Origin of the sequence: Arthrobacter sp. UYP6, from assembly GCF_040547315.1 — a bacterium.
Classification (GTDB): domain Bacteria; phylum Actinomycetota; class Actinomycetes; order Actinomycetales; family Micrococcaceae; genus Arthrobacter_B.
The window spans coordinates 1-106,259 of record NZ_JBEPPM010000017.1 but is presented as its reverse complement, the minus strand read 5'-3'; the positions used below and the strand labels follow the sequence as shown (position 1 = coordinate 106,259).

The 106,259-nt window shown below is 64.6% G+C and carries 87 protein-coding genes, 1 tRNA gene, 1 rRNA gene and 1 pseudogene; 20 read left to right on the top strand and 70 right to left on the bottom strand.

Annotation, left to right across the window (positions count from 1 at the left end):
- Positions 1 to 171: 171 nt before the first annotated feature.
- The 25 genes from nrdR to dinB all read right to left on the bottom strand — a co-directional run bounded on the left by nrdR (position 172) and on the right by dinB (position 29,861).
- Positions 172 to 669 (bottom strand): transcriptional regulator NrdR, encoded by a 498-nt coding sequence (gene nrdR / locus ABIB35_RS14600; protein ID WP_354182447.1) that lies wholly within the window; start codon positions 667 to 669, stop codon positions 172 to 174.
- A 194-nt stretch (positions 670 to 863) separates the two neighbouring features.
- Entirely contained in the window at positions 864 to 2,186 is a 1,323-nt protein-coding gene (hisD, locus tag ABIB35_RS14595) for a histidinol dehydrogenase (protein ID WP_354182454.1), read from the bottom strand.
- Positions 2,187 to 2,256: 70 nt separating this feature from the next.
- On the bottom strand, positions 2,257 to 5,793 hold the full coding sequence (dnaE, locus tag ABIB35_RS14590) for a DNA polymerase III subunit alpha (protein WP_354182446.1): 3,537 nt from the start codon (positions 5,791 to 5,793) through the stop codon (positions 2,257 to 2,259).
- Between the two features lie 86 nt (positions 5,794 to 5,879).
- Positions 5,880 to 6,815 carry an RluA family pseudouridine synthase gene (locus ABIB35_RS14585; RefSeq protein ID WP_502915797.1) on the bottom strand — a complete coding sequence of 312 codons (936 nt, stop codon included), beginning with the start codon at positions 6,813 to 6,815 and terminating at the stop codon, positions 5,880 to 5,882.
- The gene (lspA, locus tag ABIB35_RS14580) at positions 6,812 to 7,543 is read right to left on the bottom strand and encodes a signal peptidase II (RefSeq protein ID WP_502915796.1); all 732 of its coding nucleotides are present in this window, start codon (positions 7,541 to 7,543) and stop codon (positions 6,812 to 6,814) included. Before lspA ends, ABIB35_RS14585 begins: the two co-directional genes overlap by 4 nt.
- A 140-nt stretch (positions 7,544 to 7,683) precedes the next feature.
- The gene (locus ABIB35_RS14575; RefSeq protein ID WP_354182445.1) at positions 7,684 to 8,391 is read right to left on the bottom strand and encodes a DivIVA domain-containing protein; all 708 of its coding nucleotides are present in this window, start codon (positions 8,389 to 8,391) and stop codon (positions 7,684 to 7,686) included.
- Positions 8,392 to 8,548: 157 nt separating this feature from the next.
- Complete coding sequence (locus ABIB35_RS14570; protein ID WP_354182444.1) at positions 8,549 to 8,839, bottom strand: YggT family protein; 291 nt, start codon at positions 8,837 to 8,839, stop codon at positions 8,549 to 8,551.
- Positions 8,840 to 8,905: 66 nt separating this feature from the next.
- Complete coding sequence (locus ABIB35_RS14565; protein ID WP_354182443.1) at positions 8,906 to 9,484, bottom strand: cell division protein SepF; 579 nt, start codon at positions 9,482 to 9,484, stop codon at positions 8,906 to 8,908.
- Between the two features lie 73 nt (positions 9,485 to 9,557).
- The gene (locus ABIB35_RS14560) at positions 9,558 to 10,334 is read right to left on the bottom strand and encodes a YggS family pyridoxal phosphate enzyme (protein WP_354182442.1); all 777 of its coding nucleotides are present in this window, start codon (positions 10,332 to 10,334) and stop codon (positions 9,558 to 9,560) included.
- A gap of 53 nt (positions 10,335 to 10,387) precedes the next feature.
- Positions 10,388 to 11,107 (bottom strand): purine nucleoside phosphorylase YfiH/LACC1 family protein, encoded by a 720-nt coding sequence (locus ABIB35_RS14555; RefSeq protein ID WP_354182441.1) that lies wholly within the window; start codon positions 11,105 to 11,107, stop codon positions 10,388 to 10,390.
- Positions 11,108 to 11,179: 72 nt separating this feature from the next.
- Entirely contained in the window at positions 11,180 to 12,376 is a 1,197-nt protein-coding gene (gene ftsZ / locus ABIB35_RS14550; RefSeq protein WP_354182440.1) for a cell division protein FtsZ, read from the bottom strand.
- A gap of 229 nt (positions 12,377 to 12,605) precedes the next feature.
- Positions 12,606 to 13,535 carry a cell division protein FtsQ/DivIB gene (locus ABIB35_RS14545; RefSeq protein WP_354182439.1) on the bottom strand — a complete coding sequence of 310 codons (930 nt, stop codon included), beginning with the start codon at positions 13,533 to 13,535 and terminating at the stop codon, positions 12,606 to 12,608.
- On the bottom strand, positions 13,528 to 15,015 hold the full coding sequence (gene murC, locus ABIB35_RS14540; protein WP_354182438.1) for a UDP-N-acetylmuramate--L-alanine ligase: 1,488 nt from the start codon (positions 15,013 to 15,015) through the stop codon (positions 13,528 to 13,530). Before murC ends, ABIB35_RS14545 begins: the two co-directional genes overlap by 8 nt.
- Positions 15,012 to 16,121 carry an undecaprenyldiphospho-muramoylpentapeptide beta-N-acetylglucosaminyltransferase gene (gene murG / locus ABIB35_RS14535; RefSeq protein ID WP_354182437.1) on the bottom strand — a complete coding sequence of 370 codons (1,110 nt, stop codon included), beginning with the start codon at positions 16,119 to 16,121 and terminating at the stop codon, positions 15,012 to 15,014. The genes murC and murG overlap by 4 nt, the downstream gene beginning before the upstream one ends.
- Positions 16,118 to 17,503, bottom strand: a complete 1,386-nt coding sequence (ftsW, locus tag ABIB35_RS14530) for a putative lipid II flippase FtsW (protein ID WP_354182436.1) — start codon at positions 17,501 to 17,503, stop codon at positions 16,118 to 16,120. The genes murG and ftsW overlap by 4 nt, the downstream gene beginning before the upstream one ends.
- On the bottom strand, positions 17,504 to 19,081 hold the full coding sequence (murD, locus tag ABIB35_RS14525) for a UDP-N-acetylmuramoyl-L-alanine--D-glutamate ligase (protein WP_354182435.1): 1,578 nt from the start codon (positions 19,079 to 19,081) through the stop codon (positions 17,504 to 17,506).
- Complete coding sequence (mraY, locus tag ABIB35_RS14520; protein ID WP_354182434.1) at positions 19,063 to 20,166, bottom strand: phospho-N-acetylmuramoyl-pentapeptide-transferase; 1,104 nt, start codon at positions 20,164 to 20,166, stop codon at positions 19,063 to 19,065. The genes murD and mraY overlap by 19 nt, the downstream gene beginning before the upstream one ends.
- Positions 20,166 to 21,686: a UDP-N-acetylmuramoyl-tripeptide--D-alanyl-D-alanine ligase gene (locus ABIB35_RS14515; RefSeq protein WP_354182433.1), complete on the bottom strand. Its 1,521-nt coding sequence runs from the start codon at positions 21,684 to 21,686 to the stop codon at positions 20,166 to 20,168. The genes mraY and ABIB35_RS14515 overlap by 1 nt, the downstream gene beginning before the upstream one ends.
- Before the next feature lie 6 nt (positions 21,687 to 21,692).
- Positions 21,693 to 23,333: a UDP-N-acetylmuramoyl-L-alanyl-D-glutamate--2,6-diaminopimelate ligase gene (locus ABIB35_RS14510; protein WP_354182432.1), complete on the bottom strand. Its 1,641-nt coding sequence runs from the start codon at positions 23,331 to 23,333 to the stop codon at positions 21,693 to 21,695.
- Between the two features lie 142 nt (positions 23,334 to 23,475).
- A complete protein-coding gene (locus tag ABIB35_RS14505; RefSeq protein WP_354182431.1) occupies positions 23,476 to 25,266 on the bottom strand; it encodes a peptidoglycan D,D-transpeptidase FtsI family protein in 1,791 nt (596 codons plus the stop codon).
- 41 nt (positions 25,267 to 25,307) lie between these two features.
- Positions 25,308 to 26,009, bottom strand: coding sequence for a cell division protein FtsL (ftsL, locus tag ABIB35_RS14500; RefSeq protein WP_354182430.1), 702 nt, complete (start codon positions 26,007 to 26,009; stop codon positions 25,308 to 25,310).
- Positions 26,006 to 27,004, bottom strand: a complete 999-nt coding sequence (gene rsmH, locus ABIB35_RS14495) for a 16S rRNA (cytosine(1402)-N(4))-methyltransferase RsmH (RefSeq protein ID WP_354182429.1) — start codon at positions 27,002 to 27,004, stop codon at positions 26,006 to 26,008. Before rsmH ends, ftsL begins: the two co-directional genes overlap by 4 nt.
- A gap of 250 nt (positions 27,005 to 27,254) precedes the next feature.
- Positions 27,255 to 27,686 carry a division/cell wall cluster transcriptional repressor MraZ gene (gene mraZ, locus ABIB35_RS14490; RefSeq protein WP_354182428.1) on the bottom strand — a complete coding sequence of 144 codons (432 nt, stop codon included), beginning with the start codon at positions 27,684 to 27,686 and terminating at the stop codon, positions 27,255 to 27,257.
- A gap of 310 nt (positions 27,687 to 27,996) precedes the next feature.
- Entirely contained in the window at positions 27,997 to 28,380 is a 384-nt protein-coding gene (locus tag ABIB35_RS14485; protein ID WP_354182427.1) for an SCO2097 family morphological protein, read from the bottom strand.
- A gap of 233 nt (positions 28,381 to 28,613) precedes the next feature.
- A complete protein-coding gene (dinB, locus tag ABIB35_RS14480; RefSeq protein ID WP_354182426.1) occupies positions 28,614 to 29,861 on the bottom strand; it encodes a DNA polymerase IV in 1,248 nt (415 codons plus the stop codon).
- 86 nt (positions 29,862 to 29,947) lie between these two features.
- On the opposite strand from dinB, the gene ABIB35_RS14475 reads away from it, so the two are divergent.
- Positions 29,948 to 30,517: a hypothetical protein gene (locus tag ABIB35_RS14475; protein WP_354182425.1), complete on the top strand. Its 570-nt coding sequence runs from the start codon at positions 29,948 to 29,950 to the stop codon at positions 30,515 to 30,517.
- 8 nt (positions 30,518 to 30,525) lie between these two features.
- Positions 30,526 to 31,635, top strand: a complete 1,110-nt coding sequence (locus tag ABIB35_RS14470) for a polyprenyl synthetase family protein (RefSeq protein WP_354182424.1) — start codon at positions 30,526 to 30,528, stop codon at positions 31,633 to 31,635.
- Positions 31,636 to 31,744: 109 nt separating this feature from the next.
- On the opposite strand, the gene ABIB35_RS14465 is transcribed toward ABIB35_RS14470, so the two are convergent.
- Positions 31,745 to 32,098: an Rv2175c family DNA-binding protein gene (locus ABIB35_RS14465; RefSeq protein ID WP_354182423.1), complete on the bottom strand. Its 354-nt coding sequence runs from the start codon at positions 32,096 to 32,098 to the stop codon at positions 31,745 to 31,747.
- Positions 32,099 to 32,381: 283 nt separating this feature from the next.
- Here ABIB35_RS14465 and ABIB35_RS14460 point away from each other — a divergent pair, with 283 nt between their 5' ends.
- Both ABIB35_RS14460 and ABIB35_RS14455 read left to right on the top strand, forming a co-directional pair.
- Positions 32,382 to 33,674 (top strand): lytic transglycosylase, encoded by a 1,293-nt coding sequence (locus ABIB35_RS14460; protein WP_354182422.1) that lies wholly within the window; start codon positions 32,382 to 32,384, stop codon positions 33,672 to 33,674.
- A gap of 82 nt (positions 33,675 to 33,756) precedes the next feature.
- Complete coding sequence (locus ABIB35_RS14455) at positions 33,757 to 35,937, top strand: Stk1 family PASTA domain-containing Ser/Thr kinase (RefSeq protein ID WP_354182421.1); 2,181 nt, start codon at positions 33,757 to 33,759, stop codon at positions 35,935 to 35,937.
- Positions 35,938 to 36,037: 100 nt separating this feature from the next.
- Here ABIB35_RS14455 and ABIB35_RS14450 read toward each other — a convergent pair whose 3' ends face one another.
- Together ABIB35_RS14450 and ABIB35_RS14445 are read right to left on the bottom strand one after the other, a co-directional pair.
- Complete coding sequence (locus ABIB35_RS14450) at positions 36,038 to 37,435, bottom strand: class II 3-deoxy-7-phosphoheptulonate synthase (protein ID WP_354182420.1); 1,398 nt, start codon at positions 37,433 to 37,435, stop codon at positions 36,038 to 36,040.
- Between the two features lie 453 nt (positions 37,436 to 37,888).
- A pseudogene (locus ABIB35_RS14445) lies at positions 37,889 to 38,563 on the bottom strand (lysophospholipid acyltransferase family protein); the annotation flags it as partial.
- Between the two features lie 167 nt (positions 38,564 to 38,730).
- Between ABIB35_RS14445 and ABIB35_RS14440 the strand changes: the two are divergent.
- Together ABIB35_RS14440 and ABIB35_RS14435 are read left to right on the top strand one after the other, a co-directional pair.
- The gene (locus tag ABIB35_RS14440; protein WP_354182419.1) at positions 38,731 to 39,492 is read left to right on the top strand and encodes an alpha/beta hydrolase; all 762 of its coding nucleotides are present in this window, start codon (positions 38,731 to 38,733) and stop codon (positions 39,490 to 39,492) included.
- Positions 39,489 to 40,169, top strand: coding sequence for a hypothetical protein (locus tag ABIB35_RS14435; protein WP_354182418.1), 681 nt, complete (start codon positions 39,489 to 39,491; stop codon positions 40,167 to 40,169). Before ABIB35_RS14440 ends, ABIB35_RS14435 begins: the two co-directional genes overlap by 4 nt.
- Here the strand turns inward: ABIB35_RS14435 and ABIB35_RS14430 are convergent.
- The 7 genes from ABIB35_RS14430 to ABIB35_RS14400 all read right to left on the bottom strand — a co-directional run bounded on the left by ABIB35_RS14430 (position 40,166) and on the right by ABIB35_RS14400 (position 48,348).
- Positions 40,166 to 41,167 (bottom strand): ROK family protein, encoded by a 1,002-nt coding sequence (locus tag ABIB35_RS14430; protein WP_354182417.1) that lies wholly within the window; start codon positions 41,165 to 41,167, stop codon positions 40,166 to 40,168. The genes ABIB35_RS14435 and ABIB35_RS14430 overlap by 4 nt on opposite strands.
- Complete coding sequence (locus ABIB35_RS14425) at positions 41,164 to 42,672, bottom strand: glycoside hydrolase family 3 protein (RefSeq protein WP_354182416.1); 1,509 nt, start codon at positions 42,670 to 42,672, stop codon at positions 41,164 to 41,166. The genes ABIB35_RS14430 and ABIB35_RS14425 overlap by 4 nt, the downstream gene beginning before the upstream one ends.
- Positions 42,669 to 43,535, bottom strand: a complete 867-nt coding sequence (locus tag ABIB35_RS14420; protein WP_354182415.1) for a carbohydrate ABC transporter permease — start codon at positions 43,533 to 43,535, stop codon at positions 42,669 to 42,671. Before ABIB35_RS14420 ends, ABIB35_RS14425 begins: the two co-directional genes overlap by 4 nt.
- A complete protein-coding gene (locus tag ABIB35_RS14415) occupies positions 43,532 to 44,509 on the bottom strand; it encodes a carbohydrate ABC transporter permease (RefSeq protein WP_502915795.1) in 978 nt (325 codons plus the stop codon). The genes ABIB35_RS14420 and ABIB35_RS14415 overlap by 4 nt, the downstream gene beginning before the upstream one ends.
- Positions 44,510 to 44,589: 80 nt before the next feature.
- The gene (locus ABIB35_RS14410) at positions 44,590 to 45,948 is read right to left on the bottom strand and encodes an extracellular solute-binding protein (RefSeq protein ID WP_354182413.1); all 1,359 of its coding nucleotides are present in this window, start codon (positions 45,946 to 45,948) and stop codon (positions 44,590 to 44,592) included.
- A 57-nt stretch (positions 45,949 to 46,005) separates the two neighbouring features.
- Positions 46,006 to 47,193, bottom strand: a complete 1,188-nt coding sequence (locus tag ABIB35_RS14405; protein WP_354182412.1) for an ROK family transcriptional regulator — start codon at positions 47,191 to 47,193, stop codon at positions 46,006 to 46,008.
- A 174-nt stretch (positions 47,194 to 47,367) separates the two neighbouring features.
- A complete protein-coding gene (locus ABIB35_RS14400; protein ID WP_354182451.1) occupies positions 47,368 to 48,348 on the bottom strand; it encodes an ROK family glucokinase in 981 nt (326 codons plus the stop codon).
- A gap of 242 nt (positions 48,349 to 48,590) precedes the next feature.
- Here ABIB35_RS14400 and ABIB35_RS14395 point away from each other — a divergent pair, with 242 nt between their 5' ends.
- Positions 48,591 to 50,399, top strand: a complete 1,809-nt coding sequence (locus ABIB35_RS14395) for an AMP-dependent synthetase/ligase (protein WP_354182411.1) — start codon at positions 48,591 to 48,593, stop codon at positions 50,397 to 50,399.
- A 104-nt stretch (positions 50,400 to 50,503) separates the two neighbouring features.
- On the opposite strand, the gene ABIB35_RS14390 is transcribed toward ABIB35_RS14395, so the two are convergent.
- Positions 50,504 to 51,916: a mycothione reductase gene (locus ABIB35_RS14390; RefSeq protein ID WP_354182410.1), complete on the bottom strand. Its 1,413-nt coding sequence runs from the start codon at positions 51,914 to 51,916 to the stop codon at positions 50,504 to 50,506.
- Between the two features lie 89 nt (positions 51,917 to 52,005).
- A complete protein-coding gene (locus ABIB35_RS14385; protein WP_354182409.1) occupies positions 52,006 to 55,410 on the bottom strand; it encodes a pyruvate carboxylase in 3,405 nt (1,134 codons plus the stop codon).
- A gap of 244 nt (positions 55,411 to 55,654) precedes the next feature.
- On the opposite strand from ABIB35_RS14385, the gene ABIB35_RS14380 reads away from it, so the two are divergent.
- The gene (locus tag ABIB35_RS14380; RefSeq protein WP_354182408.1) at positions 55,655 to 56,494 is read left to right on the top strand and encodes a ParA family protein; all 840 of its coding nucleotides are present in this window, start codon (positions 55,655 to 55,657) and stop codon (positions 56,492 to 56,494) included.
- Positions 56,495 to 56,563: 69 nt separating this feature from the next.
- Here ABIB35_RS14380 and ABIB35_RS14375 read toward each other — a convergent pair whose 3' ends face one another.
- From ABIB35_RS14375 to rox, 5 genes are all read right to left on the bottom strand, one after another.
- The gene (locus tag ABIB35_RS14375; RefSeq protein WP_354182407.1) at positions 56,564 to 57,151 is read right to left on the bottom strand and encodes a MerR family transcriptional regulator; all 588 of its coding nucleotides are present in this window, start codon (positions 57,149 to 57,151) and stop codon (positions 56,564 to 56,566) included.
- A 219-nt stretch (positions 57,152 to 57,370) separates the two neighbouring features.
- Positions 57,371 to 57,871: a bifunctional nuclease family protein gene (locus ABIB35_RS14370; RefSeq protein WP_354182406.1), complete on the bottom strand. Its 501-nt coding sequence runs from the start codon at positions 57,869 to 57,871 to the stop codon at positions 57,371 to 57,373.
- Between the two features lie 5 nt (positions 57,872 to 57,876).
- Positions 57,877 to 58,647, bottom strand: coding sequence for a transcriptional regulator FtsR (ftsR, locus tag ABIB35_RS14365; RefSeq protein WP_354182405.1), 771 nt, complete (start codon positions 58,645 to 58,647; stop codon positions 57,877 to 57,879).
- A gap of 64 nt (positions 58,648 to 58,711) precedes the next feature.
- Entirely contained in the window at positions 58,712 to 59,182 is a 471-nt protein-coding gene (locus tag ABIB35_RS14360; protein WP_354182404.1) for an FHA domain-containing protein, read from the bottom strand.
- Between the two features lie 280 nt (positions 59,183 to 59,462).
- Positions 59,463 to 60,947, bottom strand: coding sequence for a rifampin monooxygenase (gene rox, locus ABIB35_RS14355; RefSeq protein WP_354182403.1), 1,485 nt, complete (start codon positions 60,945 to 60,947; stop codon positions 59,463 to 59,465).
- Between the two features lie 54 nt (positions 60,948 to 61,001).
- On the opposite strand from rox, the gene ABIB35_RS14350 reads away from it, so the two are divergent.
- Positions 61,002 to 61,376 (top strand): hypothetical protein, encoded by a 375-nt coding sequence (locus ABIB35_RS14350; RefSeq protein ID WP_354182402.1) that lies wholly within the window; start codon positions 61,002 to 61,004, stop codon positions 61,374 to 61,376.
- An 89-nt stretch (positions 61,377 to 61,465) separates the two neighbouring features.
- Here ABIB35_RS14350 and ABIB35_RS14345 read toward each other — a convergent pair whose 3' ends face one another.
- From ABIB35_RS14345 to ABIB35_RS14285, 13 genes are all read right to left on the bottom strand, one after another.
- A complete protein-coding gene (locus ABIB35_RS14345; protein WP_354182401.1) occupies positions 61,466 to 62,602 on the bottom strand; it encodes a PQQ-dependent sugar dehydrogenase in 1,137 nt (378 codons plus the stop codon).
- Between the two features lie 98 nt (positions 62,603 to 62,700).
- Positions 62,701 to 62,774: transfer RNA gene (locus ABIB35_RS14340), tRNA-Pro, on the bottom strand.
- A 115-nt stretch (positions 62,775 to 62,889) separates the two neighbouring features.
- Positions 62,890 to 64,443, bottom strand: coding sequence for a ribosome biogenesis GTPase Der (der, locus tag ABIB35_RS14335; RefSeq protein WP_354182400.1), 1,554 nt, complete (start codon positions 64,441 to 64,443; stop codon positions 62,890 to 62,892).
- A 200-nt stretch (positions 64,444 to 64,643) separates the two neighbouring features.
- Positions 64,644 to 65,345 carry a (d)CMP kinase gene (cmk, locus tag ABIB35_RS14330; RefSeq protein WP_354182399.1) on the bottom strand — a complete coding sequence of 234 codons (702 nt, stop codon included), beginning with the start codon at positions 65,343 to 65,345 and terminating at the stop codon, positions 64,644 to 64,646.
- The gene (locus ABIB35_RS14325) at positions 65,342 to 66,451 is read right to left on the bottom strand and encodes a prephenate dehydrogenase (RefSeq protein WP_354182398.1); all 1,110 of its coding nucleotides are present in this window, start codon (positions 66,449 to 66,451) and stop codon (positions 65,342 to 65,344) included. The genes cmk and ABIB35_RS14325 overlap by 4 nt, the downstream gene beginning before the upstream one ends.
- Before the next feature lie 3 nt (positions 66,452 to 66,454).
- Complete coding sequence (locus ABIB35_RS14320; RefSeq protein ID WP_354182397.1) at positions 66,455 to 67,711, bottom strand: pseudouridine synthase; 1,257 nt, start codon at positions 67,709 to 67,711, stop codon at positions 66,455 to 66,457.
- Between the two features lie 23 nt (positions 67,712 to 67,734).
- Positions 67,735 to 68,385 (bottom strand): SMC-Scp complex subunit ScpB, encoded by a 651-nt coding sequence (scpB, locus tag ABIB35_RS14315; RefSeq protein WP_354182396.1) that lies wholly within the window; start codon positions 68,383 to 68,385, stop codon positions 67,735 to 67,737.
- On the bottom strand, positions 68,363 to 69,286 hold the full coding sequence (locus ABIB35_RS14310; protein ID WP_502915798.1) for a segregation and condensation protein A: 924 nt from the start codon (positions 69,284 to 69,286) through the stop codon (positions 68,363 to 68,365). The genes scpB and ABIB35_RS14310 overlap by 23 nt, the downstream gene beginning before the upstream one ends.
- 21 nt (positions 69,287 to 69,307) lie before the next feature.
- The gene (locus ABIB35_RS14305) at positions 69,308 to 70,207 is read right to left on the bottom strand and encodes a ParA family protein (protein WP_354182394.1); all 900 of its coding nucleotides are present in this window, start codon (positions 70,205 to 70,207) and stop codon (positions 69,308 to 69,310) included.
- Positions 70,208 to 70,770: 563 nt separating this feature from the next.
- Positions 70,771 to 71,352: a hypothetical protein gene (locus ABIB35_RS14300; protein WP_354182393.1), complete on the bottom strand. Its 582-nt coding sequence runs from the start codon at positions 71,350 to 71,352 to the stop codon at positions 70,771 to 70,773.
- 441 nt (positions 71,353 to 71,793) lie between these two features.
- Positions 71,794 to 72,072 (bottom strand): PLDc N-terminal domain-containing protein, encoded by a 279-nt coding sequence (locus tag ABIB35_RS14295; protein WP_354182392.1) that lies wholly within the window; start codon positions 72,070 to 72,072, stop codon positions 71,794 to 71,796.
- A 476-nt stretch (positions 72,073 to 72,548) separates the two neighbouring features.
- Positions 72,549 to 74,981, bottom strand: a complete 2,433-nt coding sequence (locus tag ABIB35_RS14290) for a hypothetical protein (RefSeq protein WP_354182391.1) — start codon at positions 74,979 to 74,981, stop codon at positions 72,549 to 72,551.
- 686 nt (positions 74,982 to 75,667) lie between these two features.
- Entirely contained in the window at positions 75,668 to 77,041 is a 1,374-nt protein-coding gene (locus tag ABIB35_RS14285) for a cation:dicarboxylate symporter family transporter (protein WP_354182390.1), read from the bottom strand.
- 193 nt (positions 77,042 to 77,234) lie between these two features.
- Between ABIB35_RS14285 and ABIB35_RS14280 the strand changes: the two genes are divergently transcribed.
- The gene (locus tag ABIB35_RS14280; RefSeq protein WP_354182389.1) at positions 77,235 to 79,013 is read left to right on the top strand and encodes a sensor histidine kinase; all 1,779 of its coding nucleotides are present in this window, start codon (positions 77,235 to 77,237) and stop codon (positions 79,011 to 79,013) included.
- Positions 79,010 to 79,768, top strand: a complete 759-nt coding sequence (locus tag ABIB35_RS14275; RefSeq protein ID WP_354182388.1) for a response regulator — start codon at positions 79,010 to 79,012, stop codon at positions 79,766 to 79,768. Before ABIB35_RS14280 ends, ABIB35_RS14275 begins: the two co-directional genes overlap by 4 nt.
- 4 nt (positions 79,769 to 79,772) lie before the next feature.
- On the opposite strand, the gene ABIB35_RS14270 is transcribed toward ABIB35_RS14275, so the two are convergent.
- Together ABIB35_RS14270 and ABIB35_RS14265 are read right to left on the bottom strand one after the other, a co-directional pair.
- Positions 79,773 to 80,414 carry a cysteine hydrolase family protein gene (locus ABIB35_RS14270; protein WP_354182387.1) on the bottom strand — a complete coding sequence of 214 codons (642 nt, stop codon included), beginning with the start codon at positions 80,412 to 80,414 and terminating at the stop codon, positions 79,773 to 79,775.
- A gap of 927 nt (positions 80,415 to 81,341) precedes the next feature.
- Positions 81,342 to 81,932, bottom strand: coding sequence for a CGNR zinc finger domain-containing protein (locus ABIB35_RS14265; protein WP_354182386.1), 591 nt, complete (start codon positions 81,930 to 81,932; stop codon positions 81,342 to 81,344).
- A 95-nt stretch (positions 81,933 to 82,027) separates the two neighbouring features.
- Here ABIB35_RS14265 and ABIB35_RS14260 point away from each other — a divergent pair, with 95 nt between their 5' ends.
- The 4 genes from ABIB35_RS14260 (at position 82,028) to ABIB35_RS14245 (ending at position 86,511) form a co-directional block, all read left to right on the top strand.
- Positions 82,028 to 83,095: an LLM class flavin-dependent oxidoreductase gene (locus tag ABIB35_RS14260; protein ID WP_354182385.1), complete on the top strand. Its 1,068-nt coding sequence runs from the start codon at positions 82,028 to 82,030 to the stop codon at positions 83,093 to 83,095.
- A gap of 94 nt (positions 83,096 to 83,189) precedes the next feature.
- On the top strand, positions 83,190 to 85,310 hold the full coding sequence (nrdE, locus tag ABIB35_RS14255; protein WP_354182450.1) for a class 1b ribonucleoside-diphosphate reductase subunit alpha: 2,121 nt from the start codon (positions 83,190 to 83,192) through the stop codon (positions 85,308 to 85,310).
- A 35-nt stretch (positions 85,311 to 85,345) separates the two neighbouring features.
- Complete coding sequence (locus ABIB35_RS14250; RefSeq protein ID WP_354182384.1) at positions 85,346 to 85,864, top strand: flavin reductase family protein; 519 nt, start codon at positions 85,346 to 85,348, stop codon at positions 85,862 to 85,864.
- A 128-nt stretch (positions 85,865 to 85,992) separates the two neighbouring features.
- Entirely contained in the window at positions 85,993 to 86,511 is a 519-nt protein-coding gene (locus ABIB35_RS14245; protein WP_354182383.1) for a GNAT family N-acetyltransferase, read from the top strand.
- A gap of 27 nt (positions 86,512 to 86,538) precedes the next feature.
- Here ABIB35_RS14245 and ABIB35_RS14240 read toward each other — a convergent pair whose 3' ends face one another.
- Entirely contained in the window at positions 86,539 to 88,542 is a 2,004-nt protein-coding gene (locus ABIB35_RS14240; RefSeq protein WP_354182382.1) for an acetate--CoA ligase, read from the bottom strand.
- 207 nt (positions 88,543 to 88,749) lie between these two features.
- Between ABIB35_RS14240 and ABIB35_RS14235 the strand changes: the two genes are divergently transcribed.
- From ABIB35_RS14235 to ABIB35_RS14220, 4 genes are read left to right on the top strand one after another with little or no spacing between them, the layout of a single operon-like run.
- Entirely contained in the window at positions 88,750 to 89,460 is a 711-nt protein-coding gene (locus ABIB35_RS14235; RefSeq protein ID WP_354182381.1) for a GntR family transcriptional regulator, read from the top strand.
- Entirely contained in the window at positions 89,457 to 90,974 is a 1,518-nt protein-coding gene (locus ABIB35_RS14230) for an MmgE/PrpD family protein (protein WP_354182380.1), read from the top strand. Before ABIB35_RS14235 ends, ABIB35_RS14230 begins: the two co-directional genes overlap by 4 nt.
- The gene (gene prpB / locus ABIB35_RS14225; RefSeq protein WP_354182379.1) at positions 90,975 to 91,880 is read left to right on the top strand and encodes a methylisocitrate lyase; all 906 of its coding nucleotides are present in this window, start codon (positions 90,975 to 90,977) and stop codon (positions 91,878 to 91,880) included. It abuts the gene before it with no gap.
- Positions 91,881 to 91,934: 54 nt separating this feature from the next.
- Positions 91,935 to 93,068: a bifunctional 2-methylcitrate synthase/citrate synthase gene (locus ABIB35_RS14220; protein WP_354182378.1), complete on the top strand. Its 1,134-nt coding sequence runs from the start codon at positions 91,935 to 91,937 to the stop codon at positions 93,066 to 93,068.
- 87 nt (positions 93,069 to 93,155) lie between these two features.
- Here ABIB35_RS14220 and ABIB35_RS14215 read toward each other — a convergent pair whose 3' ends face one another.
- Entirely contained in the window at positions 93,156 to 93,803 is a 648-nt protein-coding gene (locus ABIB35_RS14215) for a MerR family transcriptional regulator (RefSeq protein ID WP_354182377.1), read from the bottom strand.
- 76 nt (positions 93,804 to 93,879) lie between these two features.
- Here ABIB35_RS14215 and ABIB35_RS14210 point away from each other — a divergent pair, with 76 nt between their 5' ends.
- The gene (locus tag ABIB35_RS14210; RefSeq protein WP_354182376.1) at positions 93,880 to 94,356 is read left to right on the top strand and encodes a DUF4188 domain-containing protein; all 477 of its coding nucleotides are present in this window, start codon (positions 93,880 to 93,882) and stop codon (positions 94,354 to 94,356) included.
- Between the two features lie 93 nt (positions 94,357 to 94,449).
- On the opposite strand, the gene ABIB35_RS14205 is transcribed toward ABIB35_RS14210, so the two are convergent.
- From ABIB35_RS14205 to rrf, 11 genes are all read right to left on the bottom strand, one after another.
- The gene (locus tag ABIB35_RS14205; protein ID WP_354182375.1) at positions 94,450 to 94,971 is read right to left on the bottom strand and encodes an 8-oxo-dGTP diphosphatase; all 522 of its coding nucleotides are present in this window, start codon (positions 94,969 to 94,971) and stop codon (positions 94,450 to 94,452) included.
- The gene (gene xerD, locus ABIB35_RS14200) at positions 94,968 to 95,909 is read right to left on the bottom strand and encodes a site-specific tyrosine recombinase XerD (protein ID WP_354182449.1); all 942 of its coding nucleotides are present in this window, start codon (positions 95,907 to 95,909) and stop codon (positions 94,968 to 94,970) included. Before xerD ends, ABIB35_RS14205 begins: the two co-directional genes overlap by 4 nt.
- A 365-nt stretch (positions 95,910 to 96,274) precedes the next feature.
- Positions 96,275 to 96,943, bottom strand: a complete 669-nt coding sequence (locus tag ABIB35_RS14195) for an NUDIX domain-containing protein (RefSeq protein WP_354182374.1) — start codon at positions 96,941 to 96,943, stop codon at positions 96,275 to 96,277.
- A gap of 7 nt (positions 96,944 to 96,950) precedes the next feature.
- Positions 96,951 to 98,645, bottom strand: coding sequence for a CTP synthase (gene pyrG, locus ABIB35_RS14190; RefSeq protein WP_354182448.1), 1,695 nt, complete (start codon positions 98,643 to 98,645; stop codon positions 96,951 to 96,953).
- 50 nt (positions 98,646 to 98,695) lie between these two features.
- Positions 98,696 to 100,423: a DNA repair protein RecN gene (recN, locus tag ABIB35_RS14185; protein ID WP_354182373.1), complete on the bottom strand. Its 1,728-nt coding sequence runs from the start codon at positions 100,421 to 100,423 to the stop codon at positions 98,696 to 98,698.
- Positions 100,420 to 101,394 (bottom strand): NAD kinase, encoded by a 975-nt coding sequence (locus tag ABIB35_RS14180; RefSeq protein ID WP_354182372.1) that lies wholly within the window; start codon positions 101,392 to 101,394, stop codon positions 100,420 to 100,422. Before ABIB35_RS14180 ends, recN begins: the two co-directional genes overlap by 4 nt.
- 47 nt (positions 101,395 to 101,441) lie before the next feature.
- Positions 101,442 to 102,335, bottom strand: a complete 894-nt coding sequence (locus ABIB35_RS14175; RefSeq protein WP_354182371.1) for a TlyA family RNA methyltransferase — start codon at positions 102,333 to 102,335, stop codon at positions 101,442 to 101,444.
- A 4-nt stretch (positions 102,336 to 102,339) separates the two neighbouring features.
- Entirely contained in the window at positions 102,340 to 102,561 is a 222-nt protein-coding gene (locus ABIB35_RS14170) for a hypothetical protein (protein ID WP_354182370.1), read from the bottom strand.
- 40 nt (positions 102,562 to 102,601) lie between these two features.
- Complete coding sequence (locus ABIB35_RS14165) at positions 102,602 to 103,600, bottom strand: HAD-IIA family hydrolase (protein WP_354182369.1); 999 nt, start codon at positions 103,598 to 103,600, stop codon at positions 102,602 to 102,604.
- A gap of 4 nt (positions 103,601 to 103,604) precedes the next feature.
- Positions 103,605 to 105,746: a hypothetical protein gene (locus ABIB35_RS14160; RefSeq protein WP_354182368.1), complete on the bottom strand. Its 2,142-nt coding sequence runs from the start codon at positions 105,744 to 105,746 to the stop codon at positions 103,605 to 103,607.
- Between the two features lie 425 nt (positions 105,747 to 106,171).
- A 5S ribosomal RNA gene (rrf, locus tag ABIB35_RS14155) occupies positions 106,172 to 106,259 on the bottom strand; the annotation flags it as partial.

The following is a 106,259-nucleotide window of genomic DNA, read 5'->3' as shown; positions in this document are numbered from 1 at the left end:
GGGTGGGGGCGCCGCCCCACCCCCCGACCAAACAAAAAAAAAAAAAAAAACCCCACCCCAACAACATAAAAACCACATTTTTATCCACCCACCCCCCCCCCCCCCCCCCCCCCCCGCCGCCCCCCCCCCCCCCCCCCCCGCTTCTGTGTGTCCGGGGTACTGCCCAATAACCTAGCGCGCGGTCAGCGGACGCTGAACTGCATCGGCGGAGGCCGCCGGGGGCAGCGATTCCTCGCGCAGGACGGCAATGGCCGCCTCAAAATCATCCAGGGATTCGAAGGCCTGATAGACACTGGCGAAGCGCAGGTATGCCACCTGGTCCAGCTTCTGCAGGGGCTTCAGGATGGCCAGGCCCACCTCATGGGCATCAATTTCAGCGACTCCGCTGGCACGGATGGCTTCCTCGACCTCCTGGGCCAGCATCGCCAGGTCGTCCTCACTGACGGGACGGCCCTGGCAGGCCTTGCGCACACCGTTGATCACTTTGCCGCGGCTGAACGGCTCCCCAACACCCGAACGCTTGATGACGCTCAGGCTGGTGGTCTCGACGGTGCTGAACCGGCGCCCGCAGTCCGGACACTGGCGGCGCCGGCGGATGGCCGAACCGTCATCGGTAAGGCGGCTGTCTACGACGCGGGAATCAGCGTTACGGCAGAACGGACAGTACATCCGGTGTCCTTTCGCTGTGGTGCAAGGGCCGGGAAGGCCGCTGCAATGACTGCTGCATCCGAAGAAGAAGCTTGGTCAACCGGCACTGCACCGGCTGCGCACTCATTCTAGGGCCGCAGAGCGGTCATCACCAACTACCCGTCACCATATGTAGTACCTGCCGGTACTACATATGGTGGTTGGGCGTCAGGAGGTCAGGATGAAAAGCGGACCGACACAGCGTCGCCGTGGGCCGGCAGGTCCTCCGCGTGGGACAGGGCAACCACGTGGCCGCTCACTTCCTGCAGCGCAGCACGGTCATAGTTGATGACCTGAATGGCATGCATGAAGGTGGTCACATTCAAACCTGAGGAAAAAGCGGCGGTCCCTGCAGTGGGCAGCACGTGATTGGACCCCGAGCAGTAGTCCCCCAGGCTGACCGGGCTGTAGCTGCCAACGAAGATGGCACCGGCGCTGGTGATGCGGGCGGCAACCTCTTCAGCGTTCACTGTCTGGACTTCCAGGTGCTCGGCTCCATAGGCATTGCAGACGGCAATGCCCTGCTCCAGGTTCTCCACCAGGACGGTCCCGGACTGGGGACCTGAGAGGGCGGTGGCCACCCGCTCGCGGTGCCGGGTGGCCGGAACCTGGCGGCTCAGCTCCCCCCGGACCCGCTCCGCCAGATCGGTGGAGTCGGTCACCAGCACGGAGGCGGCATTGGGATCATGTTCGGCCTGACTGATCAGGTCCGCTGCCACCAGCCGTGCATCCGCACTTTCATCAGCCAGGATGGCGATTTCCGTGGGCCCGGCTTCGGCATCAATCCCCACCACGCCCTTGACCAGCCGTTTGGCGGTGGCCACATACACGTTGCCGGGACCGGTGACCACATCCACCGGTTCCAGTTCCGGGTTCGCCCCGGCGGCGGGAACACCGTAGGCAAAGGCGGCAATCGCCTGGGCCCCACCCATGGCGTAGACCTCTTCGATGCCCAGCAGTTCCGCGGCGGCCAGGATGGTCGGGTGCGGCAGGCCCCCGAATAACCGCTGCGGCGGTGAGGCCAGGGCAAGTGATGTAACGCCGGCAGCCTGGGCCGGGACTACGTTCATGATCACGGAGGACGGGTACACGGCAAGCCCGCCGGGCACATAGAGGCCCACCCGGTTCACGGCGACCCATTTCTGGGTCACGGTGGCGCCGGGACCGATCTGCAGTTCAGTGTCCTGCGGGTGCTGGGCCTCGGCAAAGAGGCGGGCACGGCGGATGGATTCCTCCAAGGCTACCCGGATTTTCGGATCCAGCTGGTCCAGGGCCTCCGTCAGCGCTGCCCGCGGAACCAGCGGTCGGTGCTGCTGAACATGGTCAAACCGCTCGGCCAATTCAGTGAGCGCGTCATATCCGCGGGTACGGACATCGGCAATGATGGCCGCCACGGCGTCGGAGGCCACCTCGGTGGTGGTCACGGCGCGGGGCATCGCCTGCTTGAGGCCGGCGGCTGAAAGGTGCCGGCCGCGCAGGTCAATGGTTCGGAAGGACATGTTGGCAACTGCGGGGCTGGAAGAAGTCACGGCTACATTCTACGGCTTTCCCGCCCCGCCGCCGCTTTTACTACACGTCCAGGCAGGCCGGGCCCAGCAGCACCTTCAGGTCGCCGAACAACGACGGCGTGGGGTTCACGCGCATGTCAACGCCCAGTTTCATGACCTCCACCGTGCGTGAGCCGTTAAGCCGGATCTGCACCTCGGAGGTTCCGGGATGGGTGCGGAGCACGTCGCCGAGCTGGGTCACCACGGTTTCCGTGGCCTTGTAGGTGGCCATCGAGATGACCACAGGCCCGGAGTGCCCCTCGCTGAGGTCCGGAACGGTGAGTTCCTGGGCATTCAGCGTGACCGCGCCGTCGTCGCGGCGCTGCAGCCTGCCGCGCACCACCACAATGAGGTCTTCGGCCAGGACAGCCGCAATCGGTCCGTAGACCTGGCCGAAGAACATGACCTCCATGGACCCGGCCAGATCCTCGATCTCACACCGGGCGTAGGCGTTGCCGCTGTTCTTCGCAATCCTGCGCTGCAGCGAGGTGATCATGCCCGCGATGGTGACGATCGCGCCGTCGGGCGGTCCCTCCTCCCCCACAATATTGGTGATGGAGGAATCCGCATGCTGGCTGAGGATGCCCTCGAGCCCCTGCAGCGGATGATCTGAGACGTACAGGCCGAGCATGTCGCGCTCAAAGGACAGCTTGTCCTTCTTTTCCCACTCGGGCAGGTCGGGGATCTCGATACTAATCGAGTCCTCCGGTTCCTGGTCGGCAATCGCTGCAAAGAGGTCAAACTGCCCCACGGCCTCGTTGCGCTTGAGCACGACGACGGAATCGATCGCCTCTTCGTGGATCATGGCCAGCGGACGCCGGGCGTGGCCCATTGAGTCGAAGGCCCCGGCCTTGATGAGTGATTCGATGGTGCGCTTGTTGCACACCACGGCGGGGACCTTCATCAGGAAGTCCTTGAAATTGGTGAACGCACCCTTTTCCTCGCGGGCGCCAACCATGGACTGCACCACGTTGGCACCAACGTTCCGGATGGCACCCATGCCGAAGCGGATGTCAGTTCCTACCGGGGTGAAGTTCACGGAGGACTCGTTGACGTCCGGCGGCAGCACCGTGATGCCCATCTTGCGGCACTCGTTCAGGTACATGGCCAGCTTGTCCTTGTCATCACCCACCGAGGTGAGCAGGGCAGCCATGTACTCGGCCGGATACTGCGCCTTCAGGTAGGCGGTCCAGTAGGAGACCACGCCGTATGCGGCCGAGTGCGCCTTGTTGAAGGCGTAGTCGGAGAAGGGCAGCAGAATGTCCCAGAGCGCCTTGATGGCGGCCTCGGAGTAGCCGCGGTCCACCATGCCCTGGTGGAAGCCGGCGTACTGCTTGTCCAGCTCGGACTTCTTTTTCTTACCCATGGCACGGCGCAGGATGTCGGCCTGGCCCAGGCTGAAGCCGGCCACCTTCTGGGCAATGGCCATCACCTGCTCCTGATAAACGATCAGGCCGTAGGTGGTGCCCAGGATCTCCGCCAGCGGTTCCTCAAGCTCCGGATGGATGGGCGTGATTTCCTGCTGCCCGGTTTTGCGCAGCGCATAGTTGGTATGTGAGTTGGCGCCCATGGGGCCCGGCCGGTACAGGGCGATGACGGCGGAAATGTCTTCAAAGTTATCCGGGCGCATGCTCTTGAGCAGCGACCGCATGGGACCGCCGTCGAGCTGGAACACGCCCAGGGTGTCGCCGCTGGCCAGCAGATCATAGGCGGGCTTCAGATCCAGTGGAAGGTCTTCCAGGACCAGGTCCTCACCGCGGTTATTCTTGATGTTCTCCACGGCGTCGGAGACGATCGTCAGGTTCCGCAGGCCCAAGAAGTCCATCTTGATCAGCCCCAGGCCTTCGCAGGTGGGGTAGTCGAACTGCGTAATGACCTGCCCGTCCTGGTCGCGGCGCATGATCGGAATGATGTCGATCAGCGGATCCGAGGACATAATCACGCCGGCGGCGTGCACGCCCCACTGGCGCTTCAGGCCTTCCAGACCCAGCGCGGTGTCGAACACGCGCTGGGAGTCGGGGTCGGTGCGCAGCAGTTCGCGCAGTTCCTCGGCCTCGCCGTACCGTTTGGCGTCCTTGTTGTGCACATCCTGCAGGGACAGGCCCTTGCCCATGACGTCCGGCGGCATGGCCTTGGTCAGGCGCTCTCCGACGGAGAACGGGTAGCCCATGACGCGGGAGGAGTCCTTCAGCGCCTGCTTGGCCTTGATGGTGCCGTAGGTGACGATCATGGCCACACGCTCGTCGCCGTACTTCTCCGTGACGTAGTGAATCACCTCGGAACGGCGCCGATCATCGAAGTCCACGTCAAAGTCAGGCATGGAGACGCGGTCCGGGTTGAGGAACCGCTCAAAGATCAGGCCGTGCTGCAGCGGATCCAGGTCGGTGATGCCCATGGCGTAGGCCGCCATGGAACCGGCGCCGGAGCCGCGGCCCGGGCCCACCCGGATGCCGTTGGCCTTGGCCCAGTTGATGAAGTCGGCCACCACCAGGAAGTAGCCCGGGAAACCCATCTGGGCAATGATGCCCACTTCATAGTCGGCGCGCTTGCGGACGGCGTCGGTGATGCCGTTGGGGTAGCGGCGGTGCAGGCCCGTTTCTACTTCCTTGACGAACCAGGATTCCTCGTTTTCCCCTTCCGGGCAGGGGAAGCGCGGCATGTAGTTGGCGTTGGTGTTGAATTCGACGTCGCAGCGCTCGGCGATGAGCAGCGTGTTGTCGCAGGCCTCGGGGTAGTCGCGGAAGATGGCCCGCATTTCCGCCGGGGACTTCAGGTAGAACTCGTCGGCGTCGAACTTGAAGCGCTTGGGATCCGCCAGGGACGAACCGGACTGGACGCACAGCAGCGCGGCGTGCGCAGAGGCGTCTTCAGCATGGGTGTAGTGCAGGTCATTGGTGGCCACCAGCGGCAGCTGCAGCTCCCTGGCGAGCTTGAACAGGTCAGCCTGGACGTTGCGCTCAATGTCCAGGCCGTGGTCCATGATTTCGCAGAAGAAGTTCTCCGCACCAAAGATGTCCCGGAAGTCCGAGGCAGCCTGGACGGCCTCTTTGTAGAGGCCCAGGCGTAGCTTTGTCTGGACTTCCCCGGACGGGCAGCCGGTGGTGGCGATCAGGCCCTTGCCGTAGGTCTGGAGCAGGTCCCGGTCCATGCGCGGCTTGTAGAGGAAGCCCTCCAGGGAAGCCAGCGAGGACATCCGGAAGAGGTTGTGCATACCCTCGGTGGTCTCGGACCACATGGTCATATGCGTGTAGGCGCCGGCACCGGAAACGTCGTTGCGGCCGCCGTCGCCCCACTTCACGCGGGTCTTGTCCGCCCGTGCCGTACCGGGCGTCAGGTAGGCCTCCACGCCAACAATCGGCTTGATGCCGGCGTTGCGTGCCTTGTTCCAGAAGTCGAAGGCCCCGAACACGAAGCCGTGGTCAGTGGTCGCCACGGCGTTCATGCCCAGCTCTTCAGCGTGGCTGAAGAGATCCGTCAGGCGGGCCGCACCGTCCAGCATGGAGTACTCGGTGTGGTTGTGAAGATGGACAAACGATTTGGAAGAAGTTGCTGAAGCCACCGAACCATTCTAGGCCGGGTTAAAGCCGCAGCCGGACGGCACGCCGCCGCCCGGCTGCGGGCCTCATCACTTCTAAGCCGCGTGCCTTAGACATCCCCGCGCTGCAGGGCGTCGAGCGCGTACTGGAGGTCCTGCGGGTATTCGCTGGTCACTTCCACGCGTTCGCCGGTGCCGGGGTGGGTAAACGCCAGTTTCCGGGCATGCAGCCACTGCCGGGTCAGTCCCAGCTCGGCAGCAAGCTTGGCCTCTGCCCCATAGGTGAGATCTCCGGCACAGGGGTGCCGCAGCGCCGAGAAGTGCACACGGATCTGGTGCGTGCGCCCGGTTTCCAGGTGGACTTCCACCAGGGATGCCTTGCCAAAGGCTTCCAGCACCTCATAGTGGGTGACGGACGGACGTCCGCCTTCCAGGACGGCAAAACGCCAGTCATAGGACGGATGGCGACCAATGGGCGCGTCAATGGTGCCGCGCAGCGGATCCGGCAGTCCCTGGACTACGGCGTGGTACATCTTGTCCACGGTGCGGTCCTTGAAGGCCTGCTTCAACAACGTGTAGGCATGCTCGGTCTTGGCCACCACCATGGCTCCGGACGTTCCCACGTCCAGGCGGTGGACGATGCCCTGCCGTTCAGGAGCGCCGGAGGTTGAAATCCGGTAGCCGGCGGCCGCCAGGCCGCCCACGACGGTGGGCCCAACCCAGCCGGGCGACGGATGAGCGGCAACGCCCACGGGCTTATCGATGACAACAAAATGCTCGTCATCAGCCAGGATCTTCAAACCCTCCACCGGTTCGACGACGACGGCAAGCGGGTCCCGCTGTTCCGGAATGTCCACAGTGACCTGATCCCCGGCGGAAAGCCGGTCCGATTTGTCCAGCTGCCGTCCTGACATGCTGAAGTAGCCGTCAGTGAACCAGGTTGCCGCGGTTGAGCGGGACACGTCCAGGAGCTTGGACAGGACCGCGTCCGCCCGGCCGCCGTCGGCCTCGTCAGGAATCTGCAGAACTGTGTGGATTTCGTTCATTTGGTGTCTTCGCCATTCGTTGTCTCTTTAGTGCCGGTATCCCGGGGTTTGTTTCCCATACCGTGTCCCGGCTCCGGCCCCGGCTCCGGGGCCGGATCCGGGGCCGCGGACCCGGCAGCAGTTCCAGGCGCATCCGCCGCATCATCTGCGGCGGCTATTTCGCTTGGCGTTTCGGCAGGGGTTCGCTGGCCGTCCATACCCACACCGCGCAGGGTCAGCAGACAGACCAGGATCACTCCGGAGACCACGCAGGAATCCGCGATGTTGAAAATCGCAAAGTTGGGCAGGGCAATGAAGTCCACCACATGGCCCTGCCCGAAGGACGGCGCCCGGAACAGCCGGTCCGTCAGGTTCCCCATCGCGCCGCCGAGGACCAGCCCCAGGGCAACCGCCCAGGACAACGAACGGACCTTAAGCATGAGGTAGATCAGGAAGGCACAGACGGCCACCATGATGATGGTGAACACCCAGGTGTGGTCAGTGCCGATCGAGAAGGCAGCGCCCGGGTTGAGGATATAGTGCCAGCGCAGCACCGGCGGCAGAACGTCAGTGACCTGTCCAAGGCTCATGGTGGACTCGACCCACCACTTGGTGAGCTGGTCGATTCCCAGGCCAAGGACGGCGCAGGCCGCCATGATCAGGGCATAGCCGGACCAGGCCGGACGGACATGCGCGCCCGGGCGGCCGGCAGCCTTAGCCGCCACGGGTTCCTCAGAAGATTTCGTCATGGTGCTTTCGTTCGTTGTGTCGCATCGACGGCACGCCGGGGGGCGCTAAGACAACGGGCCGGCTGGCCGGGGCGTCCCGGCCAGCCGGCCCGTGCTTTATCTCAGTTTAGTGCACACATGTCTCCACGGTGCCGTTCGGGTTACGCGTCAGCGGTCTCCGAAGCAACAGATCCGCGTGCGTCCAGATCGCGAAGCTGGCCCTCAATGTAGGCCTTGAGGCGTGAACGGTAGTCACGCTCGAAGCCGCGCAGCTGCTCAACCTTGCGCTCCAGCACAGCCTTCTGCTGTTCCAGGTTGCTGAGGATCTTGCGGCTCTTGTCCTGGGCTTCGCTGACGAGGCCACTGGCTTCGATCTGCGCTTCGGCAATGATCTTGTCCCGCTGTTCAACACCGGCGCCCACGTAGTCGTCGTGCATCTTCTGTGCCATGGCCAGAATGCCTGCGGCAGTCTCGGTGTTGCTGGCTGCGCTGGCAGGGGCTGCTGCGGCAGCGGCCGGTGCCGCAGCGGCGGGAGCCGGTGCCTCAACCTTGGGCTCTTCGACCTTTGCGGCCGGCGCCTTCGGCTCCTCAGCCTTGACGGGCTCGGGCTTCTTTTCTTCCTTCACGGGTGCCGTGACCTGCTCGGTCTTGGCTGCAGCGGAAACCGGAGCAGGTACCGAGCCTTCGCTCTTGTTGCCTGCAAGGCATTCCGCGAGCTGGCCGCGAAGATCTTCATTCTCGGCGTTCAGGCGGCGCAGCTCGACGACGATCTCGTCGAGGAAATCGTCAACCTCGTCCTGATCGTAGCCCTCACGGAACTTGGTCGGCTGGAACCGCTTATTGACAACATCTTCTGGCGTCAGAGCCATCTGGTCACCTCACACTGGTTATAAGATTCGCCTGCGAGTCAAGCAGACGGTTCTACGTACAGAATAACGAACATAAAAAATCTAAGGGGTCTTATTCTTTTTCACAGTATATCTTCCGGGGGAGGAAAACTAACCGACCCCCGATCCCCCGCGGAACCTAGACGAGGACGTTGGTCACGATCGTCTTGGCGATCGCAACGAGGATGAACAGCACAATGAAGGCCAGGTCCAGCGAAATACCGCCCAGCCGCAGCGGCGGAATGAACCTGCGCAGCAGCCGGATAGGAGGATCGGTGGCGCCATAGATCACGGAGGCGAGCACCAGGGCCGGCCCCTTAGGGCGCCATTGGCGTGCGAAGATCTGGACTGCGTCGTAAACAATCCTCAGGAACAGAGCAAACTGAAAGAGCACCAGCAGCACATACAGCAGGGAAAAAATAATACTCACGCGTGTTGTTTCGTTTCAGGGGAGGCCGCAGCGATCCGCAGTGACCCCGCTGTTGCGGGCACGCGGTCAGCTCTGGTTGAAGAATGCAGACTGGGATTCGCTGACCTTTTTGTCATCCCCCAGCACCTCCACGTAGGAGGGCGACAGGAGGAAGACCTTGTTGGTCACGCGTTCAATGCTACCGCGCAGGCCAAAGACAAGGCCAGCGGAGAAATCGACAAGCCGTTTGGCATCTGCTTCACCCATGTCGGTGACATTCATGATCACGGGAATACCATCACGGAAACTCTCGCCAATGATCTTGGCATCGTTGTAGGAACGGGGGTGGACGGTGGTGATCTGGCGCAAGCCAGCCACTTCCTCTCGGGATGACGGTGCTCGTTTGATCGGCGTGACCGGTGCGCGGTATTCTTCGACGGCGGTGCGGAGCACAGCTGCCGGGGCCGGCTCGGCGTCGTTATCCGGCCGTTCTGTCCGTTCGGTGCGCTCTGTACGCTCAGGGCGATCGGTCCGCTCGAACTCAGGGGCGTACTCCTCGGTGTTGCGCGCCGGGGTGTCCCGCTGGCTCTTCTGCTCAGACTCGTAGTTCTCGTCACCGTCGGCGAGCCCAAGGTAAATCATTGTCCTGCGCATTGCGCCAGCCATGGTTGCTCCTTCTAGAACTTCAGCGCCGTAGCACCCGTCCCTCGCCAAATGAGAGACTTTCCTGCAATAGACGCTACCGTACCGGCGGCCGCGGCCCGAGAATATCGGAGCCGATCCTCAGGTGTGTCGCTCCGCATTCCAGGGCTGCTTCCAGATCCCCGCTCATGCCGGCGGAGACCGCTGTGGCTCCGGGGAAGTCCCGGCACAGCAGTTCGGACAAACCGCGCAGTCTTGCGAAAGCCTCCCGCGGATCTGCGCCCAGAGGCGCCACAGCCATCACACCGGCCAGCCGGAGACCGGCCTCTGCCTCGATGGCTTCGGCCAGGCCCGGAAGCTCTGAGGGCAGGGCTCCCCCGCGTCCGGCACCGGAGGCTGCTCCGGACCCGCTTCCGGCCCCCGGGTCCAGCGTTTCCCGCAGGTCCACCTGCAGGAAACACTCCAGCGCCTCCCTGGGCAGCCCGCCTGCCTCTGCCCGGCGCTGCTGTTCGGCAGCCATGGCCTTTCCCAGAGCATGGACCAAGGAGATGCGGTCTACTGAGTGCACGGCGGATGCATAGCGAACCACCGATTTGGCTTTGTTGCTTTGCAGCTGGCCGATGAAATGCCAGTTCAGGTTCAGGTCCGACGTCTCAGCGGCCTTCGCTGCTGCCTCCTGGGCTTTGTTTTCCCCCATGTCGGTGACCCCCAGGGCAGCGAGCAGTTCAACGTCGCTGGCCGGAAAATACTTGGTGACCACAATGAGCGTGGGTTCGGCCGAGCCGGCAGCCGCTGACCGGATGCGGGTGCGGACCCGTTGCAGTCGATCGGAGAGTTCGGCGGATCGTTCCGCCGCGGTAGTGCTGAAAGTCATAGGGCATTCCTTGGTTCTAGGACACCGCAGCTGCAGTGCGGGCGCCCGCTGGGTTAGCTGCGCCAGATCAGGCCGGCGAGCCGCCCTGCGTCGGCACTGCGGCGGTGCGAGTAAAGATCATCTGATTCCAGTGTGCATCCGCCCAGGCGGAGCACCTCCACGCCCAAGCCGGCCAGCTGCGCTTCCGCGCCGGCAGGCAGGTCCAGCGCCGGGGTTCCCCAGCGGGTGCGTGACTGCAGGGCCGGCATCGCTTCAGCGGCTTCGTCAAGCATCATCCGGGGCACCTCGTAGCACTGCCCGCACACCGCGGGCCCGATCCAGGCCCGGATGCTGACCGCGCCGGCTTCACGCATCCCGCGCACCGTGTTGACCAGGACGCCCTCCAATAGACCCCGGCGTCCGGCGTGGGCCGCTGCGGTCACCACGCCGCGGCTGCCCAGCCCGGCCAGCGCTACGGGCACGCAGTCTGCCACCATCACAGCCAACGGCACGGAACCGTCAGTGCTCACAAGCGCGTCCGCCGTGGGCGGATCCCCGGCACCCGAGGATCCTGTGGGTCCTGTGGGTCCTGGCACTGCCACAACAACGGCGGAGTGCACCTGATTCATGAACCTCAGCGAACCGCCGGGAACCTTCATACGCCGCTCCAGCGCTGCCCGCCGCATCATCACCTGGGCCGGATCGTCCCCCACATGCAAAGCGAGGTTGCCCGCCTCCGTATTGGTGAACGCGACCGTCAGGCCGTCACCGACCTGCGCCTGCCACCAAAACATTGTCGAACAACCTCGCTGCTGCCGGGCGTTCCGGACTGCTGCCCGGACCGGGTGTTATTTCAGGAAATGCTGTTACTTCAGGAAGTCAGGGACATCCAGGTCATCATTGCGTCCAGTGGACAGGTCCGACTCCACGACGGCGGGCAGGTCAACGTCAAAACCTGCATCGGCCGGAACATCGCTGTGCTGAGTGGAGCGCTGCGACCAGGCGGACAGTCCGGCAGACGCCGGCGCAGCGCCGGCGTAGCTGCCGCCGGCCGGAGCACTGACCGGCGGTGCGGCAGGCTCGGCAGGCTTGTGGGAGACCGGCTGGGAGGTGACGTCCACCTGGTCAAACCCGGCAGCGATCACGGTCACGCGGGCCTCATCACCCAGGGCATCGTCAATGACGGCACCAAAGATGATGTTGGCTTCGGGGTGGGCCACTTCCTGCACCAGGCGCGCAGCTTCGTTGATTTCGAACAGGCCGAGGTCGGAGCCACCCTGAATCGAGAGCAGGACACCGTGGGCGCCGTCGATGGACGCTTCCAGCAGAGGAGAAGCTATTGCCAGCTCGGCAGCCTTGACGGCCCGATCCTCCCCTCGTGCGGAACCGATGCCCATGAGGGCCGAACCGGCACCCTGCATGACGGACTTAACGTCGGCGAAGTCAAGGTTGATCAGTCCGGGAGTGGTGATCAGGTCAGTGATGCCCTGGACGCCGGAGAGCAGCACCTGGTCAGCGGAGCGGAAGGCGTCCAGCATGGACACGTTCCGGTCGCTGATGGAGAGCAGGCGGTCATTGGGGATGACGATGAGCGTATCGACTTCGTCGCGCAGGGTGTCAATGCCCGACTCCGCCTGATTGGAACGTCGCCGGCCTTCGAAGGTGAAGGGGCGCGTCACCACGCCGATGGTCAGAGCACCGAGGGAACGGGCAATGCGTGCCACGACGGGCGCGCCGCCGGTACCGGTTCCGCCACCCTCACCTGCGGTGACGAAGACCATGTCGGCCCCGCGAAGGACCTCCTCGATCTCCTCGGCATGGTCCTCGGCGGCCTTGCGGCCAACCTCCGGATCAGCACCGGCACCCAGGCCGCGCGTCAGCTCACGACCAACGTCGAGCTTCACGTCGGCGTCACTCATCAGCAGTGCCTGCGCATCGGTGTTGATGGCGATGAACTCCACGCCTCGGAGCCCTACGTCGATCATCCGGTTTACGGCGTTCACGCCACCGCCGCCGATGCCGACGACCTTGATGACGGCCAAGTAATTCTGCGGTGCTGCCACGTCCTGTGTCCCTTGTTCGAATCTGTGCAACTGATCATTGGGTGGCCGGAATGCTTCCGACCGAAAACCTTGAACCTGACCTGTAACCTTCAACCGGAAACCCTAAGCCTCTAGTTGAACGTTATAGTTATGTCAAGTAATCCTCTACCAGTGACGCTATGGGGCGAAAACTGGTTCTGCAATTACCTCTGCCGCGTGTCGGATTATTCTTTGCCGCAGGAGGGAAATATCACCGTGTGACCGGCGCGGTGGGGGTGCTGACGTCAAACACCTGAACGGGCGGGTCCTTGGGCGGCATCTGCAGCATCGCTTCGACCACACGCGCCTTGGCCACGTTTGCTTCGGCGCTCCCCCAGAATACCGTTTGCCCGTTGGTGAGCTTCAGCTCCACCGAGTCGACCGACGACGCCGCGGCATGGTCCAGCTGGGCAAGCACCTTTTCCGGAAGCACTGCCAGTACCGACGTGACCGTGCTGAACACGGCACTTTTTACGGCGTCGGTACCGCCGTCGATCAGCGGAAGCCGGGCCTCGGCCCGGCTAGCCACCGTTCCGATCTCCAAACCCTGCTCGTCAATCAGCAGGAAGGTGCTGCCGCTTTGCAGGACCGCCACCGGAACACGTTCGGTGATGGTCACCACGATCTCGGAGGGTGGCTTGGCAACGATATCCACGGCGGCAACCTCCGGCCGGTCGGCCAGCAGGGCGGCAACGTCGCCGTCGTCGATCGTGGTCAGCGGCTGTCCCATGAGCGGCTGCAGGGCACGGTTGACCTGGTCGGTGGGCAGCAGGGAATTTCCCTGCACGGTGACCGTCTTCAGCGCCAGCGCCGGAGACAGGAAAAGGAACGCAAGGAAGGCGCCGAGCAGCACAACCGCGGTCACGGCCGTTATGAGCAGCCACCGCCGCCGGCGGCGAACGGGTGGCTCAGGAAACGCCAGCACGGTGGCCGTGACCGACTCACCGGCTTCGGTTCCCGAGTCCCGCTGATAGCTCTCCGACATACCGACGGAGGACGGCGGCAGCCCGGTGCCGATGTGCGGCCGCCAGCCCCGGGATGCCGAGTCGTTGTGGCCGGCGGAGCGCCGCGTGCCGCCGCGTCCACCGCCGGCCGGACGGCCTGGATCCACTTCGGGACGGCGCGGTTTCCTGCTACCCATGAAGCTCCCTCATCGGTGCCTGCTGAGCAGTCGAAGAGTCCGCAGGGTTACCGGTGTCCGGAGCGGTGTCCGGCAGGGTGCCTGCGGACACCTCAGCCTTGGCCAGCTCCTGCACCAGGACAGCACCGAACTGGGTGACGTCGCCTGCACCCACGGTGAGGATGATGTCGCCCGGCGCTGCACAGCGGCAGATATCCCGCACTGCCTGCGCGGCGTCCGGGGCATAGCCACCGGGCCGGTTCACCCGGGAGGTGATCAGCTCACTGGTGACCCCCGGGACGGGATCCTCCCGCGCCGCATAGATGTCAAGCACTGTGGCAGTGTCTGCACGTTCCAGAGCGGAGGCAAACTCCTCCGCAAAGGCAAGCGTGCGGCTGAACAGGTGGGGCTGGAACAATACATGCACCCGGTGTCCGGCGGCAACCGTTCGGGCTGCTTCCAGTGCTGCCACCAGTTCTGTCGGATGGTGGGCGTAGTCATCGAACACCCGCACTCCGCGGACCGCGCCTTTGGCTTCAAAACGACGGGCGGCGCCGGAAAACACTGATAGGCCGGCCGCGGCCAGGGCGGGATCCACGCCCAGTCCCAGTCCCACGGTGAAGGCGGCGGCGGCGTTGCGGATATTGTGCGCACCCGGGACCAGAAGCCGCAGTTCCTGCTCGCACTCCAAACCGTCCAGGCTGAAGCGGAGCACGGATACGGATCCGCTGGCCAGCGGGCGTGTGTCGGTGATCCGGATGTCCGCATTTTCGCTGTAACCGTAGGTGCGAACCCGCGCGGCACCGGAACGGCTCACCACATCGGCGGCACCGGGATCGTCCGCGCAGGCCACCAGAAGCCCTTCAGGCGGCAACAGCCGGACAAACTGGTCGAACGAGGCAAAGACAGCTTCCTCGGTGCCGTAGTGGTCCAGATGGTCGGCCTCGACGTTGGTGATAACGGAAATTCGCGGGAGATAGTTCAGGAAGGACCCGTCGGACTCGTCGGCTTCAGCAACAAACACGTCGCCGCTGCCGAAGGCCGCATTAACTCCCAGTGCCGCCACGTCGCCGCCAATGGCGAAGGACGGATCCAATCCGGCTTCGCGCAGCAGGACGGTCACCATGGCGGTGGTGGTGGTTTTTCCGTGCGTCCCGGCAACTGCAACCACGTCCTGTGTGCCCATGGCCGCGGCCAAGGCCACCGAGCGGTGGATGACCCGCAGACCCATCTCACGAGCGGCGGCAAGTTCAGGGTTTTCGGGACGGATGGCAGTGGAGACCACTACAGTGTCAGCGCCCTGAACGTTCGCCGCTTCCTGGCCCACATACACTCTGGCGCCGAGGGCTTCCAAAGCACGCAGGCCTGCAGAGTCACGGGAGTCCGAGCCGGACACTTCGACGCCCTGGCCGATCATGACCCGCGCTACGGCGGACATGCCGGCACCTCCGAGCCCGATGAAATGCACCCGGCCAAGGTCCGATAACTTCAGCTTGCTCATGCGTGTGACCTTACGTTTGCAGCGAGAATGAATTCCGCCATCCGGCGGTCCGCATCACGAATACCGGAGGCTGCCGAAGCGGCCGACATGGCATCCAATGCGGCAGGATTGGCCAGCAAAGGTATCAGCCTGTCTGATATCCACTGCGCTGTGAAGAGTGAATCCGAAACAACCAGCGCTCCCCCGGAAGCCACCAGCCCGGCGGCGTTCAGCGCCTGCTCTCCGTTTCCGTGCGGCAGTGGGACCAGGACCGCGGGCAGGCCCACTGCGCTGATTTCGCAGACTGTGCCCGCGCCGGAGCGCGCAAGCAGCAGATCCGCAGCGGCGTAGGCCTGTTCCATCCCGTCCACATATTCCATCTGACGGTAAGACGGAGCCGTGAGCAGTCCTCCGTCGGACGTGAGCAGTTGCTTGCCGCGGCCGGTGATGTGCAGGGTTTGGATACCGGCCGCTGCCAGGGCGGGAAGCGCCTCTTCCACCGCCCGGTTGATGCTGGCGGCACCGGAGGAACCGCCGGTGACCACCAGGGTGGGACGGTCCGGGTCCAGCCCCAGGGCCTCCCGCGCGCCGGCTCGTTCATGGGCGCGGTCCAGACCCGAGATTTCGCGGCGCATGGGCATTCCCACCAATTGCGCGCCAGGCAGCTTGGTTTCCGCAAAGGCGGTGCCGACGACGTCGGCGAAGCGTGCCCCCACGCGGTTGGCCAGCCCGGGGCGGGCATTGGCCTCGTGCACGATGATGGGCAGTTTCCGGCGGCGGGCAGCGAGATAGACCGGAGTGGAAACGTACCCGCCCACGCCCACGACGACGTTGGCCGCAGCCTCATCGAGAATCTCCCCTGCCTGCTTCACGGCACGCAGAAGCCTGCCGGGCAGCCGGATAAGGTCACCGCCGGGCTTGCGGGGCATGGGGACACGGTCGATGACCGCAAGCTCAAAACCGGCAGCCGGAACCAGCCGGGTTTCCATTCCGGCAGCGGTTCCCACAACCTTGATGCGGGCCTCGGGCACGGCGTCCCGCACGGCTCCGGCAACCGCGAGCAGCGGACTGATATGCCCGGCGGTGCCGCCTCCGGCGAGGACGAGGGACAGGGGACGTTGCGTCATGGAGCTGATGGTTCACTTTCAGAAAGTTTTTGTTCTGGGATTTTACGGGCAAAGGAGAGCAGAACCCCAACAGCGGCCAGGGTAAAGGTCAGGGATGACCCGCCGTAGGAGATAAAGGGCAGCGGCACGCCGATCACGGGCAGCAGTCCCGTCACCATCGCAATATTCACGAACGCCTGGCCGATGATCCAGACCAGGATGGAACCGCAGATTATCCGGATGAACGGATCGGTGTGCCGCATGGTCATCCGGATGGTGGCCACCGCCAGGACGCCGAAGAGCAGCACGATCAGGAGCGTTCCCAGCAGCCCGAATTCCTCGCCGATGATCGCAAAGATGAAGTCGTTGTGTGCTTCAGGAATCCAGCTCCACTTTTGCCGGCTCTGGCCAATGCCCACACCGAACCAGCCTCCGGAGGCCAGCGCATACATGCCTGCGTTGGCCTGGTCACAGAGACCGGCACCGCAGTCCTGCCCCAGCCAGGCGCTGATCCGGCTGGTGCGGTTGCCGCTGGCCAGGGACATCAGGATGGCTCCGGCGCCGCCGGCAGCCACCATTGCCGCCAGGAACCGCAGCGGGGTCCCGGCAAAGAACAGGGCGGCAATCATGATCATGCCCATGATGATCACCGTGCCGAGGTCTTTACCGATCAGGACAAGCCCAATCAGGATGGCCCCGCCCGGAAAGACCACCGGCACCAGGGCATGCTTCCACGAGGTGAGGAGTTTCTGCTTCACGGACAATACGGAGGCGAACCAAATGGCCATGGCCAGCTTTGCTGCTTCCGACGGCTGGCCGGTGATGGGACCGATTTTGATCCAGTTCCGGTTGCCGTTCACCTCTTCGCCAATGCCGGGGATAAAGACCAAAATCAGTAGGAAGAAAGCTGCAACCATGCCCAGCCAGGCCAGTTTCCGAAAGGCCTGGGGACCAAGACGGGAGAGCCCCAGCATGGCTGCGACACCCAGCGCCGCAAACATGGCCTGCTTCACGAAGAAGCCGAAGGTGCTGCCCACGGATTCCCCGGCCGAAGCGGCAATTGATTCCACGGAGGAAGCGGAGAGCACCATCATCAGGCCAATGGCAGTCAGGGCCAGCGAAGCGCCGAGGATGGTGTAGTAGGCCGAGCCTGTTGCGTTGCGACGGCTGCCTTCGAGCGCGATGATGCCGCGTTCCAGCAGCGAGGGTTTCTTCTCAGGATCGGCGGGCTTCCGGCCGGCGCGGCCGGACACTTTCCGCTCGGAGGCGGCCCGGGCCGACGGCGGGGCGGAGCGCTCCGGCTTCCCTGCCTTCGATGCGGACCCCACCGGGGCTGCTTGGGTTGTTTGGCGCGAGGAACGGAGCACCGGCTTACGCGGTTTCCCTGAAGATGTAGTTGCCATCTAGGGCTCCTTAGGAGTCGGCGCCTGTCCCTCCACGTACCCGCGGACGGCCTCGATGAAAGCGTTCCCGCGGTGCGCGTAGGACGCGAACTGATCCATGGACGCCGCTGCCGGCGCCATCAGGACAGTGTCTCCGGAACGGGCTTCAGCGGCTGCGGCCGCAACGGCCAGAGCCATGACTTCCTCGCCGCTGACCACTGCTGCTGCTGCATGCCTCCCACCAGTGTGGGGCGGAACCGCGTCAATCACCCGGACGTCGGGAGCGTGTCGCGCCAGGGCAGAGCGAAGGTCGGCGGAATCAGCACCGATCAGGATGACCGACCGCAGGCGCGGAGCATGATCCCGGATGAGGTCCTCGTAGCTAACCCCCTTGGACAGTCCGCCGGCAATCCACACCACTGAGCTGAAAGCTGAAAGTGAGGCAGCCGCGGCATGCGGGTTGGTCGCCTTCGAATCATTGATCCACAGAATGTCGTTCAAACGGGCGACCGGCTGGATCCGATGGTCTCCGGGGTCGTAGGCACGGAGCCCGTCCCGCACCGCAACCGGCTCCACACCGTAGGCCCGGACCAGAGCTGCGGCCGCCAGGGCATTGGCCACCATGTGCCGCGGCGCGTACTCGCCGAGGTCGGCCCTGGAGGCAAGTTCCGCGGCAGAGTCCTTGCGCTGCTCGATAAACGCACGGTCCACTAGGAGGTTCTCCACCATCCCCACCATGGACACCGCCGGCATGCCGGTGGTGAACCCAACCGCCCGGCAGCCTTCCACGACGTCGGCTTCTTCGACCATGCGCTCGGTCTCGGCCTGCTCGGCGTTGTAGATGCAGGCAACACGGGTGTTCTCGTAGATCTTTGCCTTGTCAGCCAGGTAGGCCTCATAGGATCCGTGCCAGTCCACGTGGTCTTCGGCCACGTTCAGGCACACGCTCGCCAGCGGCGACAGGGAGGAGGACCAGTGCAGCTGGAAGGAGGACAGCTCCACGGCGATCACGTCGAAGCCCTCCGGGTCGCGGATGGCGTCCAGGATGGGAGTTCCCACGTTGCCGGCGGCGATGGCGCGCAGCCCGGCTGCCCGAAGCATGCTCTCGGTCATGCCCACCGTGGTGGTCTTGCCGTTGGTGCCGGTGATGGTTAGCCATTCGGCAGTTTTACGACCCTCGCGGATGCGGACCCGCCAGGCGAGTTCCACGTCGCCCCAGACCGGGATTCCGGCGACGGCGGCAGCAGCCATCAAGGGGTGGGACGGGCTGAACCCGGGCGAGGTAACCACCAGGTCAGCGGGCTCTCCTTCCACCGCAGGAAGCGTTGCGGCATGCTCCGCCCCGAGCAGGACGTCGGCGGCCCCCACAATCCGCAGGGTGTCCGCCTTGGCCCGGTTCTCTTCGGTGTCCCTTGCGTCCACCACCACTACGCGCGCCCCGAGCTCGATCAGGGTGTCAGCTGCGGAGAAGCCGGACAGGCCAATACCGGTGACCACCACGCGCAGTCCGCGCCAGGGCGCATCCCAGGTGGTGAGTTCATCCAGCCGGGACGTTCCGCCGCCGGTTTCTGTTGGTTCGCTCAATTTCCTACCACCCATTCCGCGTAGAAGATGCCAAGGGCGACGGCAACGCACAGCCCGGCAACAATCCAGAAGCGGACCACCACCGTGACTTCCGCCCAGCCCTTGAGCTCGAAGTGGTGCTGCAGCGGCGCCATTTTGAACACGCGCTTTCCGCCGCTGATCTTGAAATATCCCACTTGGATGATGACCGAAAGTGTGATGATCACGAACAATCCGGCCAGGATCACCAGCAGCAGTTCGGTGCGGGAGAGGATGGCAAAGGCGGCAATGGCGCCGCCGATGGCGAGGGATCCGGTATCTCCCATGAAGATCTTGGCGGGAGAGGTGTTCCACCAAAGGAAGCCCACCAGGGCCCCGGCCATCGCGCCGGCCAGCAGGGCAAGGTCCATCGGGTCGCGGACTTCATAGCAGACGGCACCGGAGCCCGGTGCTCCGCAGCTCTGGTTGGACTGCCAGATACCGATGAGGAAGTAGGCACCGAAGACCAGGATGGAGGCACCCGCGGCAAGCCCGTCCAGGCCGTCGGCCAGGTTAACGCCGTTGGTGGTTCCGGTGATGATCAGGTTGGCCCAGAGGATGAAGAGAATGGCGCCAATCAGGGTCCCGGCAAAAGCCAGGTCCAAACCGGTGTCCCGGATGAAGGAAATCTCGGTGGAGGCCGGGGTCCGTCCCTGTCCATTGGGGAAGTTCAGGGCCAGGATGGCGAATGTGACGCCCACCAGCGTCTGCAGGATGATCTTCGCCTTGGCGTTAAGTCCGAGGCTGCGCTGGCGGGAGATCTTGGTGTAGTCGTCAATGAAACCGACCAGCCCCATGCCGACCATCAGGAACAGGACCAGGAGCCCGGAGGCGGAAGGACCGAAGCTGCCCGGATGGATGGCAAAGCTGATCAGGTGCGTGAGGAAGTAGGACGCCACCACCGAGGCCACGATGACGGCCCCGCCCATGGTGGGAGTACCGCGCTTGGTGTGGTGCGACGTGGGTCCGTCGTCGCGGACAAACTGTCCGTAGCTCTTCTTGACCAGGAAACGGATAAACAGCGGGGTGCCGGCAAAGGCAAGGATCATCGCCAGGCTAGACCCGATAAGCAGGGAAACCACTACTGGACGCCTCCGGCTTCCCCGGCAAGGTCCGGGCTGGTGTGCTGCGGCGCTGACGCCGGCAGGGAAGAGTCTGAAGATAGGGCGTTCAAAGCTATCCGATCACCGAGATGGCGCAGGGCAGCGCCGTTTGAGGATTTGAAGAGGACAACGTCGCCGGGTTCCAGGGAGTCCGCCAGGATGCGTTCGGCGTCTTCGGGCGTTTCAACGAAAACGGATTCGTCTCCCCATGAACCTTCCATGACGGCGCCGGTGTGCATCGCGCGGGCTCCGGTGCCCACGACGATCAGCTGCGAAATGTTCAGGCGGACCACATAGCGTCCCACGGCGTCATGCTCAGTAACCGAGGAATCGCCGAGTTCGAGCATTTCACCCAACACGGCCCAGGTGCGCCTGCCCCGTCCCAGCTCGGCCAGGGTGCGCAGAGCGGCGCGCATGGACTCGGGATTGGCGTTATAGGCATCGTTGATGACGGTGACACCGTCGGCACGGTCGGTGCGTTCCATGCGCCAGCGGCTGGCTGCCTTCTGCCCGGAGAGGCCTGCGGCAATCCGTTCCGCGGGAATTCCCGCGGCGAAAGCTGCGGCAGCGGCCGCCAGCAGATTTGCGGTGTGGTGCGCGCCGATCAGACCCGACGCGACCGGATAATCACTCCCGTCGGGGAAGCGAAGGGTGAAGACGGGCCGGCCCTGGTCATCGGTTCGCGCGTCGAGTGCCCGCACGGCTGACTTGGCGCCGTGGGCCTCCTCCGGTGAGGAGGTGAAGTAAAGGATCTCCACACCGGTGCCTGCCCGTGCGGCCATGGCGGCCACGCGGATGTCATCGGCGTTGAGGATTGCGGTGCCTCCGGAGGCAAGTGCCTCCACCATTTCGCCCTTGGCCCGGGCAATGTTCTCCACGCCGCCAAATTCCCCGGCGTGTGCAGTGCCCACGCCCAGGACGACGCCGATGTCCGGCTGAACCATGGAGGCCAGGTACTCGATGTGGCCAATGCCGGTGGCGCCCATCTCCATGACGAGATACCGGGTTCCGTAGCCGGCGCCGAAAATGGTCAGCGGCACGCCTACCTCTCCGTTGTAGGAGCCCACGGGTGCCACTGTTTCGCCTTCGGCCCGCAGGATTCCGGCGAGCAGGTCCTTAGTGGTGGTCTTGCCTGCCGATCCGGTGATTCCAATGACGGTCAGCGGCGAAGAGGCCCGCAGCCGCCGGACAATGTCCGCTGCGAGGGTGCCCATGGCCAGCACCACGTCCGGGACGAGGACCGCCGGGTACACGGTTCCGGCGGAATCCTGGACCGGGCGCTCGACGAGGGCCAGGACGGCGCCGCGTTCAAAGGCGGCGCCCACAAAGAGGTGGCCGTCTGAATGCTCGCCGGGTTTGGCGATGAAGAGGGAGCCCGGGGAGGCTTCCCTGGAGTCGGTTGTGGCCGAGTTCACGATCGTTGTGGCTGCCTGCGCGGCTCCGCCGATCAGTTCGCCGCCCGTAATTGCCGCTATGTCTGCTGCACTAAGTTCAATCATGACGTTTTAGGACTCTACCCCGTTGCCGGACAGCACAGGGAATCCGTACCGTGTCAAAGCCTGCCGTAGTTCAACGCGGTCGTCGAGGGCCAAATTCACTCCTTTTACTTCCTGGAATACTTCATGTCCCCGGCCTGCGACCAGCACGGTGTCCTGCGGGCGGGCCAGCGCCACGGCGCGGTCTATGGCCGCTGCGCGCGGAGCCACCTCAAGAACTTCGCAGGACACTGACCCGCTCTCAAGGGCTGCACGGGCCCCGGCCAGGACATCGGCCCGGATAGCCGCTTCATCCTCGTCATGGGGGTCATCGTCAGTGATGATCACCACATCCGAGAGGCGTGCGGCAATGGCTCCCATCAGGGGCCGCTTGGTTTGGTCGCGCTGACCGGTCGCACCGAAGACTACGATGACACGCGGCGGGATGTCCGCACTGCCGGAACCGGCCGCCTCAGCTGTGTCCGCACCCGGGGCTTCCCGGCGGACGGATTCCAGCGTGCGGGCCAGGGCATCCGGGTTGTGGGCAAAGTCGACGATTGCGGCGGGGGCCTCCCCCACCAGCTGCATCCGACCGGGAACTTCGACGGTGAACGGGTCGCTGCGGTCCAGGGCGTCCTGCAGCTGTGCAGCGTCCACCCCCGAAGCCAGCACCATGACGGCGGCCAGGGCGGCATTGGAGACATTGAAGGTGCCTGGAAGTCCGGTTCCGGCCCGGAGGACCGTGCCGCCGGGGCCGGCGAGCACAAACCTGTGGCCCAGGCCGGTGCGCACAACGTCGGTGACGCGCCAGTCTGCTTCGCCGCCGCCGTCGTGCGTGGCAAGCGTCCAGACGGGCACCGGCGAGGCTGCGGCCATCCGCGCCCCCCAGTCATCATCCACGCATATGACGGCCCGCTTGGCGCGCTCCGGAGTGAAGAGCGCGGCCTTGGCGGCAAAGTACTCCTCCATGGAACCGTGCAGGTCCAGATGATCCTGGGTGAGATTGGTGAAACCGGCAACGTCAAAGACCACGCCGTCCACGCGCCGGTAGGAAATGGCGTGGGAGGAGACCTCCATGGCGGCGGCATCCAAGCCCTTTTCGCGCATCAGCGCCAGCAGACCGTGGACCTGGGGGGATTCCGGTGTGGTGAGGGTGCTGGCGATGGGCTTTCCCCCGGCAAGGATTTCAATGGTCCCGATCAGCCCGGTGGTTTTGCCCAGAGCGCTCAGAAGGGAGTTGATGAAGTACGTGGTGGTGGTCTTGCCGTTGGTGCCTGTCACACCGAAGAGCGTGGGTGCACTGCCGTCCTGCGGCCTGCTGCCGAAAACCACTGCGGCCAGCGGGCCCACCAGCCTGCGCGGGTCACCGGCAACGAAGACGGGCACAGGCAGATCCGCCAGCAGGCGCGCTCCCTCTGCATCGGTCAATACTGCCGCCGCGCCGGCGCCGGCCGCAGCGGAAGCAAAACGGGCGCCGTGGTGGCGGGCACCGGGAAGCGCCACGTACAGATCCCCGGGCTGGACCTCACGCGAGTTGATCGTAAGTCCGGACAGCATGATGTCCGTGTCCGCGTCCGCTGTCCGAACGGGCTCGAAGCCGGGCAGGCCGGAGGCCAAGAGAGAGTCCGCCGCTGCCCGCAGGGACACCGGTTGAACTGCTGATGGCCGCATTCCGCTCCCCGGCAGCTCCGGATGGCGTTGATCACTTGTAGGCACTGCGTTGCTCCAGAAAATTGACGTGGTACTCGAAAAAGGTCAGCCCGTTATGGTCGGCGCCGGGGCGCCGGCGCTAACCGGCCCGCGGGGCGCGGGGTCAGTACTCCACGGGATACAGCTCAGGCGCAGAGGTGGATGGCGGAACGTTTCGGGTGGTCAGGACCTGCTGCATGACCTTCTTGAAGGTCTTGCCCGGATCCAGGACCTGCAGTGATCCTTCCGGCCGCTGCAAAGTCACCACCACCACATACTGCGGATCATCCATGGGTGCAATACCAGCATAGGAGAGTGTGTAGCCGTCATATCCACCGTTAGCCGCCGGGGCCTCGGCAGTACCCGTCTTGGACCCCACCCTGTATTGCTCCAGGGCCCCGCCCTTTCCGGATCCTTCGGCCGTGACGGTCTCCAGCATGTGTTGGACTTCACGGGCAGTTTCCTCCGAGACCACACGGGTGGATTCAGTCTTCTCGGCGGCAGTCTCCGAACCGTCGGCTCCGATGTAACTGTCAATGAGGCTCGGTGCCTGCCGGACGCCGTCGTTCGCGATCGTTTGGTACACCATGGCCGTGTGCAACGCCGTTTGGGCGAGGCCCTGCCCAAAGAGCACTGTGTACTGCTGCCGGCCGTCCCATTCCTCTGGCTGGGCAAGGAGACCCACGGTCTCCCCGTTGAGGCCCACGTTCAGGGGTTCTCCGATGCCGAACTTCTTCAGCCAGTCGTAGCGTTCCTGCGCAGTGAGCTGCTGTCCGATCATGACCGTGCCCGTGTTCATGGACTTGGTGAGGATGCCGGCGGCCGTCATGTGCACCGTGCCGTGGTCGAAGGCATCTTTGAACGTCTGTCCGTCCACCGTGTAGGTGGACGGGATTTCGAACTGGGACAGCGGGTCAATGATTCCCTGTTCCAGGGCCCCCGCCATGGTGATGACCTTGGTGGTGGAGCCCGGTTCGAAGGGGACGGTCACGGACAGCGGCTGCCGGGACTCGGGCGGCGTCAGGCCCGGATTGTTCGGGTCAACCGTGGTGGACTCCGCCATGGTGATGATGCGGCCCGTCTTGGCCTCAACCACCACCACGTTGCCCCAGTCCGCGTTGTACTCCGCCACCTGGCTCGCAATGGTCTGCTGGGCGAACCACTGCAGATCCTGGTCGATGCTGAGTTTGACCGAATCCCCGTCCCGCACCGGGACGTCTTCGTTGGTGGCGTAGGGGATGCGGATGCCGTCGCCGCCAATCTCGTACGTCTTGCTGCCCGCCTCCCCCGCCAGCACATCATCCTGCGTCAGCTCCAGGCCTTCCTGCGGGCCGTCGGTGCCCAGGAAACCAACAATGGATCCGGCCACCGAACCGGAGGGATAAGTGCGCAGCGTGGTCCGGTCGGCGTAGATGCCGGGGAACTTCACGGCCAGGACTTTGTCCTTGATCTCCGGGGTGACCGTCTTTGCCACAAAGTTGAACGTGTTGTTTCCCAGCACGGCGGCCCGTAGCGTTTCCGGATCCTGGCCAAGGATCGCCGAGAGCTCCTCGAACGCCTTCTCAAAGGAGACAACCTCCTTGCCGGCAGCATTCCGGCGCTCGTATTCCTGGTCCTCCACATAGTCATGGGAGAGAGTCTGGTCCACGACAATGTCGAACCGCTCAACACTGCGGGCAAGATAATTGCCCTCGGAGTCAAGGATGCTGCCGCGCAGCGCCGGGACAGCCACAGTCCGCAGGCGTTCGGTGACAGCTGTTTCCGCCATGCCCTCGGGATCCAGGGCCTGCACCTGGAACAGGCGTACGCCCAGCACTGTCAGCAGAACCAGGGCCAGGATCAGTCCGGTCCTGAGCCTGCCCGTAACGACGGCTACTCTGTGGTTGTCCCTGCCGGGGCCCTGCGCTTTTGCCACAACGTATCCTCGTTAATGCTTAGTATCAATGCTTAGTAAACTTACTGTCCGCTTCTCTGCACCGGAGCCGGGATGGTTCCGCCGTTCAGATCCGCTTCCTGCTCAACCGGGGCCGGGACGGCGCCGGCAGGTCCGGCGGGCGCCGGTTCCGCGGCCTCCGCTGCTTCCCTTGCTTCTGCGGACCGTGCGGATTCGGTGGCCGGTTCCGGTTGAGCCGGGGCTGCCGGAGCTATTGGCTGCGTGAGGACGTCTGGGGCAGGAATCAGCACGGGAGGTAATGTGCCTTCTTCCGCCGGAACAGGATTCCCGGTAACTGCCAGAGTCTGCAGGTCGATGCTCCCGAAAGTTGAGGAAGTCACCATGCCCAGATCGGCGGCCTGCGCTGCCAGCATCTGGGGCGCCTGATGGTTTTCCAGCTGCTGAGTCAGGGCCTCATTGCGCTGTGCCAGCTCCGTACGCTCATTCTGCAGCTGCACCAGCTGGTACTGGCCGCTCGAGACGGAGATGTTTAGCAGCAGTACTGCACCCAGTCCCAGGATGAGGGCAATAAAGCAGAAGATGACCACCGGTGCACGGCGGCGCCGCTTGGTTGCGGGCACCACGGAAAGCGGCGTACGACGGCGGGGAGCAGGAGCTGCCGGGGCCGGTGCGGGATTCCAGTCGAGGTTGCGCGCGGTGTTTCCGTGCGTCGCCCGCCGGACGGCGCCTGCCGCCGCGTGCGGCCGTGTCTGAAGCGCCGTCATGATCCTGCCCCGTCGGTAGAGTTGCGGATACGTTCCACGGCCCGCAGTTTCGCAGATGCAGCCCGCGGGTTTTCTGCGATTTCTTCATCGGTGGGAACTTCCGTCCCCTTGGTCAGCCGCTGCAGCTGGGCCTTGTGCTGTTCAAGCTCCACCGGGAACCCCTTGGGCGCAGAGGACCGGGAGCCGGCGGCGAAGACGCCCTTGACGATCTTGTCTTCCAGTGAGTGGTAGGACATGACCACCACCCGGCCCCCGAGGTTCAGGACCGAGAGTGAGGCGGGAATGGCCCGTTCCAGGACATCCAGTTCTTCATTGACTTCAATCCGCAGCGCCTGGAAGGTGCGCTTAGCCGGGTGCCCCCCGGTGCGTGCGGCTCCGGCCGGAACCACTGCGCGGATGGCGTCAACCAGTTCGCCGGTGGTGGTGAAGGGCTTGCCGGCCCGCGTGGAGACGATGGTGGCGGCAATGCGGCCGGCGAACTTTTCCTCGCCCCATTTGCGGATGATGGATACCAGGTCCGCTTCGCTGTAGGTGTTGACGATGTCAGCCGCCGTCCGGCCGCGGCTGGTATCCATGCGCATATCCAACGGTGCGTCGTAGGAGTAGGCAAAACCGCGGTCCCGCTCATCGAGCTGAAGGGAAGAGACCCCCAGGTCAAAGAGCGCTCCGTCAATACCGTCAAAACCCAGGTCCCGGACGACGTCGGCGATCTCGTCGTAGACGGCATGCACCAGGTCGATCCGGTCTTCAAAGGGAGCCAGGCGCGCTCCGGCCAGGGCCAGCGCCTGGCGGTCGCGGTCAATGCCGATGATATGCAGCGCCGGGAAACGGGACAGCATGGCTTCGGTGTGTCCGCCCATGCCAAGGGTGGCATCAACCACCACTGCGCTGCCGCGCTCCTCGATTGCTCTCTCAATGGCCGGTGCCAGCAAATTAATGCAGCGGTCACGCAGCACCGGAACATGCCGTTCTTCGGTAGGGCGTTCTTCGCTCATCTGCTGTCCTTCCGCGTCCAGGGACGGCGGCGTAGTTCTTGAATCAGACCCCCATCCGCGCCTCACGCTGCGGCGCCTGGCTCCGGGGAAGTGAGTCAGGTGCCGGCCCTGCGGGGCGGCTGGAGATCTCATGCAAGAACCCGCTGCATCCGGTTTCTGCGTGGTGGTTGGTTTACTTGGCGGTACTGCTGGTGGAGCTGAGGTTCAACGGTCTGCTGTTCCCAGCCGAGCTGTTGAAAATGCGGTTGGCCTAGAAGATGCCGGGCATGGTCTCCTCGTCGGTTTCCGAGAACGCCGTTTCCTGCTCTTCGAGGTACGTCTGCCACGCGGTTGCGTCCCAGATTTCAGCCCTGGTTCCTGCTCCGATCACGGCCAATTCACGGCCGAGTCCGGCGTAGGCCCGCAGCGCCGGGGGAATAGTGATCCGGCCCTGCTTGTCCGGGACTTCATCGGATGCTCCTGAGAGGAAGACCCGAATGTAATCACGTGCCTGACGCGAGGAAAGTGGTGCTTCCCGCATCTGTTCATGCACCCGTTCAAACTCTTTCTGGCTGAAAACGTAGATGCAGCGTTCCTGGCCCCTGGTCAGGACCAGTCCCTCAGCCAGTTCCTCGCGAAACTTGGCCGGCAGAATGAGTCGCCCCTTCTCATCCAGTCGCGGTGAATGTGTTCCGAGGAACATCACTCACCACCTGTCTGATTGGGAGAAATTCCTCCTGCACCACCCCTACACTCTTATAGCCTCCACTTTACTCCACTTCACTCCACAGTCAACGATTGGGGCTACTGGTTTCCGGCGCGCCGCACCTTTTATTCCTTGCCATGGCGCGGATGCAGGCCTGTGGAGGAATCCCGGCTCAAAAACCGGGTTCGGGGTGTCGCTTTTGCCTCGTTAACCACAAAAAGACCCGCCGCAGCGGGTCTTTTCCGGACGTGGAGGATGGCGGTGGAGGAAAGAGGATCCTGGTTCTTGAAATTACCGGCCGCGCAACCTACTGGTCGCGCTTGCGCTCATCCCATTTGTTCTCCAGATTGCTCATGAAGTTCTTGGATGAGCTGGCCTCACGCTCTTTCCTGCTGGCCGGAGAGTTGGGCCGTGAACCCCGTTTGCCCCGAGTAGTCGCGTAGTAGACACCGGCCCCCATCACCAGGAAACCCAGTATCCCAAGGACGGTGCTGAACGGCGTGTTGGAAGCAACGCCTCCCAGAAGCAGCCCAATACCTGCCACCGCGACCAGTGCGCCCAGCACTATCCGCCGGGTCGAAATTCCTGTTCCCGCCGGGGTCGCCATCGAGTTGGCAAACTTGGGGTCCTCGGCGTGTAATTGCTGCTCCAACTGGTCCAGCAAGCGCTGCTCGTGTTCCGAGAGTGCCATTACTGCCTCCTTGCGGTCCGAAATTCCCATGTAAACCAACCAACGATCCCGGTACCGGGGCGGTTCCCGCCGCCGGGACCCCGGATAACTGCGGCGGTGCCCCGGACTTCCGAAGACAACACCTGGACCGATGACCCGGACAGAACGCTTGTTGTGCTTACGTCCTAGGATAGGTGGCATTCTGGTCCGGGGAAAGCAGCGGGCACACCAGGGGGAATCATTCCGCCTAGGGCTTAGTCCTGCCCCTGCGGCGGAGCCGGGATTTGCCCCGATACGCGGCCGGTACGTCCTCGCGGAGAAGGTGCCAGCAGGCGGGCCGGCACCACGCCCAGCTCGCCAAACCGGGCATTGATTTTGTCCAGGGCATCTTCCGCCGACCGCCAGTTGTCGTCACGGCCATCCAAGGTCAGCTGGACAGCCGCATTTTCTGCCGGTTCCAGCCGTTCGGTCCGAAGCCCGATCAGCCGCACACTCATCCGCCGGGGTCCCAGCGCCGTCAGGAGGGCGCGCACTTCCTCATAGATCAGCTGGGCGCTGTCCACCGGTTCCCGCAGGGTTCGGCTGCGGGTGATAGTGGAAAAATCGGCATACCGCAGCTTCAGGGACACCGCCCGGCACTGCAGGCCCGCGGCCCGGAGCCGCACTGCCGTCTTGTGCGCCAGCCGCAGCAGCTCGGTGTGCAGGATTTCATCTTCGAAGACATCCTGTGCAAAGGTCTCCTCTGCGCCGATGCTCTTCTCTGCCCGCACCGGACTGACGCTGCGCGGATCCCTCCCCCACGCCAGCTCGTACACATGCTCCCCCGTGGCCCCCAAGAGGCGTTTCAGGACACTGACCGGGGTACGGGCAACATCCTCCACTGTGGAGATTCCCACCCTGCCCAGGGTTTCCCGGGTCTTGGCGCCGACTCCCCACAGAGCCGAGACATCCAGAGTGTGCAGGAAGTCAACAGTTTCATTCCGGGGAATCAACAACAGCCCGTCCGGTTTGGAGCGCGTTGAGGCAATCTTGGCAACGAACTTGGTGGCCGCTATGCCTACGCTGGCGGTGATGCCCAATTCGGCGGCCACCCGCCTGCGGATCAGCTCTCCAATAGCCCGGGGCGGGCCAAGCAGCCGCATGGCACCGGCAATGTCCAGGAAGGCTTCATCAACACTCAGCGGTTCCACCAGCGGCGTAATCGATTCAAAAATGGCCATGAGGCGTCCCGAGACCTCACGGTAGGCCTCTTGGTGCGGCTCCAGGATGACAGCCTGCGGGCACTGGCGGTAGGCCACTGACATGGGCATGGCGGAATGGACTCCGTACCGTCTGGCCTCATAGGAGGCCGACAGGACAACAGATCTGCCGCCCAGTCCGCCGACGATGATGGGGCGTCCTGCCAACTCCGGGCGCTTGAGCAGTTCCACAGAGACGTAGAAGGCATCCATATCCACGTGCATGATCGTGCAGTCGCGGTTTTCGCTGGGGCCATTGCTCACTCCTTCATCCTAGACAACGGGTCCGACATCTGGGCTTCCCCTAGACTGGGGACCAGATCCTGACCTCCCACAAGATGCGGATACCCATGAAAAAGCCACTGATTGCTCTCACTGCTGCTGCCCTGGCACTGGTCGCCGCGGGGTGCACCCCGGCGTCGGAAAACACTAACGCCGGAACCGGAGAAACCTCCGCCACGGCGTCCCCGGCACCCGGTTCGGCGTCCCCGACAGCCAGCGGATCAGCCTCCCCCGGCACCTCCACAACAACCGGAGCCTCACCGTCGGCCAGCAGCACCACCACGGCCTCACCGAGCTCCACGTCATCGGCCATTGCTGACGGCTTTCCCACCAACCTCGTTCCCGTCATGCCGGGGTCCACCCCGCTGACTACGAGCTTTGAGGAAACCAGCAAGCTCTTCACCGCTTCGCTGAGCGCAACAACGGATGCCCCCGCGAAGGAAATTCTGGCCTTCTACGCCAAAACGTTCACGGCGCAGGGATTTACCCCGGCCGATCCTGAGGTCCGAAAAACTGCCACCGTTCAGCAGTTCTCACGTTCCGGTGCCGATGACACAGCGAATGTGACGGTGGTTCCCCGTGAGGGCGGCTTCACGTACACCGCCAGCATCAACACGCTCCCCGAGTCAGCCAAGTAGGCCCGGCCGTGCCAACCGTCCTGCCTTCTGCCGAGGCGAACGCAGCCCGGGAACAGTCCTCGTACCGTGAACACCTCAGCGCGGAGCTGGACGCTTTCCTCTCCGAACAGCAGTCAGTGCTCCAGGAGGTGTCCATGGAATCCCTTCCGTTGCTGGATGCCGTGTCCTCGCTGGCCCAGGGCGGAAAGCGCCTGCGGGCCCTGCTGAATTACTGGGGCTGGCGCGGAGCCGGCGGAGCCGAGCTGGGAACGGCAGCGGTCCGGTCCGGTGTGGCCCTGGAGCTATTCCAGAGCGCTGCCCTGATCCATGACGACATCATTGACCGCTCGGACACCCGGCGGGGCGGCCCCAGCGTTCACCGGCGGTTCAGCACGGCCCACAGCGACGCCGCCTGGCATCTGGACGGAACCCACTTCGGTTCCTCCGCCGCCATCCTGGCCGGCGACCTGTGCCTGTCGCTGAGCGAGGAAATGTTCGCCGCGGTAGGCGCCCAGGCCGCGCACGGCACACCGGCCAGACGGATCTTTAACCGGATGCGCACCGAGGTGATGGCCGGGCAGTACCTGGACATCCTCGAGGAAGTGGTGGGCCCCACGCACCAGCCGGAGCGCGCCGTCGTGCGCGCCCGGAATATCCTGCGCTACAAATCAGCGAAATACACCACGCAGCACCCGCTGACACTCGGCGGAGCACTGGCGGGGGCAACGGATGAACTCCTGGACTGGTACTCGCGTTTTGCGCTGCCGCTGGGCGAAGCCTTCCAGCTCCGCGACGACGTCCTGGGCGTTTTTGGCGATCCGGCCCAGACCGGCAAGCCCGCCGGGGATGATCTGCGGGAAGGAAAACGCACCGTCCTGGTCGCCTATGCCCTTGCCCTGGGCGGCCCTTCCGCTCAGGAGCTCATTGCTGCCGGGCTGGGCCGCGAAGACCTGGACGACGACGGCGTGGCCCGGCTGCGCGAGCTGATGGAAGACTCCGGTGCGCTGGCTGCCACTGAAAGTCTTATTGAGGGCCACACCCGCGCGGCTTTCGATGCGCTGGAACAGATGCCTGTAGACGAGATCACCCGGGCGGCCCTGCGTTCCCTCGCCCATGCAGCGGTCACCCGAACTGCGTGATCCTGTTGGGCACCACCTGATCCGGCCCGCAGCACGGCTGCCCGATTAAAGAAGCAGCGGCTCCCGTGTGAAACGGGAGCCGCTGCTTGGGGCTATTCAGTGTCCCGGATTACCAGCCCAGAGCCTGGGCGCGGCGGCGGATTTCCGTCTTCCGCCCTTCACGCAGGGCATCCACGGGACGCCCCGGCAGAGAGTCATCTGCCGTAAAGAGCCAGCGGACCATTTCAACGTCACTGTAGCCGGCGTCGATCAGCACGGAAATCGTGCCCTTCAGACTGTCCAGGACAGCGCCGTCGTCAATAAAGGCGGCGGGAATGCTGCGGATTTTGCGCTCACCGAGCCGCACGGCCACCAGCGCACGCTCTTCGAGCATGCTGTGCACCTTAGTAATGGATACGTTCAGTTTTTCAGCCACATCGGGCAGGGTCAGCCAGTCGGAAACAAGTTCCTCAAGTTCAGTCACCCTCTTAGGGTCCCACGAGAACCCTCTCCCGGGCCACTTTTGATCCGTTGTGCAACTGAAACAGGGGTAGCGGAAGTACTCAAGTACTGCTCCGAGCCCTCGTAGTGTAAATTCGCTTAGGTCACAGAAATAACTTCTGTCACACTCGCACCACTGTTACCACTGTTATGAGTGGTTTCCCGAGTTGCGGTAAAGGCCGCGCCGTCTACAGATGAGGAAACAACCCTTTATGACTGCTCAGTCGATTCAGGGAAGCAATTCCCCGCGTTCCATTTCAAGGGGAATGCCACGCAAGCTCAGTGTTGCCGTAACCACGGCGGCCATTCCGGCGGTGATGATGTCAGCACTCGCTCTTGCTGAACCGGCTCAGGCTGCCCCCGTCCACCCGGATGCCACACTTTTCCCGCAGCTCCCGCTGCAGGCCATCAAAAACCTGACTGCCGTGACGACCAACAACCTTGTTGCTCCCTCACAGCTGGCTACCCAGATTCCCTTTACCATTGCCGCCGAATCCAGCGTGCCGGCCACACACCGGATCGAAGCCGGAGACACCGTCAGCTCAATTGCGGCTCGTTACGGTCTGTCGCAGGATGAAGTGCTCCGCGTGAACAACCTCCAGAGCAGCTCCCTGATCTTCGCCGGCGAAGAACTGCGCCTGCCCGGATCGGTTTCTTCCGCTCCCTCAGCACCCGCCTCCACCGCTGGGGCATACACGGTGGAAGCCGGCGACACCCTCAGCGGCATTGCAGCCGCGCACGGCGTCAGCCTGGACAGCATCCTGGCAGCCAATGGCCTGACTCTGACCTCCATCATCCGCCCGGGACAGGAAATCTCCCTCTCCGGCGGTGCGGCACCTTCAGCGGCACCGGCCGCGGCTGCTCCCGCCGCGTCCGCCGCAAGCCACACCGTGGAGGCCGGCGACACCCTCACCGGGATCGCTGCACGCCACATTGTGGGCCTGGCCGAGCTTATGTCGGCCAACGGCATGGACGAGGGCACCGTGCTGCACCCGGGCGACGTCGTCGTCCTGTCCGGCGGCGGCTCCGTTACCACGCTCTCCAACGCACCTTTGGAAGCTGCACCGGCGGATCTGATACCGAACACGTTCCTGCATTACACCTACCCGGACCATGTGGTTGCCGACGCCAACGTGAATAAGCAGGCACTCAACAACACCGCGGTGCCTGCCCGTGCGGAAATGCAGCAGATTGTTGCGCAGACGGCCGCAGAGATGGGCGTTGATCCCGCTCTGGCGATGGCCTTCTCCTTCCAGGAATCAGGCTTTGACCAGCGGGCTGTCTCCCCCGCCAATGCCATCGGCGCCATGCAGGTTATCCCCAGCTCCGGCGACTGGGCCTCCGATCTTGTGGGCCGCCCGCTGAACCTGCTGGATCCCTATGACAACGCCACCGCGGGCGTTGCCATCATTCGGTCCCTGATCCGCACCAGCGACAGCCTGGAGACCGCCGTGGCTTCCTACTACCAGGGCCAGTATTCAGTCACCACCCAGGGCATGTACGAGGACACGCGGGGCTACGTTGCCTCGGTGCTGGCACACCGCCAGTCCTTCTCCTAGCGGCTCCGCCACTCCACGCAGGGCAGGGTCCGGATCGGGTGTCGATCCGGACCCTGCCCTTTGGCACACGTAGGATCTAAGAGTGCATGAACCCGTGAATGACCCCTTAGTCGGCACCGTAGTTGATGATCGCTACCAGGTGCTGTCCCGTATTGCCCGCGGCGGAATGTCCACGGTCTACTTGGCCACTGACCTGCGGCTGGACCGCGATGTTGCGCTCAAGGTGCTGTATCCGCATCTGGCCGCCGACCGTGGTTTTCTGGACCGGTTTGAACGCGAAGCCAAGTCCGCCGCCCGGCTGTCCCACCCGCACGTCGTCGGTGTCCTGGACCAGGGGTTCGCCGAAAACCTGGCCTATCTGGTGATGGAGTATGTCCCCGGCAAGACGCTGCGGGAACTGCTGGAAACCCGCACGCGGCTCTCCCCGCGTCTTGCCCTTGCCCTGCTGGACGCGGTGGTGGACGGGTTGGCCGCCGCCCACGACGCGGGACTGATTCACCGGGACGTCAAGCCCGAGAATGTCCTGCTTGCCGATAACGGCAGCATTAAAATCGCCGACTTTGGCCTTGCCAGAGCCGTATCCACCAGTACCAATACCGGCACGCTGGTGGGGACGGTTGCCTATTTGGCGCCTGAGCTGGTGACCGGCAGCGGCGCCGACGAGCGCAGCGACGTGTATTCAGCGGGCATCATGCTGTACGAAATGCTCACCGGCGTCCAACCCTTTACCGGCACCGCACCTATCCAAATTGCCTTCCAGCATGTCCATTCCACGGTGCCGGCGCCCTCGGTACTCTGCCCCGGCCTGGCCCCGGACCTGGACGAGCTGGTCCAGTGGTGCACGGCCCCGGACCCCGACAACCGCCCGGTCGACGGCAGGGCGCTGCTGGGCGAGCTGCGCCATATCCGCACCTCGCTCAGCGACGCCCAACTGGACTTCCATTGTTCCGGCCCGGTTGAACAGGACCAGTCAGGGACACAGCATCCGGCAGGTTCCGATGCCACCGAAGCGCTGGACCCGTTCGCCACCACCGCCCTTAACCGGTCTCCGGCCGGCGCCACTGAAGTCATCTCGGCAGCGGGCGCGGCCTCCCGCGGCGCCGGAGCCTATCCCACTGAGGTCATCCGCCGCAGCGACAACGCCACCTCCGTATTCCCCGCCGGCGGGTGGACGGGCGGCGGCGGCCAGGAGCCGCCCTCCGGCCCCGGCGATGATGACCGCCGTAACGAGCACGACGACGACGTCCCCCCGGAGAGCGCAGCGGCGGGAACCCGTGCGCAGCGGCGGGCGGCCCGACGGGAGGCTAAGGCCTTCCATCGGCAGAGCAGCCGCGAGGCGCACCGGCCGGAAGTGTCCCTGCGGCGGGGACGACCCCGCAGGCGTGGGGCGCTGCTCGTGGTTCTTGCCGTGCTGCTGATCGCCGCCGCCGTTTTTACCGGATGGTTCTTTGGCCGCGGGCCCGGCGCCGTGGTCACCGTTCCGGACGTCGCCAATGTCTCGCAGGAAGCCGCCGGCGCTCTGCTCAGCGGGGAGGGGCTGAAATACTCCACCAGCGAGGTCCATGATGAGATTGTCGTGGCCGGACTCGCCGTCGGAACGGATCCCGATGCCCCGGCGGAGATCCGGCGCTTTCACCCGGTGACCCTGCTGATCAGCAAGGGTCCCGAACTCTTCGACGTTCCCAACGTGGTGCAGCGCACCGCGCAGGCTGCCACGGAGAACATCACGGATGCCGGCCTCACTGTGGGAGCGGTGACGGAGGAATACAGCGAGACCATCGACGCCGGCAAGATCATCAGCCAGTTCCCGGCTCCGGACACACAGCTACGGCGCGATACAGCGGTGAATCTGGTTCTCTCCCTGGGCCCGGCGCCCGTGGAGGTCCCTTCGATTGTTGGTAAGTCCGAGGAGGAAGCAGTGCAGATCCTCAAGGAGGCAGGCCTGAGCGCCGAGGTACTTCCCGACCGGGTGAACAGCAGCGACGTGCCGGACGGGTCGGTTGCCCTGCAGGCTCCCGCCTCAGGGATGGTGGACCGCGGCTCCGCAGTCACGCTGACCCTGTCCAAGGGGCCGGTTATGGTGCAGGTTCCCAACGTGGTGCGCAAGTCCCCCGAAGATGCACGGGCCCAGTTGGAGGGACTCGGCTTCCAGGTTCAGATCAGTGAACTGCTCGGCGGCCTGCTGGGTATCGTCCAGTCGCAGGATCCCAGTGGCGGATCCATGGCGCCGGAGGGATCGGTCATCACGCTGCGTGTGGTCTAACAACACCTGACACAGCAGAAGGGCACGCCCGGCGGGCGTGCCCTTCTGCTGTGTCAGGGGCTTGCGTCCAGGTCTCGCCCGGACAGAGTCCCGGTGCCGGTTAGTCCCCCTGGCGGGAGAGCGCCCCGGCTACCAAAAAGGCCATCTCGAGGGACTGCATGTGGTTCAGCCGCGGGTCGCAGACCGATTCATAGCCCTCAAGGAAGGCCTCCTGGTCGATCGGGTCCGCGCCGCCAAGGCACTCGGCAACGTCGTCGCCGGTCATTTCCACGTGCAGGCCGCCCGGGAACGTGCCCAGCGAGTTGTGCACTTCAAAGAAGCCGCGCACCTCGTCCATCACGTCGTCAAAGTTGCGTGTCTTGTACCCGTTGGGCGAGGTGACAGTGTTGCCGTGCATGGGATCGGTCACCCACAGGACCTGTGCACCGGAGGCGGTGACCCGCTCCACCAGCGGAGGCAGCTTCTCGCGGATGTTGTTCGCGCCCATGCGGGTGATGAACGTCAGGCGTCCGGGCTCACGATCGGGATCCAGCTTGTCGATCAGGGCGAGGGCGTCCTCGGGCTTGGTATTCGGGCCAAGCTTCACACCAATCGGGTTACGCACCTTGGAGAGGAACTCCACGTGGGCGGAGTCCAGGTCGCGCGTACGCTCCCCGATCCAGAGGAAGTGTCCCGAGGTATCGTAGGGCTGCCCGGTACGGGAATCGATGCGGGTCAGCGCCCGCTCGTAATCCAGCAGCAGGGCCTCGTGGCTGGCAAAGAATTCCACCCGCTTCAGGGCCTCAAAATCGGCACCGCAGGCGTCCATGAAGCGGACGGCGCGGTCGATCTCCCGGGCCAGCGATTCGTAGCGCGAATGCGCCGGATTGGAGGTGAACCCCTTATTCCAGTGATGCACCAGGCGCAGGTCCGCAAACCCTCCCTGGGTGAAGGCTCGGATGAGGTTCAGCGTGGACGCGGACGTGTGGTAGGCGCGGACCATCCGAGCCGGGTTGTGCTCACGGGACTCGGGGGTGAAGTCATAGCCGTTCACCATGTCCCCGCGGTAGGCCGGCAGGGTCTGTCCTTCACGCGTCTCGTCGTTCGAGGAGCGGGGCTTGGCAAACTGGCCAGCCATGCGGCCCATCTTGATCACCGGCACCGACGCGCCGTAGGTGAGGACAACGGCCATCTGCAGGATGGTCTTCACCCGTGCACTGATCTTGTCCGCTGTGGCACCGTCGAAGGTCTCCGCGCAGTCTCCGCCCTGCAGCAGGAACGCTTTACCCTGGGCCGCTGCGGCCAGCCGGGTACGGAGGATATCCACCTCGCCGGCGAAAACCAGCGGAGGAACCATCGACAACTCAGCGACTGCTGCCGCATAACCGGGGTGCTCGCGCCACGATGGCTGCTGCGCGATCGGCAGGGACCGCCAGTCATCCAGGCCGGGATAATCCGCCGCGCCCGGGCGAGCGGCGGTGGAAGAATCTAACGCGTTATCAACTGGAGTGTAAGTCACGCCTTTAAGGGTACTGTCTGGAACGCCTTGGGGCAGAAGCGGCCGGCGACAGGACGTAACGTAGCGCCCGGGACGCGCAATGCTTGCACTGCGCCACGGCCGTCCTTAGGCGCTGTGCGGCTGCGTATCTTCGGGCTCTGCACCGTTTTCCGTGCGCGGGGTCTTCCTGCGGCCGATGGTGGTCACGGAACCTGGCTTCCGGATGGACCTGCGGGTGGAGGGTTCCTGGACGTCACCGGCTTCGGTTTCCTGGCCAGGTACGGGAGCACCGGCGGCAGCAGCGCCGTCGTCGATTGTGCCATGGGAACCGGGAGCGGTTGCCGGACGGGCACGGCCGCCGGGCTCGGCAGGCCTGCCCCCGTCAGGGGTATCTCCGGGAACGGTCGGGCCGGACTCGGGAACGCGCACTGCCGCACTGCGGGCTTCGGCGCCCTTGGAGACTTTACGCGCGGCTGCCTGCTTTTCCTTCATGGTGCTGGCGTAGACATCCACGTATTCCTGACCGGAAAGGCGCATCAATTCATACATGATTTCATCGGTTACCGAACGCTGGATAAACCGGTCGTTCTCCATTCCGGCGTAGCGGGAGAAGTCCAGCGGTTCCCCCACGATGATGCCAATCCGACGGATGTTGGGGATTTTGCGGCCAATCGGCTGAACCTTGTCGGTGCCGATCATGGCGACGGGAATCACCGGTACTCCGGTTTTCAGCACCAGCTTGGCTACCCCGGTCTTGCCCCGGTACAGCCGTCCGTCGGGGCTGCGCGTGCCTTCCGGATATATGCCCAGAAGCCCGCCGTTCTCCAGGACGTCCACTCCTGCACTCAGGGAACTGGCCGATGCCGCACCGCCGGAGCGGTCCATCGGAAGCTGATTGGTGAGCCGGAAGAAGGCAGCTGTGAGCTTGCCCTTGATGCCCTTGCCCGTAAAGTACTCGGACTTGGCCAGGAAGCTCACGGGCCGTGGCACCGCCAGCGGCAGGAAGATCGAATCGGAAAAGGACAAGTGGTTGCTCACCAGTACGGCGGGACCGGTTTCGGGCACGTTGTTCATGCCTTTGACCCAGGGCCTGAAGAGCAGATTGACCACCGGCCCGATGAAAATGGTCTTCATCACCCAATAGAACACGTAAGCCAGCTCTCCCGTCCGGACATAACAAATCAGGGACCCGGTTTGGTTTCCCCTCTCTACTCTATGCGCCCACTTGCCCGGGCTGAATTTCCGGCGCTCGGAAGGGGGGCAACTTTGGGCCTTGCAGGGGTGGAAAAGCAGCTTCCGGATGCAACCATAGAGATATGACTTCCCCACCGGGCGCAGCCGCCTTTTCCAGCGACGGGCAAGGCGCAAACGCCTCCACCGGCGTTCTCCTGAGTCACGGGTTCACCGGGTCCCCCGTCAGCCTTGCGGCATGGGCCCGGCACCTCTCAGAGCAGGGGTACGCCGTGAGCCTGCCTCTACTTCCCGGGCACGGAACCACGTGGCAGGAACTGGCCCGCACCCCGTGGGAATCCTGGTACGACGCTTACGACCAGGCCTATCAGCAGCTTGCCGCCCGGACCGACCGGGTTGTTGCTGCCGGCCTGTCCATGGGAGGCACCCTGGCACTCCGCCTCGCCGCGCACCGCCCGGTGGCGGGGGTGGCAGTGGTGAACCCAGGCCTGACCATCGATGATCCCAGGGCCCGGTACTCCGGACTGCTGAAGTATGTCCTGCGGTCCGTGCCAGCCATTGCCAACAGCATCAAGCTCGAGGGCCAGGATGAAGGCGCGTACGGGCGGACCCCGGTTGGCGGGGTGCACCAGCTGATGCGGCTGTTCAAAGACACGACGGCGTCACTGCCGCGAATCAGCGCACCGGTGATCGTGTTCCGTTCCACCGTGGATCCAGTGGTTCCGGAGTCCAGCATGGACGTCCTGCGCCGCCATCTGGGCAGCGACTTGGAAGTGGTTCCCTTGGAAAACAGCTACCATGTGGCCACTATGGACCATGACGCCCCCATAATTTTTGACCGTTCCCATCAGTTCATCCAAAGGATCAGCGCAGGTGCTCCAGCATGAAAGAACGTGAACCGGAACGCAACGAATCCACTGACGAAGCGGTCTGGCTGGATCTCGTTTCGCGGCTGCAGAACATGCCGGCCGATGAAACCCACGGCGGCCGGAACGCGGTGGCGGCGCCCCGCACGGGCACAACGGACGGACCTGATGCACCGGACGACCAACCGCAAGGGCAGGACGGGCGCGATGTTCACGGCACGCCGGATCCCTCCGCGGGTGCCGCGGTTCCCCCCGGTGTCAATGGTTCCCCGGTGTCAGGGCAGGGCACCGGCTCAGGGCAGGGACGGGACGGGGGAAGCCGTGCCGCTTCCGATACCGGCCCCCACGGCTCGGTGCACCGCTCCGCCGCTGAGCGGACCCGCGCCATCTTCGAGAACCAGCCGTTTCGCAGCATGCCGCCCAGGGGGCCGCGGGACTACGACGAGCCGGAGGAACTCGAGTCCGAAGGCGAATTTGTTCCGCCCGAACCCCCGCCCTTCAGCACAGGCGAACCCCTGGTGGTTCTGGCGTGGGCGGGAGCCCTGGGCGGGCCCGTCCTGCTGCTGCTATTCGCCATGTTCTGGCGCAACGCTCCCCTGGCCGTCATCCTGGGCGTGATCGCCCTCTTTGTAGCGGCTGCCGGCTACCTTCTCTTCCGGCTTCCCTCCCACCACGACGACGACGGAGCGGCGGTTTAGGGGTACCCGGACACCAAGTCAATGGCGTCCGGATCACCCGCGGCTCCGTCCGCACTATCCGCACTCGTCCCTCCCTCCGCAGCGACGGAATAGCCTGCTCCAATCAGGGCTGCTCCCACTGCAGCGGCGGGAAAGCCGTCCGGAAGGAAGCTGGTCCGGTCAGCAAGTGCCAGCGAGGCAACAAATTTGGAGGCCTCGGCCGACCGTTTCAGGCTCTTCCTGATCCCCGCCAACAACTGCGGCCCCAACGCGGTCAGTCCGCCGCCAATCACCACGGATCCTGCTCCGGCGCCCAGCGCCAGTATCTGGATCGCCGTTGCGGCGCCGTCGTGGACGCCCGCCAGGATCCGGACAGCCTCGGGGTCCCCCGTCGCAGCGGCGCTACTCAATGCCGCCGCCGGCAGCGGATCATCGGTGGGCCAGAGCCGCGCAATGGCTGAACCCGAGGCCAGGGTCTCCAAGCATCCCCGCTGACCGCACGCACACAGGATGCCGTCCGGCCGCAGGGAAATATGGCCAATCTCTCCGGCTACGCCGTTACTCCCCCGCCAGATACTTCCCTCACGGACAAGCCCTGCCGCTAACCCGGTGCCTAAATTGAGATACGCAAACAGCGGTTCCCGGGCCCCCGCCGTCGTACTCCACCACTGGTGGGCGCCTAAGGCAGCGGCGTTGACATCGTTCTCCATCGTGACGGCAGCGCCCAGTCGGCGGCTCAGGAGAGCCCCGAGGTCAAGTGTTTCAAAGCCAAGGTTCACCGCGTGCGAGACCATCCCGGAGACGTGGTCAACATGACCCGGAATACCTGCCCCGATTGACTCAAAGCTCCCAAAGGCACGGCCGCAGCGGGAGCGGACTTCTTCCGCTGCTTCCACCACCGAAGCAACCACCGCCGTTGCCCCGTATCCGGTTGGCACAGTTGTTTGGTGGAGGATGCGGCCCTGCGCTACTGCAACCACTTCGGTTTTTGTTCCGCCAATATCTATCCCCAGCCTCATTCGGCTCCTCCTGCGGTGCCTGTGAGCATCTGCAGAAGAGCGCCGCTCACCAGCTGTGAAGCTCCGAAGGTACAAATATCTGCCAGTGAGCCGTCGGCTGACGGCCAGCCCATTTCCACGACGATGAGGTCCAGCTCCTGCCTGCGGAGCTCACGGACCAGTGTCCGGGAGCTCGGCTGAAGGTGGAGGCCCCTGCCTACCAGGGCGGTCCTTGTGCCCGCAGGAACCCGCGGCAGCGGCCCGTCGCTGCGAACGACTTCCACGTCCACCTGCCCGGGCAGGTCTCCTGCCACGGAGGCCGGGCCCCAGGGGACGTGGCCAACGGCCATGTTGGCCAGGGTGTCCAGCTGGAGAATCCTGGTTGGCGCATCGGAGCGGCCCAGCCAGGTCCTGGCCGCGGCGGAGAGGCTGAAGGCAGCGGCCACTGCCTTTGTTGCGGGCGGCGCAGGGGGTTCCGTTCTGCGCGCCTGTTGGTGCTCTTGCCTCGAATCGGGCTGCTGCTGCGCCGGAGTACTGCCGGAAAGCCGGGATACCCGTTCGGCGGCCTGACCAAGACGGTCGCGGCTGAGCTCACCGGCTGCCACCGCGTCCATGATCCGCTCAACAATCGTGGTGAACTCCTCCTCGGTCGTATCGGAGCCTAGGCAGAGCAGATCACAGCCCGCTGCCAGCGCCCGGATAGCGGCCTGCGGGACTCCGCTCTCACCGCTGGCTCCGTACATGTCCAGGGCATCCGTGACCACAACACCGGTGAAACCAAGGTCCCCGCGCAGCAGGTCCTGCAGAATTGCCCTCGAAAACGTGGCCGGGTTCAGGGCATCCAGGGCCGGCACCAGAATGTGGGATGTCATGATGGCAGCGGTCCCGGCCGCGATTGCCGCGCGGAACGGTGCCAGCTCACGCGTATGGAGGAGCTCCAGGGGCGCATCGAGGACCGGCAGCGACAGGTGGGAGTCCTGTCCGGTGTCTCCGTGGCCTGGGAAATGCTTGGCGCAGGCAGAGGTGCCTGTTGACTGGAGCCCTCGGATCCAGGCAGCCCCATGGCCGGCAACCAGCGCCGGAGCTGAGCCGAAGCTGCGCACCCCGATCACCGGATTTTCCGGATTGGAGTTAATATCGACCACCGGGGCCAGGTTCATGGTGCAGCCGGAGAGGCGGAGTTCGGCGCCGATTGCTTCGGCGGAGGAGTATGTTTCTGCCTGCCTGTCCCATCGTCCAAGGACCGCGTTGCCGGGGTGGGGCGAGCCTGCTGCGTAGTGCAGCCGGGTCACGTCTCCCCCCTCCTCATCCAGGGCGATGACCGCCCCGGGGCGGGCGTTATGCAGGGATGACGCCAGTTTCCTCAGCTGTTCGCCGGAAACAACGTTGCTGCCAAACAGGCAGACCCCCGCGAGCCCGTTCCGCAGTTCCGCCAGAATCCAGTCCGGTGCCCGCGTCCCGGAGAACCCCGGAAGCAGTGTGCCGCTGACCAGGCCGCGCAGTGCGGAGTCTTTGGAGGCTCTCATCCTTTCACCGCTCCGCCCACAAGGCCGCTGCTCATGCGCCCTTGAACGAACAGGAAGAAGATAATGACCGGAACTGCCACAAGCGTGGAGGCCGCCATCACCTGACCCCAGTCGGTTTCCCTGCTGGCACTGGACTGCAGGAAGCTGCGCAGCCACAACGGGATGGTCTTGCTTGAATCGCTGGTCATGACCACCAGGGCAACGGTGAACTCGTTCCAGGCCTGCAGGAAGGCATAGACCCCTGACGCCACCAGGCCCGGAGCCAGCAGCGGCAGGGTTATCCGCATAAATGCCTGCGTACGGGTGAGTCCGTCCACCATTGCCGCCTCCTCCAGTTCCACGGGAATGCCGGCTACGAACCCCCGGAGCATCCAAATGGTAAAGGGCACCACGGCTGCAATGTAGAGAATGCTGATTCCAATTACTGAGTTGAGCAGATTGACACTGGCCATCATGCGGTACTGCGCAATGAACAGCCCCTCGGCGGGAAGCATCTGGACCAGCAGCAGGGCCAGGACAAACCCCCGGCGTCCGCGGAACCGGAAACGGCTGATGGCCAGCGCACCAAGGAACGCGAAGAAAAGGCAGCAGACCACGGTGATGGAGGTGACGGCCAGGCTCACGCCCAGGGCCGAGAAGAAGCTTCCGGAGGCGGTGACGGCACGGAAGTTATCCCAGGACCCGCCAAAGGGAAGGAAGGTGGGGGTGCCGGCCTGCAGGGTGAGGTTCGGAAGGAATGCTGAGTTGAGCATCCAGTAGACCGGGAACACCCAGATTGCCGCAACGAGAAGCCCGACGGCGCCCCACACCCAGGATGAGGGCTTCAGGGAACGGCGGCCCGGGGGTCGGATTGAACTGCTCATGCTGCTTCGTCCTCTCGAATCATCCTGCGCACGTAAAACCAGCTCACGCCCAAGGTGAGGGCCAGCATGAAGATCGACACTGTGCTGGACATGCCGAAGTCTCCTGCTCCTGTTCCCAGCTGATGGATATAGGTACCCAGCAGGTTGGTTTCGCTGGGGACAGACCCGGCATCCTGCAGAATCTTGATCTGCGCAAAAACCCGGAGGTCCCAAATGACCTGCAGGAGCATCACGATGGCCAAAACCGGACGAATCATGGGAAGGGTGATGTGGCGCAGACGCGCAAAACCGCTGGCTCCGTCCATCTGTGCCGCCTCCAGCACCTCATCCGGCACTTGGGTGAACCCGGCATACACGGTGAAGGCCACAAAGGGAACACTCATCCAGGTCACAATGATGACGGCCACCAGGTAGAAGGTGAGGGGTGAGGCGAGCCAGTTGAAGTTCTGGAAATCCAGTCCGGCTTCGGTGAGCAGCCAGTTCACCACGCTGCGCCGCCAGTCGAAGAGCCAGATCCAAACGGTCATGGCTGCCACCAGGGGCATGGCCCAGGCCAGCAGGAGGGAGGTTTGCAGGATATTCCTGACCACCTTGTTGACCCGTTTCAGAAGCAGGGCAATCCCTACACCAAGCACCATGGTGGAGCCGGCGGATACCAGGCAGAACGCCAGGGACCGGGCCACCACAATCCAGGTATAGGGGTCCGACACCAGATCCAGATAATTTTGCAGCCCCACGAATTCAGGGGGTTTGCCGAACTGCTGGGCCAGGCCGAACTGCTGGAGCGAGGTGACGGCCTGCCATACGAGCGGATAGCCCAGTGCGGCCGCCAGGACCAGCAGCGAGGGAATCAGCAGGGCATAGGGAGCGAGCTTTCCAGACGGTCGACGGCGCGGGGTCCGGTGTCCCGGGGCGGGTTTGCCTGAAGTCTTGGGCGGGGATTGGAGAGTCGCCACGGACCCGCCTCCTTTCATATGCGGAAAAGACGCGCGGTGCCGAGATTCCCCGGCACCGCGCTGGATATTGCGGCACGTGATGCCGTGCCGTGCATGCCCTAGCCCTTGGTGTTGAGCATGGGCGTGATCTTCTTGTCGTATTCCTCCGCCAGCGCCTTCAGATCATCAGTGGTGGCGATCTTTCCAAAGAACTCCTCCATGACGGAGGCGCCCTCTACAGCAGCCCAACCTGGCGCGGCGGGGGTCAGCTTGGAGTTGGAGGCGGCTTCGATGGCTGCCGCAGCAAACTGGTCATCGCCCAGGCTGGAGACGTAGTTTTCGTTGGCCGGGCCCAGACCCGCCTCACCGAGCATGTTCTGGTATTCCTCGGAGTAGACGATCTTCAGGAGTTCCCGGGACAGCTCCTGGTTTGGAGAAGCGGCCGAGATGCCGATGTTGGAGCCGCCGGCGAAAACAGGTGCCGGCTTTCCGTCGTTGCCCGGCAGGGTGAACGCGCCGAAGGTTTCGTCATTCCATTCACGCGCGGGTTTGCCGTCCGCGCCGGTCACCAGGTCGCCGATGGAGCCGTGGGCCCAGCCCGGAGCCATGATGGTTGCGGCGGCCAGGGAGGTGGATCCGGTGGCTACGCCCTCCTCGTCCAGGATTTCGTCCTTGTCGTTGATGTACAGCCACGGGGTGACGTCTTTGGCATCCGAGGGTGCCTTGGAGGCGTTGCGGTATATCTCCTGCAGCTGTTCCAGGCCCTTGATGGTCTTGGGGTCCGACAGCGTGGAGGTCCAGGTGGCGCCGTCCTTTTTCGCCAGCTCACCGCCGTTGGCGAATACCCAGGAGATGCCGTTGCGCCAGTCCTGACCGCCGAGGAAGAAACCGGAGAAGTTATCGATTTTGCGGGGGTTCTTCTCGGTGATCTCCTGAACAGCCGTGTTGAACTCGTCCAGCGTCGTGGGCTGTGCAACCCCGGCCTCGCTCCAGACGTCCTTGCGCTGGAACATATAGCGGGCACCGAAGTAGTACGGCAGGGTGTAGTTTGCTCCGTCGACTTCGCCCACCTCCACGAAGGACTGCAACAGGGACTCCCCGCCCAGCTCCTCGTACATGTCCGAAATATCTGCAAACGCCCCAACATTTGTGAACGTGGGAGACTGCGTATTGCCCAGCTCCACAACATCGGGCGTGTTGTTGGCATCGGGCAGCGAGGTAGTGAGCTTGGTGACCAGGTCACCCCAGGACTGCTCCTCGATCACCAAGGTGGATCCCGTGGTTTCTTTGAACGTTGTCTTCAGATAATCCCGTAGTTCATCGTTCGTATCCCCTCCCGCCAGCCAGAGGGTGATTTCCTCCGCTGCTTCGGCGGAAGAGTTATTGGTGGATCCGGTGTCATCGCTCCCTGAGCTGCAGGCTGCGAGCATCAGTGCCGATGCTGTGGCAACAGCCAGGATTCCATGTCGTTTTTTCATGTGCGGGCTTCCCTTTCGTCATTGAAATTACGGGTAAAGCATTGGGTCAAGCCCGTTTCAGGCAACTCCGAGTTGCTCTGAGAGGACCATCACTGCCGCGCCGCGCAGGACTATGTCCTGGCCTTGCGTGGTCATCCGAAAAGTCACGTCACTGTGAAATTCGTCCAGTGTCCGCTTCCGGAGTGTTACGGCGGCAGCCTCCAGGAGCGTGCCGCCAAGCAGGTTTAGCGGTCCGCTCAGGACCACTTCAGAAAGGTTCAGGGCACCCACAATCGGGGCCAGTGCAATCCCTAGCCGTTGTCCGGCCTCGGACAGGACCCGCTCACGCGTCCCGGCGTCGCCGCCGGCGGCGGCCGCTTCCAGGTTTGGGACCGATAACCAGGTTTCCAGGCAGCCGGTCTTCCCGCACGCACACTGCGCACCGCCGTCGGTCCCCACTGTGACGTGGCCGATTTCTCCCGCGGCATACCGGCTGCCCAGAAGGAGGCGGCCGCCCACAACCAGGCCGGACCCCACTCCGTGACCCACTTTGATGAGCATGAGATCGTCATCGGCGCTGGAGAAAGAGATCTCAGCCAGGACGGCGGCGTTCGCATCGTTGACCACAGTGACGGGAACCTCGCAGGCCTCGGCGAGGATTCTGCGAAGGTCAACGTTGAACCAGCCAAGATTGGGTGCCGATTGGACCACGCCGCTGGGATCCACAATTCCCGGCGAACCCACGCCGACGCCGAGCAGCGGTGCCGTAGCCAGGTCAACGGTCCGACGCAGCAGGCCCACGACTTCCCGGATGCACTCTTCGCCTCGGCTGGCCTTGTGCGGCACTTCGCAGCGGTCCAGGATATTGCCGTCCAAGTCCATCAGCGCTCCGCGGAAGACCTGGTGTTCGGCCAGGTCCAGGCTGACGATCTGCAGCCCCTCCCGGTTGATGTCCACCAGCATGGCGGGTTTTCCGGGCCGGGATTCCTCCCGGTGCCCCAGTTCAACCACATAACCGCTGGTGATGAGTTCGCCCACAAGGTCTGAAGCAGTAACCCGGGTGAAGCCGAGCTCGCGGGCTAGATCAGCCCGGCTGAGTTCCCCCGAGCGGTACAGCGTTTGCAGGACAAGCGCCAGGTTGTAGCTGCGGGCGTGCCCGGGCAAGGCCCGCGCGGCCTGCCGGAGCGCCGGGCGCGGCAGACGCGTCAGGGAGGGTTCCTGAGCCGTCAAAGCCGCCGGGCGGGTGTCTGTGATTCGCGCCATCATGTTTGAAAGTATTCTTTACAAACAAACTTTCGACAAGGGTTTTCACCAACTTTTTCCGGCCTGGCCCGAAGACGCCCCCGCCGCCGGGCATGGGAAAGGACGGCGGCTTCCACACGCCGGGGAGAAAACCGTTCAGTGCGGGCGCGCCGCCCGGCGGGAACGAACCCGGCCGAATCAGCGCCGGGCGGCTATGCGGGACAGATCAGCGGCCCCAATCATTCCGGCCGCCGGCCCCAGTTCTGCGAGTTCAAGACGGGCCGCGGGCCGGAATCCCCGGCCGGTGAGGTTCCGGGCAAAGGAGCGCCGCGCAGGTTCCAGCAAAAGGTCACCGGCTGCGCTGAGCCCGCCGCCCACCACGAACATCCCGGGATCCAGCGCCGCGGCGAGGTTGGCGAGTCCGAGGCCAAGCCACTGTCCCACTTCCTCCAGCAGTTCCACGGACGCCTGGTCCCCCTCAAGTGCCATCCGGGTCACCACTGCCCCGGAAATAGCACTGATGTCTCCGTCAACGGCCCGCAGCAGTTCCTGCGCCACCGGGGAATTTGCCGCCGCCAGTTCACGGGCTTCACGTCCCAGCGCGTTGCCTGATGCGTACTGCTCCCAGCAGCCACGGTTTCCGCACTCACAGCGCTGTCCGCCGGGCATGATGATCTGATGGCCAAACTCTCCGGCCACGCCAAACCTTCCGCGCTCCAGCCGGCCGTCCATAATCATGGCACCACCGATTCCGGTGCCCAACGTCACGCAGACCATCCGGCTCTGACCGAGGCCGGAGCCAAAGCGCCACTCGGCCCAGGCAGCGCCGTCGGCATCATTGACGAGGTAGACGCGCCTACGCAGGAGTCGCTCAAGGTTCTCCCGCAGCGGCTCATTCCGCCACGCCAGATGCGGGCTGAAGAGCACAGTACTGCCGGCGAGGTCCATCCACCCGGCGGCGCCAATGCCCACGGACCATACGTGATGGTTGGCGGATAACTCGCCCACCAGGTCCACGATGACCGATTCCACTTCCCGGGGATCCTGTCCGGGGGTGGAACGGCGCGCCTCGGCGAGGACCCTGCCGTCGCCGTCGACCAGCCCGGCGGCAACCTTGGTGCCGCCGATGTCGATCCCGATGGCCAACCCGCGCCGCCGCATCCGATTGGGGAGCCGCATGGGCCGGCGTGCGGGGAAAGGCTCAATGGCACGGCGCTGCCAAAGGGTCGGAGCGGAACGGGGAACGGGCGCTGGGGTTACTGGACGCATCAACAGACCATTCTATTCACCCCGCGCCCGCGCCGCGAAAGCGTTATTGGTTCGAGAAGTTACCGGCCAGTATTTAAAGTGATCTCCGTTATAGGCTGAGGGGTAATGTCTGCGTAACGTCCGCAGGGCAGCCGGATATCAAAGGAGCTATCGTGCGTGAATACAGCGTCCCCCCTCTGGTGGAGTCTCCAGTGGAGAGCAACACCACAGACCTGCTGCTGGAACAGGCGGCCAAGGCCTCCAACCCGGCACTGTTTTCCGTGCGTGGTGCCGACGGGGCATGGCAGCCCGTTACGGCCACCGAGTTCCTGAAGGACGTGAAGCTGCTGGCCAAGGGCTTTGCAGCCTCCGGCATCCAGACCGGCGACCGGGTAGGGCTCATGGCGCGGACCCGGTACGAATGGACCCTGGTGGATTTTGCCCTCTGGTTCGCCGGCGCTGTTTCCGTTCCCATCTATGAGACCTCATCGCCGAACCAGGTCGCGTGGATCCTCGGAGACTCCGGTGCCGTGGGCGTCGTCGTAGAATCTGCCCGTCATGAGAACGTGGTCCGGCAGGCGGCCGTGGAGGACGATCTCTCTGCCGTCGTCAACGTCTGGCAGATTGACGGGCCGGGGCTGGACGAGCTGAGGGCAGCAGGGGCAGCGGTGTCCGACGACGAGCTGGAAGCCCGCCGCTCCAAGGCCACCCTGGAGGACACCGCCACCATTATCTATACCTCCGGAACCACCGGACGCCCCAAGGGGTGCGAGCTGACACACGGAAACTTTGTAAACCTCTCACGGAACGCTGCGGCGGCACAGCCCGAAGTGTGCCGCGAGGGCGCCCAGACCATCATGTTCCTGCCGCTGGCCCACGTCTACGCCCGGTTTATCTCCATTCTCAGCGTCACCTCCGGCGCCACTGTGGCACACACCTCCGACGTTAAGAATCTCCTGCCGGACCTGCAGAGCTTCAAGCCCACCTTCATCCTGGTGGTTCCACGGGTCTTCGAAAAGGTCTACAACAGCTCCATGCTCAAGGCCGAGGACGGCGGCAAGGGCAAGATCTTCCACGCCGGAGCATCAGCTGCTATCGCCTGGTCCAAGGCCAAGGAAAGTGGCAAGATCCCGCTGAGCCTGAAGATCAAGCACGCCGTGTTCGACAAGTTGCTTTACGGAAAGATCCGCGACGCCATGGGCGGCCGGGTGCAGTACGCCATCTCCGGGGGCGCTCCGCTAGGTGAGCGGCTGGGACATTTCTTCCGCGGGGTGGGCGTCCTGGTCCTGGAAGGCTACGGCCTGACGGAAACCACGGCTCCGGTGACCAGCAGCACCCCGCGGCGGGTGAAGATTGGTTCGGTGGGCACTCCCCTGCCGGGCAATGCGCTGAAAATTGCGGACGACGGCGAGGTCCTGGCCAAGGGTTTCAGCGTCATGAAGGGCTATTACAACCGCCCCGACCTCACGGCCGAGAACTTCGTGGACGGATGGTTCCGAACCGGAGACATTGGCCAGCTGGATGAGGACGGGTTCCTGAAGATCACCGGACGCAAGAAGGAAATCATCGTCACGGCCAGCGGAAAGAACGTCATTCCGGCCGCTCTGGAGGACAGCATCCGCGCGGACGCCATTGTGTCCCAGTGCGTGGTGGTCGGAGACCAGAGGCCGTTCATCTCCGCACTGGTGACCCTGGATGAGGAAGCCCTTCCCGGCTGGCTGGAACGCCACAAGCTGCCGGCGGGAACCACCGTTACCGAAGCGGCTGAAACCGCTCAGCTCCAGAACGAGATCCAGGCGCTGGTGGACCGGGCCAACAAGCACGTATCCAAGGCCGAGTCCATCAAGGTTTTCCGTGTAGTTCCGACCGACTTCACCGAGGCCAGCGGCCACCTCACTCCGTCCATGAAGATTAAGCGGGCCCAGGTCCTCAAGGACTTCTCGGCCGTGGTGGATGAGATTTACAGCGGCCAGAAGGTCTAGCCGCGCCGGAAGCAGCAGGTACGGCGCCTGGCGCTAGCAGAGCAAATGAGCCGGTCCGGGAGTTCCCGGGCCGGCTCTTCGCGTTCCTGGCCTTCCTGGCTTTCCTAGCTTTGTGCTCCGGTCTGCAGCGACAGCAGGGCGTTTTCCACGACCTCGGTGAGGGCTGGATGGATCCAGTACTGGCCCGAAGCCATGGTTTGCGCGTCCAGCCCGAAGGACATGGCCTGAATCAGCGGCTGGATCAGCATGGAGGCCTCGTGGCCCATAATGTGGGCGCCGAGGATTTTTCCGCTCTCCTTCTCGGCCAGCAGCTTCACGAATCCTGTGGTGTCCTCCATGGCCCAGCCGTACGCGGTGGAGCCGTACTCCTGCACGGCCAGGGCCAGCTCCACGCCCCGTGCCTCCGTGTCCGCGCAGGCTTCCTCCTCCGTCATGCCCACGGAGGCGATCTGCGGGCTACTGAAGACGGCCGAGGGCACAAACCGGTGGTCACTGGCCCTGTGCTCCTGCGGATGCACCAGGTTGTAAGCCACCGTGCGGGCCTCATGGTTGGCCACGTGCTTGAGCTGGAAGTCGCTGCTCACGTCTCCCAATCCCCAGACGCCCTCAACCGGCTTACCGTCCTTCAGCACACGCTGATATTCGTCCACGGCCAGCCGGCCGTCGGCACGCTGGTCGAATCCGGCGGCCCGGACATCGAGGCGGTCGGTGTTGGGCACGCGGCCGGTCGCCACCAGCACCAGATCGGCGTCGAGGTCGCTTTCCCCCTGCGGACCTCGAAGGCGGGCGCGGACGGAGCCGTCCGGGTTTTCGATCAGGGACTCCACCTGCGTGTCCAGCCGTACGTCCCACTGTTTGGCGGCTTCTCTGGTGAAGCGTTCGGAGACCGTGGCGTCCATTGCCCGCAGCAGGGTGCCGGAACGTGCCGCCATGGTGACCTTCGCGCCGAAAGCGGAGAACACAAAGCCGAACTCGGCGGCGATGTACCCGCCGCCGATTACCAGGATCCGCGGCGGCAGATCGGGGATCCGCATGACGGTGTCCGAGGTGTGCACCTGCGGCAGGTCCATGCCGGGAATATCGGGCAGCACCGGCCGTGAGCCGGCGGCCACCACAATCTGGTCGGCAGTAATCCGCCGGCCGTCCTCTGTTTCCAGGGCATGCTCGCTGACAAACCGCACCCGGGTCTCATACAGCGTCACGTTATCCAGTTCCTCCGCGCGATAGTTCCGGCCGCCCTCGGAAATGGAGTCGATGCGGGTGAAGATGCGGTCGCGGATGTCCCGCCAATGCACCTTGTCCAGGGTCACATCCACCCCCAACCGGCCGGCGTCGGACCCGGCCGCTGCCAGCTGCGCCGGATACACGAACATCTTGGTGGGAATGCAGCCCACGTTCAGGCAGGTACCACCAAAGGTGCCGCCGTCGATCACTGCAACTTTCCTGCCGTCCCAGTCAGGGGTAATCAGGGAGTTGCCGGAGCCCGAGCCAATAATGGCCAAATCAAAGTGAGTCACTCTTCCAGTCTAGGACGCCGAAGGCCCCGGTATCCGTTGCCGGATACCGGGGCCTCCCGCAGAGAGTGCGTCAGCTCACGGGCTGCCGCTTAGTCCTCCTTGGGATCAATCGCCACCAGGAGGTCTCCGCCCTGTACCTGCTCGACGGCGGAGATCGCCAGCCGGGCGACGGTGCCGGACACCGGTGCCGTGATGGAGGCTTCCATCTTCATGGCTTCGATCGTGGCGACCGTTTCTCCGGCCGCCACGTCGTCGCCTTCCTTCACCGTGACGGTGACGGCGCCGGCAAACGGTGCCGCCACGTGCCCGGGATTTCCGGGATCTGCCTGTTCGGCCACCTTGGCTTCCGATTTCACGCTGCGGTCGCGGACCAGAACGGGGCGCATCTGCCCGTTGAGGGTGGTCATGACCGAGCGCATACCCTTCTCATCCGGCTCCGACACCGCTTCAAGGGTGGCAATGAGCCGTACGCCCTTCTCGAGTTCAACCACGTGTTCCACCCCGCGCTGCAGGCCGTAAAGGTAGTCCCGCGTGTCCAGGACCGAGACGTCTCCGTAGGTTTCCCGCACCGTAGCGAATTCCTTCGCCGGGCCGGGGAACAGCAGCCGATTCAGCGTTTCCCGCCGGGTTGCCGAATCGCCGGCCAGGCCGGCACGGTCCACCTCGGTGAGTTCGGCGTCGCGCACCTTGATGGTGCGTCCCTGGAGTGCCTTGGTGCGGAAGGGTTCCGGCCAGCCGCCGGGCGGGTTGCCCAGTTCGCCGCTGAGGAATCCGATGACGGAGTCGGGAATGTCGTAGTTCTGCGGATTCTCCTCGAAATCATCGGGGGAAACGTTGCTGCCAACCAGCTGCAGTGCCAGGTCCCCCACCACCTTGGAGGACGGGGTGACCTTGACCAGCCGGCCCAGGATGCGGTCTGCGGCCGTGTACATGTCCTCAATGGCCTCGAAGCGTTCGCCCAGCCCCAGCGCGATGGCCTGCTGGCGAAGATTGGACAGCTGGCCGCCGGGAATTTCGTGCTGGTAGACGCGGCCGGTGGGGCCGGCCAGGCCGGATTCAAACGGGGCGTAGACGCGGCGCACGGCTTCCCAGTAGGGCTCCATGGCGCTGACGCCGTCCAAATCCAGTCCGGTGTCGCGGTCGGTGTTGACCAAAGCCGCTACCAGGGAGGAAGCGGAGGGCTGGCTGGTGGTTCCGGCAAGGGAGGCAGTTGCCACATCAACGGCGTCCACGCCCGCGTTGGCCGCGGCCAGCAGGGTGGCAAGCTGCCCGCCGGCGGTGTCATGGGTGTGCAGGTGCACGGGCAGGTCAAAGCGTTCGCGCAGCGCGGCCACCAGTTTGGCGGCGGCGGCGGGACGGAGCAGTCCGGCCATGTCCTTGATGGCCAGGATGTGGGCACCGGCATCAACCATCTGCTGGGCCAGGCCCAGATAGTAGTCCAGTGTGTAGAGCGTCTCGTGGGGATTGAGCATGTCCGCCGTGTAGCACAGGGCTACTTCGGCCACCGCGGTGCCCGTGGCGCGGACGGCGCGGATGGCAGGCTCCATCTGTTCGACGTCGTTCAGGGCGTCAAAGATCCGGAAGATGTCCACGCCGGCGCTGGCGGCTTCAGAGACGAAGGCCTCCGTCACCTCAGTGGGGTACGGAGTGTAGCCCACGGTGTTGCGGCCGCGCAGCAGCATCTGGATGCAGATGTTCGGCAGTGCCTTGCGCAGCGACACCAGCCGCTCCCAGGGATCCTCGCCAAGGAAGCGCAATGCGACGTCGTATGTGGCTCCGCCCCAGGCCTCAACCGAGAGCAGTTCCGGGGTGAGCGCGGCCACGGCGGGCGCGGCCATCAGCAGATCGCGGGTACGCACCCGGGTTGCCAGCAGTGACTGGTGGGCATCCCGGAAGGTGGTGTCGGTGACGGCCAGTGCCTGCTGTGCGCGGAGTTCGGCCGCGAAACGCTCCGGGCCAAGTTCCTCAAGCCGCTGGCGTGATCCCGGCCGGACCTCGGGCAGATCGGTGGGCAGCTTGTCGGCCGGGTCGACATGCACGGGCAGTTCCCCGTGCGGCTTGTTCACCGTAGTGTCCGCGAGCCAGCTCAGCAGCCGTGAACCGCGGTCCGCTGAACCTCGTGCGCTGAGCAGTTCGGGACGCTCCTCGATGAAGGAGGTCGCCACGTCACCGGCGATGAAATCGGGGTCGTCGAGGACGGCCTGCAGGAAAGAGATATTTGAAGAGACCCCGCGGATGCGGAACTCAGCAAGGGCACGCCGGGCGCGGTTTACGGCGGCCGGGTAGGTGCGGCCGCGGCAGGTCAGCTTCACCAGCATGGAATCGAAGTGCGGGCTGATCTCAGCTCCGGCATAAACCGTGCCGCCGTCGAGCCGGACACCGGCGCCGCCGGCGGAGCGGTAGCCGCTGATTTTGCCGACGTCGGGGCGAAAGCCGTTGGCCGGGTCCTCGGTGGTGATCCGGCACTGCAGCGCGGCACCGCGGACCTGCAGCTCGTCCTGGCGCAGCCCCAGGTCTTCCAGGGTTTCACCGGCGGCGATCCGCAGCTGGGACTGGACCAGGTCCACATCGGTGATCTCTTCGGTCACGGTGTGTTCCACCTGGATGCGCGGGTTCATTTCAATGAACACGTGCTGGCCGGCGCGTTCGCCGATAGTGTCCACAAGGAACTCCACGGTGCCGGCGTTTTCATACTTCAGCGCTTTCGCGAACTTCACGGCATCGCGGTACAGGGCCTGCCGGATACCCTCATCAAGGTTGGGGGCCGGTGCAATTTCGATGACCTTCTGATGCCGGCGCTGCAGGGAGCAGTCACGCTCGAAGAGGTGGATGACGTTACCCTCGCCGTCGGCCAGGATCTGGACCTCAATGTGACGGGGCCTCAGGACGGCCTGTTCAAGGAAGACGGTGGAATCACCAAAGGCAGTGTCAGCTTCACGCATGGCTGCGTTCAGCGCCTCCGGCAGGTCCTTTGCGGTGTCCACGCGGCGCATGCCGCGGCCGCCGCCGCCGGCCACTGCCTTGACGAAGATGGGGAACCCGATGTCCTCAGCCTCACCGAGCAGCTTTTCCCGATCCGAACTTGGGGGCGTGGAGCGCAGCACCGGGATGCCTGCTTCCCGAGCCGCGTTGATGGCATGCACCTTATGGCCGGCCAGCTCCAGGATGTCCGCCGCAGGACCAACAAAGGTGATCCCCGCTTCCTTGGCAGCACGGGCCAGCTGGGGATTTTCGGAGAGGAACCCGTAGCCGGGGTAAATGGCGTCGCAGCCCGATTCCTTCGCGACACGGATGATCTCGTCCACATCCAGGTAGGCCCGGACCGGATGGCCCTCCTCGCCGATCAGATACGCCTCGTCAGCTTTCTGGCGGTGGATGGAGTTGCGGTCTTCGTAGGGGAACACGGCAACGGTCTTCACGCCCAGCTCGTAGGCGGCACGGAAGGCACGGATGGCGATTTCTCCGCGGTTGGCTACCAGTATCTTCGAGAACATTGCACTCCTGCATCGTTGCCGGTGGGGACAGCGGATACCGCTGCCTCCTCGAATTCTATTCCAGACTATTTCACCGTGACCGCTTCTCGTGTGTCCCGCGTCACCTGTCTTATTCTGCTTTTTCCACGCCACCCTGCAAAACCCATGCTGCAGGAGTTACCGCCGGGCGTCACATAGAATGAAACTGCAGCCTCACAAGGGCCCCGCTCGTGATCCCTAGACACGTTAGGTTTTGGTTCAACAAGTGCAAGTAGTGAGCATCAGCAGTCTGAAGGGCGGCGTGGGCAAGACTTCCGTGACGCTCGGACTGGCGTCGGCTGCACTGGCAGCAGGAATTCCCACCCTCGTCGTGGACCTGGACCCGCACGCGGACGCCACCACCGGCCTGGGCGTCGCGGCTGCGGACAAGCCCGGCGTCGGTGAAATGCTCAAGAATTCCCGCCGCGCGCAGCTCGCGGACAATGTTGTTCCCAGCGGGTGGGTGGCCAACGAACGGCGGACCGCAAAAAGGGACCCCAAGGCCCAGCCTGTGCTGGATGTCGCCATGGGCTCGGCGTATTCGGGTATTTATGACCGTCCGGACCTGGGGCGGCGGGACCTGAAGCGTCTCTCCACCCTCCTCTCCCGAGTCAGCGGGTACGGGCTTGTCCTCATAGACTGCCCTCCCTCACTCAACGGACTCACCAGGATGGCCTGGACCGCCAGCAACCGGGTCCTGCTCGTTGCGGAGCCAGGACTGTTCTCCGTCGCCGGCACCGAGCGGACCATGCGGGCCCTGGAACTGTTCCGCAAGGAGTTTGCGCCCAATCTTGCTCCGGCAGGGATCATTGCCAACCGGGTGCGAACAGGTTCCAACGAGCACACTTTCCGACTGGCGGAAATGAAGCAGATGTTTGGCGGACTGCTGCTGAACCCCACTATTGCCGAACAGGCCAACTGGCAGCAGATTCAGGGTGCGGCCCACTCGGTGCATCACTGGCCCGGCGAATCGGCCAAGCAGGCAGCCGGCACGTTCGACGAGTTGCTGAAGAACCTCGTGGAAACCGGTAGCGTCCGCAACCGCGTCATCCGCCGCGCAGGCTAGCCGCCGCACGCAAGAACACCCCGGGGCGACAGCGCCCCGGGGTGTTCTTGTCCCACGAAAGTGTTTCGCCTAGCTGATCTTGCGGGCAATCCGCCGCTGACTCAGTTCATCCCCGGGAAATTCATGCTCGCTGACGTGCTCACTGGGCAGCTGTGCGAGGCTTCCTTCAACTTCCCGCCAGACACGGCCGACGGCGATGCCGAAGACGCCCTGCCCGCCCTGTACCAGATCAATGACCTCATCCGCCGATGTGCATTCGTAGACGCTGGCACCGTCGCTCATGAGCGTGATCTGGGCCAGGTCCTCCACACCGCGCTCCCGCAGGTGCTCAACGGCGGTTCGGATCTGCTGGAGCGAAACACCGGTATCCAGGAGCCGCTTAACGACTTTGAGGACCAGGATGTCGCGGAAGCCGTAGAGCCGCTGGGTGCCGGAACCGGAGGCACTGCGAACTGCAGGCTCCACCAGGCCGGTGCGGGCCCAGTAGTCGAGCTGGCGGTAGGTGATCCCCGCCGCCTTGCAGGCTGTCGGACCGCGGTATCCGGCGTCCTCATCGAGAACGGGCAGATCCTCAGTAAACAGCAAGCCCTGGGCTCCGGGAACCTTGCCCGGCGCAGCGGCGTGGTTATGCCCGCCGGCATCGCCTTTCGGACTCACTTGTGCCTCCTAGTAGCGGTTCCCGAGGGGGGGGTCAGCACGGGACGAAGGTGTCGGGGACGACTACCTTTAGTGTGCCCCGCGGAACCTCTCAGGGGAAGAACCCCGGTAAAGAGGAAAAGGCGGAGATCCGTGCAGTGGGAACTCTATGCTTCGACGTTAGATCTGACCACGTCCAAGGTCAAAGATGCAGGCCCTTTTTCTGAAGGCGTGTCGGGCTCAGCGTTCAAAGTCCTCGGGTTCAACGTCGGCTAGGAACTCGCGGAACTGCCGCAGCTCCTGTTCGGCGTTCTCCTGGTCCGCGTCATCTTCCCCGGCCTCCTCCGCCTCAGCTATCCGTACACCGGCCTCATCCAGGACGGCGTCAGCACAGAAGATGGGGCAGGGAGCCCTCAGTGCCACCGCTATCGCGTCTGAAGCCCTGGAGCTGACAGCAACGCCGTTGTCGAAAACGAGCTCCGCATAGAAGACTGTGTCCTCAACCGACACCAGCCGGACTTCAGTGACACTGCGGCCCAGCGCAGCCACCACCGAGGCGAGGAGGTCGTGTGTCATGGGCCGAGGGGGAACTATTCCCTGCTGGACAAACGCTATGGCGCTGGCCTCGGGGGCACCAATCCAGATCGGCAGGTGGCGTTCCCCGTTGAGTTCCTTCAGCAGCACCAGCGGCTGGTTGGACGGCAGCTCGATCCGGACGCCCACAACTTCGACTTCGCGCATGGTCCTCAGCCTTCCATCCGTGCGATATGTCCGTTCACCAGGGCGCTGTGCAGATTCAGGCAGAGATCACTGATCTCCCGGGCCGTCTCCGCTGCACGCGCCTTGGACGCGACGTCGCGCCGGGACGCCAGCGGTGCCACCACGCTTTCCACCAGCCCCAGCTCCCGGTCAGCCGCCGCCCGAAACGGACGCAGGTGGCGGGGTTCAATGCCGTGCGCCTGAAGTTTGGCACAGGCTTTGGCCACCTTCAGCGCATGTTCGTCATAAACACCATGCTCCGCAGTGCTTTCCGGTGCCGTGATGAGACCGTAACCGGCCAGGTTCCGCACCAGATCAGCCGAGGCCCCCGATTCCCGGACCAGCTCGTTGAAGGTCAGACCGCGGGCGTACGTGCGGGCCGTCAACTCCCCCGCCAGCTGATCGGACACAGCCCGCGGCGTGAGCGACATCCCGCCGGGCAGGGATTCGGGGCGCTCCCCCCGATCAATGGCATCCAGGTAGTCCTTGATGATCTTCAGCGGCAGGTACTGGTCCCGCTGGAGGGCGAGGACAAAACGCAGCCGCTCAACGTCGGCGTGGGTGTATTTCCGGTAACCGGCTGCCGTTCGCTGCGGGGTCACCAGGCCCTTTTCCTCGAGGAACCGGATTTTCGAGGCGCTGATGCCGGGAAAATCGGCACTGAGCTCACCCAGCACTTCGCCGATATTGAGCACACGGCCGCGCAGACGCTCGGTCCCCGTGCCCAGGGTCCGCCTGACTGGCTGTGATGCTGACATTCCTGGTACCTATTCCCTCAGTGTTCCCGTGGACAGTGGCAGGGGGCTCCTGCGCCGATTCTTCTTAGGCTCGAGTGGCTGTGGGCCGCGCAGCATAAAAGGTCAGTCGGAACTTGCCGATCTGCACCTCGTTGCCCGTCCGCAGCAGTAATGTGTCCACCCGGTCATTGTTCACATAGGTGCCGTTCAGGCTCATGGAGTCAACCACGCGGAACCCTTCGGCACTGCGGCGGAACTCCACATGCTTTCGGGACACCGTCACATCATCGAGGAACACATCCGCATTTGGATGGCGTCCCGCCGTGGTGACATCTTGGTCCAAAAGGAACCTGGCCCCACTGTTGGGACCGGAGTGTGCAATGAGCAACGCGGACCCGGCGGGCAGCGCAGCCACGGCAGCACGCTCGTCTGCGCTGAGCTTCGGTTCCACCGCAGTCGTCTCGCTTTGAGGCGGCAGACTGATAGAGGTGGTGTCCTCGGCTTCCAGCTCACGCCGATCTTCGGTCTGTCCGGCGTTGTAGTCCTCGCGCGCCATGTGGTATATCCTCCCCAAAAGATGCGGCCAACCAATCGTGTTGCTGGCTGACCGCACAGTTCCTGCTGACAAATCCTGCCGTACCGGCTGTCCTAGCCTACCTGTTGGAGGGCCTTCGCGGCACTGAGGGTTTTCCGGGCCGGTCAAACCCGCCGGACCGGTTGTACCATCAGGCCGCCCGGGTCTCTGCACTGCGTAAAATATTCGCCCCCAGGGCTCCGTCGCCGAGCTGGTGGCCCTCTGTCCGCCCCGACCGCGGAGACCTCCGGCTCAGGAATGTTCAGCAAGACGGCGAACCCTGTGACCCTGGTTGCCATCCGGCGCCGAACCACCTGGCCATGGCGCTGCCGAGTTGCTGCTGGATATCCTTTGTCCGGCCCGGACCCGGCCGGTCCTCGCCCACCCATGCCACATGCCCGTCCGGGCGCAGCAGTACTGCGGGTGCTTCCAGTTCCGAGCTGGTGTCCACAACGTGGTCGATCCGATCTGCCCAACCCTCCACTGAGAGGACGCCGGTCTCATCGAGCAGAAGCCCGCGGCCGTTGTGCATGAGTCCGTAGAGCCGCCCCCGCATCAGCGGCACATCACGCAGCCGACGGCCCAGCAGCTCATTTCCGGGGCCAAAGTCATAACGGATTCCGGTGGCGGTCACCTTCTCAATCAGGTACCGGTTCACCTCGGGGAAGTCCATCAGCTCCGTGAGCAGCCGGCGGACCGCCTGCGGTCCCGGTTCGGCCAGTGTCAGCTCGGACTGCGCCCGGGTATTCTCCAGTACATCGGCGGCGACCGGGAGCCGTTCTGCCTGATAGGTGTCCAGCAGCCCCTCCGGCGCCCAGCCGCGAACCTGGGCTGCCAGCTTCCAGCCCAGGTTGAAGGCGTCCTGCAGTCCGAGGTTCAGCCCCTGGCCGCCGAGCGGCGGATGGATGTGCGCTGCATCACCGGCCAGCAGCACCCGGCCGGCACGATACCTGTCCGCCAGTCGGGTGGCATCTCCGAAGCGGGAGAGCCAGCGCGGCGAGTGTGCCCCGAAGTCGGTGCCGGCGAACCTACGCAACTGCTGACGCACATCCGCCAGTGCCGGCGGGGCGGCACGGTCGTCGGTCACCCCGTCAGCAGGAACAACCACCCGGTAGAGTCCTTCACCCAGCGCAATCGCCCCAAAGTCCTTGTGCAGCGTGCGGACTTCAGCGACGACGGCACTCAGCGTCTCCGGATCCGCGGTCAGCGACACCTCACCCAACAGCCACTCGCGACGGGCGGGTTCGCCGGGGAAACCAATGCCGAGCAGCTTGCGCACCCTGCTGCGCCCGCCGTCGCACGCGGCAAGATACTGCGAACCCAGGGTGGCGCCGTCACTGAGCCCGACGGTGACGGATTCCTCGTCCTGGCTGATGCCAACCACTTCATTGCCGCGCCGCAGGTCGACACCAAGATCCAGGGCGTGCTCGGTGAGCAGCTGCTCGGTGACGGTCTGCGGGATCGCAAGGACGTAGGGATGGGTGGTGTCCAGGCTCTCCGGCGCGGCCTTGAGGATGCCGGCGAAAAAACCACCCACCGGGTGCTGCGTACCGAGCCGCAGGAACCGCTCCGCCAGTCCGCGCTGGTCCAGTATTTCAATGCTTCGTGCGTGCAGTCCCTGCGCTCGGGCAACCTTGGCTGGCTCCGGGTCTCTTTCCAGCACGACGACGTCCACTGAATGCAGCCGCAGCTCGCAGGCGAGCATGATGCCCGTTGGACCGCCGCCGGCAATGATGACATCAACCATGATGCACCTCAGTTCATCTGTCTTTTCCGGTTGGCTGCCCGCTGGCGAAGGGTGATGCGCGGCAGTTTCCGGTCACAGCAGAACATTCTCCCCGCTGCACCGGGGCTTGCCGCAAGCGCCCTCCCGGAGCCTAAACTGATAGTGGCGGGCGGAGCCGTCGCGGCGGCGTTCGCGGCCCGGATAAAGCGCAGCGGAGCTGCACCGGTGACAGCCAATCTGGTGGATGCCTATGACTCCGCAGCGGTCCAGGCCCACAGCGACGGGGTTGTCGCCCAGGCCGGCCGTGTCGACGTGGTCCTCAACGCCGCGGGCGTCCCCCTGGTACAGGGCGTCCCCTTGCTGGAGATGGAGCTGGCAGGACACTGCCTACGCTGGAACAGGTTGCCCGCACCGCCGTCTTCCTTGCCGAGGGCGGGGCCGAGGCCATGAACGGCGCCGTGGTGAACCTGACCTGCGGTATGAGCCCGGACTGAACATCAACCGCATCCGCAGCACCCACTGCGCCTGATGCCCCGGGATCAGTCCTCGATGCTGAGCCTGAGGATCCGGTCATCCCCTGGTTCCGGGCTGCCGCGTCCGTCGGTGTTGTTCGTGAGCACCCACACGCTGCCGTCCGGGGCGACCACGACGTCGCGCAGCCGCCCATACTCGCCGGTCAGATACACGGTGGAGGTGGCCGGGTTGGCCAGCGGAACTTCCCGAAGGCGTTCTCCGCGCAGATTCGCGATGTAGACCAAGTTCCCGGCGACGGCGATGCCGCTGGGGCTGGCGTCGGCCGGTTCCCACTGCTGGACCGGGTCGATGAAATCCTCCGATCCGGCGATTCCTTCAGCCTCCGGCCAACCGTAGTTTCCCCCGGGCTGGATCACGTTGAGCTCATCCCAGGTGTTCTGCCCGAACTCACTGGCGTAAAGGGCGCCCCGGGCGTCCCACGCGATTCCCTGCGGATTGCGGTGACCATAGCTGTAAACCAGCGATCCCGGGAAGGGGTTGCCCGCCGGCACACCGCCGTCGGGAGTCATCCGCAGAATCTTGCCGGACAGCGAGTCCCTGTCCTGGGCACTCCCGCGGTTCCCGGCATCGCCGGTGGTGGCGTACAGCATCCCGTCGGGGCCGAAGGCGAGACGCCCACCGTTATGGACGGAACCGGCCTGAATGCCGTCCAGGATGATCGTGGGCGTCCCCAGTTCCAGCGAGCCGGCGGCCCCTGCCACTTCACGGCGCTCAATCCGGTTCTCCCCGTCGCCGGTCAGATACGTGTAGAGAACTCCGTCGCGGACTGTGATCCCGAGCAGCCCGCCCTCCCCCGCGTTTCCTCCCCCGCTTCCTCCTCCAGCAGCAGCCCCCTCGATGGTGCCGACCTCCCGGCTGCTGCCGGCGTCGTCGAGCTCCAGGATCCGGGCGGAATCCCGCTCGCTGATCAGGGGAATCTCGTCATGGAAAGCGATCGACCACGGCGCATCCAGCCCGGAGACTATGGTTTCCACAGATGCGGTCCCGGCGGCTGTTCCGCTCTCCGCACCGGGCGGTGCCGTGCACGCCGTTACCGAGGTTGCCGCCATGAGCGCAGCGATGGCGGCAACAACCGCGGGCATCCTTCGTGGGCGTGCGCTGTGCTGCGGGCGGCTCAGGGGCCACCTAGGGTAAATCGTCATCAGCTCCCCCTGCTCCGCCATGGCTTTTGCTTCGGTTTGCCGGTCGGTCCATTAAACGACAAAAGCCCGATGAAACTTTCGTTTCATCAGGCTATCTGTCGGGTTGACAGGATTTGAACCTGCGACCCCCTGACCCCCAGTCAGGTGCGCTACCAAGCTGCGCCACAACCCGCTGTTCGGCCGGTATGTTTCCGGCCGAAGCAACTCGAATACTCTACCTCATGATTGCCAGATTTCCCGAATCGGGAAAGCCCCGGACACCTCAGCGGCATCCGGGGCTCCACATGCTAGCGGTTCTTGCCGCGCTTTTCACGCACGCGCATGTTGACCTCGATGGGGGTTCCCTCGAAACCGAACGTTTCGCGCAGGCGGCGCGTGATGAAGCGGCGGTAGCCCGGGTCCAGGAACCCGGTGGTGAAAAGCACGAACTTCGGCGGGCGGGAGGATGCCTGGGTGCCGAAGAGGATGCGGGGCTGCTTGCCGCCGCGCACCGGGTGCGGATGGGCTGCCACGAGCTCGCCCAGGAAGGCGTTGAGCTTGCCGGTGGGGATGCGCTTGTCCCAGCTCTCCAGCGCCGTGTCCAGGGCGGGAACAAGCTTGTCCTTGTGCCAGCCGGTCATGGCCGAGATGTTCACGTGCGGTGCCCACTCGACGTGGGCGAGGTCGCGCTCGATCTCGATCTGCAGGTAGCGGCGGCGTTCGTCGTCCAGCAGGTCCCACTTGTTGAAGGCCAGCACCAGGGCGCGGCCGGACTCGATGGCGAGCTGGAGGATGCGGACATCCTGCTCGGACAGCACTTCGTCCACGGCCAGGAGCACTACGGCAACCTCGGCTTTTTCCAGAGCGGACTGGGTACGCAGCGAGGCGTAGAAGTCGGCGCCCTGGGCCATGTGCTGGCGGCGGCGGATACCGGCGGTGTCCACGAAGCGCCAGGTGCGCCCGCCGAGCTCAATGAGCTCATCTACGGGGTCGCGGGTGGTGCCGGCGGTGTCATCCACGACGACGCGCTCGGTACCGGCCAGCTTGTTCAGCAGCGAGGACTTGCCCACGTTCGGGCGGCCGATCAGGGCGATGCGGCGCGGGCCGCCGGACTTGTCCAGTCCACCGTAGGCGGAATACTCCGGCAGGACCTCCATCATGGCGTCCAGCATGTCGCCGGTGCCGCGGCCATGCAGGGCGGAGACGGGGTACGGCTCGCCGAAGCCGAGGCCCCAGAGCTGCGCGGCGTCGGCTTCGTTCTGGATGTCATCAACCTTGTTGGCAACAACGATGACGGGCTTGCCCTTGCCGCGGAGCATGCGCACCACTGCTTCGTCGGTGGCGGTGATGCCAACGGTGGCGTCCACCACGAGCAGCACGGCGTCGGCGACGTCAACAGCCACCTCGGCCTGGCCGGCCACGCGGGCATGGATGCCGCGGGCGTCGTGCTCCCAGCCGCCGGTGTCCACCAGGGTGAAGTTCACGCCGTTCCAGGTGGCCGGGTAGGACACGCGGTCACGGGTCACGCCGGGGGTATCTTCCACCACGGCTTCGCGGCGACCCAGGATACGGTTCACCAGCGTGGATTTGCCCACGTTCGGGCGGCCCACAATGGCGACGACGGGATCCTGGCGCAGCGGGGCGTCGTCGTCGTACTCGTCGAAGCCGCCGGCGAGCAGCGCGGCGTCTTCTTCATCAAGTTCGTAGTCTGACAGACCGGCGCGCAGCGTTTCGGCGCGCATCTCGGTCTCGGCATCGTCCATTTTGGCCAGGCGTTCGTTTACCTGGTCCTCTCCGGCCGGAATGTATTCTTCCTGGCCAGTCTCGTCGCCGGCAGCGCCGGAGTATGAGGAGTTCGTCATTTTTGCTTTCTTTCCGTTGAGGTCTGCAGCACTGCAAGCAGGCCGTCTCCGGACGTTCAGCCCGGTAAGTGTGTTGAGGTTCCGCGGGTGATAACACCGCAGTTCCACCAGTTACATTGAAACACGCGCGGCACCGGCAGGGCATTTGGGCCCTGCCGGTACGCTGGCATTTCGCTGCCGCCTGGTGTGTGGTCTTGGTCCTAGTGTGTGCTGGCGTACACCACGTCCAGCACCGCCTGGACCGTTTCTTCAAAGTCCAGATCGGAGGAATCGATGGTGACTACGCCGTCGGCGGCCTGCTGGAAATTGACCACCGTGGAGTCCTTGGCGTCGCGCATGATCACCTGTTCCTTGAGCTGCGCAGCGCTCTGCGTGCCGCCCAGCTGGACGCCGCGCCGGCGCAGGCGGGCTTCCTCGGAGGCAGTCAGCAGGATCCGCACTTCAGCGCGGGGCGCGACGACGGTGGTAATGTCCCGGCCCTCGGCCACGATCCGCAGGCCGGAGTCGGCAATCATCTGCTGCTGGCGGCGGACCAGCTCGGCGCGGGCGCCCAGGGTGGTGGCAACGGCGCTGACCGAGGAGGACACCGACGGTTCGCGGATGGCGTCCGTAACGTCGCGGCCGCTGACGCGGACCCACTCGGCGTCCGGCGAGGTGCTCAGTTCAATGTCCGCCCTGCGGGTGGCTGCCTCCACCGCCTCGGCGTTGTCCAGGTCAATGCCCGCTTCCATGCAGTACAGCGTCACGGCCCGGTACATGGCACCGGTATCCAGGTACGCTGCATGCAGCCGGCGTGCGGCTTCGCGGCTGATGCTGGATTTTCCGGAACCGGAGGGACCGTCGATGGCCACCACCAGGGGCTTGCCCAGCCGGAACTCGGCCGGATTGCGTTCTACACTCACTGCACTACCTTCCACCCGCGGGTGCTTAGTTCATTTACCAGGTTGTGCACCCGGCTGGGCAGCACGGAAATCTCCGCGCGGCCCACCTGCTGGCCGGATGAGTGCTCCAACCGCAGGTCTTCCAGGTTCACTCCGATCTCGCCGATCTCCGTCAGCAGCCGCGCGATCTGTCCCGGCGTGTCATCCACCAGCACGGTGAAGGACACAAAGGACTGCGGCGGGGCTCCGTGCTTGCCGGGAATCCGGGCCTGCCCGGTGTTGCCCTCGGAAATCAGCTGTGCCATGTCCAGCCGGGCGCCGTCGGCCACCGGATCCTCCAGGGTGGAGATGAGCCGGTTTAGGTCATCCCGCACGCCGTAGAGAATTTCCACCAGCCGCGGAGCGTTGCCGGAGAGGATCTGCACCCAGAGCTTGGGATCACTGGCGGCAATCCGCGTCACGTCCCGCAGCCCGTTGCCGGCCAAAGCCATGGCCTGAGCGGGGGTTTCCTGCAGCCGGCTGGCCACCAGCGAGGACATGATCTGCGGCAGATGCGAGACCAGTGCCACTGACTGGTCGTGGTCCTCGGCACTCATCCGCGACACCACGGCGCCGAGGTCGATCGCCAGCGCCTGCGCACATTTGAGAGCCTGCGGAGAACTGTCCTCCGAAGCGCAGATGACCCACGGCATGGAGGTGAACAGTTCACCCAGCGCGGCAACCGGCCCGGATTTCTCCCGGCCCGCCATCGGATGGGTGCCCACATAACGGCTCAGATCCGCGCCGGAGGCGCGCAGGTCCGCCAGCACCGCACCCTTGACGCTGGCAATGTCGACGACGACGGCGTCGGGCCAGTCCTGCAGCGCCTGCGCAGCAAGGGTCGCAGTAACATCCGGAGGCGCGGCAACAACCACCAGCTGCGGAGCGAAGCCTTCTTCCACCGTTTCCAGCAGCCGGCCGGCACCGATGTCACGGGCCACGGCCGCCGTCGACGGCGAAATATCGGACAGCGCCACATCCACTCCCTGCCGGCGCAGCCCCAGCCCAATGCTGGTGCCGAGCAGGCCGGTGCCGATCACCAGGACGGGACCGGACAGATGCGTGGCGGATCCCTGTGCCGCGCCCACTGCTTAGAGGCCTACGGAGGCCAGCAGATGGCCAACTTCCGTGCGGCCCAGCACACGGATGCTGCCCTGACGCTGGTCACCCACGCGGATGGGGCCAACCTGGGTGCGGACCAGGCGCTCCACCGGGTGGCCAACGGCCTCGAACATGCGGCGGACAATGCGGTTGCGGCCGGAGTGCAGCACTACCTCAACGAGAAGGTGGCCCGGGGTGGAGTCAACCAGCTTGAAGGAGTCCACCTGGGCAAACCCGTCTTCCAGATCCAGGCCTTCGCGCATCTGCGCGCCGACGCCGTGGGCCATGGGCCCGCGGACCTGCACCAGGTAGGTCTTGGGAACCTCGTAGGACGGGTGCGTCAGGCGGTTGGCCAGCTCGCCGTCGTTGGTCAGCAGCAGCAGGCCCTCGGTGTTGGTATCCAGGCGGCCCACGTGGAAGAGGCGCTCATTTTTATTGGTGCTCTTGAGGAAGTCGCTGATACACGGGCGGCCCTCCGGGTCATCCATGGTGCAGACAACACCGCTGGGCTTGTTGAAGACGTAGTACTTCAGGTGCTCATCCAGCTGCAGGCGCATGCCGTCCACGTGGATGGCAACCTGCGAGGGGTCAACACGGACACCGATCTCGGTGACAACCTCGCCGTCGACCTCCACACGGCCCTCACGGATCATGTCTTCGCAGACACGGCGTGAGGCCACGCCGGCCTGGGCCATGACCTTCTGCAGGCGGACGCCCTCTGGGTCGTGGTGGTCCGAGATGACGGGCTTGGCCGGGCGGCGGGTGGTGGTGCGCTTGACCGTGCCCAGGTTCTGCCCAAAACGCTCGTTGCGGAACGCGCGGTCGCCGGTCTTGCGCTGGCCGGCCTGCGGACCGCCGGTGCGGGCGGCTCCACCCTTGGAGCCGTACGGCTTGGCGGCCTTCGGAGCGCCTGCCCGGTAACCCTCGGGCTTGAACTGGCCGGCTCCGGGCTTGGAAGCGCCGGTGCTCTTGGGGGCGCCGGAGCCCTTGCCGTCGAAGGCCCGGGAAGCCGCTGAGCGGAACTTCTCGGGACGGTTCTCGGCGGACTCCTCGCGGGGGCGGTAGCCGTTGGCGCGGAATTCGCCGGCGCTCATGCCGGAGTCGCGCTGAGCGGAGCGCGCCCCGGCGCGGCCGTTGGTGCGGGAACCAGCGGGCTTGGAGCCCTTGCCGAAGGACTTGCCGCCGGCTGCTCCCCCGCCACTGCGCGGGTTGTTACGGCCTGATCCGGAGCGGGGTGCCTGTGTCATGAAAAGTCCTTCGGGTGTAGCGGTTAGTAAGTAGTGTCTTCAAATTCAGCCAGGTTTTCCAGCCCGGGCAGATGTGGTGCGAGCTGCGGAAGTTCGTTAAGGTCGCCCAGTCCCAGCCGTTCCAGGAAGTACGGCGTGGTCCGGTACATCATGGAGCCGGTCTCGGCTTCCACTCCGGCTTCGTCAATGAGTCCGCGCTGGACCAGGGTCCGCACCACGGAGTCCACATTGACACCCCGGATGGCAGATACCCGCACCCTGGAAACAGGTTGCCGGTAGGCAATCACTGCCAGGGTTTCCAGCGCTGCCTGAGTCAAACGAGCACTCTGGCCGCCCAGGACGAACTTCGAGACCACGGGTGCAAACTCGGCGCGGGAGTAGATCCGCCAGCCGCCGGCCACATCCCGCAGTTCAAAACCTCGCATTGAAGTTAAACTACGTACTGTGCCACCGGGTCCTCCCCCAGTATAACCGTCATACTCCCGCTGCAGTTCCGCCAGGATCCGGCCGACCACCGGCACCGGAACCTCCAGAGCTTCAGCAAGCTCAGCAGCGGTGACCGGCTCGTCGACCACCATTAGCACGGCCTCGAGTGCTGCGCGGGTGTTGGCTGAGGTATCGGCGTCGGTCTCGGTTACTGAAGGCGCCGGCTCATCCAACGGGTTCTGCTGCATATTTCTCCAATGGAACAGTGTTGTTTGGATGGCCGGGCTGTGGGCTGCGAACCTCGGGCACCGGCCAGGCACCGGGAGCGGCGCACCAGCTGATCAACAGTTCACCCAGCGGATCGGACTGGTCAAAGGACACCGCGGCGTCCCGGAACAGTTCCAGCAGCGCCAGGAACCGGGCCACGGCCACCGAGCTGTCGGCGTCGTCCACCAGAGCAGTAAACGTCAGCTTCCCTGCCGCCATGAGCCGGCGGGCAATAATATCTGTCTGCTCCCGGACGCTGACCTTGGGTGCATGTAGGTGTGTCAGCCCCACGGTGGTGGGCGCCACTTCCCGCGGTGTGAGGGCCTTGACGGCCAGGGCTGCAAAATCCTGCGGCCCCGTGCGCCAGATCAGCTCCGGGAGCATGGCGGCGAAGCGCGGTTCAAGGGTGGCCTGGCGGGGAAAACGCTCCGCCTCCTCGCGCAGCCGGGAGTCCAGGATGCCGGCAATTTCCTTGAAGGCACGGTATTGCAGGAGCCGGGCGAAGAGCAGGTCCCGCGCCTCCAGCAGAGCCACGTCTTCGGCGTCCTCCACGTCACCGGCCGGCAGCAGACGGGCTGCCTTCAGGTCCAGCAGAGTGGCAGCAATCACGAGGAATTCGCTGGCCTCGTCCAGCGCCCAGCCCTGATCCTCGCCGCCCAGGGCACGGATGTAGCCAATGAAATCGTCGGTGACGGCCGCGAGGGCTATTTCAGTGATGTCCAGTTCGTGCTTGGAGATCAGCCCCAGCAGGATGTCGAACGGGCCCGTGAAGTTCTCCAGCCGGACCCGGAAGCTGCCGCGGACAGCTGCGGCCTCCGGCTCGGACTCCGTATGTTGGGGAAACGCCTGTTCGGTGGATTCCTTTTCCGCCGCGGGATGCATAGTGCCGGCTTTCACGAGCGGTTAGGGGGCGCCGCCGCGGGAAATCAGTTCCTTAGCCAGGCGGCGGTAGGAATCAGCTCCGGGGTGGGTGCCTGCGTACGTGGTGATCGGCTCGGCAGCCACGGTGGCGTCGGCAAACTTGATGGTGCGCTTGATGACGGTCTCGAAGACCTTGTCACCGAAAGCCTCCACCAGGCGGGAGATGACCTCGCGGCTGTGGAGGGTCCGTGCGTCGTACATAGTGGCGAGGACGCCGTCAATCTGGAGTCCGGGATTCAGCCGGTCCTGGACCTTCTCGATGGTTTCCACCAGCAGAGCCACCGCACGAAGGGCAAAGAATTCGCAGATCAGCGGGATGATGACGCCGTGGGCCGCAGTCAGGGCGTTAACGGTCAGCAGTCCCAGGGAGGGCTGGCAGTCAATGAGGATGACGTCGTAGTCGTCCGAAACCTTGCGCAGCGCGCGTTCCAGGACCTGCTCGCGGGCAACTTCGTTCACCAGCTGCACTTCGGCGGCGGACAGGTCGATGTTGGCCGGCAACAGGTCGATGTTCTCGATGCCGGTCTCATGGATGGCCTCGCGGATATCCACCTTGCGGTCCATCAGCACGTTGTAGATCGTGAGATCCAGCTCATGGGGGTTGGTGCCCAGGCCGGCGGAGAGAGCGCCCTGCGGATCGAAGTCCACGAGCAGCACCTTGCGTCCGGCTTCTGCCAGGGCGGCGCCGAGGTTAATGGTGGACGTGGTCTTGCCCACCCCGCCCTTCTGGTTGACCATGGCAATGATCCGGGCGGGCCCGTGGGAAGTAAGCACCGGAGGTTCGGGGAATTCCGTCAGCGGTCGTCCGGTCGGTCCCATCACGGAATCGGCTGCGTCCTGTGTTGCGTCCTGCAGAGTTGTTGAACTCTGATCGCTGCTCACGTAATAATCCACGCTTCCGTCTCTAGCTGTCCTGCGGGCTGTCCATGTCAAGATTACAGCCGTGCAACACCTATACCGCGAATCGGCGTTGCGGAACCGCCGCGAGCCTTGACTCTCAACTAGAGGTCGAACGTTGGTATCTCAAGCCCACCGGAGCGCCCACTCCCCTCCGTCTTTGGTCCGTCGCCGGCGCCCTGGCTGCAGCGGGCTGGCCGGTATCACCTCGCCTAAAAGGCGTGAGACGCTCAGGTCCATGAACGCGCCACCGCACCTTCGATTCGCCGAAGTAGGCGATCTTCCTTTCATCTTCGGCAAGGAACTCTAGTACATGGAGAGCATCGAGCCGGACGAGTTCCAGGGGTGAATGTCCGCCATCGAGCTGAACCTCGCAGACTGGATCAGTTAGGCGTTCACCGGAGTAACCAGGCCCGCCTGCTCTACGAGGGCGCAGCCTATGAAACCACGGGACAAGACGGCGATTCGGTGCTGTTCAGCAAAGTACTGAGCAAATTCTGGTTCCTGCGCAAGACACTCATTTGCACATGTTGTGGTCGCCTGACCAATTATGCGTCGTAATCAGGGAACGCGGCGATGAGGTTCTGCATTTTCTTCCGACGGCGAGGAGTCCATATGGGGTACCAGACTGCTAGTCCGGCGAAGAGTCCCGCGGCAATCACCCAGAACCACGGGTGCTCAGGGTTGTCGATGGTCAGGAAAACGCCCAAGCCGGTGAAGCCGGTGAACATGAGCATCCCGATCCAGCTCATACGCCGCTCTTGCCGAATTGCTTTTGTCAGTTCGGGAACCCATTGCTCCACCCTTGCGCCTTCTGGAATCTGCCCGGAGGACAGGGCTGTCCTGAAGTTGGTGACTGTGGGCCAGCCAACAGGCTTCTTGCGTTCTCGTGCCCTCTGCCATCTCACTAACCAGTAGATGATGACACTTACTGCTATGCCCGCAACCGAAGTGAACGCGATGCGCATCGGGTCCAGGACTTCACCCGTGAGGTAGTCCCTGCCGAGCATGGAAACCGTGTAGAGCACTGCGATGAGGGGGAAGATCACCCAGCCGGGCAGCCGTCGTAACTTCCCGATCTGGGAGCGAAGCAGCATGCTGTCTGTGGTGGAAATTATGGGCTTGGACACCGGGGATCATGCCCTCGCTCTCTCCAGTAGTCGTCACGTTGGCCTCGAACAATCGAGGCAAGGCAAACCACGACGGCTATTCCTGCTGCGACCTGAACCGCAACACCTACCCACAACCACGGGCCGGCGCCGTCATCCAGTGCCCTCGCCACGAAGGCAGCCACCAAGGACAGGATCATCGCGCAGGCACCGATCCGGTATGCCTTCCTGCGCTGCAGCCTTCTACTGGTCATGATGCCCCTTTGTTGCGACAGCCTGATACGGCGACCCTAGCTTGGAAGCAAACCGTTCCAAAGTCCAACCGGATTACGGGCGGTCAAGCCTCGTTCGTAGTAGACCAGTGATCCGCTGCGCGCTACCTCGGTAAAGCCGCTTTTCATGAGAGCGCGTTGAGAAGCCCTGCCGCGGCCCCTCATGTAGCAGGGCAGAAGTAGCAAATCCTTACTTGGCTCTGCTTGCCGGGCTGCCACCGGCGTCGTGAGTAGAGGTGTTAGAGCGGCGGCCGAGGAGGAACCAAAGAAGCGGACCGACCACGGGGAAGGCAAGCACCACGAGCACCCACACCGCCCGTACGACGCCGGTGAGCTGGTGAGAGCGCGCAATGTCGATGAGGACCACTACAACGAGGAGCAGGGCGAGCACTCCAATCACGAGAACGGTGCCCTCCCATTGATTGGGAATAACCGGGTTTGCATCTTCAGGTGCTGTCCATGCCAGCATGAGTATCCCTTTGTCTTTGCGTCCGCGAGATACGGGACGCCCTCTCCACCCTAGGCTGTTCCGGAGTCCTCTAAGAGATCGGTTTGCGGGCGCCGCTGTAAGTCCAGTGCTGCAACACATCTGGCCCGCAGTTCAGCCAATTCGCAGAGAAAGCTACGTCTGTTTCCACTAAGGCATTGGGGACCGGCATGATCAAGAAGTCGGTGGAAGTTTGGATGCTCGTTCCAGCGGTGGGCATCGCGGTGCTGGTGAGCGGCGGGGTTGCTCTTTGGAACAAGGACTCATCGGTCTAGTAATCAGTCTTCCCTATCTCTTGGATACGATCACCGATGCACGACGGCCCAAAACGCGCTGAGAGATGGTTCATCGGCTCTGCCCTCAACCCGTTCCCGTCACACCCCCAAGCCAATTTTGGCCCGTGAAAGGAGGATGGCGTGGCGGAGTTGATCGTCACCATGCAATGGCAGGCCAACTGGTTATTGGGCCTCGCGTTCAGCGTCGAGCAGGGCCTGGGCGCGCCAAGCAACATCGGCGTCCCGCACAGAGAGCACCGAGACCAGATATTCGAGCCTGCGAATCTGATCCGTGTAGTCCGGGCCGAGACGCCGGGCCAACGGGCGGGACGCGAGTTCGTCGGTCATGCGCCATGCCACGGCCAACGCGCTTTCGAAGAGCCTCTGGTCACCATCGGCCGCCAGCGGCGCTGAACCCTGATCGGCCATGAACACCGCGTTGAGCCGCGAATCGTCCAGGCCCATGGTCAATGCCTCCAGATCCCTGCGGACGGTGCGCAACCTGGCAGCGTCCTTGCCGAAGCGGCCCAGGCGCATGGACATGCTGCCGCCGTAACGCAGCACCTGGTAACCGATGAACAGGACAATCCCCATGATCGGGAACAGGAGCAGCAACAGGGGGTCCGAGTCACGAATCTGCCAACTGTAGCCGTTCCACTGTTGGGCTTTGGAAAGTTCCTCCAGAGGATAGGACACCGATTCCTCGGGCTCCCTAATGAAATATTCGCTGGTATCCCAGTTGAATCGGCCCATCCGGCGTGCATCTGCGGAGTAGACCGCCGAAGTCATCCACGCGGGCACCGTCGTGTACCCGTCATCGAAGAAAAACACGGGCACCACCGCTTGCCCGGGGAGCAGTTCCCCGGTGCTCTCATCAACCAAGTGGGGGTATTGGGCCTTGAGTTTCCACATGGTTTCCAACAGCAGGTTGGCGTCGACGCGCCGCTTCGCCAGGGGGTCCTGAGGGTCGTACTTCAGGGCGTTCGCATAATCCATGCTGAGCAGCAGGTCGTCCTCCGCGTCCCCCGCAACCACCGTCACTTCGAGGTTTTCCATGAAATTGTCTTCGACATTGCGGCGGATCTCTTCCACGTCGAACCTGCTGGCGTCCGGCTCAAAGCGCAACGCCTCCAAGGGCCTATTTCCGGTCGGCAAAGTTCCGGAAGCATCATCGATAGTGAACATGAGCATCACGCTCAGGAAGAGCGCAACGAACCCCGCGGCGATCCCGGCCAGCACCTTGGAACCCAGGCCGATGCGTTTGCGGAGTTTGGGATTCACCGGGAGCTTGCGCCGCGCCTGTTCCGGAGCATCATCGAATTCGGGGAGCCTGCCGAAAGCTACGCGGGCCATGTCGTTCGCCGCATCCAGCGCATCCAGGGAACGGCGGGACCCCTGGGGAGCCAGCCCGAGGCTCGTGCGCAACATGCTCAGGTCTTCGGCTGGTCGCGGGATCACGGCAGGACGCCCCGCAGGCATGCGGCGCAGCTTCCGCCGCGGCAACGTGCGGCGCAGCTTCCGGGAGAGGGCATCCGCTTGGTGTTTTAGTCCGCGTTCCGCCCGTTCCCAGGTGCGTACGTTCCCTTCGGCACCGCCCGTCGTGCCGGCGCTGGCCTCAAGCAGCGAGTCCAGCGCGGATTCGAGGCCGCTGATGGTCCGGGGCTCGACGGCGCCGGCAGGGGCGGCGCGCAGCCGCGTCAACAGTTCCCTGGCCGCGAATGTCAGCGGTGCGCTCAGCCGCTGAAAAGTGCTTCCACCACTGTCGAATTGTCCGATGACGGCGCCGGCACCCATCACTGCGTCGGCCGCTGCCACCAAGTCCGACACCTGGGTTTCGAACCTTTCCACTTCCCCGGCGGTCCTCGATGTCATGCCGCTGCTGCGCGCATGCACAGCCGCCACAACTTGTTTCTCGGTGCGCGCCAAGTCCAGGGACGCATCATGTACTTTCGTCCAAGCCTCGGTGAACCCCGGGGGGCGTTGCTCCGGATCGGTGGCCAGGTAGGTGACCTCCAGCGCCTCAAGATCCAAGACCACCCCGGCCAGGCGGCGTTGAGCGGCAGTCAGCCGGTGGAAGCGGGCTTCCCACTGGGAGCGGCGCTTCAGAGCCTTTGACATGGCGACCGCCGTCAGCAGCAATCCCAGGACGGTACCCAGGAGCCATGGCCAGAGTGATTGCGCAGGCCCGTCGGAGAGTTGCAGGGAGGCTTCCTGTGCTGCGGCGACCACGGCCAATGGCCCGTGGCCCAGCCCGACGTTGATCTGGTAAGCATCGTGGATGTCCTGGCCTGCGACAAGGTTTTGGGCCGGATCATCGAAGACCGGGCGGACTCCCACCTTGCCGACGGCCTGGGTCTGCCTGATCGTGTCATAGGGGGCACGTTCCTTGCTGGGTTCCGGGAGCTGGGTGCTCAGCAAGATATCGGTGCCCGGAGCAAGGTTCCCCTGCTGTTCCTCAAGGCTCAATGTCCGGTCGGTGACCACAAGGGTAAGCGGCTGCCAGGAAGCAACCGGTTCATCAAGCGCGGCCTCAACCGTCTCCTGAGAAATGTTCCACGGTTGCCGGCCCTCAACAACGATCCTGACCTCGGAGGTCGGTTGCATTGTGGTGGCCACGAGCCCGGTGGTTGCAAAAACCAACGTGCCAACCCCGAGAAAGATGGGAATCCAAGGCGGACCGAAGTCCGGCCTGTTTCGGGAACGGATCAGCTGTTTGCTTTTGCGGTTCATGGACTCAATCCGGGGTATTTGGGTGCTAATCAGCCAATCCTAACGACAATTGAGTAATTGCCCGGACGAGAATTACCCGCGCCCACGCTTCTGCAAAGACCACAAAATGTTGCTATATTTCCGCGTCAATGCTTAACCGCTCCGAAACGGAGGCCATACAGCGCGTATTTGCCATTGCGGCCTCACATCCGCCTGAGGTTCTCGAGATTGGTTTGTTCGCCAGCGGACAGCTAAATAGCAACGATTTAGTCCCTGTTTCACAGACCAAAAAGCGGGACAACAATAAGTACTGCTCCGAGCACAGGTAGCACCATCCAAGACTTTCGTTCCCTGCTCAATGGTTCCCCCTTCTTCAGGGGTGCCGCATCGACCATAGGGAGCTCCTAATGATCAGACCCGTACGTCTGCCGTTCGTCGGCTCGGCCAACGAATAAGACCTCACCACTCAGGTGGACCGCTTGGCGCCCCTCGGAACTGACGCGCTGCTCAAAGCCGCTTGACTCACGGCAGAAGAGGCGCCCCCGCTGTTGCGGAGACGCCCCTTCTACATATGAGTGAAACCGGCTAGACCCTTAGCGGGCTGCCGCGGTTTCCAGCTCCGGTTCCGGAACCTGCGGCTCGGCGTGGGCCTCATCCATGGTGGCCTCGTCAAACGGCCGTTCACGGTTGAGCACCGCGGTGACCTGTTCCTTGTCAATTTCCTTGGTCCAGGTACCGATCAGGACGGTGGCGACGGCGTTGCCGGTGAAGTTGGTCAGCGCGCGGGCTTCGGACATGAAGCGGTCGATGCCGACGATCAGGCCAACACCCTCCACCAGGTCCGGGCGGTGGGACTGCAGGCCGCCGGCCAGGGTGGCCAGGCCGGCACCGGTCACGCCGGCAGCACCCTTGGAGGCGATGATCATGAAGACCAGCAGGGAGATCTGCTCGCCGAGTTCCAGCGGCATGTTCATCGCGGAGGCAACGAACAGGGCGGACATCGTGAGGTAGATGGCGGTGCCGTCCAAGTTGAACGAGTACCCGGTGGGAACGGTCACGCCGACCACCGGCTTGGAGATACCCAGGTGCTCCATCTTGGCAATCAGGCGGGGCAGGGCCACCTCGGAGGAAGAAGTGGAGAAAATGAGCAGGTATTCGCGGCCCAGGTAGCGCATGAGCTTGAAGATGTTCACACCCGTGCACAGCTTGAGTACACTGCCCAGGACGACGGCGATGAACAGGGCGCAGGTGATGTAGAAGGCAATCATCAACACCGCCATGCTCTTGATCGCCTCAATGCCGGTTTCCCCGACAACGGCGGCAATAGCACCGAAAGCGCCGATGGGCGCCAGCCACATGACCATGCTCAGGATGCGGAAGACCAGCTTCTGGATCTGCCCGATGAGAGTCAGGATGGGGGCTCCGGTGGAACCCATCTTCTGCAGTGCAAAACCAACCAGAAGCGCCACGAACAGTGTCTGCAGGATGCTCTCGCCGGTCAGCGAAGACAGCAGCGTGGTGGGAATGATGCTGAGGATGAAGCCGGCCATTCCTTCGGCATCTTCAGCCACCTTTGGAGCGTTCTCTGCCCCGGCGGCGATGTTCAGGCCTTCACCCGGGTGGATCAGGTTTCCAACAACCAGCCCGATGGCCAGGGCGAAGGTGGACATGACAATGAAGTAGCCCAGGGCGAGGCCGCCCACCTTACCCACGGTGGCTGCTTTGGCGATCGAGCCGATGCCGAGGACAATTGTGCAGAAGATGACCGGCGCGATCATCATCTTGATCAGGCCGATAAAGGCGGTGCCGATCGGCTTAAGCTCCTTGGCGAATTCAGGCTGCACCAGCCCCAGGGTGGCACCGAGAACCACCGCAAGAATCACTGCGATGTACAAAAAGTGTGTTCTGTCCTTCTTGCGCGGGCTCTTCGGTGAGCCTGCGCCTCCGCGAATGGTGGCAGATGCCATCTGTGCTGCTCCTCGGCTTGGTTGCTGCTGGTCTGTCCCTGGGCGGCACCGAAACTGCGGTTCTTCACCAGGTGAGGAGCCGTACGGGAATCGCCGGAACACAAGTCATATGTAGACATCGTCGTTTGACCCTGTGACGGCTGTCACGATTGTGGTCATACTGTTCTTAGCTGCAGTGAGCAAAAGGAAAAAAGTGCGGAAGTGGAGCCTGGCCAGTCGGCTGCTTATGGGGCAGCTGGCCTTTATTGTGTGCCTTTCTTTGGGATTGTCGCTGACGCTCTACCTTCAGGCCGAGCGCCACAGCTACCAAGAAACCGCCGACCGGATGCTCGCCGTAGCAGGCACTGTCGCCGCTGACCCCTATGTCCTGGAGTCGGCTGCCGGAGCGGACCCCAGCAGCGCGCTGCAGCCTTTCGCCCGGGCCGTGATGGACGCCGCCCACATCGATTTTTTGACGATTATGGCGCCCGACCGCACCCGATTTACGCACCGCAGTGAAGACCAGATCGGCAAGCCCTATCTCGGTTCCGTGGACCAGGCCCTGGCCGGACGCTCCTTCACTGAAACCTACGTGGGCACTCTGGGCCCGTCGGTCCGGGCCATCGTCCCGGTGGTCGGTGCGGACGGTGAAGTCACAGCCCTCGTGGCAGCGGGCATCACTGTTGACCGGGTCGCCGTCGCCCGCAACGCTCATCTGCCCGCGATGTTCCTCATTTCCCTCGGCGCCCTCGCCTGCGGAACGCTCGCCTCCTACCTGCTCAGCCGCTACCTTCGGCGCACTACTTTGGACCGGCGGCCGGACGAGCTTCTGGGCATGTTTGCGTTCTATGATTCAGCCCTCCAATCGCTGCGCGAAGGCCTGCTTCTGTTGAACCAGGACGGCGATCTGGTGCTTTACAACAACCGCGCGGCCGCCCTGCTGGGCCTGCCGGCGGACGGCAGCGCCCGGCCGAAAGACCCCAGGGAACTGGGCTTGCCGATCCCGCTTGCCGAGCTCCTCCGCGGAGGCCGGGCGGCGGAAGATGAATTCCACTTCGCCAGCGACCGGATCCTCGTGGTGAACCAGTCGCCGGTCCTTGCCCCAACGGCCGAGGGCGCCCTGCTGCGGGCCGCCGGGCACGGCACCCCAGATTCGGGCACTTCCGGAATCTCCCGGGGTGTCCTTCGCGGCCCTTCACGGGGCACTCCGCCACCAAAGCGCATCGGCACGGTGACCACACTGCGTGACCACACAGACATAGAAGCAATGACCGGAGAACTGCAGTCCATGCACACCCTGACCGAAGCGCTTCAGGCCCAGGCGCACGAACACGCAAACCGGCTGCACACGCTGGTTTCCCTGATTGAACTCAACCGCCCCAAGGAAGCTTTGGAATTCGCCACCCGGGATCTGGAGCAGTCACAGCAACTGGCGGACGACGTCGTCTCCTCCGTGGGCGAGCCGGCACTCGCCGCGCTGCTCACCGGTAAGGCAGCCCAGGCCCGCGAGCGCGGCATTAGCCTGCGCATCGACCTTGAGGAGGCAGACTCCTCAACAGCCGCCCCGCTGGGCCTGGATCCGGGGGAACTTGTCACCATTGTGGGCAACCTGATCGATAACGCGTTCGACGCCGCCTGCCAAGTCCGGCAGCCGACGGTGACCGCGCGGTTTACCGTGGTGGAGGACGACGCCGGAGGGTCCGTTTTTGAGATCAGTGTGCAGGACAACGGTCCGGGCATTCCGGAAGCGTCCACCGAACGGATCTTTCACCAGGGCTTCAGCACCAAGGACCCCAAGACGCTGCTCCCCTCCGGTACCGGAGGTACGGGACGGGGCATCGGGCTTCCCCTGGTCCGCCAGGCAGTGCTCCGCCTGGGCGGGAAACTGCAGCTTGATCCGGGCGGTCAACCGGGCAGGGGCGCCTGCTTTACCATCCTGCTCCCCCTCCCTGCCGTCTTCCCTCTGCCCCTGTCCAAGGCGGTGCGCCAGTGAGCAGTGAACGGAACATCACCGTGCTCGTGGTGGAGGACGAGGGAATTGTTGCCGAAGCCCACGCAGAGTATGTGCGCCGCAGCCCCGGCTTTGCCCTGGCCGGCGTGGTGCATACCGGCACGGAGGCCATCACCTTCCTGAACGCCTCCGCCACCGGCCGCAGCGGGAGCGTAGCCGACGGCAGACTGCCCGTGCACAGCGGTGAAACCTCGGAACCGGCAGTGGACCTCATCCTGCTGGACATGAATCTTCCGGACCTGCACGGGCTGGATGTGCTGCGCCGGATTCGCGGTGCCGGTGTTCCCGCCGACGTCATTGCCATCACCGCGGTGCGGGATCTCGCCGTCGTCCGCAGCGCCATGTCCGCGGGGATCGCCCAGTACCTGATCAAGCCGTTCACGTTCTCGGCATTCAGCGCCAAGCTGGCCTCGTACCGGGAATACCACCTGAACTTGGCCGGGCAGGGCATTTCTGCCACTCAGACCGAGGTGGACCGGGCGCTGGCCGCACTGCGTCCCAAGGTCTCGTCCACGCTGCCCAAGGGCCTGTCTCCCGAAACCCTGGAGACGGTCTCCGAGATGCTCAAGAACGCAGCGGCGCCCATGTCTGCCAGCGAGGTCTCCGCGGCACTGGCCATGTCACGGATTACCGTCCGCCGCTATCTGGAGCATCTGGACGAGCAGCGGGCCGTAGCGAGGAGCCCCCGCTACGGCACCCGCGGCCGGCCCGAGCTGGAGTACAGCTGGCGGCGGTAGCGCCTCAGACAACCGGCTGGAAGGCGGCCCTCCCCTGCATGGCCGAGGACCCAAGGTCGCCGCGGGGCAGCACCGCGTCTTGTTCCACCGCCTGCACCCAGTCCTGAGTAGTCGCAACGGCTGCGAAATTGGAGTTCAGCAGCACCATGAGGGTCTCATGCACCTGCTCGGCGCTGACCTCTCCAGCAGCGTTGGCAAGGTGAATCGATCCGCTGGCATCCGAGAGCAGCTCCACCGTGAATCCGAGGGGTTCGGCCGCAGCAGCAGTGGCCAGGTCGCAGTTGTTGGTCATGTATCCGATCAAAGTGATGGTGTCGACCTGTGTTTCCCGCAGCCACGCTTCGAAGTCTGTTCCGGCAAAAACGCTCGCATAGTTCTTTCCAATCTGCTTCCAGGAATCCCTGCGGCGGGAGGCAATGTCAGGGTGCAGTTCCCAGCCGTGAGACCCCTGTGCGAACACCGGTGATCCTGCCGGTGCAACATGCCGCACGATGACAATGGGCAGCCCCTGCGCTTCCGCAACGTCGATGGCCGTGGTGATGTTGGTGAGCGACTCGCTGCGGGCCGGGTACTGGATCTCCAGCGGTCCGGCGAAGTATTCATTCTGCACGTCAACGACGACTAGTGCGCGGCTCGGTTGTGCCATGGTGGTGTCCTTTTTTCGTGTGGTTGATGAGGCGTGCTTCCAGCTTGGCAGCGACCGGCCGGGTACCGTGAGTGGCGTATATGCAGACTTTCGATGGAAACGAGCCACGTGGAGATTGCCATCCACGCATTCGACGGAATCACGCTGTTCCATTTGGCGACACCGTTGCTGGTTTTCGGTGAAGTGACGCGTTTGGGGCTGGCCGAAAATTGGGAGACCGGGGTGTTCACCGAGACGGGAGCGCCTGTTCGCAGCGCCGAAGGCTATGTGGTGAGTGAAACTGCCGGACCGGGTTTTGCCCGGGACGCACACCTGGTGGTGTTCCCGTCCTGGCTCTCCGGACTGCCTGAGCCGAGCGAGGATATGCTGACGCTCCTCCGCTCTTCCCCTGCATGCGGTGCGCGGATCGCGAGGCTGCGCCTGGGTGCATATCCAGTGGCTCGAAGCGGAGTGCTGGAAGGACGTACCGCGGTGACCCATTGGGAGTCCGCACAGGCGATGGCTTGCTCACATCCGGCTGTTCGGTTCGACGACTCAGCACTATCTGGGGCGGCAGCAGCTGCGGACGTTGCCCGGCACATTGTCGTCGCACCGCCGCCCACTGCAGGATTCCAAAATGGCCGGACTGCTGGGCAAGACGCTCGAATGGGCCCTTGCAAACCTCGACCAGTCCCTGGAGGTGGAAGACCTGGCAGGCCACGCCAATATGAGCAAACGGCCCGGCTGTTGTTAGAGACCACCGCTTAGAGCGTGGCACGAATTGCCGAGGCCTGCGGTTTCGGCCGCCCGGTGACCTTCCGGCAGAACTTTGCCGGCGCTTATAGCACCACACCAGCCTCCTACCGGGCCCGCTTCGCCAGCCGGTAAGCGGCGCGCAGGCCGCAGATCCGGGCCGTCCAGGTCCGGAGTTACCAGGCTTCGGGCTGCCTATGGTGCGGGGGTCTTGTCCAGTTTCCGCGCATAGGAGCGGCTGGCCCGCTGCCTCGCGCCGCATCGCTCCGAGCACCACTGGCGCCTCGCATGGGTACGGAGCATGAACCGGTCACACGGCACGGCTGCGCAGATCGCAATGCGCGCGGCATCGGGCCCGGTCAACAGGGTGGCAGCGTCCTCGGCAATCTGGGCCATGGCGTGGGCAACAATCCGGCTCAGCGGATGGGTGCGCCCCCGGGTCAGCCCTTCCTCCGGGGAATAGTGCAGGGGGGCCGCGCTCGGGACTGCAGTCAGCGCCTGGTTGAGGCCAGCCAGGGCCGCGGGGTCCGGCGCGGTGCCTTCGGTGTGGGACCGAAGGACCTCCCGGAGCTGTTCCCGCAAGCCTGCAAGCTGCAGCTGGCAGTAGGCGAGCAGGCCGGTGCCTTCGGGGGCCAGATTCTGCGCGATAAGCCACGCCGTGGCGTTTTCCGGACTGTTCAGCTCATCAACCCGCAAACCGCCGGGAAGGGTAACGATGCTGTTCGCCAGCGCCAGGCTAAGGTGCTCAGCTGTCCCCGGAGCGGGGGGAAGTGGGACGTTTGTCATAGGACTCACGGTATCAGTTGCACTTTGCCGTGAGAACCTTCTAGAGTGAATCTCACGTTAAAGATCTACTTATACCGTGATTAGTGAGGCACTTCATGAAGCATCCCAACCCTTCCGGTACTGCACCTTTTGTGCTTTCGGTCCTCGACAACGCCTTCACCGGCGTCGGCCACACGGTCAACGAGACCTACAGCGAGATCATCTCGCTGGCCAAGCTTGCCGACCGCCGCGGTTTCCAGCGCTTCTGGATGTCCGAGCACCATGCCATGCCCGGTGCCGCTATTCCGTCGCCGCTGCTGATGGCGGCCCGGCTCACCGGCGAGACCGAACGCATCCGGCTCGGTGCAGGCGGAATCATGCTGCCCAACCATGTGCCGCTGGTGGTCGCCGAACAGGTCGGCATGTTGGACACGCTGGCCCCCGGGCGCATCGATCTCGGCCTGGGTCGGGCGCCGGGCACCGACGGCGCCACGGCAGCAGCCCTGCGCCGCCATGCCTCCGCCAATGACGAATTCCCCGAACAGATCGCCGAGCTGGTCGGATTCCTAGAGAACGACTTCCCCGAGGGGCACCCCTATGCAGGCGTGCCTGCCGTACCGGGCCCTTGGCAGGCCGATGAGAACCGGGTGCCGCCTCCCGAGACGGCGGCCGATGTCTGGATCCTCGGATCCTCCGTCTACTCGGCGCAGGTGGCGGCGCGGCTTGGCCGCCCGTATGCGTTTGCCCTGCAGTTCGGCAGTGCCGATATCCTCAACGCCATGCGGATTTACCGCGAAAATTTCCGTCCCTCGGTTTACCTGGACAAGCCCTACAGCCTGGTGAGCATCGGGGCCATTGCCGACGAGGATCCGGCAGAGGCACGTCGCCAGGCCACGTCCACGGCCATGGCGATGCTGCGCATGTTCACCCGCAAGCCCTTCGCACTGCTGTCCCCCGAAGAAGTTGCGGCCTACCGTCCCAACATCCAGGAACGGCAGATCCTCGAGGAGTACACCGACCGCACCATCCACGGCACCCCGCAAGAGGTGGCAGCCGGGCTGGAGGAGCTGCAGCACCAGACCGGTGTCGATGAAGTGATGCTCGTGGTCGGCGGATATCTGCGCAGCACCCAGGCGCACACCCTGGAACTGCTGGCGGACCACTACAGCATGCCGACGGCCTAACGTGCGCTTCGCCGGTTCCGAAACTGATGAACAAAGAAATGGAAGTTTTGTGGAGATAACAGAGAAGTCAGTTCCCGGAACCGGCGTTGACCGGCTGCCGCCGGCGGGGCAGGGCCTGGGCTATCACGAGCTCAACGCCATGCTGAACCTGTACGGCAAAGACGGCGTGATCCAGTTCGAGGCGGACCGTGCTGCGGCGCGGCAGTACTTCCTGCAGCATGTCAATGAGAACACCATGCACTTTGACACTCTTGACGAGAAGTTGACGTATCTGGTGGCCCACGGGTACTACGAGCGGGAAACCCTTGACCGGTATTCGATGGACTTCATCCGCGGGCTGTACCGGCGCGCCGAGGGGCAGAAGTTCCGCTTCGAGACCTTCCTCGGCGCCTTCAAGTTCTACACCTCGTACACGCTGAAGACCTTTGACGGCAAGCGGTATCTGGAGCGTTTCGAGGACCGTGTCTGCATGACGGCGCTGCATCTGGGCGACGGCGACGAGAAGCTGGCTGAGCAGATGGTCGATGAGATTCTCAGTGGCCGGTTCCAGCCGGCCACCCCCACGTTCCTGAACGCGGGCAAGGCCCAGCGCGGCGAGCTGGTGTCCTGCTTCCTGCTGCGGTTCGAAGACAACATGGAGTCGATCGGCCGGTCCATTAACTCCGCACTGCAGCTCTCCAAGCGCGGCGGCGGCGTCGGCCTGTCGCTGACCAATGTCCGGGAGGTGGGTGCGCCGATCAAGCAGATCGAGAACCAGTCCTCCGGCGTCATCCCCGTGATGAAGCTCCTCGAAGACAGTTTCTCCTACGCCAACCAGCTCGGTGCCCGCCAGGGCGCCGGCGCCGTGTACCTGCACGCCCACCACCCGGACATCAACCGGTTCCTGGACACCAAGCGGGAAAACGCGGACGAGAAGATCCGCATCAAGACCCTCTCCCTGGGCGTCGTCGTTCCCGACATCACTTTTGAACTGGCCAAGCGCGATGAGGACATGTACCTGTTCTCCCCGTACGACGTCGAAAAGGTCTACGGCGTCCCGTTTTCGGACATCTCGGTCACCGAGAAGTACTACGAGATGGTGGATGACGCGCGGATCAAGAAGACCAAGATCAAGGCCCGGGACTTCTTCCAGACCCTGGCGGAGATCCAGTTCGAGTCCGGTTACCCGTACATCATGTTCGAAGACACGGTGAACAGGGCCAACCCGATTCAGGGCCGGATCTCCATGTCCAACCTGTGCTCGGAAATCCTCCAGGTTTCGACGCCGTCGCGCTATAACGATGACCTCAGTTATTCGAGCGTGGGCAAGGACATCTCCTGCAACCTCGGCTCCATGAACATTGCCAAGGCCATGGACGGCGGGAACCTGGCGGCCACCATCGAGACCGCTGTCCGCGCGCTGACCGCCGTCTCGGATATGAGCCACATCGGTTCAGTGCCGTCCATCGCCGAAGGCAACGACGCCGGCCACGCCATCGGCCTGGGCCAGATGAACCTGCACGGCTACCTGGCACGCGAGCGGGTGCACTACGGCTCCAAAGAGGCGCTGGATTTCACCAACATCTACTTCTACACCGTGGTCTACCACGCCCTGCGGTCCTCCAACCTGCTCTCCATGGAGCGTCAGCAGACCTTTGAGGGGTTCGAGAACTCGCAATACGCCACCGGCGAGTTCTTCGACAAGTACGTGAACCAGGAATGGGTCCCGAAGACCGACCGTGTCCGCGAGATGTTCGAAGGCATTCACATCCCGACCCAGGCTGACTGGGCGGCGCTGCGGGCTTCGGTCATGGAGCACGGCATCTACAACCAGAACCTGCAGGCGGTGCCGCCCACGGGCTCTATCTCTTACATCAACAACTCGACGTCCTCCATCCACCCGGTGGCCGCAAAGATCGAGATCCGCAAGGAAGGCAAGCTCGGGCGCGTGTACTACCCGGCGCCGTACCTGACGAACGACAACCTGGAGTACTACCAGGACGCGTACGAAATCGGCTACGAAAAGACCATCGACACCTACGCCGCTGCCACCCAGCACGTGGACCAGGGCCTGTCCCTGACGCTGTTCTTCAAAGACACCGCCACCACCCGCGACATCAACAAGGCGCAGATCTACGCCTGGCGCAAGGGCATCAAGACCATTTACTACATCCGCCTGCGCCAGCTCGCCCTGGAAGGCACCGAGGTGGAAAATTGCGTTTCGTGCATGCTGTAGCAACACCGACAAACTCCTGATGAAAGGCGGCCACGTTGCCGGCAAAGACAAACACCGAACCCGCAGCAATCCTTCCGGAGCAGTACCGCGAGGTCATGCGGCATCATCCGACCGGGGTTGCTGCCGTCTCTTCCCTTGACCCGGACACCAAAGAGCCCTGCGGGCTGGTGGTCGGCTCGCTGGCCTCGCTTTCCCTGGACCCCGCACTGATCACGTTCAGTGTGGGACGTTCCTCGGCGAGCTGGCCGAAGATCGCACGGGCTGGGAAGTTCACGGTCAGCCTGCTGGCACAGGGACAGCAGGATGTCGCGGCGGCACTGTCCCGCCGGACGGAGGACAAATTCGCTGGCGTCAGCTGGACCCTCTCCCCTCTGGCCACGCCGCAGATTGACGGTGCGTTGGGGTGGATTGACTGTACCGTCGAACGCGAACTCGACGGCGGTGACCACCTCCTGGTCATCGCCCATGTCGTCGGACTAAGCGCCGCAGGCGGAGAGCCGATGGTGTTCCACGGCGGAAGCCTTGGAGGTTTCCGCCGGCCCAACGCGGCCTGACGGCCCACTGATCGGAGCAGGATCCGGCACCAGCCGCGGAATATCGTCCGGCGAATACCGGCGACGGTTCAGGGCCTGCGGACGGCGTGGCGCACGGCGGCTGTGGCGCCGGCCGTTACTATCGGGCCATGGCTACCCTTGTGCTTCCCGACGAAAAATTCCACTCATCCTGGCTGGAGTGCGCTGCCGAATTTGACGGTGCGCACCGGGACGGTGCCGGCGGGCAGGACTGGTCGCTGGATGACCTGCAGGACCCCGGCGCTTTCCGCCGATTCGTTGCGGAGCTCCTCGCCGAGGCACTGCCCGGCACTGTTCCGAAGCCCGGATATGTCCCCTGTACCTACTTGTGGATCGTCGAGGACGAGACGGTTGTTGGCTCTCTGGCCATCCGGCACGAACTGAATGATTTCCTTCTCCACAAAGGAGGGCACATCGGTTACAGCGTGCGTCCGTCGGCACGCCGCCGCGGCCACGCCGCCCAAGCCTTGAAAAACGCACTTCCCGTCGCCCTCGAACTGGGAATCTCTCCAGTCCTTCTCACGTGCGATGAGGACAACACCGCGTCCCGGGCCACCATTGAAAAGAATGGCGGCGTCCTGGAGGACATCCGCCACGGCAAGCGCCGCTACTGGATCCCCACCGCCTGAGTGCCAGGGCCCGGGCACCCGTACTGCCTACGCCTCCGGCCGCAGCAGCGGCACCAGCGCCTCAATGACGGCCGGATCCTCAATGGTGGAGGGCACCGTGTAGGCATCGCCGTCGGCAATCTGGCGCATGGTCTTGCGCAGGATCTTGCCGGACCGAGTCTTGGGCAGCGCCTCCACGACCTGTACGTCCTTGAAGTCAGCCACCGGCCCAATGGACTCGCGCACCAGCTTCACCAGGTCTGTGCGCAGCTCCTCCACGCCCACAGCGGAACCCGACTTCAAGACCACATACCCGCAGGGCCGCTGACCCTTCAGGGAGTCCGCCACCCCGATCACGGCGCACTCGGCCACCGCGGGATGGGAGGCGACCACCTGCTCCATCGCTCCAGTGGACAGCCGGTGTCCGGAGACGTTGATGACGTCATCGGTGCGGCCCATCACAAACACGTAGCCGTCCTCGTCCACATAGCCGGAGTCCCCGGTGGTGTAGTAGCCCTCAAAGATCTCCAGGTAGGAGGACCGGAACCGGGCATCACTACCCCACAGCGTGGTGAGCGTGCCCGGCGGCAGCGGCAGCCGCAGCACTATGTTGCCCTCCTCGCCGGCAGACACCTCTACGCCGGAGCCGTCCACAATCGCCAGGGAGAATCCGGGAACGGGCACGGTGGCCGAGCCGGCTTTGATGGCCAGCTGCTCCAGACCCAGTGGATTGGCGCAGATCGCCCAGCCGGTTTCGGTCTGCCACCAGTGATCCACCACCGGAACATTCAGGGTTCGGCCGGCCCAAGTGAAGGTCTCTGGATCCAGCCGCTCCCCGGCGACAAAAAGAGTCCGCAGCACGGACAGGTCATAGTCGCCCATCAGGGCCGCGTCCGGATCGGCCTTGCGGATCGCCCGCAGCGCGGTGGGCGCGGTGAAGAGGACATCCACCTTATGCTGATCCGCTACCCGCCAGAAGGCTCCGGCGTCGGGCGTGCCCACCGGCTTGCCCTCGTACAGCACGGTGGCGGCCCCGGCGATCAGCGGCGCGTACACAATGTAGGAATGGCCCACCACCCAGCCCACATCCGAGGCGGTCCACATCACCTGGCCCGGGCCGACGTCGTAAATATTGCGCATGGACCAAGCCAGGGCGACGGCGTGGGAACCGTTGTCCCGCACCACGCCCTTGGGTGCGCCGGTGGTTCCGGAGGTGTACAGGATGTAGAGCGGGTCGGTGGCGGCAACGGAGACCGGGCCGGCCGGCTGCGCCCCGGCGGCGAGCGCATCCCAGTCGTGCCAGGCGGCGCCGTTCCTGCCGTCGTACTCCTGGGCCGTGTGCGCAAAGCCCTCGCGCTCTGCCACCACCACGTGGTTCACCCGGTGCGTGGCCTCGGCGAGCGCGGCTGCCACGTTGGGCAGGTATTCCACCGCGCGCCTGGGTTCCAGTCCCCCGCTGGCGGTGACGACGACGGCGGGCCGGGCGTCGTCGATGCGGGCCGCCAGCTCCTTGGGGGCGAAGCCGCCGAACACCACCGAATGGACGGCGCCCAGCCGGGCCGCGGCAAGCATGGCGATCACCGCCTGCGGAATCATGGGCAAATAGATGATGACCCGGTCTCCGGCTTTCACACCGAGTTCGCGGAGCACTCCTGCGAAGGTCTCCACCTCCGCCAGGAGCTGGTTGTAGGTATAGGCGCGCGAGGTTCCAAGCATCGCGGAGTCATAGATGAGGGCAGCCGTCTCTCCCCTGCCTGCGGCCACGTGCCGGTCCAGGGCGTTGTAGCTGGTGTTTAGGTGGCCGTCGGGAAACCAGCGGTACAGCGGAGCGGCCGAATCGTCCAGCGCATACTGCGGGGCGGTGTCCCAGTCCACCAGCGCGGCAGCCTCCAGCCAGAAGGCCTCGGGATCACTGAGGCTGCGGGCATAGGCGTGCGCATAGCCTTCCTCCGGGAGTCCAACGGCTCCGGCGACGGCGGCAGCGGCGGCGGCAGCGGCGGCGGCGGCGGCAACGTCCGGTGCTTCGTTTCCTGCGTCCAGGCCAGAGCTCATGGATCCTCCTCAAGTGGGATGTGATACCCATCACCTTAGGTCAGTCCGCGGGCAGCCACAACAGTGCTGTGTATACATGACAGCAGACTAAGCGCGGCAACTCCGGGAGGTTTCTTCGCTGCGAACCCATTTATGTATACACTAATGAGACAGATCACATCCGGGCCCGCTCACACCGCAGCTGCCCGCCAGCACAAAGGAGCACCTGTGAGGGCCAGCGACCGCGCCTACCGGGCGCTCCGCGAAGACATTGTGGCGGGCAGCCTCCTTCCCGGCACCGTTTTGGGCGAGGTTGAACAGTCTCAGCGCCTGGGTATTTCCCGCACTCCTCTCCGCGAGGCCCTCAGCCGGCTCACCGCCGACGGGCTGGCCGCACCCCACAACGGACGCGGCGTCGTGGTCACCTCCATCTCGCCGGAAACCGTGACGGAACTGTTCGAACTCCGGCAGGCGCTGGAGTGCAAGGCAGCCGCGCTGGCAGCCACGCGCGGAGATCCCGGCACTTTCGCCGGGCTGCGGCGGGACTTCGAGAATGCGGCGGACCTGATTCTCCAGGACGCCGGGACTGACCCGACACGCGCCGGCTATTACGCACTGGTGGCCCGGCTGGACGAAGCCATCGATGCCGCTGCGGCGAACACGTACCTCACCCAGGCACTGGCCAACGTCCGGCTGCATCTGGCCCGTGTCCGGCGCCTGGCCAAGGACAACCCCGAACGGCTGCTGGCCACCGCAGGCGAACACGCCACCATTGCCGCCGCCATTGCCGTCCGGGATCCCGCGCTGGCTGCCGCGGCAACCTCCGTGCATCTGCACAAGAGCCTGGAACATTTTCTCGCCGCCGCAGCAGCACCGGCCGGTACCCCTGAACGTTCCACTGAAAAGTTCCCCGAACGTCCCCGAAAGGACAACCCATGAATCTCCACAAGGTGCGGGTCCACCGCAGCGATGAAAACCTGGCCCGCGAAGACCAGCTGGCCTACAAGATTGCCGAGGTCGCCGCAGATCCCGTTGCCGTGACCGACGAGGTCACGGACATGGTCATCAACCGCATCATCGACAACGCCTCGGTGGCCATCGCCTCCCTGAACCGCGGGCCCATTGTCGCTGCCCGCGCCCAGGCACTGTCCTTCTCCCCCTCCGCCCACGGCCAGGGTTCGGCCGTGTTCGGCGTTGAACAGAGGACCTCGCCGGAATGGGCCGCCTGGGCCAACGGCGTGGCGGTGCGCGAGCTGGACTACCACGACACGTTCCTCGCCGCCGAGTACTCCCACCCGGGTGACAATATTCCGCCGCTGCTCGCCGTTGCCCAGCACACCGGAGCCTCCGGCGCGGATCTGATCCGCGGCATTGCCACCGGGTATGAAATCCAGGTGGACCTGGTCAAGGCGATCTGCCTGCACAAGCACAAGATCGACCACGTTGCCCACCTCGGTCCGTCCGCGGCCGCCGGCATCGGCACCCTGCTGGGCCTGGATGTGGACACCATCTTCCAGGCCGTGGGCCAGGCCCTGCACACCACCACCGCCACCCGGCAGTCCCGCAAGGGCGAAATCAGCACCTGGAAGGCTCATGCCCCGGCCTTCGCCGGCAAGATGGCCGTGGAGGCCGTGGACCGCGCCATGCGCGGACAGACTTCCCCCACCCCCATTTACGAGGGTGAAGACGGCGTCATTGCCTGGATGCTGGACGGCCCCGACGCCGCCTACGAGGTTCCGTTGCCCGAGGCCGGCGAAGCCAAGCGCGCCATCCTGGACACCTACACCAAGGAACACTCAGCCGAGTACCAGGCTCAGGCCTGGATTGACCTGGCCCGCAAGATCCACCGCGAACACCCGGAGGCCGCCGACGCCTCCAAGGTGGCCAGCGTGCAGATCTCCACCTCACACCACACCCACTACGTGATCGGCTCCGGCGCCAACGATCCGCAGAAGTACGATCCCACCGCCTCGCGCGAAACCCTGGACCACTCCATCCCGTACATCTTCACCGTCGCGCTGCAGGACGGCGCCTGGCACCACGTGGACTCCTACTCCCCCGAACGCGCCGGCCGCCCCGACACCGTGGAGCTGTGGCACAAGGTCAGCACCGTGGAGGATCCGGAATGGACCCGCCGCTACCACTCCCTGGACATCAACGAGAAGGCCTTCGGCGGCCGGGTCACCATCACCCTGACCGACGGCACCGAAATCACCGACGAAATCGCCGTCGCCGACGCACACCCCCTCGGTGCCAAGCCGTTTGCGCGCGAGCAGTACATCAACAAGTTCCGCACCCTGGCCGCCGGTCTGGTCTCCGAAGAGGAGATCGAGCGGTTCCTGACCACCGTGCAGCGCCTGCCCGAACTGGCCGCCGGCGAGCTGGACGCCCTGAATATCACCGCAGCCCCCGGCATCATTGACCCGGCCAACGCCCCGAAGGGACTCTTCTAAATGCTGTACTCCTCAGTAACACCCGAAGCCAAGCGCATCGCCTTCCGCGAAGGCCTGGCCTCCGGTACGCTCCAGCAGTTCCCGGGAGCCTTCAACCCGCTCTCGGCCCGCCTGATCGAAGAAAAGGGGTTCGACGGCGTCTACATCTCCGGCGCAGTCCTCGCCAATGACCTGGGTCTGCCGGACATCGGCCTGACCACGCTGACCGAAGTGGCCACCCGCGCCGGGCAGATCGCCCGGATGACGGACCTGCCCGCGATCGTGGATGCGGACACCGGCTTTGGTGAACCCATGAACGTGGCCCGCTCCATCCAGGAGCTGGAGAACGCCGGCCTGGCCGGCTGCCACATCGAAGACCAGTTCAACCCCAAGCGTTGCGGCCATCTGGACGGCAAGAACGTGGTGGACACCGACACCGCGGTCAAGCGGATCCGGGCTGCAGCGGATGCTCGCCGGGATCCGAACTTCCTGATCATGGCCCGCACCGACATCCGCGCCGTGGACGGCCTGGAAGCCGCCCAGGACCGCGCCCGTGCCCTGGTTGACGCCGGAGCGGACGCCATCTTTCCCGAGGCGATGAAGACGCTCGAGGAATTCGCCGCCATGCGCGCCGCCGTCGACGTCCCGATCCTGGCCAACATGACCGAATTCGGCAAGAGCGAATTGTTCAGCTATGACGAGCTGGCCTCGGTGGGAGTCAACATGGTCATCTACCCGGTGACCCTGCTGCGCAGCGCCATGGGCGCCGCCGAACGCACCCTGGACACCATCAAGGCCAAGGGCACCCAGCAGGATGACGTGCCCAATATGTTAACGCGTGCACGTTTGTACGATCTGGTGGATTATGAAGCCTATAACCGCTTTGACACGTCCGTTTTCAACTTCCAGATCCCGGGCAAGCACTAGAGCATCCGCCGGAATCCAGCAAGTAACACCATCGCGACAAAGGAGTCTTTTGCTATGACAGATGAGCAGATCCATAAGGGGCTGGCCGGTGTCCTCGTTGACACCACCAAGATCTCCAAGGTTAATCCGGAGACCAATTCGCTGCTGTACCGCGGCTACCCCGTCCAGGACCTGGCCGCACGCTGCAGCTTCGAAGAGGTGGCCTACCTGCTCTGGAACAGCGAGCTTCCGTCCGCCGATGAGCTGGCGGAGTTCACGGAAGGCGAGCGTTCCCAGCGGGCGCTCTCCCCCGAGCTGAAGGCGGTCATTGATGCCCTCCCGGCAACGTGCCATCCGATGGACGTGTGCCGTACCGCGGCTTCGGTGCTGGGCGCCGAACATCCCAAGGCGGAGGACTCCTCCGTGCAGGCGAACATGGAAAAGTCGATCAGCCTCTTCGCGGCCATGCCCGCCGTCGTCGCCTACGACCAGCGCCGACGCCGCGGCCAGGACGTGGTGGAGCCCCGGGATGACCTGGGCTATTCCGCGAACTTCCTCTGGATGACCTTCGGAGAGGAGGCGGCTCCGGAGGTGGTGGAGGCGTTCAACGTCTCGATGATCCTGTACGCGGAGCACTCCTTCAACGCCTCCACGTTCACTGCCCGCGTGATTACTTCCACGCTATCGGACCTGCATTCCGCCGTGACCGGTGCCATCGGCGCGCTCAAGGGCCCGTTGCACGGCGGCGCCAACGAGGCCGTGATGCACACGTTCGAAGAGATCACCGAGAGCGCAGGCGAGGGCGACGTTGCCGCCCACGCCGCCGGCTGGCTGGATACTGCACTGGCAGACAAAAAGAAGATCATGGGCTTTGGCCACCGGGTCTACAAGAACGGCGACTCGCGGGTGCCCACCATGAAGGCGTCCATGGACAAGATGGTCAAGCACTACGACCGGGCGGATCTGGGCGAGCTGTACACGGCGCTGGAATCGGCCATGGGCGAGCGGAAAAACATCCTGCCGAACCTGGACTACCCGGCTGGTCCCGTCTACCACATGATGGGTTTTGACACGCCCACCTTCACACCGCTGTTCGTGGCCGCCCGGATCACCGGCTGGACCGCGCACATCATGGAGCAGCTGGAAGCCAACTCCCTGATCCGTCCGCTCAGTGTCTACAACGGACACGAGGAACGGCACATGGGTTAGGCAGCCACCGTTGGGTGCCCCGCGGACCCCGGAACGGCGGCAACGAAATTTCCTGCTCGTAGAACTCGCAGGAAACATTAAAGCCGCCTACTCCGGGGTCCGCTCTGCATTAGGCCACGGCGAGGCCTGCCTCGCGAATATCCGCGCGGAGGCATCCTGATGTGCCAGCCTGCGCAGCGCGAGCAGGAGCGGCTCAACCAGGACCGTCCCTAGCATGACGTACCTCAGGGCTTCGGCGGGGCTGCTTTGCGGGACCTCTTCCACCTCCCGGGCGGCTACCTCCCGCATGGCGGAGGCATACATCTCCAGAAACCCTTCCGGAGGCTCAAACCCTGCGTCCTCAAGTCCCTGAAGTGCCTGTTCCAGCCGGGATCGGGCGTCATGGTCTTCGGGATCCACGCTCCAGCCCCACTTCTCCAGCAGCGCGTCGGCCCGGGGGTGGCTGGTGGAGGGTTTAGGCAGCGCCGCCGCCGCGTGGGCGGCGATCCCCAGCAGGTCATGCGCAGATTCCGTCGGCTCATCCAGCTGCTCCAGCACCTTCCCGGCGGCGGCAACCGAAAGACCACCCGGCCCCAGCAGGGCCCGGATCAACCGCAGCCGCGATACATGCCCGGCGTCGTAGTCGGCCTGCCGCGGCGCCGTTCTCCGCCCCTCGTGGAGCAGGCCGGCCCGCAGGTAGTACTTGATGGTGGCTACGGAAATATCCGTCTCCACCGCCAGCTCTGAAACTCTCATCCGGACCCCCTTGTGCTGGATAGTCTAACTCTCTACTCTGGATACCATCACTATCCACACTACGGAGGGAGCCGTCATGGCTCGCATCATTCCGCACCGGATGACCCATGTGCACGACGGCCCCCTTGTGGTTTTCCTGATTGGCATGCGGATCAACCGGCCTTGGCGGCCGGATCTGTGGCTGCCGGCTTTCGCAGCCATGCCGCGCATGCTCGCGGAGCTATCCGCTGACCCGGACTCCGGGCTGTTGGGCTACCGGATCACCCTCGGCGCCGGAGGGCCGCTGGTGATCCAGCATTGGAAGAGCGCCGAGCAGCTGTATGCCTATGCCAGTCAGACCAACGCCCAGCATCGCCCAGCCTGGGCAGCCTTCAACCGGATTGCCCGCAAGGCTCCGGGGGCGGTGGGTATCTGGCACGAGACCTATGTTGTGGACCGTGCCGAGTCCATGTACGTTGGCATGCCCGCCACGGGCCTGGCGAAGGCCACGGCTGCCCGTTCTGTGGAGCCGGACAGCCGGGCCGCCGCGCGCCTGGGTCCGGCAACCCGCTAGCTCCACACTGGTTCCCAGGCATTGGGAACTGGTGGGGCTGGTGTGGTCCCATTAGCACCACCAGTCCCAGAGAGTGGGAACCTGTGCGGCAGTCTAGGAAAAGACGACGCCGACCACGCTCTCGTTGTCCTCCGCCAGGGTAACGACGGCGTCGAAGTACCTTTCCGCCAGGACTTCCGGCATCCAGTGGGCCGAGTCGGGCCACATTTGTGGATACGGGATCTCATTCACCGGGTACCAGAGGGGAACGATTTCCGACGACGGGGCAGGCTCTCCGGTCCAGCTGTGCACCCGGTAGACAACAGTGGACATGTCCCAATCCGGGCGGGCGGGAAAAATAAACTCGACGGTGCCGGCACGCTCAAGGTCTGCTTCCGCCACGGTGACCCCGGATTCTTCAAAGACTTCCCGCACGGCAGCCTGCTCCGGGGTCTCCCCCGGTTCCACATGCCCTCCGAGAGTCACGATCCGTCCTACTCCAAACCCGGTCAGCTTCAGGCCCATCAGCACTTCGGTTCCCTGCTGCGGTTTACCGCGCATGAGGAAGCACAGCACCACCGGCACTGCCCGGGTGGGCGGCCCGGGATTTCCACGCTCCGGAACGGCGCTGTTCACAGTGCCCGGGGGTGCGCGGCGGCGTAAACCTCGCGCAGGGTTTCGGCGGTCACCAGCGTGTACACCTGTGTGGTGGTCACGGACGCGTGCCCGAGCAGTTCCTGGACCACACGGACGTCGGCACCGCCCTCCAGCAGGTGAGTGGCGAACGAGTGCCGCAGGGTATGCGGGGACACATCGCGTCCAATCCGGGCCTTTTCGGCGGCGTTCTTCAGGATGGTCCACGCGCTTTGGCGGCTGAGCCGTCCGCCGCGGGCGTTGAGGAACAGCGCCGGGGTTCCCTTGCCCTTCACCGAGGCTGCAGGCCGGCCGCGGACCAGATACTCGTCCAGCGCCCGGGCGGCGTAGGAGCCCAGCGGCACCAGCCGTTCCTTGGATCCCTTGCCGAAGAGGCGCACAACGTCGGGACCGTTGGCCGGAATGCGCTCCAGCGACAGGTCATCGATGTCCAGGCCCACGGCTTCGCTGATGCGCGCACCGGTGGAGTACAGGAATTCCAGCAGTGCCCGATCCCGCAGACCCGTGGGGGTCTCGGTGGAGACGGCTTCCAGGATGCGGGTCACTTCGTTGACGCTGATGGCCTTGGGCAGGCGTTTGCCCGGCAGCGGCGGATGGACGTCTGCGGCCGGATCGGCGGTGGTCAGGCCTTCCAGCGCCCAGAACTTGTGCAGGCCTCGGACCGCGACGACGGTGCGGGCCGCCGAGCGCACGCTCAGCGCTGAGGCGCCGTCGGAACCTTCAACAATCGACTGTGCGAAGGCGGTGACGTCGTGCCGGGAGATGCGGGCCACCTCCTCCACACCGCGGGAGGCCAGGAACCGGGCATAGCGCAGCAGGTCCCGGCGGTAGGCGTCGAGGGTGTTCACTGCCAGTCCGCGTTCCACGGCCATGTGCTGCAGGTAGCCGCCGATGGCACGTCCGACGGCGGTGGCGCGCAGCTCGTCCGCGGCGGACGGACCCTTGGGGGCGGGAGTTTTCTTGGGCCTGGCGGAGGTTGTCGCCTTTACGGGCACCGTTTCGGCCGCCGGAGTTGCCTCGCCAGCAGGCTGGGGAGAGTTTTGGGGGCCGCTGGCCTTCGCCGCAGCGTCTCCGTCAGCCCTGTCCTGGGCAAGTGCCGCCCGCAGAAGTTCGGCGGGTGAATCCAGCCTCAGGGTGGCGTTGATGGAGGAGAAGTCAAAAACAACAGTGTCGTTGAGCTGCGCTGCCGACGGGGGCTGAAAGGGCGCAGAAGTGCCTACTGGAACCGGTGCAGGAGACTGTCCGCCTGCAGGTAGATCGGAGGCGGCCATAGCGGTCTTCAGTCCTAAAGAACGGGGCCCTGCGGCCAGGTGGAGTGCTGGGAGTGGTGTTCGGGCCAGGGTGCATCGCCCGGACGGAGGTTCGCGAAACCGGAGGGACGCGCGGCTGCCGCCGCGAGGACACCGGCTACTGCCGAGGGGCTGTGCATCCGACCGTCCAGGGCCGCCTGGACCGCATCGTCAAGATCGACCCACATGGTGCGGATTTCCGCTTCCTCGTGGGTGCGCACGTGCCGCTCGGCTGCGGGGATCTCGGTAATACCGCGGGCCAGGTAGATGCGCAGGGCTTCGCGGGACGAGCCGGGTGAGAGGAAGAGGTCGGTGAGGACGTTCCACTCTGCGGCTTTGATATCCGCTTCTTCGGCCAGTTCACGGGCCGCCCCGACCCGGAAGTCTTCGCCCTCGATATCCAGCAGTCCGGCGGGGATTTCCCACAGGGTCATTCGTACCGGGTGGCGGTACTGGTTGATCAGCAGCACCTGGCCTGCATCGTTCAGGGCCAGGATGGCCACCGCCCCCGGATGGCGGATGTAGTCGCGGACCAGGGGTTCGCCGTCGTCGGTCAGGGAGAACTTCTCGCTGACCACGTCCCAGACCCGCCCGGTGTATTCCACGGAGGAACTGAGCAGGCGGCGGGGACTTTGTTCGTCGGCGAACCCTCTGGTCTCGCTCATGGGATTACTAGCCCTTGCCGTTCTGGCGTGCCAGGGCGGCCTTCACCAAACCGGCGAAGAGCGGGTGCGGGCGCGTGGGGCGGGAGCTGAGCTCCGGGTGCGCCTGCGTGGAGACGTAGTACGGGTGGACGTCAGCGGGAAGCTCAACAAACTCCACCAGTCCGCCGTCAACCGTGGTGCCGGAGAAGGACAGGCCTGCCTCGGCAATCTGGTCGCGGTACTCGTTGTTGACCTCGTAGCGGTGGCGGTGACGTTCGGCCACTGCCGTCTTGCCGTACGTCTTGGCTACTACGGAGCCCTCTTCGAGCGTGGCGTCCCACAGGCCCAGGCGCATGGTGCCGCCCATGTCGCCCTCACCGGAAACGATGTGCTTCTGCTCCGCCATGGTGGCGATGACCGGGTACTTGGTGTCCGGCTCGAACTCGGAGGAGGACGCACCTTCCATCCCCACCACGTTGCGGGCGTACTCGATGACCATGCACTGCAGGCCCAGGCACAGGCCCAGCGTGGGGAGCTTGTTTTCCCGTGCGTAGGTCAGCGCGCCCAGCTTGCCTTCCAGCCCGCGGATGCCGAAGCCGCCGGGAACGCAGATGGCGTCCACGTCGCCCAATGCCTTGGCGGCACCTTCCGGCGTCGCGCACTCGTCCGAGGGCACCCAGCGGATGTTGACCTTGGTCTTGTTGGCAAAACCGCCGGCGCGCAGGGCTTCCGTCACGGAAAGGTAAGCATCCGGCAGATCCACGTACTTGCCCACCAGGGCAATGTCCACGTGGTGCTTGGGGTTGTGGACAACCTCGAGGAGCTTGTCCCACTTGGTCCAGTTGACGTCCTTGAACTTCAGATCCAGGTGCTGAACGATATACGCGTCCAGGCCCTGGGAATGCAGCGTCTTGGGGATGTCATAGATGCTCGGGGCGTCCGGGCAGCCAACGACGGCGTCAATGTCCACGTCACACATGCGGCCGATCTTGGCGCGCATGGCATCCGGCACCGGGCGGTCCGAGCGGATAACGATGGCGTCCGGCTGGATGCCGATGGAACGCAGGGCAGCCACTGAGTGCTGCGTGGGCTTGGTCTTCAGTTCCTGGGACGGGCCGATGTACGGCACGAGGGAAACGTGCAGGAAGAAGACGTTGTTGCGGCCAATGTCCTGGCGCACCTGGCGTGCGGCCTCCAGGAAGGGCTGGGACTCGATGTCGCCAACCGTGCCGCCGATCTCGGTAATGATGACGTCGGGGGTCTTCTTCGCCTCGGAGGGCAGGCGCATCCGGCGCTTGATCTCGTCGGTGATATGCGGAATGACCTGAACCGTGTCCCCGAGGTACTCGCCGCGGCGTTCCTTGGCAATAACGGTGGAGTAGACCTGGCCGGTGGTTACGTTGGCGGAGCCGTCAAGGCTCTCATCAAGGAAACGCTCGTAATGGCCAATGTCAAGGTCCGTCTCGGCGCCGTCATCGGTCACGAAGACCTCGCCGTGCTGGAAGGGGTTCATTGTGCCCGGATCCACGTTGAGATAGGGATCGAGCTTCTGCATGGTCACCGCTATGCCGCGCGACCTCAACAGATGGCCGAGACTTGACGCTGTCAGTCCCTTACCGAGTGAGGACGCCACGCCACCGGTGACGAAGATGTGTTTGGTCGTAGAAGACGACTTGGGAAACCTGGAATTTGATCGCTGCACCACGGAGTTCGAGCCTATCACCTTTTGTAGTTCTGAATTGGTCGTCATTGGATTATTCCTGCGGCATGGGACTACTGCTGCGGCGGATGACCCGCCGCAGCCAGGAGTTCGACGGCGTGCGCCCGGGCGGACTCGGAGTCCTCCTGACCCGCGAGCATCCTGGCAAGTTCCTTGATCCGCTCTGCATCGTCCAGCACGGTGACGTCGCTGGCGGTTACGCCGGTTCCATCTTCCTCCACTGCGGACATTTTAATCACGCGGATGTGATGGTCGGCAAAGGCGGCCACCTGCGGAAGGTGGGTGACCACAATCACCTGCACATGTTTGGCCAGCATGGCGAGCCGGCGGCCGATTTCAACGGCGGCCTTACCGCCCACCCCGGAATCAACCTCGTCAAAGATGAACGTCGGCACGGGGTCCACTGCGGCAAGCACCACTTCAATGGCCAGCATCACCCGGGAGAGTTCGCCGCCGGAGGCCCCCTTGCCCAGCGGCCGTGCCGGCGCGCCGGGGTGCGGTTGCAGGAGGAAGGAGATGCTGTCCGCTCCGTGCACTCCCAGCTCCTCCACCGGCGTGACCTCGATGAGCAGGTTGGCGTTGGCCATGGCCAGGGCGGAGAGCTCATCGCTGACCCGCCGGGCAAGATCGGCTGCGGCTTCGGTCCGCAGCTTGGTCAGGTCAGCCGCAGCCGAGGTGAGTCCCGTCTGAAGCTCGGAGATTTCCGACTCCAGCGCCTCAATCCGGGTACTGTCATCGCCGAGCTCCGCCAGCCGGACACGGCTGGTTTCGGCCCATGCCAGGACCTCGTCCACGGACGGAGCGAACTTCCGGGTGAGCGCTGAGATCTCGGCGCGCCGGGTTTCGACTTCGGCCAGCCGTTCCGGTCCTTCCCCGTCCAAGGAGGCGCTGTAGCTGGCCAGCTCGGTGGCGATGTCGGCCAGGATGTAGCCCACCTCCGCAAGCCGTTTGGCTGAGTCCGCCAGCGCCGGATCGTGCTCGCCGGCCAGTTCAAGCTGCCGTTTGGCCCCGTCCACCAAAGAGGTGGCATCGGAACCATCGGCAAAATCTCCGGCGATCAGGGCCTGGTGGGCACCCTCGGCAGCCGTGCGCAGTTCTTCGAAGTTGTTCAGCCGGGTTGCTTCGGTCTTGAGCGTTTCGTCTTCGCCGGGCAGTAGCTCCAGCGCGTCGATTTCCGCCAGGGAGGCCGTGAGGTATTCAGCCTCCCGCAGCCGTTCACGGGCCTGGTCCCGCAGGCTGGCCAGCTCAGCCACAGCAGAGCGCCAGCGGGCAAAGTCGGACTGGTAGGAGGACAGCAGGGCAGCAAGGGCGGGCCCGGCATACTTATCCAGTGCCTCACGCTGGGCGGCCGCGCTTTTGAGCCGGAGCTGGTCCGACTGACCGTGCACCGCCACCAGGTGCTGGCCCACCTCGGCCAGGACGCCCACCGGCGCGGACCGCCCGCCAACGTGCGCACGGCTGCGCCCGGCCGCATTAACGGTGCGGGCGAGCATCAGTTCAGTAACGCCGTCGTACGTTTCCAGCTCGGCGCCGGCGTCTTCCGCACGGGAAACCGCGGCGTTTTCCGGCGGCAGCCGGACCACGGCCTCAGCCAGGGCGGCTTTCGCTCCGATGCGCACGGCGCCGGCGTCGGTCCGGGCACCCAGCAGCATGCCCAGGGCGGTGATCACCATGGTTTTACCCGCGCCGGTTTCACCGGTGACCACTGTGAACCCCGGGCCCAGCTCCAGTGTGGCGTCGGTGATGACGCCGAGGTCGCGGATGCGGATTTCTTCGATCATGTGGCCAGCCCTCCGCTCCCAGCGGGCCGGCGGGTGAGCTCAACGCTGTCCGAGGGCTCTCCGGGGCCGCCTACGGGACCGCGCCACCCCTGGGTGGGCAGCTGGAACTTCCGGACCAGGCGTTCAGAGAAGGGAGTTGCGTGCGTCCTGGCCAACCGGACAGGGATCTCTGAGCGGGTCACTTCCACCCGCGCTCCCGGCGGCAGCTCAACGCTGCGGCGGCCGTCGCACCACAGCACTCCGGCAGCATTCGTGCGGGTCAGGATTTCCACTGCAAGGATTGAGGTGGGTGCCACAACGAGCGGCCGGGAAAAGAGCGCATGGGCGCTGATCGGAGCGATCAGGAGAGCTTCCACTTCGGGCCACACCACGGGGCCGCCGGCAGAGAAGGAATAGGCGGTGGAACCGGTGGGCGTAGCCAGGACCACGCCGTCGCAGCCAAAGGAACTGATGGGCCGGGCGTCCACTTCCACCACTACTTCGAGCATCCGCTGCCGGTCGGCCTTTTCGACGGCCGCTTCGTTCAGCGCCCAGGTGTGCGCAATCAGCCGGTTTTCCAACCAGACCTTAACGTCGATGGTCATGCGTTCTTCAACGGTGTACGACCGCTCGACCACCCAGTGCACGGTCTGCGCCAGATCGGCGCGTTCGCTTTCGGCCAGGAAGCCCACATGGCCCAGGTTCACGCCCAGCAGCGGCACATCGGTGCCGCGGACCAGTTCGGCTGCCCGCAGGATAGTGCCGTCGCCGCCCAGGACCATCCCCAGGTCCACACCGTCAAGGTCAATGTCCTCGTTGAGGATTTCCGTGGGAGCGGTCAGGACACCGTAAACGGACTGGATATCCTCCAGATCCTTGCGCCGCATGACCGGGGTAAGGCCTGAGGCGTGGAGCTGGGTGCAGGCTTCCTGGGCGGCAGTCATGGCAGCCCGCCGGCCGGTGTGGGCCAGCACGAGTATCCGTCTGCTCATGTCTGTATCGTCCTGTTCCGCTCCACGGGGAGCTGGTTGGAAATCCGTCAGTCTATTGCGGGGTCTTCCTCATCTGCGAACCGATCCGACGGCTTCGGTCCGGGTCCATCAAACCCGCCAAAGGCCTCATCCACCAAACGCCGGGCCGCAGTCTGTGCATCAACGGGCGCTTCGGGCACCGATGTTCCCGGTACCTGGCCGTCCAGCAGAGGGACCTGCAGCCAGAGGAAAAACTCCACGTTGCCGTTCTGCCCCGGCAGCGGACTACGCGCCAGGCCTGCAACACGCAGATTTTCCGCCAGAGCGGACTCCACCACCCGGGCAACCGCCATCCGGTGCTTCTGCGGATCCAGGACGACGCCGGCCTTCTCCAGCTTCTCACGGCCCACTTCAAACTGAGGCTTGACCATAAGCAGCAGGCTTCCGCCCGGGCGCGTCGCCCTGGCAAGGGCGGCCACCACCATGGTGAGGGAGATGAAGGAAAGGTCGGCAACGGTCAGGTCCACCGCTCCCCCAATGGCCTCAGCTTCCAGGTACCGGACATTCAGGCCCTCATGCACATCAACGCGCGGATCGTGGCGAAGGATCTCCACCAGCTGATCGTGCCCGACGTCGACGGACACCACGCGCTCGGCGCCGCAACGCAGCAGGACGTCGGTGAATCCCCCGGTGGAGGCTCCGGCATCCAGGCAGCGCAGTCCTGCGGGTTTGACCTGAGGAAAGGCTTCCAGGGCACCGGCGAGCTTGTGGCCGGCGCGGCTGACATAGTCCGGAACGCCGTCGTCGAGCACGCTGAGGGCATCTTCGGCTGTGACGGAGGCCGAGGCCTTGCCCAGCACGGTACCGGCACGGGCCACCCGGCCTGCGGCGATGAGTTTGGCCGCGTGGGTCCGGGAGCGCGCCAGTCCCCTGGTCACCAGTTCCTGGTCGAGTCTTGCCACTTTCCTAGCGCTCCTCTGGCGGTTCGGCGTTCAGTTCAGCCATCAGGCGGTCGTGGAGCGCGGTATACACGGCATGGTGTTCGGCCGTGGGCGTTTCGGGGATCGTCTCCAGTGCCGCCAGGGCAGCGTTGACCACCGGATCCTCCGTCTGCACGCGGGCCCGGGGCCAGCTGTCGGCAGAGGCCGGTGAATCCTCGCTCGTGTTCCCCATCTGGCTAATGTCCATCTGGCAGCTGCCCATTCCTTATCTACGGTTTGAACCCAGCTTATCCGCCGGCGGTGACAGTCCAGCTGAGCACCGGTGCGGTGGCGTTCTCCTCGTCAGGGCGGGCCTTCCACCATGCAGCGCAGGCGGCCCGCCAGCTGTCCAGATCACTGCTGTTCCCGGAAATCTCCAGGGTCTCCCCGTCCACCCGGGCGGCGGCCGCGCCGCAGCGGCTGACGTCGTCGCGCACTTCAACCTCCGGGTACGGCCGGTACAGTGCGTCGAGGTTTTCCATGAGGTACGTTGGCCGTTCCCGGGTGCGGGCGCCCAGCGCCGTCTGGGGCGTGTCGACGCCGGTGAGCACCATCGCCGTGGCGAACCCGGCGTTATTACCGCCGAGGATATCGGTGTCCAACCGGTCGCCCACCACCAGCGGGCTCTTGGCGTTCAGGTGGCGCGCCGCCGTCAGGAACAGCGGCGCCTCCGGCTTCCCCGCCACCAGGGGCGTCCTGCCCGTGGCTGCCGCAACGGCGGCCACCAGCGTTCCGTTGCCCGGGGCGATCCCCCGGGCCTGCGGAATGGACATGTCGGTGTTCGTAGCGACCCACACTGCGCCGCGTTCAACGGCAAAGGCCGCCTCGGCCAGATCCTTCCAGCCGAGCGCGGGATCAAAACCCTGGATGACGGCGTCGGGCCGGTCATCGGCGGAGCGCACCGGAACCAGGCCCTGTTCGCGGACCTGCTCGGTGAGCCAGTCGCTTCCGATGACCAGGACCGTGGACCCGGCCGGCACCGAAGCCGCCAGCAGCTCCGCACCGGCCTGAGCCGATCCGAACACCGTCTCCGCTGTTGCGGGCGCCCCCAACTCGCGCAGATGCGCGGCCACCGTTTCGGAGGAACGCGAGGCGTTGTTGGTGACGTAGGCAAGCTGCACACCCTCGCCGTCGAGGCGCTGTAACGCTTCGACGGCACCTGCAATGGCGTGCGGGCCCGCGTAGACAACGCCATCCAAGTCCGAAAGGACTGCGTCGTACCCGGCAATCAGCGAAGTATCCGGCATGGTGTTACGCGCGATCCTCGTCGACGTCACCGGCAGGTGAGTCAGCGGAGAACTCGTCGTTGTCGTTGCCGTCATACTGCGGCTCGACGGCGTTGTCGTCGTCGTCCTCTTCGGCTTCCAGGACGCCGATGACGCCTTCCTGATCGTCCGAGGGCAGAGTGTCGACGTCGTCGGTCAGGTCCAGCTCGCCGTTAGGATCCGCCGTCTCAGCTTCCACCGGAGCGGCGAACGGTGTGTCCGAACGCTCGACGCCGCGCTGGCTTTCACGGCTTTCGCCGTCGCGGTCTTCACGGCCGCGGCGCGGCTTCTCCGCCGTCTCCTCTTCGTCGTCGAGGTCGTAGATGTCCGGCTCGGCGAACTCCCCGATGCCGAGGGCCTTTTCGGCCAGCAGTGCACGGTTGCGCCACTGCTCGGCTTCCTCGTTGCGGTCGGCAAGGTCCAGGGCGTCGGCGTAGGCGCGGAACAGGCGCGGGCTGAAGGAGAACGCACGGTTCTTGTCCAGCTGCGGAATCTCCAGTGCGGTCACTGCGGCTTCGTACTGTTCCATATCCATCCGGGCTCCGGAGGCAACGATCGCCATGTCCACCTGGCCTGCGGTGTCCAGTTCCTTCGCCTCATCCGAGCGTGCGATGTCCAGGGCACGGTCCGCACGGCCGAGGCCGCGTTCGCAGTCAGCCATCATTGCCAGGTAGGCGTTGGAACCGCTGATGCGGCGGTAGGTACGGAATTCACGCAGCGCTTCGCCGAAGTTCTCCGACGCGTAAGCGGTCAGGGCAACGGCTTCGCGCACTGCTGCCATGCGTCCGCCGCGGCGGCTGGCAGCCAGAGCGTGCTGGAAGGCCAGCTCGGGATCAATATCGATCAGGCGACCGGCCATGACGAGGTGCTTGGAAACCCACTCGCCGTTGACTTCCTCCAGGACGCGCAGCTGGGCGCGGGTGACCTTGTCCAGCTCCTGGCCAGTGACATCGTCGTCGATCTCGGGCGAACGCTCGCGGTCGGGGCGGTTGGCGCTGCGGAGGTCGCGGGCGTTGTGCTTACGCTCGATGACCGGAGCATCCTCGCCCCGCTCCGGGCGGTCCTTCGAGAAGGACGGCTTACGGTCGTTATCACGTGCGGGCCGGCGGTCGTCGCCGCCACGGGCCGGACGGTCACCGAAGGACGGCTTGCGGTCACCGAAGGACGGCTTGCGGTCACCGAAGGACGGCTTGCGGTCACCGAAGGACGGCTTGCGGTCACCGAAGGACTTGCGCTCACCATCACGGGGAGGACGACGATCATCGCCACCACCGAACGAGGGCTTACGGTCACCACGGTCACCGAAGGACGGCTTACGGTCACCACGGTCACCGAAGGACGGCTTACGGTCGTTATCACGTGCGGGCCGACGGTCGTCGCCGCCACGGGCCGGACGGTCACCGAAGGACGGCTTGCGGTCACCGAAGGACTTGCGCTCACCATCACGGGGCGGACGACGATCATCGCCACCACCGAACGAGGGCTTACGGTCACCGAAGGACGGCTTACGGTCGTTATCACGTGCGGGCCGGCGGTCGTCGCCGCCACGGGCCGGACGGTCACCGAAGGACGGCTTGCGATCACCGAAGGACTTGCGCTCACCATCACGGGGCGGACGACGATCATCGCCACCACCGAACGAGGGCTTACGGTCACCGAAGGACGGCTTGCGCTCACCATCACGCGCCGGACGACGGTCATCCCCGCCCCCAAAGGACGGCTTACGATCACCACGATCGCCGAACGACTTCCGCTCACCATCACGCGCCGGACGACGGTCATCCCCGCCCCCAAAGGACGGCTTACGATCACCGAAGGACTTGCGCTCACCATCACGGGGAGGACGACGATCGTCGTCGCTGCGGGCAGGTCGGTCTCCGAAGGACGGCTTACGGTCCTTCGAGAAGGGCTTGCGGTCAGATGACGCGCCCCGGTCTCCGAAGGACTTCCGCTCGCCGTCTCGCGCCGGCCGGCCGCCGAAGGAAGGCTTGCGGTCTTCAAAACGCTTGGGAGCATTTCGGTCATTCGTGGCGGGACGCCCGCGGTCATCGCGCTTATCTGACGAGCTGCTGCTGCGGGCGGGGTTGTTTCCTTCGCCGCGCTGATCCCTGTTATTTTGCTCTGACATGCTGGTGAGTTCCTCTCGTCGTGAGCCGACCAACGGAATTTACTGCAGTCGCTCGTCACTATGGATATATAAGTTGGTTCTAAAGTTTGGGGGCCTAAACAGGCACAGTCTGATTCTAATGCAGGAGGGTTCCCTGTTGGTCATCCCTTGCCGTGAGTAACCGAAGGGATTAGGTGAGTCTTCCCACCTCTCGGCGACAAGAGGCCCTGGTAGCCTCAATGCGCACTGCCGCCGCCAAGGCTTGTGATTGCCGGCCTGGTTCATCGAGATGGCAGAAACGGTTCTTCCCGGGCCCCACACGGGCATCTACTGCTGGTTCGATGAGAGATTCACCACCCACCCCTGCCGAACCCCCGGCGGAACCCGAAAGCCGGGTTAAACAGGTAGGGCCCCGCAACCATGCGGGGCCCTACACTTCAAATATTGTCCGGCGGTGACCTACTCTCCCACATCCTCCCGGATGCAGTACCATCGGCGCAGTGGGTCTTAGCTTCCGGGTTCGGAATGGGACCG

Coding starts and splice junctions, on each gene's coding strand:
- nrdR (WP_354182447.1), bottom strand. CDS start 669: ATGTACTGTCCGTTCTGCCGTAACGCTGATTCCCGCGTCGTAGACAGC.
- hisD (WP_354182454.1), bottom strand. CDS start 2,186: ATGTCCTTCCGAACCATTGACCTGCGCGGCCGGCACCTTTCAGCCGCC.
- ABIB35_RS14585 (WP_502915797.1), bottom strand. CDS start 6,815: ATGAACGAAATCCACACAGTTCTGCAGATTCCTGACGAGGCCGACGGC.
- lspA (WP_502915796.1), bottom strand. CDS start 7,543: ATGACGAAATCTTCTGAGGAACCCGTGGCGGCTAAGGCTGCCGGCCGC.
- ABIB35_RS14575 (WP_354182445.1), bottom strand. CDS start 8,391: ATGGCTCTGACGCCAGAAGATGTTGTCAATAAGCGGTTCCAGCCGACC.
- ABIB35_RS14565 (WP_354182443.1), bottom strand. CDS start 9,484: ATGGCTGGCGCAATGCGCAGGACAATGATTTACCTTGGGCTCGCCGAC.
- ABIB35_RS14560 (WP_354182442.1), bottom strand. CDS start 10,334: ATGACTTTCAGCACTACCGCGGCGGAACGATCCGCCGAACTCTCCGAT.
- ABIB35_RS14555 (WP_354182441.1), bottom strand. CDS start 11,107: ATGTTTTGGTGGCAGGCGCAGGTCGGTGACGGCCTGACGGTCGCGTTC.
- ABIB35_RS14545 (WP_354182439.1), bottom strand. CDS start 13,535: ATGGGTAGCAGGAAACCGCGCCGTCCCGAAGTGGATCCAGGCCGTCCG.
- murC (WP_354182438.1), bottom strand. CDS start 15,015: ATGAGCAAGCTGAAGTTATCGGACCTTGGCCGGGTGCATTTCATCGGG.
- murG (WP_354182437.1), bottom strand. CDS start 16,121: ATGACGCAACGTCCCCTGTCCCTCGTCCTCGCCGGAGGCGGCACCGCC.
- ftsW (WP_354182436.1), bottom strand. CDS start 17,503: ATGGCAACTACATCTTCAGGGAAACCGCGTAAGCCGGTGCTCCGTTCC.
- murD (WP_354182435.1), bottom strand. CDS start 19,081: ATGGGTGGTAGGAAATTGAGCGAACCAACAGAAACCGGCGGCGGAACG.
- ABIB35_RS14515 (WP_354182433.1), bottom strand. CDS start 21,686: ATGATTGAACTTAGTGCAGCAGACATAGCGGCAATTACGGGCGGCGAA.
- ABIB35_RS14510 (WP_354182432.1), bottom strand. CDS start 23,333: ATGCGGCCATCAGCAGTTCAACCGGTGTCCCTGCGGGCAGCGGCGGAC.
- ftsL (WP_354182430.1), bottom strand. CDS start 26,009: ATGACGGCGCTTCAGACACGGCCGCACGCGGCGGCAGGCGCCGTCCGG.
- rsmH (WP_354182429.1), bottom strand. CDS start 27,004: ATGAGCGAAGAACGCCCTACCGAAGAACGGCATGTTCCGGTGCTGCGT.
- mraZ (WP_354182428.1), bottom strand. CDS start 27,686: ATGTTCCTCGGAACACATTCACCGCGACTGGATGAGAAGGGGCGACTC.
- ABIB35_RS14485 (WP_354182427.1), bottom strand. CDS start 28,380: ATGGCACTCTCGGAACACGAGCAGCGCTTGCTGGACCAGTTGGAGCAG.
- ABIB35_RS14475 (WP_354182425.1), top strand. CDS start 29,948: ATGAAAAAGCCACTGATTGCTCTCACTGCTGCTGCCCTGGCACTGGTC.
- ABIB35_RS14460 (WP_354182422.1), top strand. CDS start 32,382: ATGCCACGCAAGCTCAGTGTTGCCGTAACCACGGCGGCCATTCCGGCG.
- ABIB35_RS14440 (WP_354182419.1), top strand. CDS start 38,731: ATGACTTCCCCACCGGGCGCAGCCGCCTTTTCCAGCGACGGGCAAGGC.
- ABIB35_RS14435 (WP_354182418.1), top strand. CDS start 39,489: ATGAAAGAACGTGAACCGGAACGCAACGAATCCACTGACGAAGCGGTC.
- ABIB35_RS14430 (WP_354182417.1), bottom strand. CDS start 41,167: ATGAGGCTGGGGATAGATATTGGCGGAACAAAAACCGAAGTGGTTGCA.
- ABIB35_RS14425 (WP_354182416.1), bottom strand. CDS start 42,672: ATGAGAGCCTCCAAAGACTCCGCACTGCGCGGCCTGGTCAGCGGCACA.
- ABIB35_RS14420 (WP_354182415.1), bottom strand. CDS start 43,535: ATGAGCAGTTCAATCCGACCCCCGGGCCGCCGTTCCCTGAAGCCCTCA.
- ABIB35_RS14415 (WP_502915795.1), bottom strand. CDS start 44,509: ATGAAAGGAGGCGGGTCCGTGGCGACTCTCCAATCCCCGCCCAAGACT.
- ABIB35_RS14410 (WP_354182413.1), bottom strand. CDS start 45,948: ATGAAAAAACGACATGGAATCCTGGCTGTTGCCACAGCATCGGCACTG.
- ABIB35_RS14405 (WP_354182412.1), bottom strand. CDS start 47,193: ATGATGGCGCGAATCACAGACACCCGCCCGGCGGCTTTGACGGCTCAG.
- ABIB35_RS14400 (WP_354182451.1), bottom strand. CDS start 48,348: ATGCGGCTCCCCAATCGGATGCGGCGGCGCGGGTTGGCCATCGGGATC.
- ABIB35_RS14385 (WP_354182409.1), bottom strand. CDS start 55,410: ATGTTCTCGAAGATACTGGTAGCCAACCGCGGAGAAATCGCCATCCGT.
- ABIB35_RS14370 (WP_354182406.1), bottom strand. CDS start 57,871: ATGCGCGAAGTCGAAGTTGTGGGCGTCCGGATCGAGCTGCCGTCCAAC.
- ftsR (WP_354182405.1), bottom strand. CDS start 58,647: ATGTCAGCATCACAGCCAGTCAGGCGGACCCTGGGCACGGGGACCGAG.
- ABIB35_RS14360 (WP_354182404.1), bottom strand. CDS start 59,182: ATGGCGCGCGAGGACTACAACGCCGGACAGACCGAAGATCGGCGTGAG.
- rox (WP_354182403.1), bottom strand. CDS start 60,947: ATGGTTGATGTCATCATTGCCGGCGGCGGTCCAACGGGCATCATGCTC.
- ABIB35_RS14350 (WP_354182402.1), top strand. CDS start 61,002: ATGCGCGGCAGTTTCCGGTCACAGCAGAACATTCTCCCCGCTGCACCG.
- ABIB35_RS14345 (WP_354182401.1), bottom strand. CDS start 62,602: ATGACGATTTACCCTAGGTGGCCCCTGAGCCGCCCGCAGCACAGCGCA.
- der (WP_354182400.1), bottom strand. CDS start 64,443: ATGACGAACTCCTCATACTCCGGCGCTGCCGGCGACGAGACTGGCCAG.
- ABIB35_RS14320 (WP_354182397.1), bottom strand. CDS start 67,711: ATGACACAGGCACCCCGCTCCGGATCAGGCCGTAACAACCCGCGCAGT.
- scpB (WP_354182396.1), bottom strand. CDS start 68,385: ATGCAGCAGAACCCGTTGGATGAGCCGGCGCCTTCAGTAACCGAGACC.
- ABIB35_RS14310 (WP_502915798.1), bottom strand. CDS start 69,286: ATGCATCCCGCGGCGGAAAAGGAATCCACCGAACAGGCGTTTCCCCAA.
- ABIB35_RS14295 (WP_354182392.1), bottom strand. CDS start 72,072: ATGCTGGCATGGACAGCACCTGAAGATGCAAACCCGGTTATTCCCAAT.
- ABIB35_RS14285 (WP_354182390.1), bottom strand. CDS start 77,041: ATGGCATCTGCCACCATTCGCGGAGGCGCAGGCTCACCGAAGAGCCCG.
- ABIB35_RS14270 (WP_354182387.1), bottom strand. CDS start 80,414: ATGGCACAACCGAGCCGCGCACTAGTCGTCGTTGACGTGCAGAATGAA.
- ABIB35_RS14265 (WP_354182386.1), bottom strand. CDS start 81,932: ATGACAAACGTCCCACTTCCCCCCGCTCCGGGGACAGCTGAGCACCTT.
- ABIB35_RS14260 (WP_354182385.1), top strand. CDS start 82,028: ATGAAGCATCCCAACCCTTCCGGTACTGCACCTTTTGTGCTTTCGGTC.
- ABIB35_RS14245 (WP_354182383.1), top strand. CDS start 85,993: ATGGCTACCCTTGTGCTTCCCGACGAAAAATTCCACTCATCCTGGCTG.
- ABIB35_RS14240 (WP_354182382.1), bottom strand. CDS start 88,542: ATGAGCTCTGGCCTGGACGCAGGAAACGAAGCACCGGACGTTGCCGCC.
- ABIB35_RS14230 (WP_354182380.1), top strand. CDS start 89,457: ATGAATCTCCACAAGGTGCGGGTCCACCGCAGCGATGAAAACCTGGCC.
- prpB (WP_354182379.1), top strand. CDS start 90,975: ATGCTGTACTCCTCAGTAACACCCGAAGCCAAGCGCATCGCCTTCCGC.
- ABIB35_RS14220 (WP_354182378.1), top strand. CDS start 91,935: ATGACAGATGAGCAGATCCATAAGGGGCTGGCCGGTGTCCTCGTTGAC.
- ABIB35_RS14215 (WP_354182377.1), bottom strand. CDS start 93,803: ATGAGAGTTTCAGAGCTGGCGGTGGAGACGGATATTTCCGTAGCCACC.
- ABIB35_RS14210 (WP_354182376.1), top strand. CDS start 93,880: ATGGCTCGCATCATTCCGCACCGGATGACCCATGTGCACGACGGCCCC.
- ABIB35_RS14195 (WP_354182374.1), bottom strand. CDS start 96,943: ATGAGCGAGACCAGAGGGTTCGCCGACGAACAAAGTCCCCGCCGCCTG.
- recN (WP_354182373.1), bottom strand. CDS start 100,423: ATGATCGAAGAAATCCGCATCCGCGACCTCGGCGTCATCACCGACGCC.
- ABIB35_RS14180 (WP_354182372.1), bottom strand. CDS start 101,394: ATGAGCAGACGGATACTCGTGCTGGCCCACACCGGCCGGCGGGCTGCC.
- ABIB35_RS14170 (WP_354182370.1), bottom strand. CDS start 102,561: ATGGACATTAGCCAGATGGGGAACACGAGCGAGGATTCACCGGCCTCT.
- ABIB35_RS14165 (WP_354182369.1), bottom strand. CDS start 103,600: ATGCCGGATACTTCGCTGATTGCCGGGTACGACGCAGTCCTTTCGGAC.
- ABIB35_RS14160 (WP_354182368.1), bottom strand. CDS start 105,746: ATGTCAGAGCAAAATAACAGGGATCAGCGCGGCGAAGGAAACAACCCC.